Raw genomic sequence first — 86722 nt, forward strand, 5'->3', positions numbered from 1 at the left:
GATGAACGCCAAACGCTGTTTTTCTCGGCCACCTTTGATGACAAAATCAAAGCATTAGCACACAAAATGATGCGCGACCCTGTCGGCGTGCAAATTTCACCAGCCAATGCGACCGCTGATACTGTAAAACAGATCGTTTATCCAGTGGATAAAAAACGTAAAAGTGAGTTATTAGCTTATCTAATTGGTTCACGTAATTGGCAGCAAGTCTTGGTATTTACCAGAACCAAACAAGGCAGCGATGAGCTAGCCAAAGAACTGAAATTGGACGGCATCAAAGCGGCCTCGATCAATGGCGATAAAAGCCAAGGGGCGCGCCAAAAAGCATTGGATGATTTTAAATCAGGTAAAGTTAGAGCGTTGATCGCCACCGATGTTGCAGCTCGTGGTATTGACATTCAGCAACTTGAGCAAGTGGTTAACTACGACATGCCCTATAAAGCGGAAGATTACGTGCACCGGATTGGTCGCACAGGCCGGGCCGGACTAACGGGCTTCGCGGTCTCTTTGATGAGCCGAGATGAAGAGTATCTGCTTGAAGCGATAGAGGCCTTACTCAATCAACGCCTGCCACAAGAGTGGTTAAAAGGGTTTGAGCCGAGTTTGTTGGAAGCCTTACCGACTGAGCGTAGCAGTCGTAAACCTAGCCGTTCAGCGGAAAAAAGAAAGATGAAAGCAAAACTAAACATCCATGCAGGTAGAGGTAAGCGATAAAGCGCCCGCTTTATCTGGCCCAGTCACATTCAATATCATACAGCAACTCATTGATGGAGTTCGGACAGAGCGTCTGAGCTTCGTCGATATGGAACTTGGCGATCATCAAGTCATTAAAGAGTTGCCAATGTTTTAGTAAGCATTGGTTCACATCTTGAGTTTCATCTGACCATGTTTCTTTTAAAAATGGCGTGAGGCTCGCCGCGCCGTGCGCATACATGATCATCTGCCATTTTATCTCCCACACCTTTATTGGTGTGGCTGAAAATTCACGGTTGTATTGCTCGGCAAGTTGTTCGACGAGCTGCTCAATTTCACCTGCACTGTCGATAAAATAATCAAACAGAGCATCTTCTTGCCTTACCGCATCGGCGATCAGTTGAATCGGCTGTTTGACGGTCAGCATATGCGCGAGCAGCCGTACAATGAACAAATACAACTGCACGTTGGCGGGGGTGTTGGCTGGGATCTCTTTTAATATATGACGTAAATAATTCTCCATATAAAGATGGAGACCATCGCTGATACTGCGCCATATTTGCTCTTTACTACCGAAATGATGACGCAGCAAACTGTGCGAAACCCCAGCTTTTTCGCTGATCGTTCGTAATGACACTCGTGCATAACCTAGCTCGCAAAACAGATCCGCAGCGACCACTAGAATGTCTCTTTTGGTTTTTTGGGCATCAGTGGCACTTCGGCGGCCTTGTCTTTTGGTCATTTTTTAACTCGTCTCATTTTTTAACGAGCGCAGTTGTACCAGATTTGAGAGGCAGTTTCACGGAAAAAACGCTTTGGCAGTCATAACCGATGATAAGGTTATGACTGCACAATGTTAATTGGATCTGAGATAAAGGGAGAGTTTGCTGATTAGAAAATCAATATCATCGCGTGAGACGTCTTTATGGGTCACAAAACGTACCGGATTGCCTGGCGAAACTTTTATTCCATCTTGCGCCAACTGATTGGTAATTGTATGGATATCGATAGAGTCGGCTAATTTGGCAAATACGATGTTGGTTTGCACTAAATCTGGATTGACGGAAAACCCGTTTAAGTCCGCTAATTTGCGCGCTAAATATTGGGCATTGTCGTGATCAGTCTTCAGCTGAGTGACTTGTTCAGTCAATGCAAGATGGCCTGCTGCGGCCAAAATGCCTGCTTGACGCATGCCGCCACCGAGCATTTTTCTTAAACGTCGAGCCTTGGCAATGTAGGTTTTTGAACCCAACAGCAGTGAGCCGATAGGAGCTGAAAGCCCTTTAGATAAACAGACCGTCATTGAGTCAAAGTATTGCGCAATCTCTTTAACATCCACATCCAGCGCTACAGCGGCGTTGTATACGCGCGCGCCATCTAAATGCAGTGCCAAATGGTGTTGATCAACAAACGCTCGCGCTTGCGCTAAATAGGCGAGTGGTAGAACTTTGCCATTGATGGTGTTTTCAAGGCTAAGTAGTCGCGTGCGAGCAAAGTGGGCATCATCAGGTTTAATGGCCGCGCGCAGTTTATCGAAGTCTAACGTGCCATCAGGGTTATTTTCGATTGGCTGCGGCTGAATAGAGCCAAGAACCGCGGCGCCACCCGCTTCATATTTGTAGTTGTGCGCTTGTTGGCCACACAGGTACTCATCACCACGCTCACAATGTGACATTAAACCCAGCAGGTTGGCTTGTGTGCCTGACGTGGTAAATAGCGCCGCTTCAAAACCGTGTCGCTGCGCGGCCCACTCTTCTAAGGCGTTGACGGTTGGGTCATCGCCATACACATCATCACCCACGTCGGCATTAGCCATTGCTTCACGCATCGCGGCGGTGGGTTTAGTAACGGTATCTGATCGAAAATCCATATAATCTCCTCATGCGTTTTTCTATTTTTGCTAGAAGCTTTTTCACTTCAATTCTTACCTGTGCTTGTACTTTATTGATAGCTAAGCCCTTTATTGATGGCTAAGTATTTTATAGATAGCCACACAGCTTCGCCTTACTTAGGCAGGCAATGGTTTTTGAATCTGTGATTTGCCCAGTGATGATTTTTTGCTCCAATTCCTGGATCGAAAGCGTCACCACCTCAATGACTTCATCATCGTCGCATGATAATCGTGCAGTTCTGCTCAACTGTTTAGCGACAAACAGGTGCTGTATTTCGTCACAAAATCCAGCTAATGGTGTGACTTGCCCTAAAGTGATCAGCTCACTTGCGCTATATCCTGTCTCTTCTTCAAGCTCACGGTGCGCGCATTCGGCTGGAAGCTCCCCCTTTTCTAAAGTGCCTGCTGGGAGCTCTAACAACCACTTTTTGAGTGAGGGGCGAAACTGATTAATCAGAATAATATCGCCTTGTTCTGTGATCGGCAAAATCACGGCCGCGCCCGGATGGACGATGGTGGTGTGCTCAATGCTTTTGCCGGTAGGAAGGGTGACATCCTCTTGCACTAATGAAATGGTTTTCCATGTATGTATGGTTTTGCTCATGCAAACTCTTCTTTAATTGTGGCTAGCCAATGACTGATATGGTGATAAGGGTTCAACCTTACCGAGAATCTGTGGCTAAGACAAAGTAAAACGATAACCTAAGTATCAATATTGCTTGCACAATCAGTGATGTCAGTCTCATATATGCAAACATTGATTTCGAAGAATTTCACAGAAAATAGATCTGCTATAAGTGGGCGCTTATACTAAAATCTATTTGTAACAAAACAATAACAGTCGTATAAAGTTATGTGTACAAACCATTTGGAGCGCTTAAGTGATCAATTTTACTCCTGCATCTCATGCGCAAAAAGCGCTACTTTCAGAGCGCATAAATAAGCTTGCTAAGGCTTTATCGGATGGTGTTTATGAGCGTGAAGACACCATCAAACTTTGTCTACTGGCTGCTTTAGCGGGGGAAAGTGTTTTCCTACTCGGCCCTCCTGGCATTGCAAAAAGTTTGATTGCGAAACGTCTGATCCAAGCCTTCGATAACAGCAGTTATTTTGAATACCTCATGACGCGTTTCTCAACACCAGAAGAGGTATTTGGTCCATTAAGCATTCAAGAATTAAAAGATAATGGGCGCTATGTTCGCCTAACCAAAGGCTATCTTCCTACCGCACAAGTGGTTTTTCTTGATGAAATTTGGAAAGCAGGCCCCGCCATTTTGAACACCTTATTAACGGTAGTGAATGAAAAGACCTTCAAAAATGGGAGCGATATTGAACGTGTACCAATGCGTCTTCTGGTTTCGGCATCGAACGAATTACCGGATGAAGAGAGTGGTTTAGACGCCTTGTACGATCGCATGTTAGTGCGTGTGTTTGTCAACCGTATTCAAAATAAGCAGAATTTCAAATCGATGCTGACTGTCGGTACGCCACAAGAAGCGCGCATCCCTGAAGGGCTTGCGATTACCGATGAAGAGTACCACTCATGGCAGCGACAACTTGACGATTTACTGTTGACAGATGACGTGTTTGAAAAGTTATTTGAGCTGAAAAACATGCTAGAGCATGCCGTTGAAAACCAGCCCGCTGCGGCAAGTATTGATATGTACGTTTCAGACCGCCGTTGGAAAAAAGCGGTGAAGCTGCTCAAAGCGAGTGCGTTTTTTAATGGCCGCGACTCAATCAACCCGCTTGATTTACTGCTGCTGCAAGATTGTCTTTGGAATAGCCCCGATTCTCGCGATATTGTGCGCCGCGTTATACGCGACTTTGCGTTGAAACATGCTTTTGACCAACAAGAAGTTGAACATCAAATCGTAGTGTGTCGTGAAGAGCTGGCTGAGATTCAAGAAGAGCTAGAGTCTGAATTTGGCATGTTGCTCTCGCTGGAAACATCATCCGGTTTGATTAAAAAGCAAGTGCATCAGTTTGATACCAAATCGGCAAAAACCTATCAGGTAGGCACCGCTCATGACTTGGTCAAATTGGTATTGCTGCAAAGCAATATGTCCGTCTCTGAGGCCGAAAAAGGCGATAGCCGCTGGGTTTATGTGCCTAAAAGCGAGCTTGAAAGAACGATCAAAGAGGGGCATGGCGATGTGTATGGTTATGTGAATCAAAATACCAATTTGTGCCGTTTAAGGTTTGATTTAGATGCTGGTAATAACCTCGTTCTGAAAGATATTGCTAATCGCTCGGTGTTGGTGAGTTTGGTGACTGAGCAAGGTTTAGACGAAAGTCTTTATCAAGAGTGGCTTACGAAAGCGGATCAAGCCGTTGCACAGTTGCAACATGCCGAACACCATTTGCGTAAAGTGCGTTCTAAGTTTCACGGCGCTTTGCCGCATAACTTCATTGATCCGGAGCTGCCCACCGCTATGGAAGCGACGCTGCAGCATCTGCAGCAATTACTTGAATCGACTCATACCGAATGCGAAAAAACGGTGCTTCGTTTTAAAAACCTAAACCAGTTTTTTGCGTAAGGAGAGAAGATGCTTGGTGCCGATGGTTTAAATTTAGCGTTAATGATTGCCGACTCGGGCATCATTGATACGGCAGTGAATGATTTGCTTGCGCGCTCGCAAGTGATGATGATGGCTGAAAACCGCGGCGTGGCGAATTCAGTTAAAAATCACCTAACTAAGTGGCGTGGTAGTGTCAAAAAACGCATTACAAAAGTGTGTGAAACTGAGCGTTTTCAACAAGAGCTGACCTTATATCAAGAAGTAATTCACTGGGATGAAGAGACCTTCTTTACCCGGATTAACGAGATAATCAAACAGTTGGAATGGCACTCAGCATTTTATCTCCAAGCACGTCGTTTAATCGAAAAAAACAAGGGGTTGCATAACCCCATGTTCCCTCATTTCTTTTGTGACCAATGGTATCAAAGCCTTTGCCATGCGATTAAACAAGCGCAAATCAACGAACTTGAAAGTAACAAAGAAAAAGTGTTGGCCGATTTGTACCAGCGTATGGAAACCATGAAAAACATGGATAAAGTCACGGAATCGGGTGATGAAAGCAGCGTCGGTCGCTTGTGGGATATGGCATCGGCGAAGCTCAGTAAAACAGACATTAGTGTCATGAAACGCCATGCAGAATTTTTGAAAAAGAACAAAGGATTGCAAGAGATTGCTGAACAGCTTGGGCGCATGGCTGGCGAAGTAGATGACCCGGATCTCAACCGCACTCCAGCCGAAGCGCTGCAAATGGTGGAGGAGAAATCGGACGAAGCGACGGATGACATCGTCGGCATCCACGAAAGTGATGATCTGAACAAGCTACTGCCCAACGAAACCATGTTTCTTGCCTATCCTGAACTTGAGGTGGTTTTCTACAAGCATTTAGTGGATAAGCGCTTGATGAACTATCGCATGCAAGGCAAGTCTCGCACCTTGCGTAAAGTCAAAGCGTACCAACCAGAGCACAAACAGTTTGAGATTGAAAAAGGGCCGTTCATCGTATGTGTGGACGCTTCTGGTTCCATGAGTGGTTTCCCAGAACAGTGTGCAAAAGCGATGGCTTATGCTCTGATGCAGATCGCGCTTGCTGAGAGGCGCGAGTGCTACGTGATGCTGTTTTCTACTCAGCAAATTACCTATGAGCTGACCAAGCAAGATGGCTTGCGTGAAGCGAGTGATTTTTTAAGTTATTCATTTCACGGCGGAACGGATTTAGACCCTGTGCTAGAACAATCGGTTGAACTGATGAACAGTGACAAATACCGCAATGCAGATTTGGTCGTATTGTCGGATTTCATCGCACCTAAACCGCCAGAAGCTCTGCTAGAAAAAATCGCGACCTTAAAACATCAAAAAAATCGTTTCCATGCGGTGAGTTTGTCTCGCTATGGTAATCCACAGTTGATGGCGATGTTTGATCACTGCTGGGCGTACCATCCTAATCTCGTCGGGCGACTGATGAAAAAATGGTAACGATTACTTGATAAAAACTGATGGATTGTTGCTCTAATTGTTCGCCTTCTATCCTTTGTGGGTCGATTCTTAGTCACTTGATTCATAAGTGGAAAATTTATTGTTGACTCATTTTCTTAATCCGTTAAAGTACGCCTCGTTCTCACGGCAAAGCTCGAAAGAACAATGTCAGGAGTTAGTTGCTCAGCAAGATGAGCAAAGTTATTAAAAGCTGCAAAGCAATGTTTAATAACAAATGTTGTTAATAATAAAGCTAGCGAATGTACTTCAAAAAATTTTCGATGGTGTGTAACTGATTCAGTTGACGGCATCGCAATCCAGAATTGCGTGCCCTGGTGGTGAAATTGGTAGACACAAGGGATTTAAAATCCCTCGACTTTCGAGTCGTGCCGGTTCAAGTCCGGCCCGGGGCACCATCTATTCTTTGCTCATTAAGAGCAACAAAAAATTAAAGGCGCGATGGCAGACTGGTTATGCAGCGGATTGCAAATCCGTGGACCTCGGTTCGACTCCGGGTCGCGCCTCCAAAAACAAAAAAAGACGCTTTTTAGCGTCTTTTTTTGATCTATGTGATTAAGAATCAACAGCCTGCTTAGAAAATAACGCCATCGGTATGATGGCGTTAACATGACATTGACAGCAATGCACAGAGGTGAGTGTTAAGCCGCCTTTTCGGTTTGATAATTTCCCAGTAGGGCACTGTAAATTTCTTGGTCGCTTAAGACGCCGACGAGCTGATTATTTTCCATCAGAAGAATCGGATTTTGAGTTCGATGTTTCAACTCAATCGCGCTACGCATATCAATATCAGGTGTTGTAATAATCATCATCGATGAATCAATGTTCGACATATCGCTGACTTGGGTATCCCAGTGGATAAGAGCGGTCGACGTTGCTCCATATAGTGTCAGAGTTTTATCATGTTGTGCGACCCAAACGTCCTGTTTTTTGCAGACCTGCCAACGTTCGTCTTGTTGTTTTAACTGTTCGATGGGCTGCATTAACGAACGTCCTTTTAGTACGTTAAGAGGGTTAGTGTGTGCCACGAACTCTTTGACGTAGTCCGTTTTGGGTGTAAGGACAATTTCTTCTGGCTTACCGTGCTGAATCAGTTTTCCTGACTCCATAATCGCGATGTTATTGCCTATTTTTAGTGCTTCATCTAAGTCGTGGCTAACAAATAAGATCGTCTTGTTGAGTTTGCTTTGTAGATCTAATAACTCATCTTGCAGTTGCGCACGAATGAGTGGATCAAGTGCTGAGAATGGCTCGTCCATTAACAGGATGTCACTGTCCATTGCAAAAGCACGCGCTAAACCGACACGTTGCTGCATGCCGCCAGAAAGTTCGTGGGGGAATTTATCTTCCCATTCAGCAAGGCCAACCATCGAGAGCTGAGCACGAGCATGTTGGTGGCGTTTTTTCTTACTCATTCCTTGCATTTCTAAGCCAAATGCCACGTTATCTAAAACCGATAACCAAGGCATAAGGGCAAACTTTTGAAACACCATCGAGACACTATTTGTTCTTAAATGCTGAAGCGTTGCTTTATCACAGCTGGCAAGGTCAACAAAGCGTTCGCCATCTTTTAATTCTAATGATCCTCGGTTGATGGTATTTAAGCCATTCACCGCGCGCAGCAAGCTCGATTTCCCTGAACCAGACAGCCCCATCAAGACGCAAATCTCGCCTTCTTTAACAGTAAGGCTGACATTGTTTACCCCTACGACTTGACCGCAGGCATCGATAATCTCTTGGCGAGATTCACCCGCGTCGAGTCGTTGCAGTGCTTCATTTGGGTTCTGACCAAAGATAACATCGAGGTTTTTAATGGTAATTGCATCCATGATTATGCGTCCTTATTATTTTGATGTGGGGTTTTGCATAAACGATCAAGAATGATGGCGACTAAAACGATGGCTAAACCAGCTTCAAAACCTTGAGAAATATTGACGGTGTTGAGTGCACGAATCACGGGTTTGCCAAGGCCGTCAGCCCCAACTAAGGCGGCAATCACAACCATTGAGAGTGATAACATAATGCACTGAGTGATCCCTGCCATTATGCTGGGTAGCGCTGCTGGCAACTCTACTTTGAGCAGTAAGTTCATACGGCTAGAGCCGAACGCTTTACCCGCTTCAACTAACTCTTCCGGTACTTTAGTAATCCCAAGATAGGTGAGGCGAATGGGGGCGGCGATAGCAAAGATAATGGTCGAAATGAGCCCCGGAACAATACCCAAACCTAACAGAACTAGCGTTGGAATGAGGTAAACAAAGGTTGGCACGGTTTGCATTAAGTCAAGAATTGGGCGCATCAGCGTATAAAGCCATGGTCGATGCGCGGCGATAATGCCCAATGGTACGCCAATTAATACGGAAATCGTTGTCGCGGCAAACACCAAGACAAAGGTTTCCAGCATTTCTTGCCAGTAGCCAAGGTTTAGAATAAGCAGTAGGGCAGCAATAACAAATACCACCAATGAAATCTGACGATGCAGATACCATGCAATGGCTGCGGTGACTAAAATCGGCACGGCAGGGGGCATCCATTTAAATACATCAACTAAAGATAAAATGATGGTCTCAAGTAAGTAGGAAACAGTATCAAAAAATGTGGCTGCATGGATGGTCAGCCAGTCAACGCCAGTTTCCATCCAACGACCTAAGGGGATTTTGTTCTCTGTAATAAAATTCACGGTATAGCCTTTTGGAAGGTGAAATGCTCACCTCCTCCTTTAAATTAATTTATGCTTTAAATGGCGCTAAATAGTTGCTGATAGCTTGTTGTGCAGGTGTTCCAGCTTTGGTTTTTACATTCTTTAGCCATGGAACAATACTTTCTGGATGTTTGATTAACCATTGGCGAGCGGCTTGTTCTGGTAACACGCCTTGGTTGAGAATGGATTCCATCAGTTGGTTTTCCATTTCAAGCGAGAAGGATAGGTTTTTTAATAAATTACCGACATTTGGGCATTGTGCTAGGTAGTTTTGACGCACATTGGTGTAGACATTTGCACCACCGTAATTTGGGCCAAAGTAATCGTCACCGCCATCAAGGTATTCCATTTCAACATTGCTGTTCATTGGGTGCGGAGCCCAACCTAGAAACACAATCCACTGATTACGACGTACTGAGCGTGCCACTTGTGACACCATGCCCGCTTCACTTGACTCAACAACGCTAAAATCTTTCAGCTCAAAAGCGTTTTCATCAACCATCGATTGGATCAAGCGATTACCGTCATTGCCCGGTTCAATACCATAGATTTTGCCGCGAAATTTATCTGAAAATTGAGCGATATCAGCAAACGATTGGACACCTGCATCATAAACGTACTTAGGCACAGCGAGTGTGTATTTTGCTCCTTCCAAGTTAGCGCGTAGAGTTTCAACCGTTCCAGCTTCACGGTATTTGGCAATATCGCCTTCCATGGTTGGCATCCAATTACCGAGGAATACATCAATGTCACCGTTCGCCATAGATGAGTAGGTCACGGGTACTGAGAGTAAATCGATTTTTGTCTGATAGCCTAACCCTTTGAGCAGCTCTGTGGTCACGGCTGTTGTGGCGGTAATGTCTGTCCAACCCACATCAGCAAAGCGCACGGTATCGCACTGATTAGCGTAAGCGTTGGCGCTGAGCAGAGTCGTCATTGCAAGTGTGAGCACGGTTTTTTTAGTAATAGACATGTTATTTCCTTGTATTTTTGACTGACTTTATAAATTTTATGAGTAAGCGTCCGGCTTTCTCATTGGTGGTTTTATTCTTTGTTTGGTTTGCCAGTCTGGTGCAATCCATACTGGAGCTTCAGTACTGGCTAATAGCGGTTTGCCTAAAATAAGATCGGCGGCGCGCTCTGCGACCATGATGGTTGGCGCATTCAGGTTCCCGTTGGGAATGCTTGGGAATATCGAGGAATCCACCACGCGTAAAGCTTGAATTCCGCGCACTTGGCATTGTTCATTCACCACGGCCATTGGGTCGTCATCTGCGCCCATTTTGCAGCTGCAAGAGGGGTGATAAGCGCTTTCCACATTCTGTTTGACCCATGAATCAATATCGTCATCGTTTTGGATCTCTTCCCCCGGTTGAATTTCTTCGCCCCGATAACTATCCAATGCTGGTTGCGCTAGAATTTCGCGGGTGAGACGAATGCAATCGCGCCAATCTTGGCGATCTTGTTCGGTTGATAGGTAATTAAATGCGATAGAGGGTGAAACCGTTGGATCGCGAGAGACAATTTGTACTTGTCCTCGGCTTTCTGGCTTATTGGGTCCCACATGAACTTGGAAGCCGTGACCATCAAAGGCCGCTTGGCCGTCGTACCGCATCGCAGCAGGTAAAAAGTGGTATTGAATATTTGGCCATTTGAGCCCTGCGTGAGAGCGAATAAACGCGCATGACTCGAAGTGGTTGGTTGCCCCTAATCCTTTACGAGTTAAGATCCATTCAGTGCCGATAAGCCCTTTGCTGATTAAACCGAGTTTACTGTTTAGTGTGATCGGCTGTTTACAATGGTATTGAAAATAGATCTCTAAGTGATCTTGTAGGTTTTCACCCACGCCAGGCAGGTCTTGCTTCAGTTTCATACCAACTTGTTCAAGCAGCGCTTTAGGGCCAATACCTGAAAGTTGCAAAAGTTGAGGAGAGCCAATAGAACCAGCACTTGAGATCACTTCTCGCAAGCAAAACGCTTGTTGGATCTTGCCCGATTTTTCAAACTCAACGCCGATGGCCTTTTGCTCTTCAATCAAGATCTTATGTGCCACAATTCCTGTTTTTACGGTGAGGTTCGGGCGCTTCATCGCGCGGCGTAAATAGGCATTGGACGTTGAGGCGCGAACTCCAGAATCTACCGTCATATGCATTGGTCCGAAACCTTCCTGCTGATAAGCATTGTAATCGTCAGTTTCTGGATAACCGGCTTCTTTGCCCGCATCGATGAAGGCTTGATAAAGTGGGTTCAATTGCATGTCGTTACCGTTACAAGTACCGACGGGCCCGTTGCCACCACGATAAGCGTTCTCGCCACCTATCCAAGATTCAGCGCGGCGAAAATAGGGTAAACAATTTTGATAATTCCAACCCTCAGCGCCCAGTGATTCCCATTCATCAAAATCGCAAGCGTGGCCACGAACGTACACCATGCCATTAATAGACGAGCTGCCACCGAGTACTTTTCCCCGTGGGCAATGTAACTGACGCCCGTCGAGATCGGATTCTGATTCGGTTTCAAATTGCCATGCGTATTTTTCGCTGTTCATCGGGTAAGAAAGGGCGGTTGGCATTTGAATGAAAATGCTTTTATCGCTACCACCGGCTTCGAGCAGTAAAACTTGATGCTCGCCAGACTCGGTTAAGCGATCGGCAAGAACACAGCCTGCTGAGCCCGCACCGACGATAATGTAATCAAAGTGATTTAACATAGAAGGCTCCTTTGACGATTAAGCATATGGGCTAGCAAAATCATCTAGCTCCACTAAAATGCTTTTGGTTTGGGTATAGTGCTTAAGGGTTTCTATGCCATTTTCACGGCCAATTCCGGAATGCTTATAACCACCAACAGGCATTTCTGCCGGAGAGTCTCCCCAAGTATTTATCCAGCAGATCCCGGCTTGAAGTTGGTGAATTACTCGGTGTGCACGTGAAAGGTTCTGTGTGAACACTCCTGCCGCTAAGCCATATTGAGTACCATTCGCGCGCGCGATCACTTCGTCTTCATCGCTAAACTTAAGCACTGACATCACAGGGCCAAAGATTTCTTGCTGCACGTGAGCCATGTCATCAGTGCAATCAATGAAAACAGTTGGTGCAACAAAATTGCCCTTATTTAGGCCGTTATCGGTAACTTGATAACCGCCAGTGAGCAAAGTTGCTTGGCTGGTTTTGGCTTGCTCAATCGCTGTGAGCACTTTGCTTAAATGAGGCTTGGAAATTAACGCGCCAATCTGGGTGTTGATATCCATAGGATCGCCAATCACTAATTGTTCAGTACGCAGCTTAAGCTGAGCCACAAACGCATCGTAGAGGCTGTCGTGCACGAAAACGCGCGTCCCATGGGTACACACTTCGCCTTGGGTATAAAAGTTTGCCACCATGGCAGCAGAGACAGCTTGATCAAGCTTGGCATCATCAAAAATAATGAGCGGTGACTTTCCGCCCAATTCCATTGTGACAGACTTCAAGCTGCGAGCGCTGTCTGCCATCACGGTTTTCCCGGTAACCGATTCACCGGTAAAAGAGACTTTGGCAATATCTGGGTGGGCCGTCAGCATTTGACCTACGCGGTAATCACCTTGAACCACGTTAAAGACGCCGTCTGGCACTCCGGCTTCACTGAAGATCTCTGCCAGTTTTAATGCGCTTAATGGCGTTTCCTCTGAGGGCTTGAAAATCATCACATTGCCGGCAGCCAGTGCTGGCGCTGATTTCCACATCGCGATTTGAATCGGATAATTCCATGCGCCAATGCCCGCGCAGATGCCTAATGGTTCGCGGCGAGTATAAAAAAACTGATGGTCGTTGAGCGGTTGTTGCTCGCCTTGAAGCGATGGGGCTAAATTTGCAAAGTACTCAATGACGTCTGCGCCAGTAGCAATATCAACGCAATTGGCTTCTTGAATCGGCTTACCGGTATCGAGAACTTCAAGTACAGCAAGTTCATCGTTTCGTTCTCTAAGTATTTTTACTGCTTTTAGCAAAATACGGCTGCGTTCTGTCGCGGTCATTCTTGACCATACCGCGAATCCTTGCTTGGCTGAGGTGATAGCTTGTTCAACGTCATTGGCACTGGCGTGCTGCAATCTTGCTATCACTTTACCTGTTGCTGGGTTGTAGGTATCGAAACGTTCTCCTGAAGTCGCAGATCGGAGCGTTCCGTTGATATAAAGCGATTGTATTTCCATTTTAAGACCTGAAGTGAGTTGTTATTGCGCGTAAAACGCTAATTGTTTATTGAGGTAATCGTTAATGATGGAATGTGCTTGAGCAGGGTCTATTCCTTTGGGGTTTAATGCTCCGCGTAGCCAAATACCATCAATCAGTGACGCGATACCATGAGCCACGAGGTTGACTTGTTCTGATGGGAGCAGCGGCTTGAGTTCAATCTTAAGATGAGAAAGTAAACGCTGTTCATTGACGTATTGCAGGCGATTTAACTGTGCGTCGTGCATGGAGTAAGCCCAAAACGCTAACCATGTTTTAACAACTTGGTTTTCCGCTTGGAACCCTTTGAAATTGCCGGTTACGATGGCATTAATGCGTTCGTAATGAGCCTCTTTTGGGAGTTGGTTTAAATGCTGAGTGATGGTGGTTGAAAGCTCACGTAAAACAACACGCATTGTCTCTTCCAATAATCCATGCTTGCCGCCAAAGTAGTGATTGATAATCCCTGTCGAGACACCCGCTTCTTTGCTGATTAAAGCGATACTTGCGCCATGTAATCCAACGCGCTCAATGACTGTCATTGTTGCGGCAACAAGTTGAGGTTTGCGTATGTCTGGCATCCCTACCTTTGGCATAATTCATCCTGATTATTTTATATTGAACGATTAGTTAAATATAAAATGCCACGATAATGTTTAGAGTTCAGATCTATTTTTGAATGATAATTGCTATTAAATTTATATGGTTAATGATAAATATTGCTTTAATTCAATTGATTACAATTAATTTTTCATAATTGTTTAGTGTGAAAAATATTTGAAGTCACCGTGTTTTTTGTTCGGTGCTAGCTTCTATCGTTCATCGAAGAAATCCTTATTACGGATGTATTTACTCATGAGGTGATAAGAGAAGGGGCGAACTAGCCAGCTCAATAAAGATCGACCTAACCGGATGAACGTTGGTGTGTTTTCGTAAATACGCCCATTGTAAAGCCACAGCAATTTACCCACATGCCAATAGATTAAAGGAATGGGTGGCATAAAGGTGACGATGTCGAGGTCACAACAAATACGATAGGTTTTGTGGCTAAGCGCGTAGCGTTGACGAAAACGCCAATTACCAATCGCGGGTTGGCCGAATGTCACAATGCGTTTGATGCATTTTGGGTATTTCTTTTCGATGTAGTCAGCAAAGATACACCCAATAGCCCCACCCGAAGAGTGACCAGTGATGGCAATGCGTTTACCGCTCTCGATCAGAGGAACAACGACGGCTTCCAGCCGCTGTAAAACCGATAAGCCGAGTTTATCTTCGTTGCGCGTTGGCAGGCTCTCTTGATGCAGGAGATGGTAAAAGCCCGCATGAATACGGTATCCAATCCTAAGTGCTGACAACTGCGTGTCCACATTGCAAAGTTCAAAAGCCAATCACTGACACTGTGCGAACCTTTGATGACCACCACGGCCTCTTCTTGGTTTTTACTCCACAGCACTCGAATCATGATTTTACCAAACTGGTTACGGATGATGTGCTGACCGTTCGGATCAAAACCGTAGCGTGTCTGCCTAAACACTCTGGGATAAGCAAGGTTGCACAGCACGGCATAGCGTTCGTATTGATAGCGTTTAAGTGGTTTCACATGACAGCTCTCGAAGATATTGAGCTAACGTAGCGATTGAATGTGAACACTTTATGAACGGTGCAGTTTGGGGTGGGGGAGTATTTGTATTTAAATGCAGTCAGCCATAATAATTCCCTCCCCTTCAAGGGGAGGGGTAGGGTCTGTACACCCCCTCCTAACCTCCCCCTGAAAGGGGGAGGAACAGAACGGTTCAGCTTCCACTCTGGAGCATAATGGGGCAAAAATGAGCCAGCGAAGATCGGCCTGACAAAAGTTTGGACAAAAATGAGTTACAGCACACCTATAGAATCAACGACATTCAATTTGCATCTTCTGAACAAATTGAATGAAATTGTCTTTTGCAAAGCTCTCTAACTGCTCATTCCAAATTAGACCGACATCCCATGAGCTATTTTTCCCTGACAGTTCCCAAAAAGCGACATGCTCATTCGCAATATGCTTTACACTTGCAGGAACAATAGTGAACCCCAAATTTGCTGATACTAGTGCCAACAATGTTTGAATATCATCGGCCTCCTGAACTACATTCAGTTTTTTCTCATGCTCCTCTAATAGCATGTTTATTTGTTGGCTTAGCCCCTTACCTCGCTCAGGATTAAGCTGTAAATAATCGATTGAATCTAACGAAAACCACAGTTTGTTTTTGTCTATGATTTGACTTCTATGCGTCGCAAGCACTAGATGATCTGTACAGAGCTTCACGCCCTTCAGCGGAGCTACAGTTGGTAGTCGACTAAAACTGAGATGAAGATCCCCTAGAAGTAGAAATTCTGACTGCTTTTGAGATGGTATATCGTTAAGCGTAATGTGGATCTCTGGGTAGTGTTTTTTAAACTTAGCTATGTAATCTGGTGCAAGGTGGTAGGAAGATATACCAAAACCTATATTGAGATTTCCTGCAATTCCCTTGGCGACTCGTTGAGTTAGAGATTTATAAGATTCAAAACTTGATACAATTCGTTGCGCTTCAGGTAAAAGAGCTACGCCTGCCGCAGTTAGACTGGCCCCTTGTCTTCCTCTCTCGAATAAAACCACTCCACAAAAAGCTTCAAGGCGCTGAATCTTCTTAGTTAAAGCTGACTGAGTGATGTGTAAGTGCTCTGAAGCTACTCGATAGTTACCATCTACCGCTAACTGGCAGAATGTGCGTAAATCGACAAAATCCATTCCATGTGCTCATTAATTATAGGAATTTTATTCATTATACGGAATCAAAGGAGCTTTTTAAAATGGTTGAAATTCACCAAGTAAAAGGAACAATTATGAAAGATATCCGTGTTGCGACTGTCCAATTTAACCACCATGCGAACGACAAAAACTACAACTTATCAGTTATTCAAAGTTACGTAGAAAAGGCTGCTAAACAAGGGGTAAAAATCATCGCCTTCCCTGAAATGTGTGTGACTGGTTATTGGCATGTTTCGAAACTTAAGAAATCAGAGATCAATGATTTGTCCGAGTTTATTCCACAAGGGGAAACGTCCCAACGCTTGCTAAAAATGTCTGAACAATACCAACTCAGTATCGGCGCAGGTTTAATTGAAAAGGACAAGGACGGAAATCTCTATAATTCTTACGTAATGGCAATGCCTGATGGCCAGATATCCAAACACAGAAAGCTGCATACGTTTGTCAGCAAACACATGAGAAGTGGCAATGAATACACTGTGTTTGATACGCCACATGGATGCCGTGTAGGAATCCTGATTTGCTGGGATAATAATTTAGTCGAGAATGTTCGAATAACAGCATTAAAAGGGGCTGATATACTAGTCGCGCCTCATCAAACAGGCGGAACGAACTCTCGCAGCCCTAATGCGATGGGGTTGATTGATCCCCAGCTTTGGCATAATCGTCACCAAGATCCAGATTCGATTCGTTCTGAAATGCAAGGTTCTAAGGGAAGAAAGTGGTTAATGCGTTGGCTACCCGCGCGTGCACATGACAATGGTATGTTCCTGATCTTTAGTAACGGTGTTGGGGTTGATATGGATGAAGTTAGAACGGGGAATGCGATGGTGCTCAATCCCTATGGTGAAATTATCGCTGAAACTGACTGCATCGATAATGATATGGTTATTGCCGATCTCAATGCGAAAGATTTAAATATGTGTACAGGCAGACGCTGGATCAGAGGTCGTAGACCTAATCTATACGCTCCCTTAACGATGGAAGGGAATGAACTGACGCCTTATCAGGCAAGATTCTCGACACAAAAATAGATGGCGTAACTTATTGAGTGGTCGCCAACGAGTAATACGTTGGCGATTATGATTATATTGTTTCATAAAGAACCCCTAACAAACTTTGGGGCAAAAACATTCCAACAACCTATATCGCTCATCATAAATAGCATACCCAATACTCACGAAATTAATTCCCTCCCCCTAAAAGGGGGGAGGAACAACGCCGTCATAAGCTTCTACTCTAAAGCATAATGAGCGTGTTTAAGTTGTTTATATAACTTCTGCCAAGTGTTTTGACAGAGGAAAACTGACAAGTTTTGTTGTAAATGATCAGGTTTGATTGGAAGTGATCATACTATATAAATTATCTTCCTATACCTGTCGGCCCCTAGTATTCACGGTAAGGTGTTTATTTTTCTCTGATACTCCTCTTTATGGCTACCTCTTTAGGGTAGTTTGAGTTTGTAATTGATTTACATCAGTAATTCATTTTCTTTCATAATTAAAAATCTCGCTCAATGAAACGTTACCATAATTAGGAACCCATATGAGCAGGATGAAGCTGGTTGTTATCGGTAATGGCATGGTTGGCCATCGCTATATCGAAGATTTGGTCGAAAAAATGGAGGCATCGGCTGTTGATGTCACGGTTTTTTGTGAGGAACCGCGTGTTGCCTACGATCGCGTCCATCTTTCTTCCTACTTTTCACACCATACCGCTGAAGAGCTTTCGCTTGTTAAGCCGGGTTTCTATCAAAAGCATGCGATTAATGTCTTGATGGGCGAGCGGGCGGTTAACATTAATCGCGAAAAGCGCGTGGTCTATTCAAATACTGGCCGTGAAGTGAGCTATGACAAATTAGTCTTGGCGACGGGCTCTTATCCCTTTGTACCGCCGATCAAAGGCAATGAAAGTAAAGACTGCTTTGTCTACCGCACCATTGAAGATCTAAAGGCCATCGAAACGTGCGCGAAAAAGAGCAAAAGTGGCGTAGTGATAGGCGGTGGTTTACTTGGCCTTGAAGCGGCTGGCGCGCTGAAAGCGTTGGGCGTACAAACCCATGTGATTGAGTTTGCTCCGGTATTAATGGCTGAGCAACTTGACTTGCAAGGCGGTTTACAACTGCGTAATAAAATTGAGCGGATGGGGGTGCAAGTTCACACTAGCAAAAATACGCTAGAGATCGTTGCTCAAGGCGAGACCGCTCGTAATACCATGAAGTTTGCCGACGGTTCGGATTTGGAAGTTGACTTTATCGTATTTTCCGCAGGGATACGTCCTCAGGACAAATTAGCTCGTGATATGGGTCTAGACATCGCGCCGCGTGGTGGCGTTGCCATTAACGATCACTGCCAAACATCCGATCCTGATATTTACGCGATTGGCGAATGTGCTTCTTGGAATCAAACTTTCTTCGGGCTGGTCGCTCCTGGTTACAAAATGGCAACGGTTGCGGTTGATCATCTTGTGGGTAATGAGAGCCAATTTAGTGGTGCAGACATGAGCGCCAAGCTCAAACTGCTGGGTGTGAAGGTGGGATCGATTGGTGATGCCAATGGACGAACTCCGGGTTGTAAAAGCTACGTCTATCAAAATGAAGAAGATGAAGTTTATAAGCGCATTATCGTTTCTGAAGATGGTAAAAAACTGCTTGGTGCAGTTTTAGTCGGCGACACGTCAGATTACGGCGATTTACTGCAACTCAAACTCAATGATATTGAGCTGCCCAAACACCCAGACACCTTGATTCTACCCGCGCATGCTGGCGCTGAAAAACCGGCATTAGGCGCGGATGCACTACCTGATACTGCGGTGATCTGCTCTTGTTTTGATGTGACTAAAGCGAAAATTGCCCAAGCCGTGGCCGATGGTCATCATACGCTCGGCGCGATTAAAGCGGTGACAGGGGCAGGAACCGGTTGTGGTGGTTGCGTGCCTTTAGTGACGTCGGTTCTGAATGCTGAATTGGCTAAATCGGGTGTGGAAGTCAAAAACGACATTTGTGAGCACTTTGCGTATTCACGCCAAGAGCTGTTCCATTTGATCCGCATTAACGGTATCAAACGTTTTGATGAGATGTTGGCAAAACATGGACGCGGTTATGGGTGCGAAGTCTGTAAGCCAACAATTGGTTCAATTCTGGCCTCGTGTTGGGGGGATCATGTGCTCTCGCCATCGCTGGTCAGTTTGCAAGACACCAATGATAACTTCTTGGGCAACATGCAAAAAGACGGTACTTATTCGGTGATCCCACGCATGGCGGGTGGTGAAGTCACACCACAAGCGCTTGCGGTGCTGGCGAATGTCGCTCAAGAATACAAACTTTACACCAAAGTGACGGGCGCGCAGCGCATTGGTCTGTTTGGTGCTCAAAAAGACGATTTACCAGAGATTTGGCGCAAACTGATTGATGCTGGATACGAGACAGGTCAAGCGTATGCGAAAGCTCTGCGCATGGCAAAAACGTGTGTCGGTAGTGCGTGGTGTCGTTTTGGTGTGCAAGATAGCGTCGGTTTGGGTGTGCTGATTGAAAACCGCTATAAAGGTATCCGTACACCACACAAGATGAAGTTTGGTGTCTCAGGCTGTACCCGCGAATGTGCCGAAGCGCAAGGGAAAGATTTAGGCTTGATTGCGACCGATGCGGGTTGGAATATGTATGTCTGCGGTAATGGTGGTATGAAGCCTCGACATGCCGATCTGCTGGCCTCTGATTTAGATGAAGCAACACTACTGAAATACATCGACCGTTTCATGATGTTCTACATTCGCACAGCCGATAAATTACAACGCACCTCAGTGTGGCTAGACAACCTAGAAGGTGGCGTTGATTACCTGCGTGAAGTGATTGTAGACGATAAGTTGGGCATTAACGATCAACTCGAAGCGGATGTGGCGAAGCTTATTGCTGATTATCGCTGTGAATGGACAGAAACGCTTAATCATCCTGAGCAATTAACTCGTTTTACTCACTTCATTAATTCTGATTTACGCGATGAGAACGTCGTGTTCGTCAGCGCTCGTGAGCAGCACCGTCCTGCGACTTATAGCGAAAAACACCCAGAAGCGAAAGGCGATATATTCCACATTGCGCTTGCTGATTCAGCAATCTCTACCCCTGTTTTGGAGAAATAACTATGGCCAATAACACAGTATTTCAAGCCATCTGTGACATTAATGACATTGTTCCCGGAACGGGTGTGTGTGCACTGGTGAATGGTGAGCAAGTGGCTATCTTCCGTCCGACTGAGGCGCAAGAAGTGATGGCGATAAGCAATATGGATCCCTTTGCTCGAGCCAATGTGTTGTCACGCGGTTTTATTTGCCAACATCAAGAGCAGTTCTGGGTAGTAAGCCCGCTTAAAAAGCAGCGTTTTAATCTCATAACAGGCCAATGTATGGAAGATGAACGCTTTAGCGTGAAAGCTTATGCCGCGCGAGTCACCGACGGCGTGGTCGAAGTCGCGGCTTAACAGCCGCTTTTGAGACGATGAGATTCAATAGCAAAAAGGTTCCTTGTTCATCGAGTTCTCTTGGTGAAGCATCGATGGCTGGGAGCCTTTATCTATTCAATTTCCCTTTTTAATTTTAACTTTGGTGACAATAAGGACCATTATGTCTTATGTAAAACCTGCCGATTTTGTGCAAACAATGATTGACGCTGGCGAAAGCAAAATCTTCATGTCAACGCGCGATACCCTGATTCGCGGCATTATGGCGGGGGCGATTCTTGCTATCGCCGTCGCTGTGGCCATTACTGCGGCTGTGCAAACCGGAGTGCCTATTGTTGGCGCTCTGGTCTTCCCTGTGGGATTTTGTATTTTGAACCTAATGGGTTTTGATTTATTAACGGGTGTTTTTGCTTTAGCACCTTTAGCTTTGTTTGAAAAACGCGCCGGAGTAACCAAAGCGGGCGTTCTACGGAATTGGGGCTTGGTTGGGCTAGGTAACTTAATCGGTGCCGTTGCCGTCGCCTTTTTAGTGGCGCTAACCTTCACCATGAATTTCAGTATCGAGCCGAGCGCGGTTGGGCAAGCGTTTATCAAAGCGTCTACTGCTCGCACTCTTGGCTTTGCCGAACACGGTATTAATGGCTGGATCACCGTGTTTGTGAAAGGCATCTTGTGTAACTGGATGGTGTGTCTAGGTGTTGTCGGTGCTATGACATCAACTACTGTGAGCGGCAAAGTGGTTGCAATGTGGTTACCTATTTTTATCTTCTTCGGTTTGGTTTTTGAACACGCCGTAGTGAACATGTATCTGTTCCCACTTGGTATGATGCTCGGGGCTGAATTTACCATTGGTGATTGGTTGGTGTGGAACCAAATTCCGGCCACATTGGGTAACTTAGTGGGCGGCTTGTTATTTACCGGGTTAAGCCTTTACATGACTCACGGTAAAACCTTGCCACAACGCAACCTTGGCTAACCATTGTTAAGTGAGGTTTAACCTCGCTTAATGACGATATCCTTTTGTCGATAAGGTAGAGAGTAATCATGGTAAGCAGTGTAACGAGTCGCGGTTTTGTCTCTTTAGTCGGCGCAGGGCCAGGCGATCCCGATCTACTGACGGTTAAGGGGCTACGCGTGATCAGCCAAGCGCAAGTGGTGGTGTATGATCGTTTAGTTTCGCAAGCGATTTTAGATCTGGCGCCAAGCAGCGCGGAGATGATCTACGTTGGCAAACAGTTGGATTTTCATTGTGTGCCGCAAGATCAGATCAACCAAATTCTGGTCGATAAAGCCAAAGAAGGTAAAAAAGTTGTCCGTTTGAAAGGCGGTGATTCCTTTATTTTTGGCCGAGGTGGTGAAGAGCTCGAAACGCTGGCTGAACATCATATCGCTTATGAAGTGGTTCCGGGGATCACGGCAGCAGCAGGCTGCACGGCTTACGCGGGGATTCCGCTGACGCACCGTGATCACGCGCAAAGTGTGCAGTTCATTACGGGTCACTTACAAAAAGAAGGTAAAGCGATCAATTGGCAAAAAGAAGGTAAAGCGATCAATTGGCGATGTTTAGCGCAAGATAATCAAACCTTGGTTTTTTATATGGGGTTAAAGCAGTGCCCGAATATCACACGAAACTTGTTGGATGCTGGCCTGAGCGCAGAAACGCCTTGCGCGATTATCGAACGCGGCACTACAGATAAACAGAGAGTATTGACGGGCTCGCTTGACGATTTACCCCTTTTAGCGCAACAAGCACAAAGCCCAGCCTTGATTGTGGTCGGCAGTGTGACTCGCTTGCACGACAAATTGAAGTGGTTTGGCGTATACTAAGCGCAATTTGCAAAGCAGCGGCGAACAAGCCGCTGTTTTTGTTTCTATTTGAGAAGAGAGCTCATGGAAAAAGTTGCCATTCTTGTCGACGTTCAAAACGTCTATTACACCTGTAAAGAGAAGTACCGCCAGCATTTTGATTACAACCAATTTTGGTATGTAGCCACTCAAGGGCGAGAGGTGATCAAAGCCAATGCTTATGCGATTGCTAGCCAAGATCCTAAGCAGCGCCAGTTCCACCATATTTTGCGCGGTATTGGTTTTGAGGTTCAGCTTAAGCCCTTCATTCAGCGTCGTGATGGCAGTGCAAAAGGGGATTGGGATGTCGGTATTACTCTCGATGCGATTGAGCTGGCAGAGCAAGCGGATGTGATTGTTCTGGTATCAGGAGATGGTGATTTCGAGCTATTGGTCGAACGGATTAAACAGCGTTTTAACAAAAAAGTAGAAGTGTACGGAGTACCAAGGCTGACGGCTCAAAGCCTTATTGATGTCGCCAGCCAGTTTGTTCCAATCGAGCAAGACTTACTGTTGTAGCTCACCTTCAGCAGGCACAATCTCACTATGTTGGGTATCTACCGTGCTGGTTGAAGCGGCTTGCTCTGCGTCTAATTTTTCACGTTCAGCTTTTGAAATATAACGAGGCTTATTGCTGCCGTGCAGCTTGGCATGCTTCTTTTTAAGATGCTTTTGCAGTGTTTGGTTAATTTTCTTTTTGCGGTTCATAGTCGTCTGCTCTTTGACACAAAGTCTTGGGTACATGAGGAACAAGGTGGCGCAGGATACTTGTTTTTATCTGCGATCTCAATGGGAGTTATTGGCAATGGAAAAAATGCATAGCGATCTTTTAACGGGAGAGCAGCTCAGTGAGTTTCGCACCGTAGAGGCGATGGTGAACATTTATTGTCAGCGCCATCATCGCTGTCAATCTGGCCTCTGTACGTGTTGCAAAACCTTGTTGGAATATGCGCAAGTACGTTTAGATCGCTGTCCTTATGGCCAACATAAACCCACCTGTAACCGTTGCCCAATTCATTGCTATAAGCCTGAGCCGAAAGAACAAATGAGATTGGTGATGCGTTACGCAGGGCCAAGAATGTTGCTCTCTCACCCTATATTGGCGATCCGCCATCTACTGCATGAAAAACGTGCACTACCAGAAAAACCAAAAGCGCATGCATCAAATCGCCATCAACGATTGAACCGTGCGCCTTGCGATAAAATATGATCGGCTTTGCTGCGACTTATTTCCCCGCCACCCACTGGCGTTTGGTTTTTAGGCTTGAAGCCAACATATAAATACAAGTCGCCAGTAAAGCAATGAAGAGATAACCCATTAAGCCTTGCGATCTTTGCATAAACCAATCAGCGATCACGGGGCCAACCACAGAGCCGATACTGTAGCTAAACAACATAACTTGTGTCGCTGAGACAATGTAATTGGCATCGAGCTTATCACAACCTAAGTTGATGGCGATTGGGTAAAGGGCAAACGTCGCCATGCCTAAAAAAAACAAGCTGGCAGCTAATATCATCATCGTTGAATCGAACAAGGTTATGGTAATCGCCGCAGAGCCAATCAAGCAAAACAGTGCCATTAATAGTGTTCGGCCCAAAAACTTTGATAGCCAAGGCACCATAGGTTGCACCGCCATGCCACCCAAAACTACAAGCGCCATTAAGCTGCCAATATCGGTATGGCTGATACCGCGTTGTTCCAATTCAACAGGCATTAGACCGTAGATAGCCCCCAAAGTGAGCCCTGAAACTCCGCAACCGAGCAAGGCGGCATGGTTTAGTTTGAGTACCTGTTTCAGTGATAGGCTGACGGCATGCTGAGTTGACGGTTGGTCAGATTCGCCATAAATCAGCACCACACTGGCGATTAATAGCAAGGTAATGATGGCAATGAAAGGCACGCCGCCTGATACGCCTAAATAACCAATCCCTAATTGGCCCAATGCCGTGCCGCCGTAAAGCGCCGCCATATAAATACCAAGGCGTTTTGCTCGGCCTTTTTCATCACCATGCAATAGCCAAGACTCGACGACTACAAAGACACCAGCCACCGCAATACCAGCAACAAAACGTGCCACTAACCAAGCACTGGCATAGTGCAGAGCAGGTAAGGCAAAAATGGTTAACATGAGTAGCGCTAAGCACCATACAAAAGCGTTTCGGTGGCCAACGCGGTTGACAACAGGTTCAACGACTAATGCGCCGATCAATAAGCCAGCGTAAAAGGCACTGGCAAGCCAGCTTGCCAATGAGCTCTCAAGCCCGTAGTGCGGCAACATCAATGGGATCAGGCTCATTAAATAGCCTGAGGCAATCGCATAAAGCGATAGCGCAATGACCGGAACGGAAATGCGAGGTGAAGACGCGTTCACAGTAATGTTGTCCATTGACTTTGCCTCAAAACCAGAATTGATGGGATATTTTGCGGCGAATATGGAGCTGATATTGAGAAAGGTAAAACGAAAAATTATGTTCTTAACGATTAATTTTATTAATCGAAAATAAAGCAAGAGAAATGAGCAGTAAAGTTGGCATAAATCGATAAAAAATGCCAACTTTATTATTGGTTATAATGATGGATTATTTCAATATGGCTTGGTTTAACCATTGATCAAATTGACTTTTTGGTAAAGCGCCATTGATCATATCGACTCGTTGACCATTTTTAAACACCATAATGGTTGGAATGCTGCGAATTTGAAATTTTGTGGCGAGGCTTTGTTCACTTTCAGTATCAATTTTTATAAAGCGAATGTTTCCTTTTCGTTCCGTCGCAGCATCACTGAATACAGGAGCAAAACCCACACACGGATTACACCAAGATGCCCAGAAATCGACGACAACGGGTTGGCGACTATTAAGCAGTGCTTCGAAATTGGCTTCCGTTCCTTCAATGGGCGCTCCATCAAATAGGGGAGCTTGGCATTTACCGCAATTCGGGCTTTCTGTTACTCGTTCTATCGGAACTCGGTTCATTGCGTGACACGAAGGGCAACGAGTATTGAATGTTGACATGGTTTCCTCTCTTTATTTTTGTGTTTTGCTCCAGTCGCATTTAACGCACTAGACTTAACGTCGGAGCAAAAGCGCGTATACTGACTGACATCAAAAGGACCTTTTGAGTCTCATTTCTCTTTCATACGATGAGTTTTTAATTTTAGGTCTTTGGATTGCATTAGAAAATACAACAAAAACAGGTTAACAATGACAAAATTCTATGCCGAAATTACAGGTTGGGGTAAATGCCTACCACCTGCAACGCTCTCAAACCATGATCTTAGCACCTTTATTGAAACTTCCGATGAGTGGATTAAAACTCGCACCGGGATTGAACAGCGCCGCATTAGCCATGTGAATACCTCGGATTTAGCTACGGTGGCTGCCCAACACGCCATCGCTTGTGCTGGGATTGATGCAACTGAGATTGATCTCATCATCATCGCAACCTGTTCGCCAGATTCTCTTATCCCAAATATTGCCTCGAAAGTGCAGCAGAACCTTGGGATTAAAAATGCAGCCGCTTTTGACTTAAATGCAGCCTGTACCGGTTTTGTTTATGGATTAGAAACTGCGACGCGTTTAATGCAAGCAAGCCATTACCGCCATGCGTTAGTGGTGGGTGCTGAGCGTCTCTCTTTTTACATTGATTGGACCAAACGTGATACCGCCGTGTTGTTTGGTGACGGTGCTGGCGCTGTTGTCTTGAGTAAAAGCGATAAAGTAGTGGGTTTGCAAGATGCACAAATCGGCTGTGATGCAGAAGGGCGTGATATTTTGGCGGTGCCTAAATTTGGCTCATCGATGGATCGTTTTGTCGCTGACAATGGGTATTGGGATTTTGATTTTGTTGGGAAAGAGATTTTTAAACGTGCGGTTCGAGGCATGGGCGCAGCGGCGCAAACTGTGTTGGCGCGCTCTGGTCTTTCAACCGAGCAAGTTGATGTGGTGATCCCGCATCAAGCGAATATTCGCATCATTCAAACCTTGTGTGACTTATCAGGTATTAGCCAAGATAAAGCATTCGTTAACATTCAACACTATGGTAATACGTCTGCCGCGACCGTACCTATTGCATTGTGTGAAGCGGTAGAACAAGGGAAAATCAAACCGAATGATAACCTGCTGGTGGCTGCTTTCGGGGCGGGCTTAACTTGGGGGGCTGGGCACATCAAATGGGGCGAGCGTGTTACCGCGATTAGCCGTAGCCAAGCGCAGTTACCAGAGTGTCAGTCCAGTGCGTTAGAATTATTGGCCAATGCAATTGAGCACTGCCAGCAGCGCCCGCTATCTAAATAACGTTTAGAAAACGAATGTTCACACAGTACAAGCAGTATGAAAACAGGCCACAATGTGGCCTGTTTTACTCTCAATGCTAGGTGTGTAAACTAGGCAATCGCCATGGCGAGCAGGCTAATTGGATGAATGGTTTCTAACGCGGTATTTTCTTCAATTTGCCATTTACAGGTTTCACAATCGGTAATCGCATAGTCAGCTTGCGATGTTTTGATTGCATCAAACAGGTGCGCGCCAATTTTCATTGAAACGTCATAGTTCTCTTCTTTAAAACCGTAGGTTCCCGCTAAGCCGCAGCATTCGCTGTCTAAGACCACTAACTCCAATCCTGGGATCATTTTTAATAATTCAATGGTAAAAATGACATTACCGCTGCGTTCAAGGTGGCAAGGGGTGTGGTAAACCACTTTCAAGTTAACGGGTTTCATTTTAGGCGCATTACCGCTCATGAACTCTTTGAGTAGAAAGCGCGTGACGTACTCGATTTGTTTGACCACCTTACTATTATCAACCCCTAAAACATGAGGATATTCTTGTTGTAAGGTAAACGAACATGTTGATGAGGTGGAGAGGAGCGTCGTTTGACGATCAACTACCGCGGCTTCGATATTTTTCACATTCAATAGCGCATTTTTACGTGCTTTATCGTGAAAACCATTGGCAATCAGCGGTACACCACAGCATTTCTCGTTATCCAGTAACCGTACGCCGATATTCATCGCATTCATCACAGAGACAAAATCTTTACCTAACTGCGGGTGGTTATAGTTAACGTAGCAGCCGTGGAAATAGGTCACTTGTCGGTTATACAGGGGTTGGCGTGTGCAGTTCTGCTTAAACCAACGACGAAACGTGCCGTGTGAGTATTTGGGAAGTGATTTATGATCGTGCACACCAATGGTCTTGTGCATCAGTTTTTTTACCATCGGCATAGCCGTAGCAGCGTTCACTATCGGTGCAAATGGTGTGGCGATCGTGCCAAAAAGATCGGTGTGGCTCAGCACGTAATCACGCACCAGCTTTGGACTCAGCGTTTTTTTACCATGTTTGCCACGTGCCACAGCAATGATATCGCCAATTTTCACTCCGGAAGGACAGGCGGTTTCACACCGTTTGCAGTTGGTGCAGAGCTTGAGTAGGTCGTCATAATACTCTGCGCTTTTAATCCTCAAGCGTTCGCCATCCGGTCCGCACTGTTTTGGCCCCGGATAGAGTGGGTTTGCTTTAGCAACCGGGCAATAAACGGTACAAACAGTGCATTTGATGCATTGATCAAAAGAGGTATTTTTGGGTGCGGATTCAACAAAAGAGGTGCTCATGCTAATACCTCATGAATGGCTGGTCGAGATTGAGTTTGAGCCATAATTTGAGAGGTAGCGTGGTAAGCGCTGGCAATAGCAACGCCTCCACCGCTGCCTTCAAAGACAGGATCATAACCCGCGAGCATCGAACCACAGCAGTATAAATTGGTAATGATATTACCTTGATGAGTTGGGTTCAGTGACGTGTTGGTCAGCACACCAAAGGTCATGAAAGGGTGAGAGTTTGCTGAGAAAAAGGCATGATTTCGCCATAGAGCGCGATCATGACAGCTCTCCGTCTCTAATTGGAACACGGGTTCGCTAATACCGTGATGAGAAGCCTGTAAACCTTGGCTGAAATAGCTCCCTGTAGCCATCACGAAATGGTCAGCTTGAATCGGCATATCATTGAGATTTTGAGTATGAATGGCGGTCAAACGGTTACCATCAAATTCACCACTGATGACTTTATCGCCTTTTAAATGAGTACCACCCATAGTTAAAAAAGCTCGGCTGAGTGTCTCTTCAATGCGGATGCCCATTAATGATGGCGGCATGGTCGGGACTTCATGCAACTGCAAGTTGGTTTCCAATTTGAGTTTGTTCAGTAAGGTTAACCCATCACCATTGCCCATAATGGCAGGTAGGATCACTAGATCTTGCACAGTGGCATGACGGATCAGTTGATCACAAAAACTGCGCCATGCATGTGGTTGTTTGAGCAAACGAGCAATATCGATGGATCGCAGTTCGTTGGGATTATGGCGAAGTGCTTCGAAACCCGGAATCGTGATATTGATGATCTCACTTGGGATAGCCGAAAATGCAGGTAGAGCGCGTAAGTTATCTTGCAGCATATGTGGTTGAAAATCTCGATAACCATCGATGGCGAGCAGCACAATACGCTTGAAATCAGCATTCGTTTTATGTTGATAAACATAAGGTTGTGATAACCAAGTGGCTTTCAATGTCCCCATCGGAGTAATGCGATAGTGGTTACTGTTGTCCGCTTGGTGTGTCAGCGGCATGCCGCGCTGCTGCAGCGTTTTTTGAAACCACATTAACCCTTGCGAAATAGTGTCAGCGCCAATTTTACTGTAAGGGTGATTCGGGGCTTGTTGACGTAATGCTTCAATGGCGAGCAAAGGGGATTCAACCGCTTCGCCGCTAGGCAGTTTACCCAGAACATCGATGGAACCGGATGAAAAATGCAGAGCACTTTGGCCTTGACTGATCAGTGCAGTTTTTAGACCCGCTTGTAAGCAGCGAAGACCTGCACTGTAACCTGCAATTCCACCACCGATAATTGTGACGTCGTATTTCATCATAACGTCTCCTCACTTTCATTTTGCTTGTGTTGCGTTGGAATGTCATTGGCTCCGAACAAGCCTTCGTAAATCCAGTAACTGAATTCAGCCTCGCGCAGTGCATCTCCCCAGAAAATCGGTTTAATGCCTTTCCAGCGCTCTTCTAAAAACTCAACCAACAGTTGGCTCGATTGGTTTCCCGAAACGTGACCATATTCTTGAAATAAGCTGGCGGCGCGATAGCTGCAAAGCTCTCCTTGGCACGGCCCCATACCTAAACGAGTGCGGCGACGTAAATCGACCAAGTTATTTACATCGAGTTGTTTAATTGCGTATTCAATTTCGCCCGCGGTCACCATTTCACATTCACAAATAACCGCTTGGCTCTTCGCATCATCAGATAAGAAGTTTTGTGCGCGTTCGCCATGGCGATAAATAGCCGATTCATAGACGGGTTTGGCAATGCTGGCGGTTTTTTTGACCTGTTTTGGGGTTTCGTTGGAGCCGGGTAGGGCGCGAGTATGAGTTTCGCAAGGGGTATTATTGCCCAGTTTTTTAGCGACTAAATCGGTCGCCCATTCTGCCATTAGGCGGTAAGTCATTAATTTACCGCCTGTAATAGTGGTGAGGCCTTTCAATCCATCGCGTTGTTCGTGGTCAAGTAATACGATGCCGCGACTGATGTTTCGGCCGCTGCCATCATCATTAATAGAGACCAATGGACGCACACCCGCATAAGCGCGTAATACACGAGTATTCGCCATGATGGGGGCCAGTTTCGCGCCTTCGGCCAGTAGTATATCGACCTCTTTTTCAGTCACGTGCAGGTTGTCAATTTGGTCATAGTCAATGTGTTCAGAGGTAGTACCGATCAGTGAAATGGTATCACCAGGGACAAGAATATCGGCATCAGAAGGCTTGCGACAGCGGTTGATCACAAGGTTGTTGATACGATAATCAAGGATCAACAATGAGCCTTTTGCGGGGAACATTTTGATGTTGAGATCGGCGTATTCACAGATGTTTTGTCCCCATATTCCAGCTGCGTTAATCACTTCTTTGGCGAAAATCTCATATTGTTGATGAGTGTTGAGCTGTAAACAGCGTACGCCTAATACTGTGTCACCTTGGCGGATCAGCGACGTTACAATGGTTTTGTTCATGATCCGCGCACCATGCTCTTTGGCGTCTAGTACATTGGAAGCACATAAACGAAAAGGATCGAGTGTGCCATCGGGTACTTTGATCGCGCCGACAAGGTTTGGGTTAACGTGAGGCTCTAAACGCAGTGCTTCTTTGGCAGAAAGCGGCTCGGTTGTAATCCCAGCTTGAGCGCACGCGTCGATAAACGTGCTTTGAAAAGCAAGATCGTCTTCAGGCAGAGTAATGAACAGGCCGTCGGTTTTCTCTACACAATGCCTAGCGATATTTTTTAAAATTTGATTCTCTTGGATGCACTCTTTGGCCGATTCAGGATCCGTGACCGCATAACGCGCCCCTGAGTGTAATAAACCGTGATTTCGCCCGGTGGTACCAGAAGCAATATCATCCTTTTCTAGCAAAATACACGCAATGCCGCGCAGTGCGCAGTCGCGCATGATCCCAGTACCGGTTGCTCCGCCACCAATGATAACAACATCGGTTTCAAATCGTGTGGTTGTGGTCATGGTGAAACCTTATTCGATGAAAAACTTATATTTAGTGTGGCATTTTCAATAGAAAATGTTCGATATATTGCTCACAAAAGCGCGAATGAGCGAAATTGTGTTTCATTTTGGCGGTAATTTCATCTTTGTATGTTATTTCATATCAAAATGATGAACGGTTTAACAATTTAGGTTGGGTTAATTTAACAACTGGAATGGATTTTAGAGAACAAATGCGCTTACGAGCTGATCCGATGACTTCATCATCATGCCTCTCTTAGCAGTATGAAATCATATCTCTATCCGTTATTGCACTTGATTATGTCGTTGTTTATAGAGACACCCTTAGTTTCCTATCATTTGTTAAGCTCTGCGTTAATGAGCAGAAGATCAAAATAATGAGTTAATTAACAAAAAACGATATTGCAAGTAACAAAATTGTGTTCGAACGCTCATAAATGCTGTTTTTTAATTTTCGTGGGAAGAAAAATGTGCAAAATTTGCCACACACAAACATTGTGTACACAAAAAATAAACAAGGACACTTACTATGACTCGAACAAAACAACATACTCTTCTCGGAGAGTGTATCGCGGAGTTTATCGGCACCGGATTGCTGATTTTTTTCGGTGTAGGCTGTGTTGCTGCCTTAGTTCTTACTGGCGCACAATTTGGTCAGTGGGAAATCAGCATCATGTGGGGCTTAGGTGTGGCAATTGCCATCTATTGCACTGCGGGTGTTTCTGGAGCTCACATTAATCCGGCGGTGACCATTGCACTGGCCGCCTTCCACGGCTTCAACAAAGCAAAAGTACTTCCCTATATTGCGGCGCAAATGCTCGGTGCATTCTGCTCTGCTGCTCTGGTTTACGGCTTGTACAGCAACCTTTTTACTGATTATGAAATCGCACACAATTTTGTACGCAGCAGTCAAGAAGCGTTAGCCACAGCGGGTATTTTTTCTACCTACCCTAATGCTTCATTATCATTTGTTGGTGCATTGGCGGTCGAATTTGTCATCACAGCAGTACTAATGTTCGCTATTTTGGCACTAGGTGATGAAAATAACGGCGCACATCGCAATGCAATGAACCCATTGCTGATTGGTATTCTGATTGCGGTTATCGGTGGTTCACTTGGCCCATTAACTGGCTTTGCAATGAACCCTGCGCGTGATTTTGGCCCTAAATTGTTTGCCTACTTGGCTGGCTGGGACTACGCACTAACAGGTGCAAAAGATATCCCATACTTCATCGTACCTATCATTGCTCCTATTGCTGGTGCCTGTTTTGGGGCATGGGCTTACCCTAAATTTATTGGCGCGTACTTATCCACTGTCGGCGTAGGCTGCACCATTCCAAACCAGTGTGATGACGTAGAAGAAAGTGAGCAAGCTCACGTCTAAAATAACGACAACACTTCATAAAACGATTAACGTGAAAGATAAGGAAAAGACCATGACTGAGCAGAAATATATTGTTGCCCTTGACCAAGGAACAACAAGCTCACGTGCTGTAGTGTTAGATCATGATGCTAACATTGTCAGTGTTTCTCAGCGTGAATTTACCCAGATCTACCCTCAAGCTGGCTGGGTTGAACATGATCCACTGGAAATTTATGCGACGCAAAGTTCGACGCTAGTAGAAGCACTTGGCAAAGCAGGTATTCGCAGTGATGAAATTGCGGCGATTGGTATTACCAACCAACGTGAAACTACGGTGGTGTGGAACAAAGAAACGGGTAAACCAGTCTACAACGCGATTGTATGGCAATGTCGACGTACCGCATCCATTTGTGAAGAATTGAAAGCACGCCCAGGGCTAGAAGAGTACATTCGCGAGAATACAGGCCTAGTGCTTGACCCTTACTTCTCTGGCACCAAAATCAAATGGATTTTGGATAATGTCGAAGGGGCTCGTGAAGACGCCGAGGCTGGAAAACTACTGTTTGGTACAATTGACTCGTGGCTCGTTTGGAACATGACACAAGGCCGTGTTCACGTTACGGATTATACCAATGCATCTCGCACTATGCTTTTCAATATCAACAACTTGCATTGGGATGAGAAAATCCTAAAAGAGTTTGATATTCCTTTGTCTATGATGCCTGAAGTGAAGAAATCTTCCGAAGTTTATGGCCAAACCAACATTGGTGGTAAAGGCGGGACACGTATTCCTATTGCTGGAATTGCGGGTGACCAACAAGCTGCGCTTTATGGGCAGATGTGTGTTGAGGCGGGCCAAGCAAAAAATACTTACGGCACTGGCTGTTTCTTATTGATGAACACAGGTAAAGAGAAAGTCACCTCACATAATGGCTTGCTAACAACTCTAGCTTGTGGCCCTGCTGGTGAACCTCACTACGCGCTTGAAGGTGCAGTCTTTATGGGCGGTGCATCGATTCAATGGTTGCGTGATGAATTGAAACTGATTTCAGATGCGCATGACTCAGAATATTTTGCTACGAAAGTTGATACGGCCAACGGCGTTTATGTTGTGCCAGCGTTTACTGGTTTAGGCGCGCCGTATTGGGATGCTTATGCCCGTGGTACGATTGTTGGTTTAACGCGTGGCGTGAATTCGAACCATATTATTCGTGCGACCTTGGAAAGTGTCGCTTACCAAACACGTGATGTACTTGATGCAATGCAAGCTGATTCTGGCATCAAACTGTCAGCATTACGCGTAGACGGTGGCGCGGTAGCCAATAATTTCTTAATGCAATTCCAATCAGATGTGCTTGATACCGAAGTACACCGTCCTAAAGTGACGGAAGTGACCGCGCTAGGAGCAGCCTATTTAGCTGGTCTTGCGGTTGGCTTTTGGGGAAGCTTGGATGAGCTTGCTGATAAAGCCGTGATCGATAAAACATTCGTTCCTCATCAAGATGAAGAGAAGCGCGATCGTCGCTATAAAGGTTGGAAACGTGCGGTGAAATGTGCTCAAGCTTGGGCAACTATGCACGATGACGAAGAGTAATACTTAGCCTTATGGCCTCTATGTATCCCCCTGCTAGAGGCTTTTTGCTTGGCTATTTATGTTTTTGCTCTCTGATTTATCGATAAAAAATGCTCTGTCATCGTGGCAGAGCATTTTTTTACACGTCAATTTTTATTATTTTGGGTTTATCATGCAGCGCTTTTGGCGTCAGCCGTTTTTTTTTCTCGTTGCATCTTTGCTAAAAAGTAGATATTTACGCAGGCGATAAAACCGTTGGTGAGCACTACAGGCCATGAATCAATCATTAGTCCGTAAGCGGTAAACAGTGCACAACCAACAAAATTAAGAATACGCAGTTTAACGATATCTTTCATTGTCAGCGAGATTGCCACCATGATCGAAGCTGCATAGCCCAAAATTTCAACCACATTCATTTCCATAATTTGACCCTCTTAATATATGCCGAACGATGTCGGTACCAATCTTCTCGCCGTGAGATAAGTGAGGAAGCTCCGTGCCTCGAATGGTCATAATTGATTTACTGTGTATAAATATAACAATAGCTAATATGTGATAAAAGACTCAAAACTAGGTTCGGTGAAGGTTAGCGATTACGCAAACGTTTAATGTCTATCACATAAAATTTATCGCACTTTTTGTTGATAGAAATATTGATTTGTTTTGTGAATGTTTTGGCTATAAAAAAACCCGTCTTAAGACGGGTTTCGAAGATGGTCGGCATCAATTTTACTTTTTGCCTTGAGTCATTTGTTTATCTTTATCGGTCAGCTCGCGAATACGACGGCTAATATCACGGCGCTCTTTTGAAATTTCTGCGCTTTTGATGATGTGATCATCGACGCGATCTTCGTAATCGGCTTTCATGTTATTGATGATCGCCATGACTTCTTCGTGGGTCATATCCGGTTTCATGTAATCGAGTAAGTTTTCAAGCAATTCAACTCTTTTACGGTTATCACGAACTTTTTTCTCGTTATCTAGCAGTTCACGTTTCAGTTTATTTTTACGGCGAGCTTGGTTAACAATTTCAAATACGATACTCATAGGTTCCTTTTCCCAACTTGAATGTCAATGCCATTGATTAAATCATATCGAGCTGATTCATAACAGCCTTTAGATCAATCCTGACTCACTCTTGATTAAGAAATAATCACTCTAGTCATGAGTGATTGTATTGGTACGGATAGGCGCTATATCATGTACCTTTCAAATCGCTATCTTATGGTATTTAGAGATGCAACTTTCAGAAATTTTAGTACCTAAAAGAAAGGATGTACCTGCAAACGCTGAACTGCATCACAGTGTTAAATTGCGTGAAGCTTATATTAGCGAACGTGAGAAGCTGGAGATGACCGAGTTAGAGTTAAACCGTGCAAAGATTGTGATGATTGATAGCAATGGGAAAATCATCCGAATTTCACTGTTGTTAGAACACTAATGCAACATCGATTGTGGCCTCGATTAGGAAACTCCGCTTAGAAAAAAGGAAATTATAATGAACATTGAGCTCTCTCCCCTAGAAGCACGAATTATTGGCTGCTTAATTGAAAAAGAAGTGACCACGCCTGATTACTACCCATTAACGCTCAACAGCTTGACCACCGCATGTAACCAAAAAAGTAACCGTGAGCCAGTGCTGTCATTAACCGAAGCTGAGGTTCAAGATGCCGCTGAGGGCTTGATCGCTCGTCACCTGATGAGTGATGAAAGTGGTTTTAATAGCCGAGTGAGCAAATATCAGCACCGTTTCTGCAACACCGAATTTGGCGATTTAAAGCTGTCAAATCAAGAGCTTGGTTTGGTGTGCTGCATGCTGCTGCGTGGGCCACAAACGCCGGGAGAGTTGCGTACTCGCACTAACCGATTATGCAGTTTTACCGATGTAAAAGAAGTCGAAACTATTCTAGACGGTTTAGCCAACCGTGAATCAGGCCTGCTGGTGGTGAAGCTGCCGCGTGAACCGGGTAAGCGAGAGTCGCGTTATCAACATCTCTTTTCTGGAGAGGTTGACGTTGAAAGTTTAGAGCAAACCTTTGCTCATGCTCCGGAAGGTGGGGCGACTGCTCGTATTGATCAGCTTGAACAGGAGGTTCACGCATTAAAAAATGAAGTCGCCGAGTTACGCGCTTTGGTGGAAAGCTTACTGTAAGTGAATAAGGTTTCCCACAAAGATAGCCCGGACTGGTGGGTTTATTTGGTTCGAACCCGCCATCAAGCACTGTATTGCGGTATTACAACGGATGTTGAACGACGCTTTGTACAACACCAAACAGGGAAGGGTGCAAAAGCGTTACGAGGTAAAGGGCCGTTATTATTGGTTTGGTCTCAACGTGTAGAAGGCGGTAAAAGCCTCGCTTTAAAAACTGAGCTAGCGATTAAAAAACTGACCAAATTGCAAAAAGAACAGTTGGTGGCAGGGCAAGAGAATGTTCATTTCTCTGTTAGTGGCATGGATGATTTTGGTGACGATTAGGTTTGGTCAGCGGCATTATTCGCCAATTTCATGTGCAATGTAAAAAATTGTATTAACCTTGTTTAGGGAATAATAACAACAAGGTTGGTTGCAATATGAACAGTTACAACAAATGGTCAGTGGTCTCGTTGCTCTTGTTGGCTTGTGCTTCTGCGCAAGCGGCGAACACGATAGCTGACGCACGTGGTAATGGAATGGGGAATACTGGCGTAACAACGGCCGATTATCTGCTAGCCCCATTCTATAATCCTGCTTTGGTGGCCGTGTATCGGAATAATGGCACGTTTGGCGTGCTTTTCCCTGCGGTAGGTGCTGCGGCTAGAGATCCAGATAAAAGCCTAAAATCCATTGATGATTTGCAAGATAGCATCAAAGCGTTTGAAAATTCCGGTACACCCAGTCAAAGTGATATTGATAAACTCAATCAGTATTTAGACCAGCTTGCCGATGACAAACCTCTTGCAGCATCGGCGGGCATTGGTATGGCGATAACAATTCCTCTCGATCTAGTTTCACTTAATATTTTTGCGCGTGGGCACGCGGAGGTGATTGCGCGTTCTGATATTGCGGCAAATACGGGTAATAGTGGCGCCGATGTTGAGAATCGCTACAAAAGCTCCACCGTTGATCTGATTGCATTTGGTTACTCAGAATTTGGCCTAGCACTGGCCAAAATATACAACATTCGTGGCCAACAATTTTCATTTGGCATTACGCCAAAAATTCAACAATTAAGAACCTATAAGCAAAATGTTTCGGTAAAAGAATTCGATCTTGCTGATTATGACAAAAGCGAAACGAACGATAATGCCTTCAATCTTGATTTAGGGGCTGTGTGGTTAATTAACGATTTTCGAGTGGGTGTTGCGGTAAAGGATCTTTTTGCTCAAGAATTAAAAACCATTGATGGTTTAAGCTCGTATGATTTGGATACGCAAGTCACAATCTCGGGTGGATATGTCACTGAGTTTTTCACTGCTGCAATCGATTTAGATGCAACAAAGCAGAGTCGTTTCCAAGACCAAAAAGATGATACACAATACCTACGCTTTGGCTTAGGAGGTAATGCTTGGGGATGGGCACAGCTTCGTGCGGGTTATGAAATCGATTTAGAAGATACTTTGGACAACGCCGTGACGTTTGGCATTGGCATCAGCCCCGGAGATCTTGTCAGTTTCGATCTTGCAGGAAACTATGCTGGAGATAATCAATTTGGCATTTCTGGAAATTTAGCTTTCACCTTTTAAGTATAGGAAAGCATTCTGATGCTTTTGTTTAGTAAATGAGCGGTTATGAGTGCAAGTCAGCTTTTTTAGTGGTTTGCACTATCATTTATAAGGAACATACTTAATAATCAAGATGATATACGGGCTACTTGTTTGATCCTTCATTGGGTAGTCCGAGAATATGATGAGTGCGAAATCAGCCATTGTGTGTCATTAAATCCAGAAGTTAGTGTAATGAGAATGCCATGAGAAAAATCCTGCTCCTTTCATTTGTGTTCAGTGTCAGTTTGGCAGCCTCCACTCAGGCTGCAGCGCAAGTTTTAAATGGTTATTGGCGATATCAAGAGTTTTTAGATCTTCATCCTGCGCAACAGGCTCTTACCGACCAGATGATACAGGCAGTGCGTCAACCTCCCGCTGTACTCTCAATAGAGCAAGATAAACCTATTCATATTTCTGTTGTTTATCCAGGTCAACAAGTTTCCGATTATTGGGCGCGCAATATCAAAGCCTTTGAGATGCGTTTAGACGAACTTGGGATTAGATACCAAATTAACCAAGTCTTCACTCGTCCGAATGTCGATATTCGCCAACAAAGTTTATCGTTGATGGAAGCGATCAGAAACAAATCCGATTACTTGGTGTTTACGCTTGATACCATCCGCCACCGTAAATTTATCGAGCAGTTGTTAAGTTCAAATCAAACCAAAATTATTCTGCAAAATATCACTACGCCGGTAAAAAGTTGGGGAGATCGCCAGCCTTTTATGTACGTGGGGTTTGATCATGAAATTGGCACAATGAAACTGGTGGATTACTACAAAAAGTCGGCGCCAAAGAATAGTGCTTATTCCGTACTCTATTATTCTGAAGGCTATGTTAGCGATGCTCGCGGTGATAGTTTTATCCAAGAAATGAGTCGAGACAGCAAATATCACTTGGCCTCTTCGTTTTATACAAAAGCGACACGAGATAGTGCATTTGATGCAACTTTGCGTATTCTTAAACAAACACCAGATATTAATTTTATTTACGCATGCTCTACTGATGTTGCACTCGGTGCCATGGATGCGTTGCAGCAGCAAAATAGAGAAGATATTACGTTAAACGGCTGGGGCGGTGGTGAGGCTGAATTGGACGCGCTGCAAAATAGCACACTTGATGTGACTATCATGCGTGTCAATGATGATGCCGGTGTTGCTATGGCGGAAGCCATTAAGTGGGATCTTGAAGGAAAGCCGGTACCTACGGTTTACTCTGGTGATTTTGAGTTGGTAACCAAAGAGGTCTCTTCAGCGTATATTGAAAAGCTCAAAAAACGAGCATTTCGTTACTCTGACCATTGATATATCGAGTCATTAATGAGTTTAAGGTCAAGCACCGTCAAGAAAAAACAAAAGATAGCTACCGTGATCACCAAATCAATGATTGCGGTGATTGGCGCATTGACGCTCAGCGTTTTATTTCAAAGTTATCAGATCAGTAGCAAAATCATTGCTCAAGAAGTGCAACGTACGGCTTCTCAAACCTCTAGTCTCATCCAGAACCTCTTTAACTTCCGCCTTTCATTACTGCAGATAAACCAAGATAGCAGCGCAAAAAATGCAGGTTTAGTTAAAGCAATTCGTAAGGGCGATAATGACAGTATTGATCAGTTCTTTTTTGGAGTTGACCAGCTAGAAGTAGCCAACACGCCTGACATTCGTTTCATTTCTGATTCTGACAGCCTGATGTGGGAAGATGGCAATGCTCAGTTTTATGGTATTGAACAAAACGAGCTGGTAAACATGTCTCGTAAAGTCGCGTTAAGTAATAACTGGCATATGATCAAATCTCCCTCTCAATTGGGCTATGCCTACCTAATGGTCAGACGTACTCCCGTTATTGACTCGCAGTCCGGAGAGGTGATTGGTTTTTTGCATCTTGCTACCGTACTTAACAACAATTACGTGCTGGCAGAAACATTACGTGAAGGGAGTAACTCAGAAAATCTCGTGATGACGACGGGTGAAAAGGTCTTAGCCTCAACAATTAATGGTGATGAGACCTACACGGAACGTGATGTTTTAGAAGATAATTTTGACGCCTATAGTTTTGCCGATTACATGGTAAGCCGTACCGCGTTAACCATAGAAGGCGTACCAATTTATATTAACGTCCTCAGTGTGCAGAGCAATGAGAACGTATTGCAATTACGTGAAAATTATTTTTTTTGGATGATTTTTGCCCTTTTTGCGATGGTGATAGTCTCTATTTTGACTCGTTGGTGGTTACAGCAGCGTGTCAAAAATGAAATCAGTAGCTTGATGAATTACACCCACAAAGCTGCAGAAGCTGGGAGTTATGAGCTTTTTTCTGGTTCTAAAATCTATGAATTTGATCACTTCGGCAGAACGCTAGAACACACATTTCAACGTTTATCTGAGCAAGAAAAACAATTTGAAGATCTGTTCAATTTTTCACTTTCGCCCATCATAGTATGGAGTATCGACGGTGATATCATCAAAATGAACCCATCAGCAAAGAAATATTTCATGCGTCGCAATGATCAACAGCAATGCATTCTTGATGCATTAAAGCAAGAACTGCAGCCAAAGATACGCCTTGCGGTTGAACAAGAAACGTTCCGAGAGATAAACGTTGAAGTTGGCAATAAGGTTTTTCGCTGGAATTTATCCCCCATTATTTTTGAGCAGAGAATTGAGTCAATCATCACTCAAGGACAAGATATTACGACAATCGCTGAGGCGGCCAAACAGAGCCGACTCGCAAGACAAGAAGCGGAAGAGTCGGCGCGTATTCGTGCTGAATTTCTTGCAAAAATGAGCCATGAGCTGAGAACACCATTGAATGGAATTTTAGGTGTTTCTCAATTACTTAAGCGTGAAATCAGTGACCATGAGCAACTTGAACAAGTGAATGTGTTATGCAGCAGTGGTGAACATTTATTGGCGGTGCTGAATGATATCCTTGATTTTTCAAAGATAGAGCAGGGACAGTTTAGAATTCAAGAGTCTGACTTTAAGCTGGTTGAGGTCATCTCTGCCGTGGAAAGTATCTATCGGCCATTATGTGCCGAAAAAGAGATTGAGTTCAGCCTAAAGAGCAATATTCCGCCTGATATGATGATCCATAGCGATCAAGTCCGCCTGAACCAAATTCTGTTTAATTTATTAAATAATGCGACTAAGTTTACCCATAATGGGTTGATTAGCATTGAGTTCCAGCAAAAGAATAACCACCAATTGTTTATTTCGATTAGTGATACAGGTATCGGCATCAGGGAGCAAGATCTCGCGCTTATTTTTGAGCCTTTTACTCAAGTAGAATCAAACACCACACGAGAATACGGCGGTAGTGGTTTGGGGCTTGCGATTGTCAAAAGCTTAATTGAGATGCTTGGTGGTGCCGTAAACGTGAAAAGCCAATTTGGAGTAGGTACTACATTTTCTGTTGAACTCCCGCTGGTTGTCGTCAGTGACTGCGGGAAGGATATACCATCTTATGAGCGCGCGCCGCCACATGAAATGTTTGAAAAACCAATCAAAGTGTTGCTAGTCGAAGATAATCATACCAACGCTTTTATTGCTCAAGCATTTTGCAAAAAATACGGTATGGAAGTGACAAGAGTAGAGGATGGTCTACAGGCGATTGATTATGTGAAAGATCATCCAGTGGATCTTATCTTAATGGATAACCAACTGCCTTACTTAGGAGGGGTTGAAACAACCCATTTAATCAAACACGAGATGATGATGGATGTACCCATTTATGCGTGTACAGCTGATGGCATGCAATCGACTAACGAAGCATTTATGGCCGCAGGTGCAGAGTATGTGATAGTTAAACCTATCAAAGAGAAAGCATTGCATGAGGCTTTTTGTCACTTCCAAAAACGGCAGAAATAAAGCACTGCGTAACATTCTTATACGCTACCAGCCATAAAAGCGCGTTCTAATATTTCTTTTTTCAATGCAGCTGTCATTGCAATTGATTCAAGAAATTTAACGCCTACTAACATTCCTTTACCTTGTTGACGCACACTGACGATTTGGCAAGCGAGATCTTGTGGTAGAAGTGGGGAGAGTGTGGACTTTATCTCAATAAACATATCTTTTTCTAAATGGTGCAAGCCAGGAATAAATAGCGCGCAGCCAGAAATAGAAAAGTCGATCAATTTCCCTTTAAATTGATGCTCTCCTTCATGCATAACGGCTGGCAAAGAGAGTTTATAGCGCTCGTGCTCACGGATTGGTTTGGTCACAAAGTGCTTAGGAAACTTGATAAACAGTAATCCGAACGGTTTAGAGATACTACGAATAATCGAGGTTTTGAACGCGAGTATATGACCTAATTCAGTGTCACAAATCCCACGCAAAATGATTTGGATATTAACTATTTTTCGCATCACCAAGTCTTCACGAGCTTTTACGGGCATATCGATCAGTACATATCTTTCACGTTTGCATCCGACAATTGTCGTTGAAAAGCTGTAAGAATCCTCAGGTCCGAATTCAATAGTGACGAGGATTTTCATGCATGGCTTAAGGAGTTTGATGAGATCGTCGCTGTTAGTATTCGGAATTGGCATTGAGTGGCATCGTCGTTACGGAAATATAGCTTTACTATACCCCGTGATTTTTACGTCACCTACTAAGAAAAAGTAAAAAACTCTCAGAAGATCATGTTTCTAAGAGCTTTTCTCAAGTTTAATTCTAGTGGCTACATCTTGTGTTAAGCACTGATGCGTTGACATTCGCAAGTTGATGATTGGTCGATATAATCATTTAACTGATCAATTTGTTCAGTGTTAAATGTTAAGCCGAGTTTACTTCTGCGCCATAGGATATCTTCACATGAAGAAGCAAATTCATAATGTAAGAGATAATCGACTTCGCATTGATAGAGCCCAAACGCAAAATGTTTACCCAGATCAGCACTACTTTGCACATTATCGAGCATCACCGAAGCTCGGCTACCATAATTAGTGATCCAGCGGTTAATGGTCGCTTTATCAAGATCTGGGAAGCGCTGCTCAAGCTGCTGTTTGAGCTGTGCTGGATAAAAGGCTTCTCCACCAGGCAGTGGTTTGTTTGCGGTCCAACTGTCAGACATTCGATTAAAAAATGGTTTTAATTGACCCATAGCAGATTCAGCTAACTTGCGATAAGTGGTTAACTTTCCACCAAAAATAGAAAGTAGTGGCGCATTATCAGCTTGTTGATCCAATGATAGTGTATAGTCCCGAGTAATGGCTTGTGGTGAGTCAGACTCGTCATCACATAGCGGGCGTACACCGCTGAAGTCAGCCACAATATCATCCAGTGTGACCTGATGGATAAAGTGTTTATTCACCACATTCAATAAGTACTGTTTTTCTTCGACGCTAATTTTCACTTGACGAGGATCACCTCGGTATTCGACATCGGTGGTGCCTATCATTGAATAGTGATCAAGATAGGGGATCACAAAGACGATCCGTTTATCTTCGTTTTGTAAAATATACGCCTGCTCTTCATCGTGAATTTTCGGCACGATAATATGTGATCCTTTGATAAGCCGGATACCGTAGGGAGAAGTAATTTCAATCTGCTCATCAATGAACTGTTTAACCCAAGGACCTGTTGCGTTGACAAGCGCGTGACTGCGGCGAGTAAAACGAGTTTGTGTTTTTTCATCAAACAAAGTCACATGCCATAACTCGTCAACACGACGAGCTGATTCAACGCGGCAATAGTTTTTTACTTCGGAACCGAGTTCACGTGCTTGCATCGCATTCAGTATCACTAAACGAGCATCATCGACCCAGCAGTCTGAGTATTCGAAACCAATTTTCATCTCATTTTTAGTCACCACACCCGCGTTAAGGGCTATTTTTTTGCTGGCAGGTAGTGAGGTTCGTTTGCCTAAATGGTCATAAAGAAAAAGTCCGGCACGAATCATCCAAGCAGGTCTTAGAAAAGGGCGGTGTGGTAGACGAAATCGCATTGGTTTTGCAATGTGAGGCGCTTTGCGCAACAGTACTTCGCGTTCAGCCAATGACTCACCGACTAAACGAAATTCATAATGTTCTAGGTATCTCAACCCACCATGAATTAATTTTGAGCTCGCAGAAGAGGTAGCGCTAGCAAAGTCTTTTGCTTCATACAGGCCAACTTTCAGCCCGCGGCCAGCAGCATCTGCGGCGATGCCTGCCCCATTGATACCGCCACCGACAACAATAATGTCGAGCACATTGTTTTCGGCTTCAATCGAGTTGCAAACAGAATGGTTGTTCATTGAGCGTACCTATTTCGTTTTTGTTCTGTAATGTTCGTATGAAACCATTTTTTAGTCGAAATAGTTAGTTTTTTGTTTTTTTATTTTGATCTCGATCATTATTTTCTAATGCATATGCTCACTTAACCAATAAAAAAGGCGTTACGTATTCACGTAGCGCCTTTTTTATTGTGAGAGGCAATACCTTAACGAGCAAGTTTGCGATGGGCGCGTGAAAAATGGCCAGCGCAGAACGCACCGACAATAGAAAGTTCACCAGCCAGACAGAGTGATGCTGCCACTTCGGCTAACGCTTGCGAATGACCAGTACCGTGCAGACCGAGAATATCCAAACATGCCTTTTGACTCGGTAACCCTGTACCGCCACCAACGGTCCCTAACATTAAATTGGGTAAGGTTACACTGGCGTACAAACCACCATTTTTGTCCACTTCCATGCGTGTCATACCAATTGCCGATTCAGCAACGCAAGCGGCGTCTTGCCCACAGGCAATATACAAAGCAGCGAGTGCATTAGCGTAATGCGCGTTAATGCCTATCGCGCCGCTTAATGCCCCACCGACAGTCGTCATTTGACCAAATTGCATCATAGACTGTGGCGTCGTATGCAGATGTTTATGGATGAGTTCGGCAGATAAATGCACCTCGGCAGTCACTTTTTTTCCTCTCACACTACGCAGTGTTTGGCTAGTGGCTTTTTTATCACCCGATAGGTTGCCATCAAGGAATGCGTATTCAGGCTGCACAGGAGTATTCGCCAGAATGGTTTGGAACACGGCATTGGTGGCAATAGTGACCATGTTTTGCCCTGATGCATCGCCAGTTAAAAACTCAAACACGAGGTAGACATGGTTCCCTTCAATATTGACATTAATGTCTGACAGTTTTCCGTGTGCTGTCGTGTTTTCTGCAACTTGTTTAAAGTGGTCATATTGAGTCACTATCCACGCCACAAACTGCCCAGCTTCGATTAAGTTATAAAATGCAAAGCCTGGCGTGCGAGTAACGCCTTCATTTAACAACATGGCGCTTGCACCTCCTGACGCAGTGAGCAGTTTTGCCCCACGATGATAAGAGGCAACCAAAGCGGCTTCGGTTGTAGCTAGCGGGACGAGATAATCACCTTTGGCAAACAGTCCGTTGACTCGTAATGGCCCTGCGATCCCAACTGGAACTTTGACTGTGCCAATAAAATGCTCAATATTTTTGTGGTAGCTGAGCATATCTTGCTCTGTTGAGTCATCTAAAAGTGCACTTTTGCTCGTTCGCGTGTTAAGTACTTGCCAACGGCGTTCTACATTTTTTGCGGTTAAATACGGACTTGGTGTTAGTTTGAGCGTTGGAGAAGTGAGCTTGGGTTGGAGTATTTGCTCTAGCTGCTGTGCTGATATATCACCACCCAAAATAGAAACATAATCTCTTCGATGCAGGTTTAGCTTAGGCATAGCGAATCATGGTAAAGAATTTGCGGGCATTGTACTAACCATGCACATAAACACAATATTTGCTTGTGTTGCAAGTTGTGTGAAGAGCTAGGCTTGGATATCCAATATTGAACCCAGCATGTCTTGATCTCGTTGGATAATATTGGTGCCAATGCGGTTGTATTGTGTAGCTTGGTTCAATTTTAGTAGGCTATCAATTTCTTCAGGTTTTTCTTCAGCTTTAGCAACAACTTTATCAAACTCAACTTTATTAAAAGCAAGCGCTTTGTCCGCTTTATCAACAGGAGAGATGTCTTTTTCCATATTGAGCTCACGAGCCGCATCCTCAGCCATTTTATTTGACTGATTGATCAGTTGATAGCCAGAATGAACACCAGATATAGACATAAGCTTATCCTCGTCGATGTCTAAAGTTTAGGCTCCGTTTACTTTTTGCACAAGAAGAGATTCGTGACTAGGAAAAGAGGCTCGAAAGCACATTCAGCTCATCATCAGTGAGCAAATTATTCGATTCATTTTCCAAAGAGTGCTTTATCTCGCCTTGTAATAAACGCAGTTGTTGAGGTGTTAAATGCTGTAATTGTGATTTTAAAGACTCAAATTGATTATGCGTCATCGACTCATGCCTCAGTAAAAAATGCGCTGCCTTCTCACCGCGGTAAGTTTGATGTCCTTTCATGGCCTTACACCTGTAAGAAAATACTTAATCTGAGATTATTCTCGACGTGGCGATTTTTTGTCCGAAAAATGTCAAGTTATAACAAGAGAAAGGTGAGAGCCGCCCGAAATTGAGCCGCTCTCATTATTACGACAATTGCTAGTTTACACGGACGGCAAACTTACTGGCGAGAGAGTGAAGCTCAGGTAGCATGCGATAAATAAGGTGCAGCTGTTGTAAGACCATTCTTACCGAGCTTTCATCTTCTTCACGCCATTCGGCTAAGCGTTTCTCTAAGCCTGCATCGTCAATGTCGCTGGTATCGCATTCATCACAATGTTCATAAAGTTGTTTGTGCAACACATCTAGGTGTTGGTGGATCACTCGGTGAGTTTCAAGTACCAGTTGGTGCGTTGCTTCATCTTCGATGCGTGTCCGATGGGCCCCAAGAGCGGAGATATAGCTGAGCAGTGCATGGTTCAGTGTCAGAAAACGGAAACTTTCATCGATTGCCGCGCGATATTTACCGGGTTCTGCCAGCATATTACTGATCGCTGCGGTTAAATTTGCGTCTTGGTTGTGGGCATTGCGCCGTGAGATGCGATAGCTCAAGTTGTCTTTTTTACCGATACGGTACTGACCAATAATCTGTCCCAAATAGGCTTTGTTGGCATCGATCGCATCCGCCATGACTTTATGTAATCGTTTTGATTGCCAGTCAGGGAGGATCAGCACTACCGCTGCGACGGCCAATGCGCAGCCAATCAGAGTATCGGCAAGCCGAGGCAGTACCACGGCGTAACCTTCACCCAATTGATTAAAGCAAAACAGCACTAAAAGAGTAATAAAGCCAGTCGCATAGCCGTAGTTGTTTAGTCTAAAGGCGAAAAACATCACACCTGATAGTACGATAAAGACCAATTGGCTTTCTGGCGATGGGAACAATGTTAAGAGCAGCACGCCTAAAAACAGCCCCGATAACGTGCCAATGATTCGGGCCGTCAGTTTTTGCCGAGTGGCTGAGTAGTTTGGCTGACAAACAAACAATGTCGTGAGTAAAATCCAATAGCCTCGTTCAATACCAAAACCTTGGATGATTCCGTAACCAATAGTGAGTGCAATAGACATACGCAGCGCATGACGAAATAGCATGGAATCTTTATGCAGATTTGCCTTCACCCGTAACCACATGGCTTTAAGAGTGTGGGCTTCTGTATCATACAACATGCCCTCTTCGAGCTTGTTAGCATCAGGGTTGTTAACGTTATTGAGTTGCTTTTCTACTGTTGCTAAGTTATTGAAAAGATAACCTAATTGCGCTAGTGAAACCCGCCAGTCAGGGCGTTGTTGTTCTTGTAGATAGTTTAATGAGCTTTGCAATTCATCCAGCGCCATGATTGACTCTGAATGGTGCTGATAGCTTCGCCCTAACTGAATCGATTGGGCTATTTCACGGCAGGCTTTAGCCTGTGTTTCTAATAAATGTTTAAAGCGAAACAGCACATCTGAGCGGCCAAAGTGTTCGGCAAGCTCTTGATAGCGATAATGACTTGAATTGACACGTTCATGGATATCTTGTGCCATAAAATAGATGTTGAGAAATCGGTCACTGGCACCATCAATATGGCCTCTTTTTGAACGACTCAACAAAGTGGCTTTACATTGATTGAGTGCGGTAACCGTTGCCGCGTTTAAATTGGCTTCAGCAATTCGATATGGCTGAGGAACTAAGTTCGATACGGGATGGAAGAGATGGCTTTTGGACTCAAGATAATTGGCCAATTGCAAAAAAACATTCGCTAAGCTTTGCTGTACTGGTTGCATTGGCCAAAACATATGCCAAATCATCGACATGAAGTAATACCAAGCGGCACCCGTCAGGAGCAAAACGGGTTGAAACCACAAATTCACGCTTTGGTGTGCACCCAACATGGTGTAGATGGCGATAAGTAAGGAGCCAAAGGCGATGCTGGCATAGCGTGGGCCAATTGCGCCAAGAATGATAAAACCAAACGAGGAGATGAATAACCCAATCGCAAACAGTGGCGGGGTATGGAAAAGCAGTTCGATAGAAAATGCAGCGATAGCAAAGCAGATAAATGTCAGAGTGAGGGATTTTAACCGTCCACTGAAACTATCATCACTTTCAGCCAGTGCTGCGGCAATCACGCCAAGGATCAGTGGCGTAATCCAAGTATTGAGGTTGTAGTGCCACGCAGGAATGACTACACCTAATAGAGTGATCAAAATGAGAATGCTGTAATTGACAGTTTTATTCGCCCAATAAAGGCGAATTTTGCTAGAGAGCGGCACGATACTTCAACATCCAAAAAGAAAACCATAGTGTAGCAGAAGCGTTGATTAACACTCTGATCAAGATAAAGAAAAACGTCTACTTGATTACAAAATCAACAACAGTAATCTTGACATTAATTTTTCAATGCCCACTGTGATTGGTATATCATATTCACATTCTTATAAAAGAGCATAAAACCATGCAGCTGAGCGCAAATAAGCCTGCACAATTTCTCATTCAAGACGAATATAACCAAGTTGAACTTGACCAACAGCGTTTGATTATCTCCTCGGCTGTCAGCGAAGAGCGGATCCCGTTCACGGTTTGGAACGGTAAAGTCCGTGTTAAGCGTGGTTTGTTTTGGGGAGCATTGCAGTTTTTTGCGCATGAAGATGAAGGTGTTCAACAATCATGGTTGGTGCAAGGTTTGCCTTGGCCCGAGTGCCGACAGTTTGCCCATACGGCGGTAGCGGCTTATCAACAATGGCACAATCGTCAATGTGTGCAGTTGAGTCAGTATCTGCCTCGCTGGGAGCAAGAGCTCAATCGCTTGAAGCGTTTACCCTCTTTTTTGCCGCACTCCTTATTGGATGTTTGGGCTTTGCAAGTGGAAGCTGATTTTTCGACGATGGACATGAAATTAGCCGAAGCACGTCAACGGCTACCTGATGCTATTGCTCAGCTCTCGCCTTGGCTTACGGATCGCTCGGCGTCCCTTGCCCAGCGAAATCAACACTGGCTTGAATTGGAACGTCAAAACTGGGAAGTCTTATTCTCTCAAGTCGAAAGTTCTCCCCTTAATCTATCGCAGCAACACGCAGTGCTACTCAATGATGATCACAACCTCATCCTTGCGGGTGCAGGTTCGGGCAAAACCAGCGTTTTGACGGCGCGTGTTGCGTATCTACTCCAAAGTCACCTTGCACAGGCCCACGAAATTCTACTGGTGGCTTTTGGTCGCGATGCGTCGAAAGAGATGGAACAGCGATTAGATAGCAAAATCGGCATGGCGGCGGAACACGTTCGCGTTAATACCTTCCATCAGTTAGGGCTGAAAATTTTAAACGAGGTTGAAGGGCGAGAAGCGATCATTTCGCCAGTGGCTCTAGACAGTAACTTAAAGTTGGCATGGTGTATTGATTGGTTGAAGAAACATTGGATGACGCCGACCAATTTTAAGCGTTGGCAGAAGCATTTGTCTAAATGGCCAATTGCTTATTTAGCTGGTGATGATGAACTGGGTAGCCATGTTGAAAACCCCAAGCTGATTGCATGGTTGGAAAAGCAACTTGAACAACTGGCTATGCTTGGTCTTGGGAAAAAGGAGCTGCAACAACGTTTGATTGACCATCCAGACTATTCAAGGCTGAACAGTGAGCTCTCTTTGTGCTGGCCATGTTACCAAGCTTGGTTACAAATGCTCAAAGAGCAAAATCAAATCGATTTTAATATGATGATCAGCCGCGCAACGGAATACGTTGAAAAGGGTAAATTTAAATCGAATTGGAAATTCATCATGATCGATGAATACCAAGATATTTCACCACAGCGATTGGCGTTGATCCAATCTTTATGTGAGCAGCAGCCAGGAGCGTGTAACTTGTTTGCCGTGGGTGATGATTGGCAGTCAATCTATCAATTTGCTGGTTCTGACGTGGATCTTACGACTGGGTTTAGTGAACGCTTCCCACACTCGACGGTTCATTATCTGGATACGACTTATCGTTTTAATGATCAGTTGGGTGCGGTAGCTAACCAGTTTATTCAAGCTAATCCGAATCAGTTACCAAAAACACTTAACAGCTTCAAGCAGCAAAAACAAAAATCAGTTTTTATTGCACCAAGCAACAACATTGAAAAGATCTTGGATCAACTCAATCGCCAAGCGAATAGTACACAATCTGTGCTATTGCTTGGACGAAACCATTACCATAAACCAGAGCTGCTTAACGACTGGAAAAAGCATTACCGCTCACTCAATATAGAATTTATGACTTGTCACGCCAGTAAAGGTAAAGAAGCCGATTTTGTGATTGTGCTCGGTGTTGATGAGGGGCAGTTTCCGGTTCGAGTGAAAGCGCTGCATATCGATAGTGCATTGAGCCAATCGAATGATGATTTCCCCTATGCCGAAGAGCGCCGTTTATTCTACGTTGCAATGACCCGCGCTAAAGAGAAAGTGTGGATCACGCACTCGGGCAGTGGCTCGGTTTTTGTTCGCGAATTGCTATCAGGGGATTACCCAGTGGTGAAGCAGAAATAACGCATCCTTTGAAAGAGGATGCGTTCACGCAGGCGATCAAGTTGTTTTATGTGGCGATTTGGATGTTGACTGTGTGTCTCTGTGCGTATGTAAAGGTTATAGGTTACATGCGTTCAGCTAGATAAGCTTGGTAATCAGGGATCTCGATATCGACCTCTTGCTCTATCAACTGTGAAGAGAACAAAAATTTAGCACTGGCGCGGTTTGTGGCAACTGGAATGTTCCAAACGCTGGCAATTCGTAGCAGAGCTTTTACATCGGGATCATGCGGTACGGCATTGAGTGGGTCCCAGAAGAAGATCAACACATCAATTTTGCTTTCAGAAATCAACGCGCCAATTTGTTGGTCGCCACCCATCGGACCGCTGATCATGCTTTTTATAGCAAGGCCAGTCTCTTTGCTGAGCATGTTGCCAGTGGTTCCTGTCGCGTATAAAAAATGGCGCTGTAGTTTTTCTTTATTTTCTTTTACCCAGCGAAGTAGTTCTGGTTTGCAGTTGTCGTGAGCGACGAGAGCGACATGCTTATGCGCAGGCATAGTCCGAGTCGTTGTTTGCATTGAAGAGTCCCTATGATTCAAATCAGTATGTTAAATAGCGAAATCGCCACTTTTATTCAATCTCTTTTACGCTAAAAGTCGGCCTATATTCAGATGGAGATAACGAATCTGCAATTATCTGCGGATTGAGTGACATAGGCGTTAAGGATTCGATAATCGGTGCGGCTTTTTTTTCATAAGGTTGCTGATTGAAAAAAGCCGCAGCTTGTTGAATGGAAAGCCTGCCTTGCTCGACCATTTTATCCGTTGGCGCAAATTCGACTCGGCCACGCAGCAGCCCGCGGTAGACGCCATGACTTAAATAGGTTGCCACCAAACCGATGTGGTTTGTCATCCCTGAGGTTCTCAATTCGCTGATCGCCGCTTCAATCGCGACGGCGCTGCCCACAATATAGCGAAGGTCAGCTCGCTCCAGCGCTTGTTGTACTAAATTACGCTGCAGTTCTTTATCATTATCTGCCCATAGGCTTTCCACTACGTTGATATCGCTGTCTTGTATTGCGCGATAAAAACCTTGGCTAACGGGTTGAGTACCACCACTGGTTTTCGGGCCAAGTAGCAAGGCTATATTGGTTTTCCCACTGCCTTGTGGGTGCTTATCAGCAAGATATTTTCCCGCGTAGTATCCCATCCAATACCAATCGACACCCACTTGACCTTGTAGCCGTGCAGCCTGCTGCTGATTGAGAATGAGCTGATTAACCGTTGCAAACACAGGCGTAGAAGCGACGTATGTGCTTAAGTCTGTCGTGTAAAGATCCGGTGCCACAGTACCGAGAATAATCGCATCAGCGCCCCAACGAACGCACAATGAAAGCTGTTCTTTTTGTCGTTCATGATTAGGATAACCACCCGATTCTAACACGCGTAAATTCAACTTCTGTTTTCTCGCCTCGTCAACCATTCCATAGTTGACTGATAACCAATAGGAATCTTTGAGGTGAGGGTATAAAGCGCAGACTTTCTTATGGGGTTCGGCGAATGTTGTGCTGCTAACCAAGCTTAAAATCAGCAGTAAAAGCGTTGGGGAAATAAGGTTTAAGATCAATTGCATTCGCTATTCGTTGGCATAACGTGAGTAAACACTGCAAAATATAGCCCATTCCGTGTTGCTTAAGAAGTAATGTTTGAGGTTGGGTGCCATGTTGTTAGCCAAAGCCAGTATTGGCCGAAAATTAATGTTGTCCTTTTCGGCAATGGCCCTGCTCGTGTTGTTATCGGCGTTGATCGGTGTGTTTGGTTTTTCGCTGGTGGCTAAAACCGAACGTAATGTGGTGAATTCTGCCATTCCTTCGATGCTGGAAGCGCGTCAAGTGTCGGAGTTAAGCACACGAATCATTACGTCTGTGCAAATGTTAACCAACTCAAAAACAGAGCAAGAGCGCCAGCAGTATGGCAAAGCGCTTTTCGATCAGCTTCAATCTTTGCTTAATCACATCAAGCAGTTGGGTGCCGATTCTTTTGATTCAGAACTGCTGACGCGCCTAGAAAATGATGTTCAAAGCGTTATCGATACACTGGCTCAGCTTGGTATTACGGTTGAGCGTAAGTTGTATCTGGCACATGACTTAAGTGTTCGAGTGGAAGAGATGCGACAACTGGCGCTGCAATTGGAAGAGCTGACGCGCACTCAAGTGCTCAATACCAGTACCATCGCAGTGGCGAATGTGACGCATATTTATGACTTGTTACAAGCCGATAAAACGTCACAAGCGTACAAAGCGTTAGACGCTTTAGTGGAAGTGGACCTCGATCTTTCAGAGCGCTTGCATGAGCTTCATTTGCTGGCGTTCAAAATGCTCAGCCACATCGAAGAGACACGTACGGTTACCGATGTTGAGCGAATCCAACAAATCCAAACAGAGTTTTTGCATAACCTCACCATCATGCAGCGCAGAGTACGCGCGGTAGAAGACCCGACGCGTTCGAAGCAAATGACAGAGCTGCTTAATGAGTTAGAAAAGCGCAAAGTGGTTTTTAGTGTTTTGCAGCAACGCTATGATAACGAACAGGTCGCGAAATCGCTCACACAAAACACCTTAGTACAGTTTTCAGATCTCAATACTACCGTCAGCCGCTTAGTGGATGACTCCAATCGTACAACGACTCACGCTGTTGCGCAGCTCTCTACAACCTTGAACATGGCACAGTATACATTGACCTTATTAACCTTGGTTGGCCTTCTCATTGCAGCTTTCATTATGTGGAAGGTCGTCTATCTGTCGGTGGTAAAACGTTTAGCCGAATATTCATCGGCACTGTTATCCATCGCAAAAGGGCAACTGCAGGTTGAAGTGGCAGTCCAAGGAGAGGATGAACTGGCGCAAATGGGGCAGGCGATCATCACGGCTCGCAATACCGCGCAGTCTCTTAAAGTGGTGGCGGAAAGTGAAGCGCAGGCGAGAGAGGCGTTACAAGAACACAAAGAGCACTTAGAGGAAGTGGTTACCGAGCGAACAGAACAATTACAACACACCAATGAGAAACTCAATATGGAAGTGTTGAATCATGCCAAAGCTCGCAACTTAGCCGAGCAAGCCAATCGTGCTAAATCGGCATTTTTGGCTACCATGAGCCATGAAATCCGCACACCAATGAATGGCGTATTAGGCACGGCTCGTTTATTACAAGAGATGCCATTAACCGTTCAACAGCGCCAGTATGTGGACGTGATTAACCGCAGCGGCCACACCTTGTTGTCCATTTTGAATGATGTGCTGGATTATTCAAAAATTGAGGCCGGACACTTAGAAATTCGCAATGCCAACTTTAATTTGCATCAAATGGTGGACGATGTTTACCAACTGATGAAAGGACGTGCTGAAGAAAAGTCGCTTGAATTTACCAAGCAGATTGAACTGGATGTTGCTCCTTTTTGGGTGGGCGATATGACTCGCTTAGGTCAAGTGCTGACTAACCTTGTGGGTAATGCCATCAAATTTACCGATCAAGGTTATGTGGATATTTATGTCAGTCTTGATGCTGAAATGCCTAATCAAGTGACATTTGAAGTGTCGGATTCCGGTGTTGGAGTCAGTGAACAGGATCAAATCAGGCTGTTTGATGCGTTTACTCAAGCTTCCAGTGAGCAAAGTTACAAAGGCGGTACTGGGCTTGGTTTGGCTATCAGCAAACGGCTTGTTGAAGCCATGGGCGGCGAGCTTAAGCTTGAATCAGATTTAGGCAAAGGAAGCCGTTTTGAGTTTACTGTTCCTTTACAGCGAGGAGAGGCAGTGGATGAAGTGGTTAAAAGGCCGATAGCCGCGACGCGAGAGGCCAACATCTTGCTGGTGGAGGATAACCCGGTCAACTGCATGGTTGCTGAAGGGTTTTTGGCCAGTTTCGGTCATAATGTGCTCACCGCGAAAACAGGCGCTGAAGCTCGGGTTCTGTTTAGTGAACACAGGTTTGATATCGCACTGCTCGATATTAATCTACCTGACATTAATGGTGTTGAGCTGTTGGCGCAGCTCAAACTTATCGAACGTGAACAGTATTCGCATCTACGCCCCACACCGATGATTGCTATTTCGGCTCATGTGTTTAATGAAGAGGTGGAAAGCTATTTAGCGGCTGGTTTTGATGGCTATTTGCCCAAACCTTTAGTCAAAGAAGATCTTGCACAACTTGTCCAGCAACGTATTGAACACAATACCTTACCCGTTGAGTTGATTGTGCCTACGCACGTAACCTCGGATAGCCAAAAATCCGCTCGTCCGATTATGGACGAGCGGATCCTACTCGCGGATATTGAAGTGCTAGGGCGTGACAAGATGAATGAAATCATTGAGCTGTTCGCCGATTGCACGCATGAATACCTACACGAGTTTCGTCAATCCAGGGAACAGGCTCAGATCGTTAAGTCGTTAGCACACAAATTGAAAGGTTCAGCTGGCAGCTTAGGTTTGCATGCCTTGTTTGATCTGTGTTTAGTCATTGAGAAAAGTGCTGACTCTGCGCAAACTTATCAAGAGCTACAAGCGGAATTAGAAGCCTTAGCCGCTCAATCCATCCATTCACTCAGGTTACTGTTTATATAAATAATTGGCTGTTGGCATCATTAAAAAGGGCCTGCGACAAGCGCAGGCCAAGTTCCCTGTGGAGCAAGGTTTTTTAGGGGGAGGTGTTGAGATCACTGAATAATTTTAATGATCTCATGATTAGCGGCGCAGAACCCTACATTCTACGCGGCTAATTCTTTTACTACTGGCAACGTCAATAAACGACAGACGTTAATATCACCCACGCCTTCGATCGATTCTAATTGTGTCATCAAAATGGATGAAATATGGCGGTTAGCTGCGTCTTGTGCCAGAGCATTAAGCACTTGCTGAGACAGCAAATCTGCTTGTGTCGCTAGTGATGGAATATAGGTTGGTGTAACGCCGCGCAAAATGGTTAATTTACGCAGCAGTTCAGGCCTGTCGGAGAGTGCCCAAATGGTAGCTTGGCTTTGACAGCGAGACATCAACAGTGGTGTTTCTCCCTGTTGAGTTAAAATGGCGACCCCAAGATCTTTGTGAACCTTAGTCGCCGATATCATGGAAGAAAGCGCGAAGCTTTTGCCCGCATCGCTGCACAAATGATGCAGTTTATCCCATGAATTTTGCGCACAGCCTAACTCTTGTTCTGCACCATAAGCGATACGCACCATCGCTTCTACTGCTTCAATGGGATAGCTTCCCGCCGCTGATTCTGCTGATAGCATAATAGCGTCAGTGCCATCAATAATCGCGTTTGCTACATCAAGCACTTCTGCGCGTGTTGGCAGCGGGTTGTCAATCATCGACTCCAGCATCTGTGTTGCGGTGATAACGGGTTTGCCTAAATAGTTTGAGCGCGCAATCAACGCTTTTTGTACGCCAGGTAGGCGAGCATCACCGATTTCAACGCCTAAATCACCACGAGCAACCATCACTACGTCGGATGCATTGATGACCGCGTCCATATTTTTTTGATCGCTTACCACTTCGGCTCGCTCTACTTTGGCGACAATGTGTGCATGACAGCCGGCTTGTACCGCTAACCGGCGCGCTTCATGTAAATCCTGGGCATTACGTGGAAATGAGACGGCTAGAAAATCGGCTTGGAGTTTCGCGGCAGTGATGATGTCTCGTTTGTCTTTGTCCGTCAGTGCTGGCGCGGAGAGGCCACCACCGAGCAAATTAATGCCTTTGCGATTAGACAGCTTACCGTTGTTTATGACGCGAGTTTTTACCCACTGCTGTGGTTTGTTGAGTTCTTCGACCCGGAGTTGTACTCGGCCATCATCAAGCAGTAAAGTATCACCCAACTTCAAGTCTTGAATCAGTTGCGGGTAATCTAAGCCTACACGTTCTTGGTTACCAGCCATTGTGGGGTGAAGCCCATCGAGAATAAATGAGTCACCCGCTTTTAGAGTGATCGCACCGTCTTCAAAACAGGAAATACGGATCTTAGGTCCTTGTAAATCGACTAATATGCCGACACTGACACCAAGCTTTTGTGAAATGTCACGTACTAACATCGCGCGTTCAATATGCTCGTCAGCGGTGCCGTGAGAAAAGTTTAAACGTACAACGTTAACACCAGCATTAATGAGCTTGGTGATCATCTCACGGCTTTGGCTTGCAGGGCCAAGCGTTGCAACGATTTTTGTTTTACACATAGTGGTATCCTATAACGACACTCGCTATAGCCATTTTACTTGAAGTTATGGTGGTGCTAATTGCACTTGTCCATTGCTCTCGGCCGACATTCGGTCGATTTTTCAAGTGATTTGGATATAGAAAATAAGAATGAAAATAAGAAAATAACAGGGAGGATTATCCTCCCTGTATCAAGGGTGTTATAGATTAGAGACTTGGTTTCGTTTCCAGTATCTGGCCCGTAGGAGCATCAATATCCGTTACTTTCTTGGCATTCCATACCGTAGTCGCAAGCAGTAAAGAAATCACGCCAGCGGCCAACCAGAAATATTGTGCTTGAGTAAAGTCATATTTGGTTACGCCATCCACTTCCGTCATTTTAATCAATGATGAAGACACCAGTTCTTGAGCCGAAGCGGCTAAGTAAGAGAACAAACCAATAAAGCCCTTTACGGCACCGACGGCATTTTTAGGCATTAAGTCACAAGCCGTTAGGCCAGCAAGAAATACGACAAGCCCGCCAATCGCAAAGCCAATTAAGCCTAGAGCAACAGCATCTACCATACGGTTATCGGGGCCGAAGAACATCAAGCACATACCTGCAATGTTGGCAAATCCGTAAAGTAGCGTTGGGATATGACGGTTAGCGTTGAATACTTTATCTGAAATGATACCAGACAAAATAGCGCCCGCGAGGCCTGCAATAGGGTAAGTGGACATTGCAAAACCAGCATCAATCAGTGAATAGCCTTTGGTTTCTTGTAGGTATAACACCGCCCAAGAAGACATCGCATAGCGAGAGATATACATCGCGGCACAAGCAGCGGCAATCAGCCAGACAGTCGGCTGCTTCAAAATGAACAGTTGAGCGCGACGTGTTTCTTTTGGATCGTTGGCTTTTTTGAACTCGGGCTCTTCACCAAATGCTGTTGCAACATCAGGTAAACCATAGGTTTGCGGACGATCTTTCAGTACAAAGAACATAATCAATGCAGCGATGATGGCAGCAATGCCCGCACCGATGAAACCTGCTTGCCAACCTAAATAACTCACTAGCGTTGCTGTTAGAATCCAAGTGATGCCTTCGCCGATATTTCGAGATCCTCCCCAAATTGAATAACGGCTTCCGCGTTGTTTAGGTGAGAACCATTGGAAAAGCGAGACGCAAGAAGGCGCAGAACCCACCGATTGGAACCAACCATTGACGGCCCAAAGTAACACAAAGAAGAATGCCGTGGTGTTCAACCCCATGAATATGGCAGTGGCACCGGAAAGCAGTAGTGAGAACGACATAAATCGGCCGATGTTGGCGTAGTCAGAAAGGAAACCGTTCGAAAACTTACCAAATGCGTAGGTGAAGAAGAAGGCTGATCCCATGATCCCGAGTTCTTCTATCGATACGATGCCCGCATCAAGCATCGGTTTTTTAACGACGCCTAAACTCATACGAACCACATAGAACATGGCGTATCCAAAGACTAAGCCTAAGAATACTTGCCATTGAAAACTTTTGAAACGCGATTGCATTGCGCCCTCAGAGCTATCCGATAGCGGTAGATCTGGGCGAGTTTTAAAAAAGTTAAGCATGGAGCTCTCCATTCATCAAATACTAAATAGGGTTATTACTAAATAGGGTTGTTTCGTTGTCGGAATGCATCTTCAAACAAATGGGTATGGGGCTCAAAAGTGCCAATTTGAGGCAGAAATGACTCAAATTGAGAGTGTGAATGGGTCAAAAATGGGAATTCAGCGAAGGGTAAATTATGTTTTGCTGATAAAATTGAAATTGTAATACGCTGTTTTGCGTCATAACTGACACAAATGTTTAATAATTTATTTTTAGCTAAACGGTAGAGTTTTGAGTGAACGCACAATTTTTAGGGTTTTATGATTTAAAAGCGGTTTTCCGTTCTTGTACCTTATTACGCTGGTGCAAATGGATGGTGCTACTAGGATCGATAGCGGCGGCTATCAATACCGCTTATGCAAAAGAGAATGAGTTAGTCATACTGACTACATTTTCACGTGAACCCTTGCTACCTCTTATTGAAGAGTTCAGCAAACAGTATCAAGGGGTTGATGTGCAAGTTGTCCACCGTAGAGCACAATCGAGTATTCAACTGCTTAATAAAAGCTATATCCAGAATATTGATGTAGTGCTGAGCTCATCGCCTTTTTTAATGCAGCATTTAGCAAATAGCAATAAGCTCGCAACCTTACCTGTCCATTTGCAACCACCAGAATGGTTAAAACCCTACATGTTACCGCCAACTGATAAAGTCGTGACGATAGGCTATTCTGGCGCTGGTTTGGTATGGAATCGTGACTATCTCAGCTTACATCATTTACCGACGCCTACGTCGTTCACCGATCTGGCTAATTTTATCTATTTTGACCACATCACGATGAGTACGCCAACACGTTCGGGTACTACTCAGTTAATGGTCGAGAGCATTCTTGCTAAATATGGTTGGCAACAAGGGTGGCGGATTTTACTGAACGTGGGGGCAAATTTAGGGACAATTTCCTCACGCAGTTTTGGTGTGAGTGATTATGTAGCCAAAGGGCAATTTGGGATAGGCCCAACGATTGATAGCTATGCCAGCATATTAGAACGAAAATTTGAGCACGTTCAATTTCGCTATGATGAAAGTTTTACCCTAATGCCCACATACGTCGCCCAAGTGAGCCTGCGTGAAAATGATCAATATGCGAAGGCATTCATCGATTTATTGATGTCAAAATCGGTACAAACGAATATGGATAGCAATGATTTTTCTAAACATGCGATAAACGATAAATCCCTGTTTAATGAGGCATATACACAGTTGTCCATGGCATCCATTACACATCGTGAGGAGTTAGTTAACTTATTGTTTGAAATTGCGATTACCAAACGCTTACCTCAGTTAAAAGACACTTGGCTCGCAATCAATCATGCTAAAACCAAGTACGCACACAATGAACTCGCTCTGAAGCTCATTGAAAATATTGAAACTCGAGTGTTCTCTTTACCTGTGACCGAAACAGAGTTAGCCGTGGTATATCAGTCATGGCAAAAAATCAGTGTTGATGATGTGCAGTATGAGACACACTCCGCCGCCATTTCTATGCAAGTAGCGGAGCTGACGCACCGTTGGAAGATGCAGTTGGCATTAACCTTAGAAGAAGCTTTGTCCGATCTAAAAAACTTGGACCGGGTCGATACGCCATGATTTTTCCGAAATACAACACGATTGGCGCGAGACTGGTTTTAGCCTTTGCTTGTAGTACCTTGCTGTTGACGATTGTCAGCATCGTCGCATGGGGAACATGGAATAGTTTAGATAATCAAGTGAGCGAGCTGCTTGATAAAAGTGTTCCTAAATATAATGCCAGTTATCTGCTCGAAAGCAGTAGTTCGGAAATTAAAAGACGGATCGAAATCATCTCAAATACGCGTAACAAAGTTGAGTTGGATGAGCAACGGCAACGTTTGGATAACAATTTAACGACGATCAGCAAAATATTAAGCGAGATTGAATTGAACAGCGAGCAGCAACGGCTGCTTGCTGGGTATCAACGGCTACGTAATCTTAGTGAGCAATTTGGTCTTCTGGTCGGGCAACGGATTGATCAAAGTCGTCAAATTGAGTTACTTCAAGAGCAGATCCAATGGCTACATCAAGATATTGGTTCTGAGTTGACCCCGCTGCGCCAAGAAATACAGTGGCAGCTAGAGCGTAAAATGAAAGGCAATGAAAGCGACATGCTGTTTGCGAGTTTAGGGGCTGTCCAGTCTATCCTAGATGGTGAGGCTCAAACGTTTATGTTCGCAAAAGAGCTCATCCAATCTAAGCATATTAGCCAAGTGAATAATGGCATGAAAGTACTACAGTACCGCCTTGAAGAACTGTACGCACAGAGTGCGCCGATTTTTTCACAACCTGCAACCATCGCCTATCAACAATTACTCAGTGAGCTAATGGATGTATTGAGTTTGAATGGCTCTTTCCATCAAAACTTACGTTCTATGGTGCGTTTAAATGCCCAGCTTGATGATATTCGAGCTGAAGTTCAGCAACAGCTTCTCCACCAACATACTGATATTGCGATGTTGGTCGCCAACGCCGATGAGTCGTTTGTTCAAGCGAAAAAAGAGACCACGGAACTGGTTTCTCATGGTAACCGTATTCTGTTTGTCTGCTTTAGCTTATCGATCATTATCAGTTTATTTTTGACTTACTATTTCATCAATCGTCGGATTGTGGGCCGACTTAACCGCCTTAGCGACAGTTTAGATGCCATCATTCATAATGATCTTTCACACCCTATTGTGGTAGACGGCAGAGATGAAATTGGCCGGATCAGTGAAAAATTGGTTCAGTATGGTAAAAAAGTGGAGGAAATGGATCGAACCAACGCACTGAGTTTGATTAACAATACGCAAGCGAGTTTAATCACTTGTGATTTGGATGGTTATATTGAATCGGCTAACTTAAGCGCTCGTGTTCGCTTGAATATAGACCAGAATGAGGACCCGAAAGCCTTTTGGCTCTGTTTTTCAACGTCAACTCAATCGCAGTTGCAAGCACTGTTTAACCCAGAGGCTAAGTTGATCGAAAATGGTGCAGATGTGATTACGTTATCGTTAGGCGATGTAAATAAACCTTATTACTTGCGCTTGTATTTACGTAAGTATACCCACGGTTTAAGCGATAAAGTTATCATCACGATTACGGATGTTACCGATCAAGAGCACGCTAATCGATTATTAGAAGAGCGAGTTCGAGCAAAAACTCATTCATTACGTGAAAAAAATCATCAGTTACTCGCTGAAATTGAGCAGCACCACCGGACCGAAAACCATCTTAAAAAAACACAAAGTGAGTTAGTACAAGCCGCTAAAATGGCGGTGGTCGGGCAAACGATGACCAGTTTAGCGCACGAATTGAATCAACCATTAAGCGCGATGTCGACTTATCTCTATAGCGTAAACCTTGCTTTAGAGCAGAAGAAAACAGAGCAAATCAGACATTCCATCGATCATATTGAACATTTAACAGAGCGAATGGGCAAAATCATCAATGGGTTACGTCATTTTTCTCGTAAAAGTAGCAGTGATGAAACCCTTACCCCTGTCTTGATTACTGACGTTATCGGTCAGGCTATGTTGTTGGTTGAAACGAAAGCGAAACGTCAACAGATAGTATTGCAAAGCCATATTCATCAACCAATTCAAGTCATTGCAGATCAAATCGGCTTGGAACAGGTATTGATTAATTTGTTGGTAAATGGCTGTGAAGCGGTTGTGGGATGTGAGCACAAAAAAGTTGACGTGATATTGCTGTCGAGTACGCCAACGCATCACGTTGTTGCAGTATGCGATTCAGGGGCTGGATTTGCTCATGATGTCGTTGAAAAACTCTTTACGCCCTTTACCACGACCAAAGAAGTAGGGTTGGGCTTAGGGCTGAATATTTGCCGCTCGCTCATAGGAAAAATAAAGGGTCAAATTTATCTTGCCTCGACAGTCAGCCGAGGTGCAATGGTCGTGCTGGAGTTGCCTTATGAATCATAATTATTCTGTTTTATTGATTGATGATGACCAAGATGTCCTTGACTCATATTCGCATCTTATGTCGATAGCTAATTTGCCATCAAAAGCACTTCTTAACCCCACCAAAGCGTGTGAGTTTATCCATTCTGATTGGGCTGGAGTGATATTGCTTGATGTCTATATGCCACAAATGAACGGCATTGAATTGCTTAAAGCGATTAAATCGATTGATGAGCATATTCCTGTGATTGTCATTACTGGCCACGGAGACATTCCTATGGCGGTAGAGGCGGTCAAAATAGGGGCATGCGATTTTCTTGAAAAGCCAATCAATCCTGCGGAGTTATTTAGCTTAGTGAAGAAAAATCTCGATATTCGTCGTCATTTTGTACAACAAAAAACGGCTATGGCCAACTCAATCAAATGCGAACTCATCGGAAAATCCGCTCAAATGGGGCAAATTCGCCACCATGTTGCTCAGTATTCAATGCTCAACAGTCATGTTGTTATTTGTGGAGAATCGGGTGTTGGGCGGCATACTATTGCATATCTCATCCACCAACTGACACAGGGTAATCATGCTTCATCGCTGGTGGAATTAACCGTTTCATCAGCGACCACGCTCGCACAGATTGAACAAAAATTAGATGCAAGTGAAAACGGTACATTGCTAATAGACCACATCGAATTACTTTCTGAAGAATTGCAGCGTTATTTGACTCAGAGGATGCTTAACCAAGAACGCCTAAGCAAAGCTCGAACGCGCGTTATTGCTATTTTAGGTACGGAACCTGAGGCCTTGATTACGGCTAATCGGTTGCAGCCAGAACTCTATTATTTGCTAAACCAAGGCGTGATAGAGGTGCCTGTACTTCGACATCGTCCCGATGATATCGCTACTTTGTTCCATTATTTTCTCAAGCAGAGTTGTAATAAATTGGCGAAACCTTTGCCAGCGGTAGAACTGAGTTATTTGTCGCTACTGCGTGCACATCAATGGCCGGGAAATGTACGAGAGCTGAGAAATGTAGCTGAATTATATGCGATAGGTATTGTAAAACTGACGGGAAAAGAGCGTTTGTACAATCAGTCTGATCTTTTATCACCGCTTGATGAATTGGTGGATGATTACGAAAAGCAAATCATTGAAGATGCATTATTTCTCCATTCTGGTCGCGTCGCTGATGCCGCAAATTATCTGCAAGTACCGCGTAAAAAGCTCTACTTACGAATGAAAAAACATGGTTTAGAAAAGGATGACTTTAAAAGTCGTTATTAGTTTTTCAATTTTAGGTGGTGGATCAGTTTGGTAATGCTGGCATGGTAATGAAAGGCCGCTACATAAAGTATCCAATACAAAAAAGTACAAAAAAAAGTACAAAAAAAGCAGCGCCCAATTGCGCTGCTTGATGTAGCTGAATCTATGCTATTGGAATGTGGAAATCACTATTCACTCGTCTAAAAAATGAGGCTAAATGATAGCTTGTTCCAAAATTTCCCGTGATTTTTCAAGCGTGATGGCTTGCTGTTCACCCAAAACAAGCATTCCATGTGCGTTCAATTGAGCGATAACTGCGTCTATGGCCGCTTGCTTACTACTGTTATGATCCGCAAATTGAGTTGGAACATTCAAGCTGTGGTAGAAGGCTTCAATCGCATCGATTGTGCGTAAGGCAAGATCGCTAGTTTGATTGAGTCCAAAGACATTTTTGCCCATTTGCTCAAGTTTAGCGCGTTTGTTCTCAAGTTGATTGCGCAGTAGGGAAGGCTGCACAATCGCTAGCGAACGGGCGTGATCAACATGCCATAATGCGGTGAACTCGTGACCAATCATATGAGTCGCCCAATCTTGTGGAACGCCAGTACCGATCAGGCCATTTAGTGCTTGGTTCGCTGTCCACATCAGGTTTGCTCGCCATCCATCATTATCACGCTGGTCATATTGTTGACCCAATACCAGCAAGTTTTTAAGTAAAGTTTCGGCATAGCCGTCTTGAACCATCGCATTGGTTGGCAAGGTTAAATATTGCTCACAGACGTGTACCCAAGCATCAACAATACCGTTGATCAACTGGCGCTCAGGCAGTGATTTCATTACATCTGGATCAAGCACTGCGAACTTAGGCTGTACCGCTGGAGCCATAAAAGCCAGTTTGTCTTGTGTTTGTGCTTTGGTAATGACCGCGCCCATGTTGGATTCAGAACCGGTTGCTGGCAGAGTCAGAATTGCACCGATAGGCGTAGCTTCAGTAACTTGATGTTTACCCACCATGATGTCCCAGCCATCCCCATCATACTTAGCTGCCGCGGCAACGTATTTTGAACCGTCGATAACCGAACCACCACCCACGGCAAGAATAAAGTCGATCTCCTGTTCTTTGACGATAGCAACCGCTTTATCTAAGGTTTCTTTGGTTGGGTTTGCTTCTACACCTGAAAACTCGACCCATTGGTGGTCAGTGAGTGCACTCACGACTTGGTCATAAACACCATTTTTTTTGATCGAACCGCCACCGTAGATCACCAGTACTTTTTGGTCATTTGGAATCGCCTGACTGATCGCCGAGATTTGGCCTTGGCCGAAGTGAATTAGAGTAGGGTTAACATAAGTAAATTTCATTATTCTCACCTTTGCTTATAGAAAAGGAGGCGGCGCCTCCAAGGCAGTGTTTTACGATGTGCATATTAGTATTAATTATCCAGTCAATATAGACCAATTTCTCGAAATTAATTGCCTAATTCTCTAATTGTCGTATTCTTCCTTCAGTTTTGATAAGGGGGCATTATGAGTAAATTGGCGCAACTGATGCAGCAATACATTGAAAAACAATCTTTAGATCATTTGGAAGGTATTCACCAAACGGCAGTGCCGGGCGTATTGTTTTATCGCAGCAGCCGCGGTAATGGTAGACAACCCCTTGTGTATCAATCCGGTATCATATTGTTGGGGCAAGGACATAAACGCATTCATATTGGTAGCCAACCCGTAAATTATGGCCCCAATGATTACTTGGTTGTTGGGGTACCTTTACCACTTGAGTGCGAAGCTTTTGCGTCAGAAAGTGAACCGTTATTGGGCTTGACTATTAATATCGATCACTCACTTCTCCTTAAACAGGTTGATCGACTTGAGGCTTCTGGTTTTTTATCTGATTGCATAGACAAATCAAAATGCGGGCTGAAATCAGTAGAAATGGGCGCAAAGATGCAAGCAAGTGCGATTCGTTTGATGTCTGCATTGGTTGATGATCTTGAAGCTAAAGTGCTTGGCGAAAGCTTAGTCGAGGAGATTGTGTTTCGGGCATTAACCAGCGAGCACGGTTATGTGCTTTTTGATCTCGCTCATCAAGAAGGACACTACGCCCGGATAGCCAAAGCGTTGAGTAAAGTACATCAAGAATATGATCAGTCCATTACCGTTCAGTTACTCGCCGAAGAAGCCAATATGAGTGTTTCGGCGTTTCACCACGCCTTTAGGCTGGTGACGTTAGAATCTCCTTTACAATATTTAAAAAAAGTCAGGCTTAACAGAGCGAAAGAGCTGATTCGTGTGGAAGGCAAGCGTGTGAACGATGCCGCTCGCTTAGTTGGTTATGCCAGCGCATCTCAGTTTAGTCGAGAATATAAGCGACATTTTAATGAAACCCCAAGAGGAGTACAGCGTTAGAAATAGCGCATAAAGTTAAACTCTACATTTTTGTAACAATTAGTGTTGTTGCATATTTTTTGCTCTTTTTGATAGTGTGTAAGTTAAATAACCGGCAGGCAGTCCGTATATTGTTCTGATTTCGGCGCTTTTTTTAGAATCGGAAAATTAACCAATAATTAGTTGTTGATGCAAAATAACGATGTCTCTTTTGCAGAAATAGTGCAACTTGTTGCGAGTGATTTTTGATATTTGAACAAATTGAGGTGCTTATTTATCGCTCTGTCCTACAGTTGTTTCACGTGAGAATTAAAGTCTGGTTTCTTCTTGATACGAGGCTTTTTATAGTGAAACAATAACTTAAGGAATGAGCAGCTATGCATTTAAACAACAGGACAGTGGCAAAGGGTGTTTTTACACTGAGCACTTTAACGGCCTCTTGCTTGATGGCTTTTAACAGCTATGCAGCCGTTGATTGCACGACACTAAGCCCTTGGGAATCGTCAAAAGTTTATACTGGCGGTAACAAGGTTCAGCACAGTGGTACCGCCTACCAAGCTAACTATTGGACTCAAGGTAACGATCCAGCCAACTTTTCTGGTGATTATGCCCAGTGGAAAGTGTTGGATGTTTGCGCCACTTCCGGTGGTGAGAACCAGCTACCGACCGCGAATCTCTCTTCACCTTCCGCAGCAGATGTGATTGCTGTCGGTGATACCGTAATATTAAGTGCGAACGCAACCGATAGTGACGGCAGCGTTGCTCGAGTCGAGTTTTCTGTCGATGGTGCAATTGTGGGTATAGTCACCACGGCACCTTATAAAGCCACGTGGGTCGCAACCGCTGGTCAGCATGAATTCAGTGTTGTAGCCATCGATGATAAAGGTGATGCCAGCGTGAAAAGTGCAACGACCTTAACGGTGAAAGAGGCACAACAACCAGGCAACCAGGCTCCAACTGTTGATATTACGCTCTCTGCGGTCTCCGTTGACGTGGGGGCTTTAGTCACCTTAACCGCAAACGCTGCTGATACTGATGGAAGCGTCGATAAAGTTGATTTCTTCGTTGCGGGAACGCTGGTTGGAACAGCTGTTAGTGCTCCGTATACCTTAGAATACACCGCGACAAAAGCGGGTAACTTGGCGGTGTTTGCACGCGCCACTGATAACCTTGGTGCGACGACAGATTCCACGTTAGCGACTTTAACAGTCAATGGCGCGCCAATAGCTAATAATTGTCGTCCTGATGGTTTATATCAAACCGAAGGTGTGAATGTACCTTATTGCACTGTTTACGATGCGGAAGGTCGTGAGATCATGGGGGCGGATCATCCACGTCGTGTTATCGGTTATTTCACCAGTTGGCGTGCGGGTGATGATCCGCAATCGGCTTACCTTGTAAAAGACATCCCGTGGGAGCAGCTCACGCACATTAACTATGCCTTCGTCAGCATAGGTTCCGATGGCAAAGTGAATGTAGGCGATGTGAACGATCCCAATAATGCGGCAGTGGGCAAAGAGTGGCCAGGGGTTGAGATTGATCCTGCATTAGGCTTTAAAGGTCATTTTGGTGCGTTGGCAACAGCGAAGAAAAAATTTGATGTTAAGACCTTAATTTCTATCGGAGGCTGGGCTGAAACTGGCGGGCACTTTGATACGGCAGGCAACCGTGTCGCCGATGGTGGTTTTTATACGATGACAACCAACGCGGATGGCTCTATCAACCACGCTGGTATTGAAAAATTTGCAACATCGGCTGTTGAAATGATTCGTAAATATCAATTCGATGGTGTCGATATCGACTATGAATATCCAACCTCAATGGCGGGCGCAGGTAATCCAGATGATAAAGCGATTATGGAACCTCGCCGTGCTTATTTATGGGCGTCGTACCAAGAGTTAATGAAGGTACTACGTCAGAAGCTTGATCAAGCATCGGCACAAGATGGCCACCATTACATGCTGACGATCGCAGCACCATCTTCTGGTTATCTATTGCGTGGTATGGAGACATTTGATGTCACTCAGTATCTTGATTATGTGAACATCATGTCTTATGACTTACACGGCGCATGGAATGATCACGTGGGTCACAACGCGGCTTTGTACGATACTGGTAAAGATTCAGAGTTAGCACAGTGGAACGTGTATGGTACGGCTCAATACGGTGGTATTGGTTATCTCAACACTGACTGGGCTTATCACTATTTCCGCGGCTCTATGCCCGCAGGGCGCATCAACATTGGTGTTCCTTACTACACGCGTGGCTGGCAAGGTGTCACGGGTGGAGAGAATGGTTTATGGGGGCGAGCGGCATTACCTAACCAAGCGGAATGTGCTCCGGGCACTGGTGAGGGTGAGAAAAACAACTGTGGCCACGGCGCGGTGGGTATTGACAACATGTGGCACGACACCGATCCGAAAGGAAACGAGATGGGCGCAGGTTCAAACCCAATGTGGCATGCCAAAAACCTAGAGAAGGGAATTTGGGGCTCTTACGCCCAAGCTTATAACCTTGATCCAGTGAATGAGCCTGCCGATCAACTTGTCGGTCTTTACCAACGTCACTACGACAGCGTTGCTGTCGCGCCTTGGCTGTGGAATGCCGATAAAGGGGTGTTCTTATCAACTGAAGATAAAGAGTCTATCAACACCAAAGCCGATTATGTCATCGATAAAGAGATCGGCGGCATCATGTTTTGGGAGTTAGCAGGCGATTATAACTGTTATGTCTTGGACGCTAATGGTCAACGCACTCAAGTGGATTCAACAGAGCAAGCTTGTGCAAGTGGAAATGGCGAATACCACATGGGTAATACCATGACGAAAGCAATTTATGACAAGTTTAAGTCGGCAACGCCTTATGGTAACACGCTTGCAACAGGAACGATTGCCAGTGAAACCGTAGACATCGCGGTCTCCGTTGGTGGATTTAAGGTGGGTGATCAAAACTACCCAATCAATCCGAAAATCAGCTTTACTAACAACACAGGTCAAGAGATCCCAGGTGGTACTGAGTTCCAGTTTGATATCCCCGTATCTGCACCGGATAATGCTAAAGACCAATCTGGTGGTGGTTTGAAGGTGATTGCTTCTGGCCATACTCGCGCCAACAACGTCGGTGGTTTAGACGGTGTCATGCACCGCGTAGCGTTTAGTTTACCTAATTGGAAAGCTCTGCCCGCAGGCGGCGTGTATGAGTTGGATATGGTTTACTATCTGCCTATTTCTGGGCCTGCAAATTACAGCGTAAACATTAATGGTGTCGATTACGCCTTCAAGTTTGAACAACCGGATCTTCCACTTGCTGACCTATCTTCTGGTGGCAGTGACGGTGGAGATACTGGCGGTGGCGATACCGGTGGTACCACGAATCCTAGCAATGTCATTACTTGGGTTCCCGGATCTACACAGGTGAAAACTGGCGATGTTGTGACTTACAACGGGAAATGTTTTATTGCCAAAAACAACCCCGGCGTTTGGGAGTCACCGACTCAGTCAAATTGGTTTTGGGATGCAACAACGTGCCCATAACTAAGCGTGATTAATCGGTATGTTTTGAACTCAGTGTAAAGTAAGAAGCCTTAGCGTGTGCTAAGGCTTCATTTTAATGAGGGATAAATTGAGTGGGCAAAAAATATAGGTTTAGAATTGATAACTTTCGGGTACCACAACAATGCCATTTTCTGAAATACGGAAACGCTGGGCATCTTCAACTGGGTTTAAGCCAATTTGGGTATGTGGAGGGATTTTTACATGTTTATCAATAATACATCTCATGAGCTGACACCCTGCGCCGACTTCAACATCATCAAATAAAATGCTATCGACCACTGTTGCACCATCATCAATTCTGACGTTTGAAGAAATAATGGAGTGTTGTACAGAACCTCCAGAGTTAATCACACCGTTTGAAATAATCGAATTAATGAATATACCTTCGTTACCTGTTGCAGAAGAAACCGTGCGCGCAGGTGGGTATTGCGCTTCGTATGTTCGAATGGCCCAGTTTTTTTGGTATAAGTTCATTGGTGGAACGGGTTCGAGTAAATCCATGTTAGCGTTATAAAAAGAATCAAGTGTTCCGACATCTCGCCAGTAACAATCTTTAGCGACTCGCCCCCGGTCACCGCAAAACTCATACGCATAAACAGCATGGCTTTCAATCAATTTGGGAATGATGTCATTGCCAAAATCGTGACTCGAGTTTTCCAGTTCAGCATCATTAATCAAAGCACTTTTTAATACTTCCATATCAAAAATGTAGATCCCCATAGAAACTAAGCTGCGATGCGGATTATTAGGCATGGAGGGTGGGTCACTTGGTTTTTCGATGAATGAGGTGATCTTGAAGTCATTATCCACATTCATCACGCCAAAGGCAGAAGCTTGTTCTCTTGGGACATCCATGCAGGCGATAGTCAGTGCAGCATTTTTTTGCTTATGAGCTTCGAGCATAGAGGCATAGTCCATCCGGTAGATATGATCACCAGATAAAACAACGACGTGTTTGGCATCACTGCGTGAAAGTAGCCACATATTGTGATAGATAGCGTCCGCCGTTCCTTCGTACCATTTTCCGCCTTTTCTCATCTGCGGGGGGATCACAGAAATGAATTCGCCGAGTTCTGGATTGAAAATAGACCAGCCATCACGTAAATGTTTTTGTAATGAATGAGATTTATATTGAGTCAGGACCAAAATCTTTCGCAGCCCTGAGTGTAGGCAGTTGGTGAGTGTAAAATCAATGATTCGATATTTTCCACCAAAGGGTACAGCCGGTTTTGCTCTGTCATCGGTTAGCGGAGATAGCCGCGAACCGACGCCACCGGCTAACACAACGGTTAGTGTTTCTTGCATCTTATTTCTCCCTAAATATGTGCAATCTATTTACCATATTAGAGAGTAGTACAAGTTTTAAGCCAAAAGTAAAAATGATAGCGAACAATATGTTACAAACTGAGTTTGTGATAATTGCACGAAAATAAACCCGTTTTATTCCTCAATGAACTTAAATGGTGCTAATTGTTAAGCAAATTCTTCCATCTCGACACTGGTCAATACCGAGACAAGATTACGCCCCGAAGCTTTTGACTCATACAATGCAATATCGGCCCGTTTATACACTTCTTCTGGTTTTTCTGTAATGTCAGTGATGCCACCGCTGATCGACACTTCTAAACGATGATTTAAGTGAACGGCTACTCGTAAACGGTGCATGACCAACTCAGCTTCTGCCAGTGGTGTATGAGGCATAATGATGGCAAACTCTTCGCCTCCGATGCGAGCTAAAAAGTCCGTTTCTCTTAGGTGCTCACTTAATTGTGTTGCGACAGAACGAATGATCTTATCGCCTTCTGCATGGCCTAATTTATCATTAATGCGTTTAAAATGATCGATATCAATAATCGCTAAGCACGACTGCACTTGAGCTTGGTAACGTTTTACGCGTAAGCATTCGGATCGCATTTCTTGATCAAATTTCCTGCGGTTCCAAATGTTGGTGAGCGCATCTTTCTCGCTGAGCTCACGCAGGCGATTTTCTAGCTCTTTGCGATGGCTAATATCAACAAATGAGGCCACATAAAACTGAATAATTCCGTTTGAATCACGGATGGTTTGAATACGTAAGATCTCGGTTTGCATTGAGCCATCTTTACGCTTATTAATGACTTCACCTTCCCATAGCCCTTCGTCTTGCAGCACTTTCCACATATTCATGTAAAAAGCTTGATTGTGTTTACCGGAGGAAAAAACGGAAGGTTGTTTACCTCTTACCTCGGCTAAGGTGTAGCCACTGATCCGGGTAAACTCATTGTTTACTTTGATAATACGGTTATTACGATCGGTAATCACCATAGCGGACATACCATTCATCGCCGCTCTAGCCAGTTTGCTCTCAATACTGTTTTTATCGTGGTTTGCGTTCCAACGAATAAAACCGGCGGCAATCGTCACTACTAATAGCGCGATGCCAACCGCTTGAAAGCCAATTTTTAGCTCTGTGGCAGAAAGCAATTTATTGAGGGCATCACCATTTAATGACTGAATTAGGTAAATTGGCTCCATTTCTGGGAATATGGATTGCAAAGGAACTTGAGTAAAACTATACCAGCAGTTGTTATCCCATACCGTGCCAGAAGCTTGCTCTTGCATACTTTTCCAGAGTATAGGGGCGACACTGTTAATATTCAGCAGGTGGTATTTCGACGGGTTTTCTTGCTGAGATAAGATCTCATTTTCATGATGAATATACTGCCCCTTGAAACTGATGATGTCTGGGCGACTCAGTGAATTTAACCTCTGGTTAAATTTTTTGTACAACTGGGTTAAATTAAGATTTGCTACAAAATAGCCTTGCCTTTTTCCATCAAAATCTATTGGTGCAATAATCCTAAATACTGCGGTTATCTGGGAAGTAGTACCATAATTTTCTTCTTCTCTTTCACTATCAACACCGAAGATCCCAATTTGGTTTGGGGAAAGGTTTTGTGCATACTGAAAATAGTCTCGGTGCAATTTGTTTTTTAGTTGTGATCTTGGTACTGCTTCTGTTGATCCATTACTCTGATTCACGCGAATTAATTCGTTACCCGCTATATCAAAAAGCCTGAGCCGAGAATAAAGGGTTTGAATACGAGCTGCTAATAACCAAAACGCCTGTACCGCTTCGATATTTTCGGTGGAGGGAAGACGTAATGCGTTGTACAACATGGTGTTGTTTGACAATATTTGAGTGGAATTGTAAACGTCATTAAACGCAGTAAGCAGTTCGTGCTTATTGTATTCGAGTTGAGAATGGCTTTTTTGTTCGATCATTTGCACAGTTTGTTCATGAGCTTTGTCGAATTCTTTGACGAAATAAAGAAAGGGCACAACCCCAAGCACGACACTAACAAATAGCCATTGAGCTAAGTATTTATAGAAAGAGCGAAACATAGCGGCACATATAAGTTATTGAGTGCATAGTATATCGCTGATATATGAGAAGTCGCTTCCAAATATCTGATATCGTGGAGTACATCAAATTTGTGGGGTAATTCTGTTGATACAAAGAGTAAAAAGAAGCGCACAAGTAGCGAAGAAGCATTATGCGCTTAAGCCTGAAGGCCGCTTTACGTTTTAGAACTGAAAACGAACATTCATGACGATCTGTGGGCCGTAAACGCCGTTGTTTTTGGTTTCAGCTCCTAACGATAATTGTTCGGTAGAGTGAAAACGTAATCCAGCGCAAAATACTGAGTGTTCATCGTTCTTGCCCAGTTTAATATTGGCTTCAATTTGGCTAGATAGCCAAATCCGGCTGCCAATATTAAACTCCAGTTGGGTTTCACTTTTGCCACCCTGTTCATCGGTAGGTTTAACGTTGTGAACAAGCATTTGTCCGTAAACATCGGCAAATTGGTTAATTGGGCCGTTAAAGCCAATTCCGCCAGCAGCATCCCAATCTCCGTCAAATCTCGAATCGTAACGAGCAACCAGGTGTGTATTATCGGTTAAATAAGTACTAAATTCTGCACCTGAGGATTCAGGGCTGATAGCGGTTCTGACTTCAAAAAAGTTATAATTAAAATTGTTAGCTTGCGCAGAGAAAGAAAGAACGCATGACAAACCGACTAGGCCTAGTGAGTACGCTTTTTTATACATGTACGCTTCGTCCTGAAAAGATGAAAATTAAGCTGAATAAGATACAGCAATGACCTGCAAATTACAGGCCATTTTCACAAAAAAATCCATCTTATTTTTTGCGTTTTACCATCAAGAGAGCAATAAACAGCAATGATTATAAAACTTGGATCTGATCCACTTCGATTTCAGGCGTCAGTCCTCCTTCATATTCGCCATAAAGGCGAACCTTAGTCTCGGCATTGAGTGGCGCTGTGAAGTGAATATCATCATCCAGTTCTACTTGAATCTCACCGTTGCCATCACTGAATACGAATGTGTCTTTTCTGATTTGACGAATCAACTTTCCTTCAACCACAACATGCTTTTCTGTAAACATATTGGTGTCTTTTAGCAACGATTCCACAGACGTAAGTTCGATAGGACCATTGTAATTGATGGCATTACTGTTTTGGTTATGGTTACCTGCAAAAGCGAAAACAGGAGCAATAATCATCGAAGCTGCGAGGACTAGTGTTGTACGTTTCATTTTTAATTCCTTTATGGGTTTGTTGTTTTGATGAAGCGATTTAAACACTAAGATGTTGAACACACTCTGAGCGGAGCATTAATATTCCATTCATTTTATTGAGTGAGTAGCAGCTGTGACGGTATGATTACCAGCAAACGCCTATCGTAGAGTTAATATGGAATCAACATTAAGGTCATTGATGGTGCAGGGCACCACTTCCGATGCTGGAAAAAGTGTGCTAGTGGCAGGCTTATGCCGAGTGTTAGCACGTCGAGGAATAAAAGTAGCCCCTTTTAAGCCACAAAACATGGCGCTCAATAGTGCGGTGACGGCCGATGGTGGCGAAATCGGGAGAGCGCAAGCTGTTCAGGCTCAAGCGTGTGGCGTTGAGCCAACGGTACACATGAACCCTGTATTACTCAAGCCAAATTCAGACACGGGTGCGCAGGTTATCCTGCAAGGCAGAGCGCTCTCTAATATGGAAGCAACGGGTTATCACGATTATAAGAAAGTCGCGATGAATACTGTGCTTGATTCCTACGCTCGGTTACAAGCCGAGTATCAAAGTGTCATGATTGAAGGGGCGGGAAGCCCGGCTGAAATTAACCTACGCGAAAACGACATTGCTAACATGGGGTTTGCTGAAGCGGCCGATGTACCTGTAATTATCATTGCCGATATTGATAGAGGCGGTGTATTTGCTCATCTGTATGGCACGTTAGCACTGCTTTCTGAATCGGAACAGCTGCGTGTAAAAGGGTTTGTGATTAACCGCTTTCGAGGTGATATTGCGTTACTGCAATCTGGCCTTGATTGGTTAGAAGCCAAAACGGGTAAACCCGTCATTGGTGTGCTGCCTTATTTACATGGCTTTGATTTAGAAGCTGAAGATGCGATCACTCAAGCGCAAACCCTCAGCAGCAACAGTAAATTGAATATTGTGGTGCCAGTGTTAACTCGCATTAGTAACCATACTGATTTTGATGCGCTGCGTTTAAACCCTGATATTGATTTACGTTATGTGGGAAAGGGTGAACGGATCGAAAATGCGGATCTGATTCTGCTTCCGGGCAGTAAATCTGTAAGGGACGATCTTGCGTATCTTCGCTCGCAAGGTTGGGATCAGGATATCAAACGTCACTTGCGTTTCGGAGGCAAAGTGATGGGCATTTGTGGTGGTTACCAAATGTTAGGTCGGGTAATTCGTGATCCACTTGGCGTTGAAGGTGAAGCGGGTGAAAGTGAAGGACTGGGGTTGTTGAACGTCAGTACAGAACTCACCGCTGAAAAAACGCTCAGGAATGTTCAAGGCGAGCTTATTTTACCGCAAGGTAAAGCGAAGGTCTCAGGCTACGAGATCCACGTTGGACGCACAACGCTTGATGATGCATCATCCTCAGCAATCATCACGTTAGACAATGGCAACAGTGACGGTTTATTAAGTGATTGCCAGCAAGTGTTGGGGACTTACATGCACGGAATTTTTGATAGTTTTCCCGCAACTGAGCTTATCTGTCACTGGGCTGGTGCCGCTGATATAAGTTATTACGATCATGTGACGCAAAAAGAACAAGCCATTAACCGCATTGCGGATGCGATTGAAGAGCATTTGAACTTGGCCTTATTATGGCCAGAATTAACGGAGCGTTAACATGAGAAAAATACTGCTCTCTATCGCCGCCATGCTGTGCTGCACGGCGGTTTATGCACAAGAGAAAATCACTGTTTATGCAGCGTCATCCATGACGAATGCGGTTAATGAATTGATTGCGGCTTACCAGCCGAAACAACCGTTAGATATTGTGCCCGTTTATGCGGGTTCATCCGCGCTTGCTCGTCAAATTGAGCAAGGTGCACCCGCGGATATTTTTATTTCAGCCAATGATAACTGGGTTACTCACTTGCTTAACAAGAACATTGTGACGAGCGATAAGGTCACATTGTTGGCTGGAAATCAGCTGGTGCTTATCGCCCCTCAATCGTCGAAGCTCAATTCGCTGGTGGTAAATGATGTTGCGGCATGGCTTGACGCCTTGAACGGTTCACGTTTAGCGATAGGTAACACAATGGCAGTGCCTGTGGGAATGTATGCCAAAGAGGCACTAGAAAAGTTAAAAGTGTGGTCGTCGCTCGCCCCTATGCTGGCTCAAACCAATAACGTACGTTTAGCGCTTGCGCTAGTGGAACGTCAAGAAGCCACACTTGGTATTGTATATAAGACGGATGCATTGATGAGCAATAAGGTCAAAGTGGTACACGAATTTGATTCAAGCCTACATAGCGCCATCCATTATCCTTTAGTGCAGCTAACTGAGCGTGATACGGTGAATCAATTCATGCTTTTTTTACGCAGCGATCAAGCAAAAAGTATCTTACAGAACTACGGTTTTAGCGTGATGACAGGAACGGATTCCTTTGCTTTCTGAGTACGAATGGGTTGCACTGCAACTGAGCTTAAAAGTCGCGATTTATACCGTGCTTTGGCTTTTACCGCTGGGAATGTTTTTTGCGTGGCTACTCGCCAGAAAGCAGTTTTGGGGTAAAAGTATACTAGATAGCCTAGTGCATTTGCCGCTCGTTTTACCGCCAGTGGTCGTGGGGTATCTTCTGTTGATCACCATGGGTAAACAAGGCGTAATTGGGCAGTGGTTTGATAATATGTTTGGCTTGCGTTTCAGCTTCAGTTGGCGTGGAGCCGTGTTGGCGTGTGTCATCATCGCACTGCCCTTGATGGTTCGTGCGATTCGTTTAAGCCTTGAAAGCGTCGATCCTAAGTTAGAGCAAGCGGCTCGAACCTTAGGCGCTTCACCACTCAAAGTTTTTTTGACCATTACATTACCCTTAACGATACCCGGGCTGATCACTGGCGCGATGCTCTCTTTTGCTCGCAGCCTAGGCGAGTTTGGGGCCACCATTAGCTTTGTGTCCAATATTCCCGGTGAAACACAAACGCTTCCTCTTGCGATGTATAACTTTTTAGAAACGCCAGGAGCCGAAATGGAAGCGATGCGTTTGTGTATTATCTCCATCGCGATTGCCTTGGCTTCGTTATTCATTTCTGAAGTGATTAGCCGCCGAATGACGCGGCGCTTAGGGACTCAATGATGAGTGGGTTAAAGATTCAATTTGAAAAACAGTTAGGTGATATCAAGCTTAATGCGGATTTGGTTTTACCAAGCCGTGGTATTTGTGCGGTTTTCGGGCGTTCAGGGGCGGGGAAAACCTCCTTCATCAATATTATCAGTGGATTGGTGAAGCCTGAACTTGGTGAAATCGAGATCAATGGCCGCATCCTATTTAGTCAACAAAAAAAGATAAACTTGCCTGTTGAGAAGCGCAATGTTGGTTACGTTTTTCAAGATGCTCGATTGTTTCCACATTACACCGTTCATGGCAATTTAAACTATGGTGTCAAAAAAAAAGATGCCGACCACTTCGCCGCTATCGTAAAATTATTGGCTTTAGCGCCATTACTTACACGTTATCCGCATGATTTATCGGGTGGGGAGAAACAGCGAGTAGCGATTGGCCGAGCCTTACTATCCAAGCCAGATATTTTATTGATGGATGAGCCGTTGGCATCGCTCGATATGCCGCGCAAACGTGAAGTGATGCCTTTTTTGGAAGAGCTGGCTCATAGCGTACATATTCCAATTCTCTATGTGACGCACAGCATGAATGAAATTTTGCGTCTGGCTAATCATTTAGTTGTGTTAGAACAGGGCGCTGTGCTGATAAGCGGTGAGCTAGAGCAAGTGTGGTCTTCAAATTATATGCGTCCTTGGCAATCATTTACCGACCAAAGTAGTCTGTTTTCTGCCCACATCTGCCAGCACAACAAAGATTATGCGCTCACACAAGTCTCGCTTGCAGATGATGTCAAACTTTGGGTGCAATATGTGGAAGGCGAGGTAGGCTCTGCACTGCGATTACAGATCCGTGCAAATGATGTTTCGGTGGCGCTTGATAAACCAAACCGGACGTCAATTCGTAATATTCTGCCTGCACAGATTTGCCAGCTTGAAAAGCAGCCTCAAGGTACTGATAAACAGAGTGTGGGGATAAAACTCAAGTTAGGCGAAGGGTGTTACCTGTGGGCTACGGTAACCAAATGGGCGGCCGATGAGCTGCAATTGGATGTTGGCGATTCGCTGTATGTGCAAATTAAAGGCGTGAGCGTGTCGCAGCGTGATATCGTCTTAACGCATTAATGTTTTTCATTATTAATGTATTGATTCAATAACCTAAGCCTCTCTTATCTCGAGTTCAGGTTCAATAGAAAAAGCCGTCATATAAAATTGACGGCTTTATGCTCAATGGTGTGCGTTTTATTTTGCAAACACGTCTTTAAAGTCGCGTTTTAGAATCGGGTCGCGGCGTGCTTTTTTGATCTGTTTAACCATATCTTTCACACAGTTATGCAGCACTTGATCAAGAAGCTCTGCTCGGTATTCTTCTTTATCTTGGTCTGTCATCTCTTTCGGTAAATTCAATGTTGGGAACTCCTCCATGACATTGACACCAGCAAAAGCTTGGCTAACAGAGATCAACGCATGAAACTGTTCAAAATTATCCAACACACTTTGCGCACTGGCTGGTAGAGAGTTCCAAGACTCTCGTACCGCTTCTTCAGAGACTTCATGTATAGACACGACCATGTAGTACATCTCTTGTGGCACTTGATCAAATTCAATTACTTGGCGCAATTCTGGCGAGATGGCGTCTAAGTCCACTACAGGTTGTTCGGTTTGCTTTACTTCAGACATGAAGATATCTCTTTAGGGGAAAAGCTACATGCTAAAAATTTATAGCGAAAAGTCAATATTGTGCGCAAAATTAAACAAAGAAAGTGAATAAATCTATGTTATACGTAAGCATATGATTGAAATTTAAAGGGGTTACAGATGGTAAGTTCGGGCTCTTCTATGAGGATCTTGCTGGTCGATGACGTACAACTGGATCGAATGCAACTCACCATTCGTCTTAAACAGCTCGGTCATCACGTGGAAGCGGTTGCCAGTGGACAAGCGGCACTGGATATTTATCGAAAATTTGATCCAGAATTGATTTTGATGGATATTTCGATGCCCGGAATGAATGGTTTTGAATTGTCGAAAAAAATACGTTTACAACACCATGAATGGGTGCCGATTATCTTTTTAAGTGGACATGATGAACCATCGATGATTGCTAAAGCGATAGAGGCAGGTGGGGATGACTACTTAACCAAGCCAGTTGATAAGCTTGTGCTTAATTCCAAATTACTCGCGATGCAGCGTATTGCCAGCATGCGTCGAGAGCTGAAGCGAGCGACAGTCAAATTGGAAGAACTCAATCGAGTTTTGCAGCAGCAAGCGAATGAAGATGGTTTAACGCAGCTCTTCAATCGCCGATTTATGGACGATAAACTTAAAGAGATGATCAGCTGGCATGGGCGGCACAAATTTCCAATGAGCCTCATTTTGATCGATGTGGACTATTTCAAACGGTTTAACGATAACTACGGCCATATAGAAGGAGATAACTGCTTGATTAGCATTGCGCAAACGGTGAATCAGTTATTTGTGCGCACTGGTGAGTATGTAGGGCGATATGGCGGTGAAGAGTTTTTAGTGCTGCTGGGCAATGCCAATTATGAACAAGCACTGATTGCCGCTGAGCGAATCCAACAATCAATGATCAAGGCACACTATCCTCATCAATACAGCGAAATTGCTGATCATGTCACCTTATCTCAAGGTGTCATCTCGTTAACGCCGAATGGCACTGAGTCTATCGCTAATATTTACAATCTGGCCGACGAAGCCTTGTACCAAGCAAAGCATCAAGGTAGAAATTGCTTTATTTCTTACGATGTTACCAATGCAGCATTAAGCTAATACACACACTTCACTCGCTCTTTTTTGTTAGCACATAAGCAATATGGTCTACACTAGTACTAACGCTTTGGATTAGAAGTCAGGATGCATATATCAACTTTTTTGGCTTATGGGTGCACTTTATGGACGGATTGCAGTATTTTTCACCAGATAGGGTAGCGGACATGGTGGGTGAAGAGAATGTGAATGAGATGCTGTGCGGCTATCGAAAAAGCCTGTTGGAAGCTTTGAACAAACTTAGCAATGCGCTTTGTTGCAACCAAGTTGAGGTGATTCACCACATTTCACACACCATGAAATCGTCATCTCGGTTTGTCGGAGCGGATGTATTAGCATCTGAATTCCAGAAACTTGAAGCCGCAACTGATAATCTAACCAATGTTACTCAAGACACCGAGTTTTCAATCAGTTCTATCAATGATCAAAGTAAGTTGTTGTTGGACGAAATCAACCAATATATGAATAAATAAAACGATGAAGCTAAGTGAGAATCAAATGGAAAAAGTACATTTGAAAGTCATGTGCATAGATGATGATGTTTTTATGCTTAAAGCCATTGCTCGTTTGATCAGGCGTATTCGTCCAGAATGGGAAATTATACTTGTTTCAGAGCCACTAGATTGGTTGTCAGAATGGAATAAGCATAATTGCCAACCGCCAGCCATTATCATTTCAGATTTACTCATGCCGCATAAATGTGGCGATGAGCTTTTAAAAGAGGTAAAGCAGTCTTACCCGCAAGTAGTGAGAGCTCTTTTAACGGGGAATACGCAGGAGAATTTGCCTCAAAAAGCGCATGCGTATTCCCACTTCGTACTGCCTAAGCCATTCACACAAGAGGACTTTGAACGCTTATTTGAATGTACCGAACGTCTTTATCAAATGCCGTTTAACAGTGAGTGTCGAACTAAACTCGGAAGCTTGAAAGATCTTCCGGTGTTACCCAATTCGATACATCGTTTACAACAAACTATCGCCTCTCCTACTTGTGATCTTCAATCGATCGCAGACACCATTAGCCATGAGCCTGTATTAGTCGCACGAGTGTTTCAAATTGCCAATTCTTCTTACTTAGGTTTTCGTCGAACTACAGATTCACTATCGGAAGCTGTTGGACGTTTAGGCGCGACTTTAGTGGAGAGCATCGCCATATCGTTATTGAGCCATCACGCTAACAGCTTAGTTTCAAAAAAGGCCCACCAAGATATTTCAGAACAGGCGCTGAGGGTGAGCTATATATCCCGTTTACTGGCTAAAAACTTGGGGTACTCCCTACAAGATAAAGATCGGGTGTTTGTCTCAAGCTTGCTTACCGCAATCGGAAAATTGATTTTGATGGAGGAAGGCGCTGATATCCATAATGTTGATTCTTTCTTGGAGCTTCAACAAGAATATGCTGATTACTACATAGTAACGGCATATATGCTGATTATATGGGGATACGGTTCAGAGATTGGAGAGATCGTTCTTAATCAAAGTAAGAGTGATTTTTTTTCAGATGACAAATCTGTTGTACTTGGCAGTATTGTGGGGCTTGCAAATCGTATAGAAGCATGTAAGGAAAATGAGAGCTACCAAACACTGATTGACGGTGTACCAAGTTCCATTGCAAGCGTATTAGTTGAGCTAAAACCCATATTTATTGAGTAATTATATAATTACTTTTTTTGGTTAGAGGGAGCGAGCATGGCAATTAAAATTACAATAGCAGACGATTCAAAGATGTCGAGAAAAGCGGTAATGAGGGCGATTCCTGAAGAGTGGGATGTAGAAATCAACGAAGCCCAAAATGGCAAAGAAGCCCTAGTCAATTACCAAAATGGGTGCGCTGAAGTGATGTTTTTAGATTTGACGATGCCAGAAATGGATGGCTTCCAAGTCCTTGAATATTTGCATAGCATTGATGCTAAAAGTATTGTCATTGTCATTAGTGCCGATATTCAACCTTTTGCTCAGCAGCGCGTAAGAGAACTCGGTGCAGTCACCTTTTTGCAAAAACCACTTGACCCAGCACAGCTAAAACAAACATTGCACGAGGTAGGACTATTATGACAATGGCACTTTCAGAAGACCATAAAGACGCCCTGCAAGAATTTATGAATATCTCAATGGGCAGAGCAGCAAATAAACTTGCTACCTTGCTTAATTTGCACGTCACTATATCTGTACCCAGTATTGGAGTGGCAACGGATGAGGATTTAGCGCAACTGCAATCTTATGAAACCGATTATTACTACACTCGGCAGTCTTTTTTTGGTGGCATGGATGGTGAGTTAGTGACCTTAATGAGCAGAAAAGGCTGTGAACAGATAGTGAGCGATCTAAAACAATCAACAGGTGATGCTCAAGATGTCGTGAGCCTAGAAGAGAGCATTTTAGATATCTCGAATATTTTATCTGGTGCAAGTCTAAAGGGTCTATGTCAGCAAATAGACATAAAAACTAAAATTCAGTCTCCAGTGCTGTTTTATCCGTCAACACAGCCGATCCCCATTTCTCAGTGGAAGCTATCTTTAATTATGGAAATCTCTTTTTTAGTCGAAAAAGCGTCATTCTCTGCTAAAACCATCATCTGTTTTGCAGACAACGAATTGGATAAGGTACTCATTCACCTCGATGAGTTGATGTAGGAGTTTGGAATGGGAAAAAGCCGCTTACTGCTTTCTGATCTGCTGGATCAACTCTCTTTTGCGTTGTGCATAGTACGGCAGGATTACATTATCGTGAAAGCGAATGACTATTTCCAATCCCGAGTCATTTTTGATGGTGATGTGATGCAAGGAAAGAACATACTTGAACTATTTCCCCATTCCGCAGACTACCTTAAACGAAAAATTGATACGGCATTGGTGATTGAAACTTCAAGCTTTAGTAGCTGGGAGCAAAAGCCTCATCTACTGCCCTTTAAAAGCTCCCGCCCTGTATCGGGCGAAGAAGATCAGATGTATCAAGATTTGGAGATCATCCCTATTCATAGTGAAGATGGGACCATCGAGCATGTTTGTATATGTGTCTATGATGTAACGATACAAGCTAGCCAGCAGCAGGAACTTAAACGCATTTCTTATCAATTAGAGCAAGAACATCAAGCGCAAAAAGTGTTGATTAAAAAACTCGAAGATGCCCAAGGACAACTACTGCAATCAGAGAAAATGGCCTCTATTGGGCAGCTTTCGGCAGGCATTGCTCATGAGATCAATAATCCAGTGGGTTTTATCACATCCAATATTCAAACACTTAGTGACTATTTTCAAACGCTAGCCGCCGTTTTAGAAGGGATAAAACAACAGGTTTCACAAGCAAATAATACCGTTTTAGCGGCAAAGTGTGAGTCATTACTACAAGAGAAACAGATTGATTTTATTTTAGAAGATACGGCTGATTTGATTTCAGAATCACTAGAAGGTTCATCTCGAGTAATGGCCATTGTGAAAAATTTAAAAGAGTTTTCACACGTTGATGGTTCTGAATGGAGCTACGCAAATTTGGAAAACTGTATCGAATCAACGCTGAAAATCATCAATAACGAAATCAAATACAACATTACTTTAGAGAAAATATATCAAGAAAACGTGCCTGAAGTGTATTGCCAGCCAATGCAGATTAACCAAGTCCTTCTTAATATTCTTGTCAATGCAAGTCAGGCGATTGTCGGAGAAGGCACCATCACCATCTCATTAGCCAAGTTAAATGAGAAACAGGTTGAAATTCGCATTAAAGATACGGGAAGCGGTATTCCTGATGCGATTAAAGATCGCATCTTTGAACCCTTCTTTACCACCAAAGCGGTTGGGTCCGGCACAGGATTAGGTTTATCAGTTTCGTACGGGATCATCAAAGGTCATAAAGGCACCATTGCAGTTCATAGCGAAGTTAATAAAGGTACTGAATTCATCATTACGTTACCGATAGACGCAGTCGAATTGGCTACACTAGCAATAGAGTGAAAATGATCGTTATCTGATTAGGGAGTATGCATGTGAGTAAAACCCAGCAACAGGAAGAGAATAGACGCTTTCAAGAAGAACACAGCTTGGACTCAACATTTCACTACGTCGTACTTTCTTTGCTAGGAGTTATGTTTTCAAATCAATCACAAGAAGACAAGTTAGATCAGTTTATTACTCATGTTCAGCCTTTATTCCCTAATACACATATCGTGCTATTTTCTTACAATTCTGAGCAGAGGCTCAAGATACTGCGTTCTAGTTTTCCAATCACCGATGCAATGAAGTTAGGCACATACCCAACCTTAGCCGATACGGAGTTTAGTTACTTCCCTGATTTAGCCAATGATACGGGGAAATTCTCAGACTACCACAATGACTTTCCTGCTTGGAAAAGTGGCGTTACCTTTTCCGTCTCCTCACTGACGCGGCGCTATAGCCTGTTTCTTGCGCGAACAACGCTGAATGCTTTTGACTTAAGTGAATTAGAAAAAATCCAAGAAGGCATGTTACTGGTTGAGATGGCCTTAAAATTACTGTCGTCTATGCGGGAGAGTAGTAGTGATCTTCAACGAAATGAGCAAGATGCAAAAAGGGTTTCTTTAGGTAAATTGGCTGCCGGTGTTGCGCATGAAATCAATAATCCACTCGGCTTTGTGATGAGTAATTTCAACACGTTAAGTTCCTATCTTGCCCAAGTGACGGCACACCCAGAGATCCAGCAGATCAACGACCGTCAGTTGGCAGAAATACTTGATGATAGCGAGTCTATCATTGTGGAAAGTTTAGAGGGGCTTTCGCGTATTAAAAACATTGTAGCGAGCTTGAATGTGTATTATCACGAGTCCAAATTATCAGTTGGAATGGTCGATTTAAGAGACGTGGTTAGCTCTGCAACTAATATGGTGTTGGGTGAAATGAAGCTGAAAGCACGCTTAAATTATGAACCTCCTCAAATACCATTTTATGTTCTAGGGCAAACCCATAAGCTCCAACAAGTACTGATTAATTTGTTAGTCAATGCGTTACAGTCATTCTCTCATACTGATGGTGAAGTCACTGTCGCCTTGTATATGGAAAACAGCTTATTAATCGAGAATAAATCGAGTGTCTGTCTATCTGTATGCGATAACGGTAAAGGCATTTGTCCGGAAGATTTAGTGTACGTTTTTGATCCTTTTTTTACCACCAAGCGTATCGGTGATGGCGCAGGACTTGGATTATCTGTTGCGAAAGAAATCATAGAAGAGCACCTCGGAAAAATTGAAATTCAGTCGACGATAGGTCAAGGAACCTGCGTCTATATTCGTTTACCGCTTTATGTTGCACCTCATCATTCGATGAAAGGATTGGGGTAATTGTATGTTTCGATATAAAGAAATTCTGCTTGTAGATGATGAGCCAGCGGTACTTAAAGCTTTAACTCGTGAATTCAAACCGCATTTTTCTGTGGTTCATTGTGCGAGTAGCGGTCTTGAGGCTCTGACTATTTTAGAGCGGCACCCTATCGAAATTGTGATTTCTGATTATCGAATGCCTAATATGGATGGGACAGAGCTGGTCGTCAATATTCGCAATAAGTATCCTCATGTTGTAACCATTATTCTATCTGGTCAAGCTGACATCAAAGGTTTGTCTCGTGCTTTGAACGAAGGGAAATTGCATCGTTTTCTCCAAAAACCATGGGATAGAGAGGAGCTGATTGAAACTATACGTTTGAGTTTATTGGAGCGTGAAGCATTGCTAGGTAGTGATGTGCTGACGAACTTAAAAAACCGGCGTACGTTAGATGAACAGATTATCGAATTGAAAAAACATGGTGACTCCTCATACGCTTTGGTCATGGTGAATATTGCTAATCTAGACGAAATTAACCATCAATACGGCGGAGCGCTTGGTAATCAATTTATTAAAACGCTGGCGTGGCATCTGAGTGATGGTAATACAGAGCCGGAAACCATATATCGCTACAAAGATAAGCTGTTTATGTGCATTCCATACAGCCCCAAAGGTTATCAAGTTGTGATGCGCCTATGTTCGCGACTCTCTCAGCCTGTTGAAGTCGACACACATCTTATTAAAACCAGATACACGGTTTTGCTCTGTGATGTCAAATCGTTGCATCAAGTCGATGATATATCTATTGCTGACCTTAATGAACGCTCGCGAGTGCGTTTGCATCATCAACTGCCGATTTACTGGCTCGATAATGATCCTCAATCCCGAGAGTTATTGGCGCTATTTTCTGTATTAAACGATATCGATAGACGCTATTTCTGCGCGTTTTATCAGCCGCAACTGTCGACGGTAACTGGTGATGTTTGTGGATTTGAAGCATTAGCTAGGCGCAAAACAGTTGAGAATGGGTGGCAATATCCAGCCAGCTTCTTACCCATAATTGAACAGTATGGTTTAACTACAGTGTTGACCGAAAAAATATTGGAAGACGTACTGATGTTCATCAAACAACATCAGAAACTAATTAAAGATCGAAATATCAGTGTTAATGTGCCTGGGAACATTGATCTGCTCCAGCCAGACTGGACACTTCATTAAGCGACATTTTTATTTTCAAAGTTAACTGGACTTAGATACCCAAGAGCACTGTGCCTTCTTGTCCGATTATAATCAACCTCGATGTATTCAAAG

73 protein-coding genes, 2 tRNA genes and 1 pseudogene (1 of these 76 running past the window's edge) are annotated in these 86722 nt (G+C 44.2%); 40 read left to right on the plus strand and 36 right to left on the minus strand.

Translation table 11 applies throughout. The features are described 5' to 3' along the window. Window positions 1–714 carry the 3' portion of a DEAD/DEAH box helicase gene (locus tag EXZ60_RS08755; RefSeq protein WP_081245245.1) on the plus strand. The gene continues 552 nt to the left of window position 1, outside the view, so 714 of the gene's 1266 nt are visible here — the last part of the coding sequence; its start codon lies off the left edge, out of view; its stop codon occupies window positions 712–714. A 10-nt stretch (window positions 715–724) separates the two neighbouring features. On the opposite strand, the gene EXZ60_RS08760 is transcribed toward EXZ60_RS08755, so the two are convergent. From EXZ60_RS08760 to EXZ60_RS08770, 3 genes are all read right to left on the minus strand, one after another. Next, a complete protein-coding gene (locus EXZ60_RS08760) occupies window positions 725–1435 on the minus strand; it encodes a TetR/AcrR family transcriptional regulator (RefSeq protein ID WP_013867941.1) in 711 nt (236 codons plus the stop codon). A 114-nt stretch (window positions 1436–1549) separates the two neighbouring features. Next, entirely contained in the window at window positions 1550–2563 is a 1014-nt protein-coding gene (gene ltaE / locus EXZ60_RS08765) for a low-specificity L-threonine aldolase (RefSeq protein WP_094145109.1), read from the minus strand. A 109-nt stretch (window positions 2564–2672) separates the two neighbouring features. Next, window positions 2673–3188 (minus strand): NUDIX hydrolase, encoded by a 516-nt coding sequence (locus EXZ60_RS08770; protein ID WP_170888525.1) that lies wholly within the window; start codon window positions 3186–3188, stop codon window positions 2673–2675. 277 nt (window positions 3189–3465) lie between these two features. Here EXZ60_RS08770 and EXZ60_RS08775 point away from each other — a divergent pair, with 277 nt between their 5' ends. From EXZ60_RS08775 to EXZ60_RS08790, 4 genes are all read left to right on the plus strand, one after another. Beyond that, entirely contained in the window at window positions 3466–5124 is a 1659-nt protein-coding gene (locus EXZ60_RS08775) for an ATPase RavA domain-containing protein (protein WP_013867938.1), read from the plus strand. Window positions 5125–5133: 9 nt separating this feature from the next. Further along, window positions 5134–6579, plus strand: coding sequence for an ATPase RavA stimulator ViaA (gene viaA, locus EXZ60_RS08780; protein ID WP_019283198.1), 1446 nt, complete (start codon window positions 5134–5136; stop codon window positions 6577–6579). Window positions 6580–6908: 329 nt separating this feature from the next. Continuing rightward, window positions 6909–6995: transfer RNA gene (locus EXZ60_RS08785), tRNA-Leu, on the plus strand. Window positions 6996–7032: 37 nt separating this feature from the next. After that, window positions 7033–7106 (plus strand) — tRNA-Cys (locus EXZ60_RS08790). A gap of 132 nt (window positions 7107–7238) precedes the next feature. Here the strand turns inward: EXZ60_RS08790 and choV are convergent. The 8 genes and pseudogenes from choV to EXZ60_RS08830 form a co-directional block, all read right to left on the minus strand. Continuing rightward, a complete protein-coding gene (gene choV / locus EXZ60_RS08795) occupies window positions 7239–8426 on the minus strand; it encodes a choline ABC transporter ATP-binding protein (protein WP_277435566.1) in 1188 nt (395 codons plus the stop codon). Window positions 8427–8428: 2 nt separating this feature from the next. Further along, window positions 8429–9277, minus strand: coding sequence for a choline ABC transporter permease subunit (gene choW, locus EXZ60_RS08800; protein WP_277435567.1), 849 nt, complete (start codon window positions 9275–9277; stop codon window positions 8429–8431). Window positions 9278–9326: 49 nt separating this feature from the next. Beyond that, entirely contained in the window at window positions 9327–10271 is a 945-nt protein-coding gene (locus EXZ60_RS08805; RefSeq protein WP_017046100.1) for a choline ABC transporter substrate-binding protein, read from the minus strand. Window positions 10272–10307: 36 nt separating this feature from the next. Continuing rightward, complete coding sequence (gene betA / locus EXZ60_RS08810) at window positions 10308–12008, minus strand: choline dehydrogenase (protein WP_277435568.1); 1701 nt, start codon at window positions 12006–12008, stop codon at window positions 10308–10310. Window positions 12009–12026: 18 nt separating this feature from the next. After that, entirely contained in the window at window positions 12027–13487 is a 1461-nt protein-coding gene (gene betB / locus EXZ60_RS08815) for a betaine-aldehyde dehydrogenase (RefSeq protein WP_277435569.1), read from the minus strand. Between the two features lie 21 nt (window positions 13488–13508). After that, window positions 13509–14102, minus strand: coding sequence for a transcriptional regulator BetI (gene betI, locus EXZ60_RS08820; protein WP_017046103.1), 594 nt, complete (start codon window positions 14100–14102; stop codon window positions 13509–13511). Window positions 14103–14318: 216 nt separating this feature from the next. Further along, a pseudogene (locus EXZ60_RS08825) lies at window positions 14319–15106 on the minus strand (lipase). A 291-nt stretch (window positions 15107–15397) separates the two neighbouring features. Beyond that, a complete protein-coding gene (locus tag EXZ60_RS08830; RefSeq protein WP_094131633.1) occupies window positions 15398–16276 on the minus strand; it encodes a LysR family transcriptional regulator in 879 nt (292 codons plus the stop codon). 62 nt (window positions 16277–16338) lie between these two features. Between EXZ60_RS08830 and EXZ60_RS08835 the strand changes: the two genes are divergently transcribed. The 6 genes from EXZ60_RS08835 (at window position 16339) to EXZ60_RS08860 (ending at window position 23112) form a co-directional block, all read left to right on the plus strand. After that, window positions 16339–17331 (plus strand): nitrilase family protein, encoded by a 993-nt coding sequence (locus tag EXZ60_RS08835; protein WP_094131634.1) that lies wholly within the window; start codon window positions 16339–16341, stop codon window positions 17329–17331. 511 nt (window positions 17332–17842) lie between these two features. Beyond that, window positions 17843–20431 carry a nitrite reductase large subunit NirB gene (gene nirB / locus EXZ60_RS08840; RefSeq protein WP_277435570.1) on the plus strand — a complete coding sequence of 863 codons (2589 nt, stop codon included), beginning with the start codon at window positions 17843–17845 and terminating at the stop codon, window positions 20429–20431. Window positions 20432–20433: 2 nt separating this feature from the next. Then, entirely contained in the window at window positions 20434–20769 is a 336-nt protein-coding gene (gene nirD, locus EXZ60_RS08845; RefSeq protein WP_277435571.1) for a nitrite reductase small subunit NirD, read from the plus strand. Between the two features lie 142 nt (window positions 20770–20911). After that, window positions 20912–21724: a formate/nitrite transporter family protein gene (locus EXZ60_RS08850; RefSeq protein WP_094501277.1), complete on the plus strand. Its 813-nt coding sequence runs from the start codon at window positions 20912–20914 to the stop codon at window positions 21722–21724. A gap of 68 nt (window positions 21725–21792) precedes the next feature. Beyond that, a complete protein-coding gene (gene cobA, locus EXZ60_RS08855) occupies window positions 21793–22575 on the plus strand; it encodes a uroporphyrinogen-III C-methyltransferase (RefSeq protein WP_277435572.1) in 783 nt (260 codons plus the stop codon). A gap of 63 nt (window positions 22576–22638) precedes the next feature. Beyond that, the gene (locus EXZ60_RS08860) at window positions 22639–23112 is read left to right on the plus strand and encodes an NYN domain-containing protein (protein ID WP_010319683.1); all 474 of its coding nucleotides are present in this window, start codon (window positions 22639–22641) and stop codon (window positions 23110–23112) included. On the opposite strand, the gene EXZ60_RS08865 is transcribed toward EXZ60_RS08860, so the two are convergent. Next, the gene (locus tag EXZ60_RS08865) at window positions 23101–23301 is read right to left on the minus strand and encodes a DUF2986 domain-containing protein (protein ID WP_010319684.1); all 201 of its coding nucleotides are present in this window, start codon (window positions 23299–23301) and stop codon (window positions 23101–23103) included. The genes EXZ60_RS08860 and EXZ60_RS08865 overlap by 12 nt on opposite strands. 46 nt (window positions 23302–23347) lie before the next feature. Here EXZ60_RS08865 and EXZ60_RS08870 point away from each other — a divergent pair, with 46 nt between their 5' ends. Then, complete coding sequence (locus tag EXZ60_RS08870; RefSeq protein ID WP_088729664.1) at window positions 23348–23803, plus strand: nitrous oxide-stimulated promoter family protein; 456 nt, start codon at window positions 23348–23350, stop codon at window positions 23801–23803. A gap of 16 nt (window positions 23804–23819) precedes the next feature. On the opposite strand, the gene EXZ60_RS08875 is transcribed toward EXZ60_RS08870, so the two are convergent. Next, on the minus strand, window positions 23820–24971 hold the full coding sequence (locus EXZ60_RS08875; protein WP_026027879.1) for an MFS transporter: 1152 nt from the start codon (window positions 24969–24971) through the stop codon (window positions 23820–23822). A gap of 202 nt (window positions 24972–25173) precedes the next feature. After that, a complete protein-coding gene (gene trxC / locus EXZ60_RS08880) occupies window positions 25174–25608 on the minus strand; it encodes a thioredoxin TrxC (RefSeq protein ID WP_194575178.1) in 435 nt (144 codons plus the stop codon). A gap of 189 nt (window positions 25609–25797) precedes the next feature. Here trxC and EXZ60_RS08885 point away from each other — a divergent pair, with 189 nt between their 5' ends. Continuing rightward, window positions 25798–26889, plus strand: a complete 1092-nt coding sequence (locus EXZ60_RS08885; protein WP_277435573.1) for a ketoacyl-ACP synthase III — start codon at window positions 25798–25800, stop codon at window positions 26887–26889. An 89-nt stretch (window positions 26890–26978) separates the two neighbouring features. On the opposite strand, the gene glpC is transcribed toward EXZ60_RS08885, so the two are convergent. The 3 genes from glpC to glpA are packed head-to-tail and all read right to left on the minus strand — an operon-like array spanning window position 26979 to window position 31161. Beyond that, on the minus strand, window positions 26979–28205 hold the full coding sequence (glpC, locus tag EXZ60_RS08890) for an anaerobic glycerol-3-phosphate dehydrogenase subunit GlpC (protein WP_277435574.1): 1227 nt from the start codon (window positions 28203–28205) through the stop codon (window positions 26979–26981). Then, complete coding sequence (gene glpB, locus EXZ60_RS08895) at window positions 28202–29515, minus strand: glycerol-3-phosphate dehydrogenase subunit GlpB (RefSeq protein WP_277435575.1); 1314 nt, start codon at window positions 29513–29515, stop codon at window positions 28202–28204. The genes glpC and glpB overlap by 4 nt, the downstream gene beginning before the upstream one ends. Continuing rightward, window positions 29512–31161: an anaerobic glycerol-3-phosphate dehydrogenase subunit A gene (gene glpA, locus EXZ60_RS08900; protein WP_013867918.1), complete on the minus strand. Its 1650-nt coding sequence runs from the start codon at window positions 31159–31161 to the stop codon at window positions 29512–29514. The genes glpB and glpA overlap by 4 nt, the downstream gene beginning before the upstream one ends. A 529-nt stretch (window positions 31162–31690) precedes the next feature. On the opposite strand from glpA, the gene EXZ60_RS08905 reads away from it, so the two are divergent. After that, window positions 31691–32545, plus strand: a complete 855-nt coding sequence (locus tag EXZ60_RS08905) for an MIP/aquaporin family protein (protein ID WP_277435576.1) — start codon at window positions 31691–31693, stop codon at window positions 32543–32545. Between the two features lie 52 nt (window positions 32546–32597). Then, a complete protein-coding gene (gene glpK / locus EXZ60_RS08910; RefSeq protein ID WP_026029114.1) occupies window positions 32598–34118 on the plus strand; it encodes a glycerol kinase GlpK in 1521 nt (506 codons plus the stop codon). A 149-nt stretch (window positions 34119–34267) separates the two neighbouring features. Here glpK and EXZ60_RS08915 read toward each other — a convergent pair whose 3' ends face one another. Together EXZ60_RS08915 and EXZ60_RS08920 are read right to left on the minus strand one after the other, a co-directional pair. Beyond that, a complete protein-coding gene (locus EXZ60_RS08915; protein ID WP_013867916.1) occupies window positions 34268–34519 on the minus strand; it encodes a YgjV family protein in 252 nt (83 codons plus the stop codon). A 307-nt stretch (window positions 34520–34826) separates the two neighbouring features. Next, on the minus strand, window positions 34827–35144 hold the full coding sequence (locus EXZ60_RS08920) for a DUF496 family protein (protein WP_010319897.1): 318 nt from the start codon (window positions 35142–35144) through the stop codon (window positions 34827–34829). 190 nt (window positions 35145–35334) lie between these two features. Between EXZ60_RS08920 and EXZ60_RS08925 the strand changes: the two genes are divergently transcribed. From EXZ60_RS08925 to luxQ, 6 genes are all read left to right on the plus strand, one after another. Next, window positions 35335–35538: a hypothetical protein gene (locus EXZ60_RS08925; RefSeq protein ID WP_026028336.1), complete on the plus strand. Its 204-nt coding sequence runs from the start codon at window positions 35335–35337 to the stop codon at window positions 35536–35538. Window positions 35539–35595: 57 nt separating this feature from the next. Continuing rightward, a complete protein-coding gene (locus EXZ60_RS08930) occupies window positions 35596–36249 on the plus strand; it encodes a YceH family protein (protein ID WP_277435577.1) in 654 nt (217 codons plus the stop codon). Then, window positions 36250–36573, plus strand: coding sequence for a GIY-YIG nuclease family protein (locus tag EXZ60_RS08935; RefSeq protein ID WP_013867913.1), 324 nt, complete (start codon window positions 36250–36252; stop codon window positions 36571–36573). Between the two features lie 95 nt (window positions 36574–36668). Continuing rightward, window positions 36669–37820, plus strand: a complete 1152-nt coding sequence (locus EXZ60_RS08940) for a conjugal transfer protein TraF (RefSeq protein ID WP_277435578.1) — start codon at window positions 36669–36671, stop codon at window positions 37818–37820. 224 nt (window positions 37821–38044) lie between these two features. Further along, a complete protein-coding gene (locus EXZ60_RS08945; RefSeq protein ID WP_017048780.1) occupies window positions 38045–39145 on the plus strand; it encodes an autoinducer 2-binding periplasmic protein LuxP in 1101 nt (366 codons plus the stop codon). Window positions 39146–39160: 15 nt separating this feature from the next. Further along, window positions 39161–41707 (plus strand): quorum-sensing autoinducer 2 sensor kinase/phosphatase LuxQ, encoded by a 2547-nt coding sequence (luxQ, locus tag EXZ60_RS08950; protein ID WP_088733425.1) that lies wholly within the window; start codon window positions 39161–39163, stop codon window positions 41705–41707. Between the two features lie 17 nt (window positions 41708–41724). On the opposite strand, the gene EXZ60_RS08955 is transcribed toward luxQ, so the two are convergent. From EXZ60_RS08955 to yccS, 6 genes are all read right to left on the minus strand, one after another. Beyond that, complete coding sequence (locus EXZ60_RS08955; protein WP_019282225.1) at window positions 41725–42390, minus strand: flagellar brake protein; 666 nt, start codon at window positions 42388–42390, stop codon at window positions 41725–41727. A 143-nt stretch (window positions 42391–42533) separates the two neighbouring features. Beyond that, window positions 42534–44078: a glycerol-3-phosphate dehydrogenase gene (gene glpD / locus EXZ60_RS08960; RefSeq protein WP_277435579.1), complete on the minus strand. Its 1545-nt coding sequence runs from the start codon at window positions 44076–44078 to the stop codon at window positions 42534–42536. A 185-nt stretch (window positions 44079–44263) separates the two neighbouring features. Next, complete coding sequence (locus tag EXZ60_RS08965) at window positions 44264–45523, minus strand: hydroxymethylglutaryl-CoA reductase (RefSeq protein WP_277435580.1); 1260 nt, start codon at window positions 45521–45523, stop codon at window positions 44264–44266. An 87-nt stretch (window positions 45524–45610) separates the two neighbouring features. Then, window positions 45611–45910 carry a hypothetical protein gene (locus EXZ60_RS08970; RefSeq protein ID WP_013867906.1) on the minus strand — a complete coding sequence of 100 codons (300 nt, stop codon included), beginning with the start codon at window positions 45908–45910 and terminating at the stop codon, window positions 45611–45613. Window positions 45911–45977: 67 nt separating this feature from the next. Further along, a complete protein-coding gene (locus EXZ60_RS08975) occupies window positions 45978–46202 on the minus strand; it encodes a hypothetical protein (RefSeq protein WP_013867905.1) in 225 nt (74 codons plus the stop codon). A 138-nt stretch (window positions 46203–46340) separates the two neighbouring features. Continuing rightward, entirely contained in the window at window positions 46341–48494 is a 2154-nt protein-coding gene (yccS, locus tag EXZ60_RS08980; RefSeq protein WP_017048776.1) for a YccS family putative transporter, read from the minus strand. A gap of 182 nt (window positions 48495–48676) precedes the next feature. Between yccS and helD the strand changes: the two genes are divergently transcribed. Further along, window positions 48677–50740: a DNA helicase IV gene (helD, locus tag EXZ60_RS08985; protein ID WP_277435581.1), complete on the plus strand. Its 2064-nt coding sequence runs from the start codon at window positions 48677–48679 to the stop codon at window positions 50738–50740. Window positions 50741–50843: 103 nt separating this feature from the next. Here helD and EXZ60_RS08990 read toward each other — a convergent pair whose 3' ends face one another. Both EXZ60_RS08990 and torT read right to left on the minus strand, forming a co-directional pair. Next, the gene (locus EXZ60_RS08990) at window positions 50844–51299 is read right to left on the minus strand and encodes a methylglyoxal synthase (RefSeq protein WP_277435582.1); all 456 of its coding nucleotides are present in this window, start codon (window positions 51297–51299) and stop codon (window positions 50844–50846) included. 52 nt (window positions 51300–51351) lie between these two features. Then, window positions 51352–52353, minus strand: coding sequence for a TMAO reductase system periplasmic protein TorT (torT, locus tag EXZ60_RS08995; protein WP_017047230.1), 1002 nt, complete (start codon window positions 52351–52353; stop codon window positions 51352–51354). Between the two features lie 88 nt (window positions 52354–52441). On the opposite strand from torT, the gene torS reads away from it, so the two are divergent. Beyond that, window positions 52442–55339, plus strand: a complete 2898-nt coding sequence (gene torS / locus EXZ60_RS09000; protein WP_277435583.1) for a TMAO reductase system sensor histidine kinase/response regulator TorS — start codon at window positions 52442–52444, stop codon at window positions 55337–55339. Window positions 55340–55482: 143 nt separating this feature from the next. Here torS and pyk read toward each other — a convergent pair whose 3' ends face one another. Both pyk and EXZ60_RS09010 read right to left on the minus strand, forming a co-directional pair. Continuing rightward, complete coding sequence (pyk, locus tag EXZ60_RS09005; RefSeq protein WP_277435584.1) at window positions 55483–56946, minus strand: pyruvate kinase; 1464 nt, start codon at window positions 56944–56946, stop codon at window positions 55483–55485. Window positions 56947–57133: 187 nt separating this feature from the next. After that, a complete protein-coding gene (locus tag EXZ60_RS09010; protein WP_026028333.1) occupies window positions 57134–58513 on the minus strand; it encodes an MFS transporter in 1380 nt (459 codons plus the stop codon). A 275-nt stretch (window positions 58514–58788) separates the two neighbouring features. Between EXZ60_RS09010 and EXZ60_RS09015 the strand changes: the two genes are divergently transcribed. Genes EXZ60_RS09015 through EXZ60_RS09025 form a run of 3 tightly spaced genes read left to right on the plus strand, consistent with a single transcriptional unit; the run spans window position 58789 to window position 63744 of the window. After that, entirely contained in the window at window positions 58789–60141 is a 1353-nt protein-coding gene (locus tag EXZ60_RS09015) for an ABC transporter substrate-binding protein (protein WP_277435585.1), read from the plus strand. Then, window positions 60138–62486, plus strand: coding sequence for an ATP-binding protein (locus EXZ60_RS09020; protein ID WP_277435586.1), 2349 nt, complete (start codon window positions 60138–60140; stop codon window positions 62484–62486). The genes EXZ60_RS09015 and EXZ60_RS09020 overlap by 4 nt, the downstream gene beginning before the upstream one ends. Continuing rightward, on the plus strand, window positions 62476–63744 hold the full coding sequence (locus tag EXZ60_RS09025; RefSeq protein ID WP_277435587.1) for a sigma-54 dependent transcriptional regulator: 1269 nt from the start codon (window positions 62476–62478) through the stop codon (window positions 63742–63744). The genes EXZ60_RS09020 and EXZ60_RS09025 overlap by 11 nt, the downstream gene beginning before the upstream one ends. 192 nt (window positions 63745–63936) lie before the next feature. Here the strand turns inward: EXZ60_RS09025 and EXZ60_RS09030 are convergent, their stop codons facing one another. Further along, window positions 63937–65085, minus strand: coding sequence for an iron-containing alcohol dehydrogenase (locus EXZ60_RS09030; RefSeq protein ID WP_277435588.1), 1149 nt, complete (start codon window positions 65083–65085; stop codon window positions 63937–63939). A gap of 165 nt (window positions 65086–65250) precedes the next feature. On the opposite strand from EXZ60_RS09030, the gene EXZ60_RS09035 reads away from it, so the two are divergent. Both EXZ60_RS09035 and EXZ60_RS09040 read left to right on the plus strand, forming a co-directional pair. Continuing rightward, a complete protein-coding gene (locus EXZ60_RS09035) occupies window positions 65251–66132 on the plus strand; it encodes an AraC family transcriptional regulator (RefSeq protein ID WP_017047225.1) in 882 nt (293 codons plus the stop codon). Window positions 66133–66488: 356 nt separating this feature from the next. After that, window positions 66489–69644, plus strand: coding sequence for a glycosyl hydrolase family 18 protein (locus EXZ60_RS09040; protein WP_277435589.1), 3156 nt, complete (start codon window positions 66489–66491; stop codon window positions 69642–69644). 111 nt (window positions 69645–69755) lie between these two features. Here the strand turns inward: EXZ60_RS09040 and glgC are convergent, their stop codons facing one another. The 4 genes from glgC to EXZ60_RS09060 form a co-directional block, all read right to left on the minus strand. After that, a complete protein-coding gene (glgC, locus tag EXZ60_RS09045; RefSeq protein WP_013867890.1) occupies window positions 69756–70970 on the minus strand; it encodes a glucose-1-phosphate adenylyltransferase in 1215 nt (404 codons plus the stop codon). Window positions 70971–71138: 168 nt separating this feature from the next. Further along, window positions 71139–73049 (minus strand): diguanylate cyclase, encoded by a 1911-nt coding sequence (locus tag EXZ60_RS09050; RefSeq protein ID WP_277435590.1) that lies wholly within the window; start codon window positions 73047–73049, stop codon window positions 71139–71141. A gap of 183 nt (window positions 73050–73232) precedes the next feature. Beyond that, the gene (locus EXZ60_RS09055; protein WP_017042364.1) at window positions 73233–73757 is read right to left on the minus strand and encodes a hypothetical protein; all 525 of its coding nucleotides are present in this window, start codon (window positions 73755–73757) and stop codon (window positions 73233–73235) included. Window positions 73758–73893: 136 nt separating this feature from the next. Next, entirely contained in the window at window positions 73894–74265 is a 372-nt protein-coding gene (locus EXZ60_RS09060; RefSeq protein WP_026027200.1) for a NirD/YgiW/YdeI family stress tolerance protein, read from the minus strand. A gap of 157 nt (window positions 74266–74422) precedes the next feature. Between EXZ60_RS09060 and EXZ60_RS09065 the strand changes: the two genes are divergently transcribed. From EXZ60_RS09065 to modC, 4 genes are read left to right on the plus strand one after another with little or no spacing between them, the layout of a single operon-like run. After that, complete coding sequence (locus tag EXZ60_RS09065) at window positions 74423–75898, plus strand: cobyric acid synthase (protein WP_277435591.1); 1476 nt, start codon at window positions 74423–74425, stop codon at window positions 75896–75898. A gap of 1 nt (window position 75899) precedes the next feature. Next, window positions 75900–76673, plus strand: coding sequence for a molybdate ABC transporter substrate-binding protein (modA, locus tag EXZ60_RS09070; RefSeq protein ID WP_277435592.1), 774 nt, complete (start codon window positions 75900–75902; stop codon window positions 76671–76673). Further along, complete coding sequence (gene modB, locus EXZ60_RS09075; RefSeq protein WP_010318433.1) at window positions 76663–77352, plus strand: molybdate ABC transporter permease subunit; 690 nt, start codon at window positions 76663–76665, stop codon at window positions 77350–77352. Before modA ends, modB begins: the two co-directional genes overlap by 11 nt. After that, on the plus strand, window positions 77352–78458 hold the full coding sequence (gene modC / locus EXZ60_RS09080; RefSeq protein WP_194663701.1) for a molybdenum ABC transporter ATP-binding protein ModC: 1107 nt from the start codon (window positions 77352–77354) through the stop codon (window positions 78456–78458). Before modB ends, modC begins: the two co-directional genes overlap by 1 nt. 117 nt (window positions 78459–78575) lie before the next feature. On the opposite strand, the gene EXZ60_RS09085 is transcribed toward modC, so the two are convergent. Beyond that, a complete protein-coding gene (locus EXZ60_RS09085; RefSeq protein ID WP_277435593.1) occupies window positions 78576–79013 on the minus strand; it encodes a DUF3069 domain-containing protein in 438 nt (145 codons plus the stop codon). A gap of 138 nt (window positions 79014–79151) precedes the next feature. Here EXZ60_RS09085 and EXZ60_RS09090 point away from each other — a divergent pair, with 138 nt between their 5' ends. From EXZ60_RS09090 to EXZ60_RS09125, 8 genes are all read left to right on the plus strand, one after another. Next, window positions 79152–80126 carry a diguanylate cyclase gene (locus EXZ60_RS09090; protein WP_019282212.1) on the plus strand — a complete coding sequence of 325 codons (975 nt, stop codon included), beginning with the start codon at window positions 79152–79154 and terminating at the stop codon, window positions 80124–80126. 164 nt (window positions 80127–80290) lie between these two features. Next, complete coding sequence (locus EXZ60_RS09095; protein ID WP_194663700.1) at window positions 80291–80596, plus strand: Hpt domain-containing protein; 306 nt, start codon at window positions 80291–80293, stop codon at window positions 80594–80596. A gap of 4 nt (window positions 80597–80600) precedes the next feature. Continuing rightward, entirely contained in the window at window positions 80601–81776 is a 1176-nt protein-coding gene (locus tag EXZ60_RS09100) for an HDOD domain-containing protein (protein WP_277435594.1), read from the plus strand. A gap of 36 nt (window positions 81777–81812) precedes the next feature. Next, window positions 81813–82178 carry a response regulator gene (locus tag EXZ60_RS09105; protein ID WP_019282209.1) on the plus strand — a complete coding sequence of 122 codons (366 nt, stop codon included), beginning with the start codon at window positions 81813–81815 and terminating at the stop codon, window positions 82176–82178. Beyond that, window positions 82175–82756: a chemotaxis protein CheC gene (locus tag EXZ60_RS09110; RefSeq protein ID WP_277435595.1), complete on the plus strand. Its 582-nt coding sequence runs from the start codon at window positions 82175–82177 to the stop codon at window positions 82754–82756. Before EXZ60_RS09105 ends, EXZ60_RS09110 begins: the two co-directional genes overlap by 4 nt. Before the next feature lie 9 nt (window positions 82757–82765). Beyond that, entirely contained in the window at window positions 82766–84073 is a 1308-nt protein-coding gene (locus EXZ60_RS09115) for an ATP-binding protein (RefSeq protein WP_064626200.1), read from the plus strand. Window positions 84074–84099: 26 nt separating this feature from the next. After that, complete coding sequence (locus EXZ60_RS09120) at window positions 84100–85431, plus strand: ATP-binding protein (RefSeq protein WP_277435596.1); 1332 nt, start codon at window positions 84100–84102, stop codon at window positions 85429–85431. A 4-nt stretch (window positions 85432–85435) separates the two neighbouring features. Then, on the plus strand, window positions 85436–86629 hold the full coding sequence (locus tag EXZ60_RS09125; RefSeq protein ID WP_277435597.1) for a response regulator: 1194 nt from the start codon (window positions 85436–85438) through the stop codon (window positions 86627–86629). Here the strand turns inward: EXZ60_RS09125 and EXZ60_RS09130 are convergent. Then, on the minus strand, window positions 86626–86722 hold a 97-nt coding region (locus tag EXZ60_RS09130; protein WP_194584830.1), incomplete at its 5' end, for an IS3 family transposase. The two genes, EXZ60_RS09125 and EXZ60_RS09130, sit on opposite strands and share 4 nt — an antisense overlap.

This window comes from Vibrio sp. 1151_11, from assembly GCF_029478525.1.
In the GTDB taxonomy this organism is placed as follows: Bacteria; Pseudomonadota; Gammaproteobacteria; order Enterobacterales; family Vibrionaceae; genus Vibrio; species Vibrio anguillarum.

What these genes read in the sequence shown, in the direction of transcription:
- EXZ60_RS08760 (WP_013867941.1), bottom strand. Translation starts at nt 1,435, where the DNA reads ATGACCAAAAGACAAGGCCGCCGAAGTGCCACTGATGCCCAAAAAACC.
- ltaE (WP_094145109.1), bottom strand. Translation starts at nt 2,563, where the DNA reads ATGGATTTTCGATCAGATACCGTTACTAAACCCACCGCCGCGATGCGT.
- EXZ60_RS08770 (WP_170888525.1), bottom strand. Translation starts at nt 3,188, where the DNA reads ATGAGCAAAACCATACATACATGGAAAACCATTTCATTAGTGCAAGAG.
- viaA (WP_019283198.1), top strand. Translation starts at nt 5,134, where the DNA reads ATGCTTGGTGCCGATGGTTTAAATTTAGCGTTAATGATTGCCGACTCG.
- choV (WP_277435566.1), bottom strand. Translation starts at nt 8,426, where the DNA reads ATGGATGCAATTACCATTAAAAACCTCGATGTTATCTTTGGTCAGAAC.
- EXZ60_RS08805 (WP_017046100.1), bottom strand. Translation starts at nt 10,271, where the DNA reads ATGTCTATTACTAAAAAAACCGTGCTCACACTTGCAATGACGACTCTG.
- betA (WP_277435568.1), bottom strand. Translation starts at nt 12,008, where the DNA reads ATGTTAAATCACTTTGATTACATTATCGTCGGTGCGGGCTCAGCAGGC.
- betB (WP_277435569.1), bottom strand. Translation starts at nt 13,487, where the DNA reads ATGGAAATACAATCGCTTTATATCAACGGAACGCTCCGATCTGCGACT.
- betI (WP_017046103.1), bottom strand. Translation starts at nt 14,102, where the DNA reads ATGCCAAAGGTAGGGATGCCAGACATACGCAAACCTCAACTTGTTGCC.
- EXZ60_RS08830 (WP_094131633.1), bottom strand. Translation starts at nt 16,276, where the DNA reads ATGGATTTTGTCGATTTACGCACATTCTGCCAGTTAGCGGTAGATGGT.
- EXZ60_RS08835 (WP_094131634.1), top strand. Translation starts at nt 16,339, where the DNA reads ATGGTTGAAATTCACCAAGTAAAAGGAACAATTATGAAAGATATCCGT.
- nirB (WP_277435570.1), top strand. Translation starts at nt 17,843, where the DNA reads ATGAGCAGGATGAAGCTGGTTGTTATCGGTAATGGCATGGTTGGCCAT.
- nirD (WP_277435571.1), top strand. Translation starts at nt 20,434, where the DNA reads ATGGCCAATAACACAGTATTTCAAGCCATCTGTGACATTAATGACATT.
- EXZ60_RS08850 (WP_094501277.1), top strand. Translation starts at nt 20,912, where the DNA reads ATGTCTTATGTAAAACCTGCCGATTTTGTGCAAACAATGATTGACGCT.
- cobA (WP_277435572.1), top strand. Translation starts at nt 21,793, where the DNA reads ATGGTAAGCAGTGTAACGAGTCGCGGTTTTGTCTCTTTAGTCGGCGCA.
- EXZ60_RS08860 (WP_010319683.1), top strand. Translation starts at nt 22,639, where the DNA reads ATGGAAAAAGTTGCCATTCTTGTCGACGTTCAAAACGTCTATTACACC.
- EXZ60_RS08865 (WP_010319684.1), bottom strand. Translation starts at nt 23,301, where the DNA reads ATGAACCGCAAAAAGAAAATTAACCAAACACTGCAAAAGCATCTTAAA.
- trxC (WP_194575178.1), bottom strand. Translation starts at nt 25,608, where the DNA reads ATGTCAACATTCAATACTCGTTGCCCTTCGTGTCACGCAATGAACCGA.
- EXZ60_RS08885 (WP_277435573.1), top strand. Translation starts at nt 25,798, where the DNA reads ATGACAAAATTCTATGCCGAAATTACAGGTTGGGGTAAATGCCTACCA.
- glpC (WP_277435574.1), bottom strand. Translation starts at nt 28,205, where the DNA reads ATGAGCACCTCTTTTGTTGAATCCGCACCCAAAAATACCTCTTTTGAT.
- glpB (WP_277435575.1), bottom strand. Translation starts at nt 29,515, where the DNA reads ATGATGAAATACGACGTCACAATTATCGGTGGTGGAATTGCAGGTTAC.
- glpA (WP_013867918.1), bottom strand. Translation starts at nt 31,161, where the DNA reads ATGACCACAACCACACGATTTGAAACCGATGTTGTTATCATTGGTGGC.
- EXZ60_RS08905 (WP_277435576.1), top strand. Translation starts at nt 31,691, where the DNA reads ATGACTCGAACAAAACAACATACTCTTCTCGGAGAGTGTATCGCGGAG.
- glpK (WP_026029114.1), top strand. Translation starts at nt 32,598, where the DNA reads ATGACTGAGCAGAAATATATTGTTGCCCTTGACCAAGGAACAACAAGC.
- EXZ60_RS08915 (WP_013867916.1), bottom strand. Translation starts at nt 34,519, where the DNA reads ATGGAAATGAATGTGGTTGAAATTTTGGGCTATGCAGCTTCGATCATG.
- EXZ60_RS08920 (WP_010319897.1), bottom strand. Translation starts at nt 35,144, where the DNA reads ATGAGTATCGTATTTGAAATTGTTAACCAAGCTCGCCGTAAAAATAAA.
- EXZ60_RS08925 (WP_026028336.1), top strand. Translation starts at nt 35,335, where the DNA reads ATGCAACTTTCAGAAATTTTAGTACCTAAAAGAAAGGATGTACCTGCA.
- EXZ60_RS08930 (WP_277435577.1), top strand. Translation starts at nt 35,596, where the DNA reads ATGAACATTGAGCTCTCTCCCCTAGAAGCACGAATTATTGGCTGCTTA.
- EXZ60_RS08940 (WP_277435578.1), top strand. Translation starts at nt 36,669, where the DNA reads ATGAACAGTTACAACAAATGGTCAGTGGTCTCGTTGCTCTTGTTGGCT.
- EXZ60_RS08945 (WP_017048780.1), top strand. Translation starts at nt 38,045, where the DNA reads ATGAGAAAAATCCTGCTCCTTTCATTTGTGTTCAGTGTCAGTTTGGCA.
- luxQ (WP_088733425.1), top strand. Translation starts at nt 39,161, where the DNA reads ATGAGTTTAAGGTCAAGCACCGTCAAGAAAAAACAAAAGATAGCTACC.
- EXZ60_RS08955 (WP_019282225.1), bottom strand. Translation starts at nt 42,390, where the DNA reads ATGCCAATTCCGAATACTAACAGCGACGATCTCATCAAACTCCTTAAG.
- glpD (WP_277435579.1), bottom strand. Translation starts at nt 44,078, where the DNA reads ATGAACAACCATTCTGTTTGCAACTCGATTGAAGCCGAAAACAATGTG.
- EXZ60_RS08965 (WP_277435580.1), bottom strand. Translation starts at nt 45,523, where the DNA reads ATGCCTAAGCTAAACCTGCATCGAAGAGATTATGTTTCTATTTTGGGT.
- EXZ60_RS08970 (WP_013867906.1), bottom strand. Translation starts at nt 45,910, where the DNA reads ATGTCTATATCTGGTGTTCATTCTGGCTATCAACTGATCAATCAGTCA.
- EXZ60_RS08975 (WP_013867905.1), bottom strand. Translation starts at nt 46,202, where the DNA reads ATGAAAGGACATCAAACTTACCGCGGTGAGAAGGCAGCGCATTTTTTA.
- helD (WP_277435581.1), top strand. Translation starts at nt 48,677, where the DNA reads ATGCAGCTGAGCGCAAATAAGCCTGCACAATTTCTCATTCAAGACGAA.
- EXZ60_RS08990 (WP_277435582.1), bottom strand. Translation starts at nt 51,299, where the DNA reads ATGCAAACAACGACTCGGACTATGCCTGCGCATAAGCATGTCGCTCTC.
- torT (WP_017047230.1), bottom strand. Translation starts at nt 52,353, where the DNA reads ATGCAATTGATCTTAAACCTTATTTCCCCAACGCTTTTACTGCTGATT.
- torS (WP_277435583.1), top strand. Translation starts at nt 52,442, where the DNA reads ATGTTGTTAGCCAAAGCCAGTATTGGCCGAAAATTAATGTTGTCCTTT.
- pyk (WP_277435584.1), bottom strand. Translation starts at nt 56,946, where the DNA reads ATGTGTAAAACAAAAATCGTTGCAACGCTTGGCCCTGCAAGCCAAAGC.
- EXZ60_RS09010 (WP_026028333.1), bottom strand. Translation starts at nt 58,513, where the DNA reads ATGCTTAACTTTTTTAAAACTCGCCCAGATCTACCGCTATCGGATAGC.
- EXZ60_RS09020 (WP_277435586.1), top strand. Translation starts at nt 60,138, where the DNA reads ATGATTTTTCCGAAATACAACACGATTGGCGCGAGACTGGTTTTAGCC.
- EXZ60_RS09025 (WP_277435587.1), top strand. Translation starts at nt 62,476, where the DNA reads ATGAATCATAATTATTCTGTTTTATTGATTGATGATGACCAAGATGTC.
- EXZ60_RS09030 (WP_277435588.1), bottom strand. Translation starts at nt 65,085, where the DNA reads ATGAAATTTACTTATGTTAACCCTACTCTAATTCACTTCGGCCAAGGC.
- EXZ60_RS09035 (WP_017047225.1), top strand. Translation starts at nt 65,251, where the DNA reads ATGAGTAAATTGGCGCAACTGATGCAGCAATACATTGAAAAACAATCT.
- EXZ60_RS09040 (WP_277435589.1), top strand. Translation starts at nt 66,489, where the DNA reads ATGCATTTAAACAACAGGACAGTGGCAAAGGGTGTTTTTACACTGAGC.
- glgC (WP_013867890.1), bottom strand. Translation starts at nt 70,970, where the DNA reads ATGCAAGAAACACTAACCGTTGTGTTAGCCGGTGGCGTCGGTTCGCGG.
- EXZ60_RS09050 (WP_277435590.1), bottom strand. Translation starts at nt 73,049, where the DNA reads ATGTTTCGCTCTTTCTATAAATACTTAGCTCAATGGCTATTTGTTAGT.
- EXZ60_RS09055 (WP_017042364.1), bottom strand. Translation starts at nt 73,757, where the DNA reads ATGTATAAAAAAGCGTACTCACTAGGCCTAGTCGGTTTGTCATGCGTT.
- EXZ60_RS09060 (WP_026027200.1), bottom strand. Translation starts at nt 74,265, where the DNA reads ATGAAACGTACAACACTAGTCCTCGCAGCTTCGATGATTATTGCTCCT.
- EXZ60_RS09065 (WP_277435591.1), top strand. Translation starts at nt 74,423, where the DNA reads ATGGAATCAACATTAAGGTCATTGATGGTGCAGGGCACCACTTCCGAT.
- modA (WP_277435592.1), top strand. Translation starts at nt 75,900, where the DNA reads ATGAGAAAAATACTGCTCTCTATCGCCGCCATGCTGTGCTGCACGGCG.
- modC (WP_194663701.1), top strand. Translation starts at nt 77,352, where the DNA reads ATGAGTGGGTTAAAGATTCAATTTGAAAAACAGTTAGGTGATATCAAG.
- EXZ60_RS09085 (WP_277435593.1), bottom strand. Translation starts at nt 79,013, where the DNA reads ATGTCTGAAGTAAAGCAAACCGAACAACCTGTAGTGGACTTAGACGCC.
- EXZ60_RS09090 (WP_019282212.1), top strand. Translation starts at nt 79,152, where the DNA reads ATGGTAAGTTCGGGCTCTTCTATGAGGATCTTGCTGGTCGATGACGTA.
- EXZ60_RS09095 (WP_194663700.1), top strand. Translation starts at nt 80,291, where the DNA reads ATGGTGGGTGAAGAGAATGTGAATGAGATGCTGTGCGGCTATCGAAAA.
- EXZ60_RS09100 (WP_277435594.1), top strand. Translation starts at nt 80,601, where the DNA reads ATGAAGCTAAGTGAGAATCAAATGGAAAAAGTACATTTGAAAGTCATG.
- EXZ60_RS09105 (WP_019282209.1), top strand. Translation starts at nt 81,813, where the DNA reads ATGGCAATTAAAATTACAATAGCAGACGATTCAAAGATGTCGAGAAAA.
- EXZ60_RS09110 (WP_277435595.1), top strand. Translation starts at nt 82,175, where the DNA reads ATGACAATGGCACTTTCAGAAGACCATAAAGACGCCCTGCAAGAATTT.
- EXZ60_RS09115 (WP_064626200.1), top strand. Translation starts at nt 82,766, where the DNA reads ATGGGAAAAAGCCGCTTACTGCTTTCTGATCTGCTGGATCAACTCTCT.
- EXZ60_RS09120 (WP_277435596.1), top strand. Translation starts at nt 84,100, where the DNA reads ATGCATGTGAGTAAAACCCAGCAACAGGAAGAGAATAGACGCTTTCAA.
- EXZ60_RS09125 (WP_277435597.1), top strand. Translation starts at nt 85,436, where the DNA reads ATGTTTCGATATAAAGAAATTCTGCTTGTAGATGATGAGCCAGCGGTA.